The 111,077-nt window shown below is 43.0% G+C and carries 85 protein-coding genes; 47 read left to right on the top strand and 38 right to left on the bottom strand.

The annotated features are described in order from the left end of the window. The first annotated feature begins 841 nt into the window (after nucleotides 1-841). From N7974_RS07880 to pyrE, 12 genes are all read left to right on the top strand, one after another. On the top strand, nucleotides 842-1,027 hold the full coding sequence (locus N7974_RS07880; RefSeq protein WP_262965082.1) for a DUF2934 domain-containing protein: 186 nt from the start codon (nucleotides 842-844) through the stop codon (nucleotides 1,025-1,027). 99 nt (nucleotides 1,028-1,126) lie between these two features. Beyond that, nucleotides 1,127-1,615, top strand: a complete 489-nt coding sequence (locus N7974_RS07875; RefSeq protein ID WP_262965081.1) for an Hsp20/alpha crystallin family protein — start codon at nucleotides 1,127-1,129, stop codon at nucleotides 1,613-1,615. 68 nt (nucleotides 1,616-1,683) lie between these two features. After that, nucleotides 1,684-2,337 (top strand): Hsp20/alpha crystallin family protein, encoded by a 654-nt coding sequence (locus N7974_RS07870; RefSeq protein WP_262965080.1) that lies wholly within the window; start codon nucleotides 1,684-1,686, stop codon nucleotides 2,335-2,337. Between the two features lie 52 nt (nucleotides 2,338-2,389). Further along, on the top strand, nucleotides 2,390-3,031 hold the full coding sequence (locus tag N7974_RS07865; protein ID WP_262965079.1) for an MlaC/ttg2D family ABC transporter substrate-binding protein: 642 nt from the start codon (nucleotides 2,390-2,392) through the stop codon (nucleotides 3,029-3,031). Nucleotides 3,032-3,102: 71 nt separating this feature from the next. Further along, a complete protein-coding gene (locus tag N7974_RS07860; protein ID WP_262965078.1) occupies nucleotides 3,103-3,984 on the top strand; it encodes a zinc metalloprotease HtpX in 882 nt (293 codons plus the stop codon). After that, nucleotides 3,968-4,417, top strand: a complete 450-nt coding sequence (locus tag N7974_RS07855; RefSeq protein ID WP_262965077.1) for a hypothetical protein — start codon at nucleotides 3,968-3,970, stop codon at nucleotides 4,415-4,417. The genes N7974_RS07860 and N7974_RS07855 overlap by 17 nt, the downstream gene beginning before the upstream one ends. A 252-nt stretch (nucleotides 4,418-4,669) precedes the next feature. Beyond that, a complete protein-coding gene (locus N7974_RS07850; protein WP_262965076.1) occupies nucleotides 4,670-5,104 on the top strand; it encodes an archease in 435 nt (144 codons plus the stop codon). A gap of 60 nt (nucleotides 5,105-5,164) precedes the next feature. Then, the gene (locus tag N7974_RS07845) at nucleotides 5,165-6,595 is read left to right on the top strand and encodes an RtcB family protein (RefSeq protein WP_262965075.1); all 1,431 of its coding nucleotides are present in this window, start codon (nucleotides 5,165-5,167) and stop codon (nucleotides 6,593-6,595) included. A 261-nt stretch (nucleotides 6,596-6,856) separates the two neighbouring features. Further along, entirely contained in the window at nucleotides 6,857-7,855 is a 999-nt protein-coding gene (locus N7974_RS07840) for a L,D-transpeptidase family protein (RefSeq protein WP_262965074.1), read from the top strand. A 537-nt stretch (nucleotides 7,856-8,392) separates the two neighbouring features. Next, nucleotides 8,393-9,043, top strand: a complete 651-nt coding sequence (smbP, locus tag N7974_RS07835) for a small metal-binding protein SmbP (RefSeq protein ID WP_262965073.1) — start codon at nucleotides 8,393-8,395, stop codon at nucleotides 9,041-9,043. Between the two features lie 340 nt (nucleotides 9,044-9,383). Further along, nucleotides 9,384-10,517: a radical SAM family heme chaperone HemW gene (gene hemW / locus N7974_RS07830; RefSeq protein WP_262965072.1), complete on the top strand. Its 1,134-nt coding sequence runs from the start codon at nucleotides 9,384-9,386 to the stop codon at nucleotides 10,515-10,517. A gap of 42 nt (nucleotides 10,518-10,559) precedes the next feature. Then, nucleotides 10,560-11,195 (top strand): orotate phosphoribosyltransferase, encoded by a 636-nt coding sequence (gene pyrE, locus N7974_RS07825; RefSeq protein ID WP_262965071.1) that lies wholly within the window; start codon nucleotides 10,560-10,562, stop codon nucleotides 11,193-11,195. A gap of 451 nt (nucleotides 11,196-11,646) precedes the next feature. On the opposite strand, the gene rlmN is transcribed toward pyrE, so the two are convergent. From rlmN to N7974_RS07780, 9 genes are all read right to left on the bottom strand, one after another. Beyond that, nucleotides 11,647-12,684, bottom strand: a complete 1,038-nt coding sequence (gene rlmN, locus N7974_RS07820) for a 23S rRNA (adenine(2503)-C(2))-methyltransferase RlmN (RefSeq protein WP_262965070.1) — start codon at nucleotides 12,682-12,684, stop codon at nucleotides 11,647-11,649. A gap of 163 nt (nucleotides 12,685-12,847) precedes the next feature. Next, complete coding sequence (locus N7974_RS07815; RefSeq protein ID WP_262965069.1) at nucleotides 12,848-15,433, bottom strand: HD domain-containing protein; 2,586 nt, start codon at nucleotides 15,431-15,433, stop codon at nucleotides 12,848-12,850. A gap of 305 nt (nucleotides 15,434-15,738) precedes the next feature. Further along, the gene (gene waaC, locus N7974_RS07810) at nucleotides 15,739-16,734 is read right to left on the bottom strand and encodes a lipopolysaccharide heptosyltransferase I (protein ID WP_262965068.1); all 996 of its coding nucleotides are present in this window, start codon (nucleotides 16,732-16,734) and stop codon (nucleotides 15,739-15,741) included. An 18-nt stretch (nucleotides 16,735-16,752) separates the two neighbouring features. Continuing rightward, nucleotides 16,753-17,832: a lipopolysaccharide heptosyltransferase II gene (waaF, locus tag N7974_RS07805; protein ID WP_394813077.1), complete on the bottom strand. Its 1,080-nt coding sequence runs from the start codon at nucleotides 17,830-17,832 to the stop codon at nucleotides 16,753-16,755. A gap of 299 nt (nucleotides 17,833-18,131) precedes the next feature. After that, complete coding sequence (locus N7974_RS07800) at nucleotides 18,132-19,055, bottom strand: branched-chain amino acid transaminase (protein WP_262965085.1); 924 nt, start codon at nucleotides 19,053-19,055, stop codon at nucleotides 18,132-18,134. Nucleotides 19,056-19,102: 47 nt separating this feature from the next. Continuing rightward, nucleotides 19,103-21,973, bottom strand: a complete 2,871-nt coding sequence (gene glnE, locus N7974_RS07795) for a bifunctional [glutamate--ammonia ligase]-adenylyl-L-tyrosine phosphorylase/[glutamate--ammonia-ligase] adenylyltransferase (RefSeq protein ID WP_262965066.1) — start codon at nucleotides 21,971-21,973, stop codon at nucleotides 19,103-19,105. A gap of 125 nt (nucleotides 21,974-22,098) precedes the next feature. Next, entirely contained in the window at nucleotides 22,099-24,366 is a 2,268-nt protein-coding gene (locus N7974_RS07790; protein ID WP_262965065.1) for an FUSC family protein, read from the bottom strand. Next, entirely contained in the window at nucleotides 24,366-25,550 is a 1,185-nt protein-coding gene (locus tag N7974_RS07785) for an HlyD family efflux transporter periplasmic adaptor subunit (RefSeq protein WP_262965064.1), read from the bottom strand. The genes N7974_RS07790 and N7974_RS07785 overlap by 1 nt, the downstream gene beginning before the upstream one ends. 18 nt (nucleotides 25,551-25,568) lie before the next feature. Further along, a complete protein-coding gene (locus N7974_RS07780; protein WP_262965063.1) occupies nucleotides 25,569-25,829 on the bottom strand; it encodes a YtcA family lipoprotein in 261 nt (86 codons plus the stop codon). Between the two features lie 493 nt (nucleotides 25,830-26,322). On the opposite strand from N7974_RS07780, the gene N7974_RS07775 reads away from it, so the two are divergent. Beyond that, entirely contained in the window at nucleotides 26,323-27,849 is a 1,527-nt protein-coding gene (locus N7974_RS07775; protein ID WP_262965062.1) for a TolC family protein, read from the top strand. A gap of 11 nt (nucleotides 27,850-27,860) precedes the next feature. On the opposite strand, the gene N7974_RS07770 is transcribed toward N7974_RS07775, so the two are convergent. From N7974_RS07770 to N7974_RS07755, 4 genes are all read right to left on the bottom strand, one after another. Then, the gene (locus tag N7974_RS07770; protein WP_262965061.1) at nucleotides 27,861-29,093 is read right to left on the bottom strand and encodes a glutaredoxin family protein; all 1,233 of its coding nucleotides are present in this window, start codon (nucleotides 29,091-29,093) and stop codon (nucleotides 27,861-27,863) included. Nucleotides 29,094-29,322: 229 nt separating this feature from the next. After that, entirely contained in the window at nucleotides 29,323-30,462 is a 1,140-nt protein-coding gene (locus N7974_RS07765) for a calcium:proton antiporter (RefSeq protein WP_262965060.1), read from the bottom strand. 184 nt (nucleotides 30,463-30,646) lie between these two features. Beyond that, nucleotides 30,647-31,036: a DUF6524 family protein gene (locus N7974_RS07760; protein ID WP_262965059.1), complete on the bottom strand. Its 390-nt coding sequence runs from the start codon at nucleotides 31,034-31,036 to the stop codon at nucleotides 30,647-30,649. 13 nt (nucleotides 31,037-31,049) lie between these two features. Then, nucleotides 31,050-31,577, bottom strand: a complete 528-nt coding sequence (locus tag N7974_RS07755; protein ID WP_262965058.1) for a DUF2780 domain-containing protein — start codon at nucleotides 31,575-31,577, stop codon at nucleotides 31,050-31,052. Between the two features lie 503 nt (nucleotides 31,578-32,080). On the opposite strand from N7974_RS07755, the gene N7974_RS07750 reads away from it, so the two are divergent. Further along, nucleotides 32,081-32,461, top strand: a complete 381-nt coding sequence (locus N7974_RS07750) for a hypothetical protein (RefSeq protein ID WP_262965057.1) — start codon at nucleotides 32,081-32,083, stop codon at nucleotides 32,459-32,461. Between the two features lie 41 nt (nucleotides 32,462-32,502). On the opposite strand, the gene N7974_RS07745 is transcribed toward N7974_RS07750, so the two are convergent. From N7974_RS07745 to N7974_RS07715, 7 genes are all read right to left on the bottom strand, one after another. Continuing rightward, nucleotides 32,503-33,324: an EcsC family protein gene (locus N7974_RS07745; protein WP_262965056.1), complete on the bottom strand. Its 822-nt coding sequence runs from the start codon at nucleotides 33,322-33,324 to the stop codon at nucleotides 32,503-32,505. 7 nt (nucleotides 33,325-33,331) lie between these two features. Next, nucleotides 33,332-34,162 (bottom strand): sulfite exporter TauE/SafE family protein, encoded by an 831-nt coding sequence (locus N7974_RS07740; RefSeq protein WP_262965055.1) that lies wholly within the window; start codon nucleotides 34,160-34,162, stop codon nucleotides 33,332-33,334. A gap of 2 nt (nucleotides 34,163-34,164) precedes the next feature. Beyond that, nucleotides 34,165-36,621: a heavy metal translocating P-type ATPase gene (locus N7974_RS07735; RefSeq protein WP_262965054.1), complete on the bottom strand. Its 2,457-nt coding sequence runs from the start codon at nucleotides 36,619-36,621 to the stop codon at nucleotides 34,165-34,167. Between the two features lie 130 nt (nucleotides 36,622-36,751). After that, entirely contained in the window at nucleotides 36,752-37,363 is a 612-nt protein-coding gene (locus tag N7974_RS07730; RefSeq protein ID WP_262965053.1) for a hypothetical protein, read from the bottom strand. Between the two features lie 258 nt (nucleotides 37,364-37,621). Beyond that, nucleotides 37,622-37,900: a hypothetical protein gene (locus N7974_RS07725; RefSeq protein WP_243220138.1), complete on the bottom strand. Its 279-nt coding sequence runs from the start codon at nucleotides 37,898-37,900 to the stop codon at nucleotides 37,622-37,624. Between the two features lie 39 nt (nucleotides 37,901-37,939). After that, on the bottom strand, nucleotides 37,940-38,107 hold the full coding sequence (locus N7974_RS07720) for a heavy metal translocating P-type ATPase metal-binding domain-containing protein (RefSeq protein ID WP_262965052.1): 168 nt from the start codon (nucleotides 38,105-38,107) through the stop codon (nucleotides 37,940-37,942). A gap of 432 nt (nucleotides 38,108-38,539) precedes the next feature. Beyond that, complete coding sequence (locus tag N7974_RS07715) at nucleotides 38,540-38,755, bottom strand: hypothetical protein (protein ID WP_262965051.1); 216 nt, start codon at nucleotides 38,753-38,755, stop codon at nucleotides 38,540-38,542. 363 nt (nucleotides 38,756-39,118) lie between these two features. Here N7974_RS07715 and N7974_RS07710 point away from each other — a divergent pair, with 363 nt between their 5' ends. From N7974_RS07710 to N7974_RS07630, 17 genes are all read left to right on the top strand, one after another. Next, a complete protein-coding gene (locus N7974_RS07710) occupies nucleotides 39,119-40,468 on the top strand; it encodes a hypothetical protein (protein WP_262965050.1) in 1,350 nt (449 codons plus the stop codon). A gap of 313 nt (nucleotides 40,469-40,781) precedes the next feature. Beyond that, a complete protein-coding gene (locus N7974_RS07705; protein WP_262965049.1) occupies nucleotides 40,782-41,372 on the top strand; it encodes a DUF4255 domain-containing protein in 591 nt (196 codons plus the stop codon). A 313-nt stretch (nucleotides 41,373-41,685) separates the two neighbouring features. Further along, nucleotides 41,686-43,497 (top strand): phage tail sheath family protein, encoded by a 1,812-nt coding sequence (locus tag N7974_RS07700; protein ID WP_262965048.1) that lies wholly within the window; start codon nucleotides 41,686-41,688, stop codon nucleotides 43,495-43,497. A gap of 51 nt (nucleotides 43,498-43,548) precedes the next feature. Continuing rightward, nucleotides 43,549-43,986, top strand: a complete 438-nt coding sequence (locus N7974_RS07695; protein WP_262965047.1) for a phage tail protein — start codon at nucleotides 43,549-43,551, stop codon at nucleotides 43,984-43,986. 14 nt (nucleotides 43,987-44,000) lie between these two features. Further along, entirely contained in the window at nucleotides 44,001-44,438 is a 438-nt protein-coding gene (locus tag N7974_RS07690; RefSeq protein WP_262965046.1) for a phage tail protein, read from the top strand. Between the two features lie 42 nt (nucleotides 44,439-44,480). Beyond that, nucleotides 44,481-44,663 carry a DUF5908 family protein gene (locus N7974_RS07685; protein WP_262965045.1) on the top strand — a complete coding sequence of 61 codons (183 nt, stop codon included), beginning with the start codon at nucleotides 44,481-44,483 and terminating at the stop codon, nucleotides 44,661-44,663. Then, nucleotides 44,660-45,355, top strand: a complete 696-nt coding sequence (locus tag N7974_RS07680; protein WP_262965044.1) for a CIS tube protein — start codon at nucleotides 44,660-44,662, stop codon at nucleotides 45,353-45,355. The genes N7974_RS07685 and N7974_RS07680 overlap by 4 nt, the downstream gene beginning before the upstream one ends. 5 nt (nucleotides 45,356-45,360) lie before the next feature. Beyond that, complete coding sequence (gene vgrG / locus N7974_RS07675; RefSeq protein WP_262965043.1) at nucleotides 45,361-47,127, top strand: type VI secretion system tip protein VgrG; 1,767 nt, start codon at nucleotides 45,361-45,363, stop codon at nucleotides 47,125-47,127. A gap of 21 nt (nucleotides 47,128-47,148) precedes the next feature. After that, nucleotides 47,149-47,418 (top strand): PAAR domain-containing protein, encoded by a 270-nt coding sequence (locus tag N7974_RS07670; protein ID WP_262965042.1) that lies wholly within the window; start codon nucleotides 47,149-47,151, stop codon nucleotides 47,416-47,418. 27 nt (nucleotides 47,419-47,445) lie between these two features. Further along, complete coding sequence (locus N7974_RS07665) at nucleotides 47,446-47,889, top strand: GPW/gp25 family protein (protein ID WP_262965041.1); 444 nt, start codon at nucleotides 47,446-47,448, stop codon at nucleotides 47,887-47,889. A 3-nt stretch (nucleotides 47,890-47,892) separates the two neighbouring features. Continuing rightward, nucleotides 47,893-51,657, top strand: a complete 3,765-nt coding sequence (locus N7974_RS07660) for a baseplate J/gp47 family protein (protein ID WP_262965040.1) — start codon at nucleotides 47,893-47,895, stop codon at nucleotides 51,655-51,657. A 1-nt stretch (nucleotide 51,658) separates the two neighbouring features. Beyond that, nucleotides 51,659-55,042: a hypothetical protein gene (locus tag N7974_RS07655; protein ID WP_262965039.1), complete on the top strand. Its 3,384-nt coding sequence runs from the start codon at nucleotides 51,659-51,661 to the stop codon at nucleotides 55,040-55,042. Nucleotides 55,043-55,081: 39 nt separating this feature from the next. Continuing rightward, on the top strand, nucleotides 55,082-59,263 hold the full coding sequence (locus tag N7974_RS07650) for an Ig-like domain-containing protein (RefSeq protein ID WP_262965038.1): 4,182 nt from the start codon (nucleotides 55,082-55,084) through the stop codon (nucleotides 59,261-59,263). Next, entirely contained in the window at nucleotides 59,260-61,476 is a 2,217-nt protein-coding gene (locus N7974_RS07645; protein ID WP_262965037.1) for a contractile injection system tape measure protein, read from the top strand. The genes N7974_RS07650 and N7974_RS07645 overlap by 4 nt, the downstream gene beginning before the upstream one ends. 26 nt (nucleotides 61,477-61,502) lie before the next feature. Next, nucleotides 61,503-65,543, top strand: a complete 4,041-nt coding sequence (locus N7974_RS07640; RefSeq protein WP_262965036.1) for a hypothetical protein — start codon at nucleotides 61,503-61,505, stop codon at nucleotides 65,541-65,543. 157 nt (nucleotides 65,544-65,700) lie between these two features. Next, complete coding sequence (locus N7974_RS07635; protein ID WP_262965035.1) at nucleotides 65,701-67,026, top strand: ATP-binding protein; 1,326 nt, start codon at nucleotides 65,701-65,703, stop codon at nucleotides 67,024-67,026. A gap of 223 nt (nucleotides 67,027-67,249) precedes the next feature. Beyond that, on the top strand, nucleotides 67,250-67,768 hold the full coding sequence (locus N7974_RS07630) for an ion channel (RefSeq protein ID WP_262965034.1): 519 nt from the start codon (nucleotides 67,250-67,252) through the stop codon (nucleotides 67,766-67,768). 182 nt (nucleotides 67,769-67,950) lie between these two features. On the opposite strand, the gene katG is transcribed toward N7974_RS07630, so the two are convergent. Next, nucleotides 67,951-70,194, bottom strand: coding sequence for a catalase/peroxidase HPI (gene katG / locus N7974_RS07625; RefSeq protein WP_262965033.1), 2,244 nt, complete (start codon nucleotides 70,192-70,194; stop codon nucleotides 67,951-67,953). A gap of 204 nt (nucleotides 70,195-70,398) precedes the next feature. Continuing rightward, nucleotides 70,399-73,731, bottom strand: a complete 3,333-nt coding sequence (locus tag N7974_RS07620) for a PAS domain S-box protein (RefSeq protein ID WP_262965032.1) — start codon at nucleotides 73,729-73,731, stop codon at nucleotides 70,399-70,401. Nucleotides 73,732-73,974: 243 nt separating this feature from the next. On the opposite strand from N7974_RS07620, the gene N7974_RS07615 reads away from it, so the two are divergent. After that, nucleotides 73,975-75,147 (top strand): M20 aminoacylase family protein, encoded by a 1,173-nt coding sequence (locus tag N7974_RS07615; RefSeq protein ID WP_262965031.1) that lies wholly within the window; start codon nucleotides 73,975-73,977, stop codon nucleotides 75,145-75,147. A gap of 43 nt (nucleotides 75,148-75,190) precedes the next feature. On the opposite strand, the gene ribA is transcribed toward N7974_RS07615, so the two are convergent. Next, entirely contained in the window at nucleotides 75,191-75,799 is a 609-nt protein-coding gene (gene ribA / locus N7974_RS07610; RefSeq protein WP_262965030.1) for a GTP cyclohydrolase II, read from the bottom strand. A gap of 181 nt (nucleotides 75,800-75,980) precedes the next feature. Between ribA and N7974_RS07605 the strand changes: the two genes are divergently transcribed. After that, the gene (locus tag N7974_RS07605; RefSeq protein WP_262965029.1) at nucleotides 75,981-76,598 is read left to right on the top strand and encodes a class I SAM-dependent methyltransferase; all 618 of its coding nucleotides are present in this window, start codon (nucleotides 75,981-75,983) and stop codon (nucleotides 76,596-76,598) included. 91 nt (nucleotides 76,599-76,689) lie between these two features. On the opposite strand, the gene coaBC is transcribed toward N7974_RS07605, so the two are convergent. The 4 genes from coaBC to rpmB form a co-directional block, all read right to left on the bottom strand. Then, entirely contained in the window at nucleotides 76,690-77,904 is a 1,215-nt protein-coding gene (coaBC, locus tag N7974_RS07600) for a bifunctional phosphopantothenoylcysteine decarboxylase/phosphopantothenate--cysteine ligase CoaBC (protein WP_262965084.1), read from the bottom strand. A 169-nt stretch (nucleotides 77,905-78,073) separates the two neighbouring features. Further along, nucleotides 78,074-79,144 carry an asparaginase gene (locus tag N7974_RS07595; RefSeq protein WP_262965028.1) on the bottom strand — a complete coding sequence of 357 codons (1,071 nt, stop codon included), beginning with the start codon at nucleotides 79,142-79,144 and terminating at the stop codon, nucleotides 78,074-78,076. Nucleotides 79,145-79,439: 295 nt separating this feature from the next. Beyond that, nucleotides 79,440-79,595 (bottom strand): 50S ribosomal protein L33, encoded by a 156-nt coding sequence (gene rpmG, locus N7974_RS07590; protein WP_243220174.1) that lies wholly within the window; start codon nucleotides 79,593-79,595, stop codon nucleotides 79,440-79,442. A 12-nt stretch (nucleotides 79,596-79,607) separates the two neighbouring features. Then, the gene (gene rpmB, locus N7974_RS07585) at nucleotides 79,608-79,844 is read right to left on the bottom strand and encodes a 50S ribosomal protein L28 (protein ID WP_243220176.1); all 237 of its coding nucleotides are present in this window, start codon (nucleotides 79,842-79,844) and stop codon (nucleotides 79,608-79,610) included. A gap of 130 nt (nucleotides 79,845-79,974) precedes the next feature. Between rpmB and gshB the strand changes: the two genes are divergently transcribed. The 7 genes from gshB (at nucleotide 79,975) to N7974_RS07550 (ending at nucleotide 85,757) form a co-directional block, all read left to right on the top strand. Further along, nucleotides 79,975-80,922 (top strand): glutathione synthase, encoded by a 948-nt coding sequence (gshB, locus tag N7974_RS07580; protein WP_262965027.1) that lies wholly within the window; start codon nucleotides 79,975-79,977, stop codon nucleotides 80,920-80,922. Between the two features lies 1 nt (nucleotide 80,923). Beyond that, nucleotides 80,924-81,832: a TonB family protein gene (locus N7974_RS07575; RefSeq protein WP_262965026.1), complete on the top strand. Its 909-nt coding sequence runs from the start codon at nucleotides 80,924-80,926 to the stop codon at nucleotides 81,830-81,832. A gap of 41 nt (nucleotides 81,833-81,873) precedes the next feature. Next, on the top strand, nucleotides 81,874-82,437 hold the full coding sequence (locus tag N7974_RS07570; RefSeq protein ID WP_262965025.1) for a YqgE/AlgH family protein: 564 nt from the start codon (nucleotides 81,874-81,876) through the stop codon (nucleotides 82,435-82,437). Between the two features lie 99 nt (nucleotides 82,438-82,536). Further along, a complete protein-coding gene (gene ruvX, locus N7974_RS07565) occupies nucleotides 82,537-82,995 on the top strand; it encodes a Holliday junction resolvase RuvX (RefSeq protein WP_243220182.1) in 459 nt (152 codons plus the stop codon). Further along, on the top strand, nucleotides 82,996-83,499 hold the full coding sequence (gene pyrR / locus N7974_RS07560; protein WP_262965024.1) for a bifunctional pyr operon transcriptional regulator/uracil phosphoribosyltransferase PyrR: 504 nt from the start codon (nucleotides 82,996-82,998) through the stop codon (nucleotides 83,497-83,499). It abuts the gene before it with no gap. 3 nt (nucleotides 83,500-83,502) lie between these two features. Next, the gene (locus N7974_RS07555) at nucleotides 83,503-84,465 is read left to right on the top strand and encodes an aspartate carbamoyltransferase catalytic subunit (protein ID WP_243220184.1); all 963 of its coding nucleotides are present in this window, start codon (nucleotides 83,503-83,505) and stop codon (nucleotides 84,463-84,465) included. Next, the gene (locus N7974_RS07550) at nucleotides 84,465-85,757 is read left to right on the top strand and encodes a dihydroorotase (protein WP_262965023.1); all 1,293 of its coding nucleotides are present in this window, start codon (nucleotides 84,465-84,467) and stop codon (nucleotides 85,755-85,757) included. Before N7974_RS07555 ends, N7974_RS07550 begins: the two co-directional genes overlap by 1 nt. Before the next feature lie 90 nt (nucleotides 85,758-85,847). Here the strand turns inward: N7974_RS07550 and asd are convergent, their stop codons facing one another. From asd to N7974_RS07510, 8 genes are all read right to left on the bottom strand, one after another. Further along, on the bottom strand, nucleotides 85,848-86,708 hold the full coding sequence (gene asd, locus N7974_RS07545; RefSeq protein ID WP_262965022.1) for an archaetidylserine decarboxylase: 861 nt from the start codon (nucleotides 86,706-86,708) through the stop codon (nucleotides 85,848-85,850). Between the two features lie 145 nt (nucleotides 86,709-86,853). Beyond that, a complete protein-coding gene (gene queF, locus N7974_RS07540; RefSeq protein ID WP_262965021.1) occupies nucleotides 86,854-87,243 on the bottom strand; it encodes a preQ(1) synthase in 390 nt (129 codons plus the stop codon). Between the two features lie 340 nt (nucleotides 87,244-87,583). Next, a complete protein-coding gene (locus N7974_RS07535; protein ID WP_262965020.1) occupies nucleotides 87,584-88,228 on the bottom strand; it encodes a response regulator in 645 nt (214 codons plus the stop codon). A 179-nt stretch (nucleotides 88,229-88,407) separates the two neighbouring features. After that, nucleotides 88,408-89,172 carry a hypothetical protein gene (locus N7974_RS07530; protein ID WP_262965019.1) on the bottom strand — a complete coding sequence of 255 codons (765 nt, stop codon included), beginning with the start codon at nucleotides 89,170-89,172 and terminating at the stop codon, nucleotides 88,408-88,410. 402 nt (nucleotides 89,173-89,574) lie between these two features. Continuing rightward, nucleotides 89,575-90,192: a TIGR04282 family arsenosugar biosynthesis glycosyltransferase gene (locus N7974_RS07525; protein WP_262965018.1), complete on the bottom strand. Its 618-nt coding sequence runs from the start codon at nucleotides 90,190-90,192 to the stop codon at nucleotides 89,575-89,577. A 2-nt stretch (nucleotides 90,193-90,194) separates the two neighbouring features. Further along, nucleotides 90,195-90,986: a sterol desaturase family protein gene (locus N7974_RS07520; RefSeq protein ID WP_262965017.1), complete on the bottom strand. Its 792-nt coding sequence runs from the start codon at nucleotides 90,984-90,986 to the stop codon at nucleotides 90,195-90,197. A 44-nt stretch (nucleotides 90,987-91,030) separates the two neighbouring features. Further along, a complete protein-coding gene (locus tag N7974_RS07515; RefSeq protein ID WP_262965016.1) occupies nucleotides 91,031-91,765 on the bottom strand; it encodes a TIGR04283 family arsenosugar biosynthesis glycosyltransferase in 735 nt (244 codons plus the stop codon). Nucleotides 91,766-91,768: 3 nt separating this feature from the next. Next, a complete protein-coding gene (locus tag N7974_RS07510; RefSeq protein ID WP_262965015.1) occupies nucleotides 91,769-95,011 on the bottom strand; it encodes a DEAD/DEAH box helicase in 3,243 nt (1,080 codons plus the stop codon). Between the two features lie 719 nt (nucleotides 95,012-95,730). On the opposite strand from N7974_RS07510, the gene N7974_RS07505 reads away from it, so the two are divergent. The 5 genes from N7974_RS07505 to trmB all read left to right on the top strand — a co-directional run bounded on the left by N7974_RS07505 (nucleotide 95,731) and on the right by trmB (nucleotide 99,814). Further along, nucleotides 95,731-95,940, top strand: a complete 210-nt coding sequence (locus tag N7974_RS07505; protein WP_262965014.1) for a hypothetical protein — start codon at nucleotides 95,731-95,733, stop codon at nucleotides 95,938-95,940. A 527-nt stretch (nucleotides 95,941-96,467) separates the two neighbouring features. Continuing rightward, nucleotides 96,468-96,992: a dihydrofolate reductase gene (locus N7974_RS07500; RefSeq protein ID WP_262965013.1), complete on the top strand. Its 525-nt coding sequence runs from the start codon at nucleotides 96,468-96,470 to the stop codon at nucleotides 96,990-96,992. Between the two features lie 64 nt (nucleotides 96,993-97,056). Then, on the top strand, nucleotides 97,057-98,142 hold the full coding sequence (gene aroG / locus N7974_RS07495) for a 3-deoxy-7-phosphoheptulonate synthase AroG (protein WP_262965012.1): 1,086 nt from the start codon (nucleotides 97,057-97,059) through the stop codon (nucleotides 98,140-98,142). Beyond that, on the top strand, nucleotides 98,142-99,119 hold the full coding sequence (thiS, locus tag N7974_RS07485) for a sulfur carrier protein ThiS (RefSeq protein ID WP_317451592.1): 978 nt from the start codon (nucleotides 98,142-98,144) through the stop codon (nucleotides 99,117-99,119). The genes aroG and thiS overlap by 1 nt, the downstream gene beginning before the upstream one ends. Nucleotides 99,120-99,124: 5 nt before the next feature. Next, on the top strand, nucleotides 99,125-99,814 hold the full coding sequence (trmB, locus tag N7974_RS07480) for a tRNA (guanosine(46)-N7)-methyltransferase TrmB (protein WP_262965083.1): 690 nt from the start codon (nucleotides 99,125-99,127) through the stop codon (nucleotides 99,812-99,814). 147 nt (nucleotides 99,815-99,961) lie between these two features. Here the strand turns inward: trmB and N7974_RS07475 are convergent, their stop codons facing one another. From N7974_RS07475 to kaiC, 3 genes are read right to left on the bottom strand one after another with little or no spacing between them, the layout of a single operon-like run. After that, on the bottom strand, nucleotides 99,962-102,172 hold the full coding sequence (locus tag N7974_RS07475; protein WP_262965011.1) for a putative bifunctional diguanylate cyclase/phosphodiesterase: 2,211 nt from the start codon (nucleotides 102,170-102,172) through the stop codon (nucleotides 99,962-99,964). Then, complete coding sequence (locus N7974_RS07470) at nucleotides 102,165-102,494, bottom strand: circadian clock KaiB family protein (RefSeq protein WP_262965010.1); 330 nt, start codon at nucleotides 102,492-102,494, stop codon at nucleotides 102,165-102,167. The genes N7974_RS07475 and N7974_RS07470 overlap by 8 nt, the downstream gene beginning before the upstream one ends. Before the next feature lie 3 nt (nucleotides 102,495-102,497). Beyond that, entirely contained in the window at nucleotides 102,498-104,237 is a 1,740-nt protein-coding gene (kaiC, locus tag N7974_RS07465; RefSeq protein ID WP_262965009.1) for a circadian clock protein KaiC, read from the bottom strand. Nucleotides 104,238-105,779: 1,542 nt separating this feature from the next. Here kaiC and N7974_RS07460 point away from each other — a divergent pair. Both N7974_RS07460 and N7974_RS07455 read left to right on the top strand, forming a co-directional pair. After that, entirely contained in the window at nucleotides 105,780-109,424 is a 3,645-nt protein-coding gene (locus tag N7974_RS07460; RefSeq protein ID WP_262965008.1) for an EAL domain-containing protein, read from the top strand. Nucleotides 109,425-109,584: 160 nt separating this feature from the next. Next, nucleotides 109,585-110,988, top strand: coding sequence for a PAS domain S-box protein (locus tag N7974_RS07455; RefSeq protein ID WP_262965007.1), 1,404 nt, complete (start codon nucleotides 109,585-109,587; stop codon nucleotides 110,986-110,988). Nucleotides 110,989-111,077: the final 89 nt, after the last annotated feature.

The raw sequence follows: 111,077 nt of genomic DNA, 5'->3' as shown, positions 1-111,077 counted from the left end.
GTTCAATCTGAGCCATGATCAAACTCTTCAGTTTAAATCAGTTTGCCACTCAATAAGATGAGTAGCCAATCTTGGCTCGACTACAAAACTAAACGTTAAAAATTACTTCTTAATGTGTTGTTCCTGTGTCGATTATTTTTTAACAGCCTAACAATCACCACAAGTACCCACACAAATTATTTTGATCAAGTTGTTAAAGAGCGTTGGTGCCGCAGCACCGTTGAGTCCGGCAATTATACAGAGCGGATTCGGTTTGTCAACCCCTTGTCGACATTGCGTGTTGCTGTCCTGCTGCAGGGTCAAACTACGTTACCCCGAAGAAGCCGGCCATTATAGCCTACCTGAACAACTTGTCAACCGCTTTGGCTCATTTTTTTAGCCTTTAGAATAATCACCGTTAACATTTTTACAAGATGCCATCGCCCTCAGCCAGATTGAGACTATCATAATTTATTTATTTTTCAACAGGTTAAACAGTAACCAACATACCAAAACAACTGATTTTTTAAGTTAGTTAATGTAGGTATTTATACGTATTGTTTTTTCATTTAAAATCTTATACTTTAACCTGCGTAAATCAAATAATTGGAATACTTTATCTATCAAAATTAAATTCAGATAACTATCAGTGAACTCATTGATAGGGCTGTACCGAGCCATCAATCTACTATCGTGGGCAAATTTAATTACTCAAGCAACATTAAGAGTTAATGCTGCCGAATACTCGAAGTTTTAAAGTAAATACTCATTTTTTTTTGATTTATTCAGGACTTACGGCTCATATTATATTTTATCGGCCGTTAAAAGCTGACTTCCAATTAGTTTATCAAAGAAGAGGTGAATGATGTCGTTAAAAACTAAAAACAAAGTAAATTCAGTTTCCGAAGCATCCGGCGATACCATATTTCTTCCAGATCGTGATGCGAAGATTGCCGAGCTTGCCTATTACCGGGCCGAAAGTAGAGGTTTTGAACCAGGTCACGAACTTGAGGACTGGCTTGAGGCAGAGCAAGAATTTTTACTATAGTAAAGAAAATAAAGAAAAGACAGCGGTTAAACATCAAAGCCCGTTAACATGCTTAACTCGGATATTTAATAAAAATTAAAATAGTCCCTGGAGAATGTTATGAACACTAAAGAAAAAGATACCACTCAAAAAACTGAAGTAATGCCCCGTACACCTTCCGGGAACTTGCTTTCATTTGATGAATTCGATAATTTTTTTGATGATTTTCTGTCGCGCAGATGGCCCCGCCTGTTAGATTTTAATTTGCCTACCGGATTTGACAGAGGCTTTCCAAAAATTGATATTCTTGATCATGATAATGAAATAGAAGTTCAGGCAGCACTACCCGGCGTTAAAAAAGAAGATCTGGATGTAACCATAAATAATCAGACACTTACTATTAGAACCTCTACCAAAGAGGAAAAAAAGGAAGAGGAAAAAGGTAAATATTTTCGCCGCGAGATAACGCGGGGTGAATTTCAACGCACGGTCTCCTTACCTGATAATGTTGATGATAACAATGCAAAAGCCGCTTTTAAAGACGGCATACTGATTATTACTATTCCCAAAACAGAAAAAAGCAAACGCAAAAATATTGAGATTAAATAAGCTGAATTTTATTGGAAACTTGCTTAAACAAGGTGTTAAATTACGAACTATTACCTTGTTTAAGACACGTGAATATAGATGCACTTTGTTATACCCAGCGACACAAACTAATGGGTGGCTTGATGATAAAAAATCCAATAATAATTGCTATAGCCACCGTACTTGTTATTGTCTTGGGTATACAATCTTATGTAATCTTTAATTTGAATGAAAGCCTCAAGCAATTTAGTGCACAGGAAAACAGCACCGACAATCCTAAAGCTCAAATACCCAAGCTACCCAAGCCAGGCTCTGATAACGAACTATTTAAAGATCAGCTATGGAATCCTTACGAAGAAATGCAACGTATGCAAAATGAAATGGAACAGCTTTTTGGTGATTCCTTTTCGCGCTTCCATTTAAATGCGCCCTTAGGCAGCTTAAGTAAAATACCTGACGTCGATTTACAAGAAAAACCAGATCAATATATCGTAACTGTTAATGCACCGGGTGCCGATGAGTCTTCAATAGACGTTAAACTGGAAGATCAAGTGTTAAACATTTCAATTAAAACGGAACACGCAAAGGATGAAACTGATGCTAAAAAGGGAAAATATCAGTACCGCGAGCGTTTTGTTGGCCAATTTCAAAGAGCATTAACCTTACCCGGACCGGCTAACGCAGCCAAAATGACAACTAAATATGATAATGGTGTGTTGACCGTTACGATTCCAAAAACATAGCTTTATAAAATAATCAGTAGCGATAATAACTGACCTGTTTAACGGAATAATTATGCAAAATCAAATTAAGCACTATGCAATATTGGGGTTATTTATACTATTAATCGGTCTGGTACCGGTCACCAAAGCCTTTCCGGAGGATTTACAACCCCCACAAAAAATCATACAAAGTGTTTCTGAACAATTAAAACAAAAACTACAGGACAAAGTCTTTACCAAGGATTTTGCTCAAGTTACACAATTTGTTAATGGCGTTATTGATCCACATACGGATTTTAACAAAATAGCACCATTAGTTTTGGGAAAACACTGGAAAGCTGCAACCACTGACGAACAAGAACGTTTTAAACATGAATTTCAAATACTATTGGTAAGAACCTATTCCAGAGCCTTTGTGGAGTATAACAACTGGTCAATGACTCTATTACCTCTTGAAACATCAACTGAACCCACAAAAACCATCGTAAAAACCAAGGTTATGCAACCCGGGCAACAACCTATCGATGTAAATTACCGGATGTTACTGAGCAGAGGCGAATGGAAAGTTTACGACATTATGATTGATGGCGTCAGCTTGGTGACTAACTACCGAGCCACCTTTAGCGATGAAATTCAAACTAAAGGTTCACTAAGCGCCGTTATTGATGCGCTGGCTAAACGTAATACTGAAGCACTTGCAGCAAAGGACTCTTAAAAATAGAAATGTAAGCCATTATAGATACTTAAATTGTCGATTTTTTAGATTTTAAATGATAAAAACTAACTATGGCCAATAAATACGAGACATTTAACCATAAGTTAAAAAATATCATCCATACCTCAGTGCTTTTTTTATGCATGGGTATTATTTTATCATTAATAGGATTTATTTTAGCGGGGATTGAAGGCATTTTATGGTCAGTAATTTTAGGTGTTCTTATACTGGTGATTAGCCCGAACCTGCCGCCAAATTTTATCTTTTCTATAATAGGCGGTAGATTGCTATCTGCAGATGATGCTCCAGTACTTTATCAAATAACACAGAAACTTGCTGCTCGTGCTGACTTAACCACAGCACCGGCACTTTACTACCTACCCGGACATATGATGAATGCCTTATCTGTCGGTACGCCCGAAATTTCCGCAATCGGCATGAGTGATGTCTTGCTACAAACCCTGACAGTACGAGAGCTTATGGGCGTCATGGCGCATGAGATCAGTCATATCCAACATAATGATGTGAGAGTAATGCGCTATGCCGACATTATCAACCAGATCACCAACACGCTATCTTTAACTGGTTTTGTATTAATTTTTTTAAATTTACCGCTGTTTTTTCTGGGGCTGGCCAGCATTTCCTGGTTTGCATTAGCTGTACTTATTGTCGCGCCAAACATAATAACTTTCCTTGAACTTTCACTATCCCGAATGAGGGAGTTTGATGCCGATCACCAAGCGGCTTTATTAACAGGCGATCCGGAAGGTCTGGCAACGGCATTAGGTAAATTAGAAGCCTTTGAATATTCAATTTTTGATATTTTATTACGTCGGAATCATCGTAAATCAAAACCGTTAATCTTTAGATCGCACCCAGATACCCAAGAAAGGATAGACCGTCTGTTACGTTTAAAAAAATCTCCCGAAGTGGACTTTGAATTATTTAAATAACGAGCAATTGACTACACCGGTCAATTATCAAAAATTAATGAGTAAAATACCTGAATTGAATTGTCTTTATATCCTTTTAAAAAACAAAGGCATCAACAATTTATTATGTCTTGTTATTAACACCGCATTGGAGATTAAAATGCTTAACTATTGGCTTAAGGGACTGTTGCTTTTCATCTTTAGTGTATCCGTTGCTTTTGCCGGAAATGGAACCACGCTTGATAATCATCGGGGAGCAATGCTTTACGATAATCATTGCCTCGAATGTCACACCCAGCAGATACATTGGCGAGAAAAGAAAATGGTTACCGATTGGAAAAGCCTCGTAACCCAGGTAGATCGCTGGCAGGATATTTCAGGGCTGGAATGGAGCAAGAGTGATATCGAGGCGGTCAGTCGTTATCTGAATGGCAAGTTCTACCATTATCCTTAAATTATTAACGGATCGGAAAACAGATTTAAAGCAATCTTCGAGAATAAACTTAGCCAACTTACCGGTTTTTTTATTTGTTTAATCGCCAAGTTTCATGCTTGCCCTGTAAATTCAGAGAGAGGTGAATCATGAAAAAAGTGAAACATATTGTTTTTTGGATTATGGTCATTGGCATCATCTTACTGTTGTTTTCCAGTCATGTTATCGCTTAAGATTTTTTTGGCCGCAGCGGCAATTCAACGAGCATAATTCGTGGACGACAACCTGATCAAACCCCTCTGGGAACACTTTGAACACGAGGCAGATATAGGTATACGAGGCATTGCACCAACGCTTGAACAGGCATTTGAACAAGCCGCTATCGCTATGACCGCTGTGATCACAGACCCTGCCAAGGTTTCGGATTTAAAAACCATCAATATAACTTGTAGGGCAACTGATACTGAACTGCTGTTCGTTAACTGGATCAACGAACTGGTTTATGCAATGGCTGTACGGGGTTTGTTATTTAACCATTATCAGGTCATTATCAATAACGGTAAGTTATCAGCAACTGCTTTTGGTGAAGCCATTAACCGCCTTAAACATCAACCCGCAGTGGAAATTAAAGGCGCTACTTTTACCGAACTGCGCGTCTATCAACAAACTGATAAGTCATGGGTTGCCCAATGCGTAATTGATGTTTAAGGCAATTTCCTTCACCACCAATAGATTCATTCCTGAATATCAACTATAAGGAGATAATCAATGGATAGCCGTCAATTTATACAACGCGACGAAAACTGTTGGGAAATTCAGCCTAAAGGAGCTATGCGTGTTCCGGTAATTATTTATGCCAACAATCAATTACTGGAGGATATGGATCAGAAAGTTTATGAGCAAATCACCAATGTCGCAACATTACCAGGTATTGTTAAAGCTGCCTATGCCATGCCTGATGCGCACTGGGGTTATGGTTTTCCAATTGGTGGCGTTGCTGCATTTGATCCTGATCAAGACGGAGTAGTCTCGGCAGGCGGCGTAGGCTTTGATATTTCCTGCGGTGTCCGCACCTTATATACCGGCCTTAATATGGCCGAACTACAGCCTCATAAACAGGCGCTGGCCGATGCTTTATACCGTGCAATTCCTGCCGGTGTCGGCAGCAGAGGCAAAATACATTTAAATCATAAAACCATGCATGGGATGTTGACAGGTGGAGCGCAATGGGCGATTGAACAAGGTTTTGGCGAAGAACAGGATTTGGAGCGCATTGAAGAACACGGCTGTATGGCCGGAGCTGAATCTCGCCATGTTTCTCCCCGAGCCAGAGAGCGACAAAAAGACGAAATGGGCACATTGGGTTCCGGCAATCATTATCTTGAGGTACAGCGGGTCGCAGAAATTTTTAACCCGATGGTTGCCGGCATTTTCGGTTTGCGAGTCAATGACGTAGTAATCAGTCTTCATTGTGGCTCTCGAGGCTTGGGCCATCAGATCGGCAGCGAATTTTTAAAAGCCATGGTGATGGCATCCGCCCAACACCAGATTGTCTTGCCGGATCGGGAACTGGCCTGTGCACCATTGGCTTCGCCTTTAGGAAAACAATATCTCGGTGCAATGCGAGCCGCCATCAATTGTGCTCTGGCCAATCGACAGATTATCACTCATTTAACCCGACAGGCTGTCGCAACCATATTTCCGGGCATTCACCTTGGCCTGTTATACGATGTTTCGCACAACACTTGTAAGCTGGAGCAACATACAATTAACGGCCAGAAAAAATTGCTGTTTGTACATCGCAAAGGCGCAACCCGTGCTTTTGGCCCCAACCATCCCGATCTGCCAGCCGCATTTAAAGACGTCGGTCAACCGGTATTAATCGGCGGCTCAATGGGCACCAGCTCTTATATACTCTGCGGCACCAAAGGAAGCGAACAACGCGCGTTCAGCTCAGCCTGCCATGGCGCAGGGCGAGCTATGAGCCGCAGCAAAGCGACTAAACAATGGCAGGGCAAAGCGCTGATCGAACAGTTGGCGATACAAGGCATTATTATTCGCTGCCCGTCCATGCGTGGTGTCGCAGAAGAAGCACCTTTGGCTTACAAAGATGTCAGTGCGGTAGTGGATATTGCCGACCAGGCCGGTTTAGCCCGAAAAGTCGCCAGGCTGGAACCGGTGATTTGCATCAAAGGTTAAACCGATTCTTCATTTGTATCTGTACGACCAAAAAACCTTACTCTCTATCTGGATACTTCAAATAATTCCTGTAGTTGTCAAAACTTGCAAACCTCGCGGAAAAACCTGACTATACTCATTTGGTCTACTACAAAACACAAATATGAGAGCTTTGTTTATGCAGATGTATCATGCTAATTTGTTTACTATTCAGCATCTGAAATACCATCTTTAAAAAGCCCTATAATTATTTTTGTAGCTTATCACTAAGGAATTGCTGTCATGAGATTTCGTGATCTAACTATTATTCTGATGTTATGGTTTATTGCTACCAGAACGGCATCCGCGACAACCTACAATCTCCCTGAAAACCCGGATGATAATGTTATAACTCAATATCCGGATAATACCGTTTTTATAAGAGCCAAGCAGGACGAAACTTTATTGGACATCGCCTTGCGATTTTCGCTGGGACAAATGGAAATCGTTCACCTAAATCAAAAAGTTGATCGTTGGCTGGTAAAAAAAGGCGAAGTTGTGCGTTTGGCTAACCGGCGAATTCTTCCTGATACGCCACATAGAGGCATCGTTTTAAACCTGTCTGAATATCGTCTCTACTATTATCCAAACGCTCAACCAGATATGCCTGCTCAGGTTATGTCATATGCTACCGGAATAGGCAGACAGGATTGGAGAACACCGTTGGGCTATACCAGGGTCTCAAAAAAAGTGAGAAATCCCAGTTGGTATCCTCCTGAATCGATACGACGCGAACATGCCAGAAACGACGATCCATTGCCTCGAGTTGTACCTCCAGGCCCTCATAATCCGCTAGGTGCTTATGCGCTATATTTGGCTTTGCGCGGTTACCTCATACATGGCACCGATATCGACAAGATTTACGGTATTGGGATGCAAATTACGCACGGCTGTGTGCGCATGTACCCGAATGATATTGAAGAATTATATTATAGGGCCAGCGTCGGCACACCGGTTTATATCGTCAAACAACCTATCAAAGTGGGATGGCTGAACAGCACACTTTACATTGAAGCACATCCTGATCTGGAAGGCGTAAAAACGACTTTTGATCAGCGCCATGCAGTCGCGTTAAGGTTAATCAAAAAAGCGACTCAAGAGGAATTACCCGCTTTCAACCAAGAAGCCCTGGATCAGGCATTGCAAACCCTGGATGGAGATCCTGTGCCCATTTTACAAAAGGCAGTTCCTCAAGAAACAGCTCCCATAGAATTCGACAACGTCACCACACCTTATCAATAGCTAGTTATTTAGCCACTCATTATCTTTACTGCTTATATCTGTTTTTTTGTGATTTAAGCCCTAAAGGCGGTAAAAGCACAGCCAAATATTTCCAGTTTCAGCTGTATTTTTGCCAATTATATAAAAAAGAAAATGCTCGGCAAGACAGTATTATTAACTTTTTTATAGTCACCGTTACCATTGTTATCGGGATAAGTATCAAAGCGCTTTACTAGTTGAAAATTAACTACTGTAGCCAACAGCAGTCAGGTGATCAGGAGATTTCAAAACCATTCGACATCCTTATAAAAAAGGTAAAAAATCAATTTTATTGGAACTCCTGACCATACCACTATTTAAGAGTAAATATCCCGGTTAATCGACATTCTTGATGGCTAAAAGGGGTAGATATTCCGTTCTTTTACTGTTATGGTTTAAGAGCGGGCAATTTAATAATCGTGTTTTATTAATCACGAATAGTTAATAAAATCGCCTAATAAGTGCCTGTGAAATATCCAATACTTTACTTAACGTCTTTAAGAAAAAAAGGAAATTCCCTTGATACTCATTAAAATGTATAAAAAGATTTTATCCGTTACATTCCTGACCGCTGCGACCCTGTTCACAGGAACAGTATCTGCGGCTTACGTTCCGTATAAAGGTCCGGCAGCCGTACCAGATAAAACAATCGAAAAAGTCGCTGAAAAACCCACAGCAGCTGAACCAGCGGAAGTAACCGAAAAAGCTGCTGAAAAAACCACGATAGCCGAACCAACTGAAGTAACCGAAAAAGCTGCTGAAAAACCCACGGTAGCTGAACCGGCTGAAGTAACCGAAAAAGCTGCTGAAAAACCCACGGCAGCTAAACCGGCTGAAGTAACCGAAAAAGCCGTTGAAAAATCCACGGCAGTTGAGCCGGCTGAAAAACCTGCAAAAACCCATTCAGTTCAATCACTGGAACATGCAAAATCTGCCGCCATACATGGCAACGCTGGCCACACAAGTGTTTTGGCTGAGCATGCAAAGACAGCTCTTGAGCATGCACAAAGTGCTGAAAAAGTACTGGAAGGTAATCCTAAAATACACATGACAGAAGCAGTTACACACCTTAATGACGCAATAAAACATGCTGAGATGGATCATGCTGATGTTGCAACAGAACATATTAACCAAGCGATCACTCACATAACAGCATCCATTGGTGAATAATGCTGTTTATCTGACTTAAATCAAAAAGGTTGCTCCGCTCCAAAAATGAAATACCTGATCGACTCCAAAATGAGTTGATCAGGTATTCCCTTCTTGATTATCCTTTTATTACATCAAATACTAACAAAATTTTTAGGTTGCAGAGTTATTATCCATCCGCCAATCACTACCCACTGCCGATTATTTCTAACGAGCTAAATATTAAAAAATAAAGCACCAGCAAATCAAAGTCTGAACCAGTAAATTTCACCAAACAGGCAAATAATCAAGCCAATCAACTCTGATCCAGAACAAAATAATGCTAAACTGACGACTTTTTAAACTCATCGTTAAAATTCCCTTGCCGCCACTGAGTCTATATATTCATATCCCCTGGTGCATTAAAAAATGCCCTTATTGCGACTTTAATTCACATGCCGTTAAAGGCGACACCCCCGAAGCTGCCTATATTGACGCATTACTGAGTGATTTATCCAAAGACTTAATGCTCTACAATATCACTCGCCCTATCAGCAGTATTTTTATTGGTGGCGGTACGCCAAGCCTGTTTTCTCCTGAGTCTATCAATCGCTTGTTACGCGGAATAGAACAACAGGTTGCGTTAAAAACAGATATTGAGATTACCCTTGAAGCTAATCCTGGTACTTTTGAAAGCCATAAATTTGCCGAATTCAGAGCCTTGGGAATTAACCGGTTATCTATCGGCATACAAAGTTTTAACGATAAATTGTTAAAAAAACTGGGACGAGTACACTCGGCCCACGAAGCCATTATTGCCACTGAAATAGCGCATCAGGCCGGTTTTGAAAATTTTAATCTGGATTTGATGTTTGGCCTGCCGGACTCCAGTCCTGATGACAGCAAAACCGATATAGCAACCGCTATCGGTCTGAAACCTACGCACATTTCTTTTTACCAGTTAACATTGGAACCCAATACCTATTTCCATAAATTTCCTCCTCAATTACCCAATGATGAGCTTATTTTTAGCATGCAAAAGCACTGCCAAAAACTATTGGCTGATCAGGGTTATCAGCAGTATGAGGTTTCAGCCTATAGCCAACCGGGCTTACAGTGTCGGCATAATGTAAATTATTGGCAGTTTGGTGATTATTTAGGCATAGGTGCAGGCGCTCACGGTAAAATAACGCAAACTTTACCCCAACAGATTATCCGCAGCTTTAAACCCAAAAGTCCGGAACAATATTTAACTGATACGCATAAAAACGGCGGCTCTGAAGTTATTGCTGTCGCTGAACTGCCACTGGAATTTATTATGAATCATTTGCGCCTAAAACAGGGCTTTACTCTGGACACTTATCAAGCAACAACCGGCCTTGATATAACAACACTGGAACCGGCGTTATCGGCTTGTCTGAAACAAGAATTGCTTATCCATGAAAATAATCATTATTATTGTTCAGAACAAGGCTGGAATTTTATGGACAACATTTTAGAAAAATTCATGCCTTGATTTTGCTCAAGGTTCTCTCTACTTTTTACCTTTACTATTAACATGCTTGATTATCAAAAAGACTTTATCGCCTACGCACTGGATTGCGGTGTATTAAAATTTGGCGAGTTCCTGTTAAAGTCAGGACGCACCAGTCCTTATTTTTTCAATACCGGCCTTTTCAATACCGGCGCTCAACTGGGAAAATTGGGACATTTTTATGCCCAGGCATTGATTCAATCCGACATAAAACCGGATATTCTTTATGGACCGGCCTACAAAGGTATCCCGCTGGTCAGCACGACATCTATCGCCTACGCTCAATTAACCGGCAAAGATATTCCCTTTGCTTTCAACCGCAAAGAAGTAAAAGATCATGGCGAAGGCGGCAGTCTGGTCGGTGCGCCATTGCAAGGCAAGGTTGTTATTTTGGATGACGTGATTACTGCCGGTACATCCGTCAGAGAGTCGGTAGAAATAATAAAGCATGCAGGCGCGATTCCTGCAGGCGTCTTAATTGCGCTGGATCGCCAGGAAAAGGGCCTCAACGACAGCTCCGCTATTCAGGAAGTTCAGGAGCGTTTTAACATGCCGGTTGTTGCCATCATTACTTTGGAAAATATTATTGCTTATTTAACAGTAGAGTCCAGTGATCAGCTTAACGCCATCAAAGACTATCAGCATCGTTACGGCATTTAAGCGACTTATCATTTTAGGGTATTCGGATTTTACTGTTGAAACGTTAAAATTTAACCTAATCAAAAAAGCGCTTGATTATAGCGTTTAACGAAAAAACGAATACCCACTCCAAAGCAATCACCTATTGATAGCTGACTTTCGTGCTTGCAATGTTTCGAGAAAATCACAAGTAGCAGTCGCCTCTTAGTAGCCAGCCAATAAACGACGCCTAAAAGTAGTAACATTAAAATCGCCGGCTCATTCGATGACTTATTGCTTAAATTTCAGATTTTATGTATTTTTTCCATGAAAACATATTGTTGACTTGGTCCGACTTCATTCACTGGCACTTGGTAGCTATAGACTTTCAGAAATTAAATTTCTAATTAGCGTAGCTGTAAGCTCATACAGATAACTTCCCTTGAAGGGATGGTATCTGTCGACATAGAATTATTTATGTGAAAATGTATACTTAATTTTTAGAATTGAGCTGTCCACAGGCTGCCAATACATCGTCGCCTTTAACACTTCTTATTAAAGTCGGAATTTTAAAGGTATCTAAAACTTCTTTAAACTTTTCAATTTTATCCAAATCCGGACGCTGGTAATGTGATCCCGGGAATGCGTTAAAAGGGATCAAGTTTATATAAGCACTTTTACCAGCCAGTATCGATCCCAATTTTTTAGCATCATCTTGATCATCATTAAAATCTTTTATCAGAATATATTCATAAGTAATAAACTGCTTTTTACTTAAAGGAATCTTGTCAATAGTTGCCAACACCTCCTCTAGCGGATATTTTTTATTAATGGGAATAAGTTCATTCCGCTTTTCTTCAAAGGGTGAATGAAGAGATAACGCAAGGTTTACTCCAGGAATTTCCTCGCTCCATCTTTTAAGTCCAGGAATATAACCAGCTGTTGAAATAGTAATTTTTTGAACGCCAATTGAAGCTCCGTGTTTGGATAAAAATATTTCGCACGCTTTTTTAACGGCATCAAAATTATGTAACGGTTCGCCTTGCCCCATAAAAACTATATTTAAAATCCGCTCTTCTCCAGGCCTGTTTGTCACTAACCAGTGCCAAGCTTGTATAAACTGGCCAACAATTTCACTGGTAGTCAAATTTCTTTTAAGCCCTTGTTTTCCGGTAAAGCAAAAAGAACAATTCATTGCACAGCCAACCTGCGATGAAAGGCAAATAGAGTATTTATTATGAAACGGAATAAGGACAGTTTCAATTTTATGATTGTCTTTAAGCTTAAAAAGAAATTTTACTGTTCGATCGTTTTTTGACTCATGAACCGTATCGATTTCGGGTAAAGAAAAGTCGAAAGTATTTTGAAAAAAGGCCGATGAGCATTTGGCAATTTTATCAACGCATTGAGCCGTTTCTTTTTTCTTATAATGCCAATTAAACAGAACCGACGCTGCTGAGTCGTTTAAATTATTCTGATTTATAACCATTTCCAAGTCAGAATAGTTCAGGTCATAAAAGGATTGTTTCAAAAATATCTCCATGATGTAGGGTGGTTTCGCGATACCGCCAATCCGCGCAACATTCTGCGGTTGATTACCTTACGGCAAATCCACCCTACAATTGATCTGCCGTAAGGCCTTATGAATACAAAGAACAAGCTTCGATCCTAAGGATGCGTTGAGGTTATATCGACTAAACAGAAACAAGTTCCAATCTTTCCATTTGTCCTAACATTGAAGTAAATCGCGTGGGAATCTTTGACCACCTAAGAACTCTACCATTTGCAATCACTGACCGATGCAAACACCCAATAATGCTGAACAAATCTTCAGGTATCCCTTCTGCGTTCATTTTAAGAGATAGAGATTTGTTATTCAGCCACCAAGTATTTATCAAAAGAATTCCTAAGTCCATTTCGTTTTCAAAATGGTATGAATCTGCATGATCTCCATCTATCATCGTTTTCATGATTGCAACTGGTTCTTTCTCTGCAATTAATGCAAGCTCTTCATAAGTGACAAACTTTCCTATGCCATTTTTTGTAACGAATAGTCTTGCAAATGGCATAGGATCTATATTGAATTCAATGGCATTTAAACTGGCAATACAATGTTCAAAATCACTGGCATCATCGTTAATTAATATTTGAAATTGTTCATTTGCCCATTCACTTAACAATTCGGGAGATGCTTCAATTGAACCAGCATCTCGCTTAGCGGATGATGGTTTATGATCTAAATAGCCAATGTAATGAAATTTTTCGCCATGATAAGTAGTTGATAATAGTCCACCGATTGTCTGTGCACATAAACGATAGCGTCTAACCTGCGGGGTAGTTGATATTGCGGCATAACCCAAAATCCTATCATCTGACTTTATTGGCCTAAGCCGATGATGGTTTTTGTTGATATATTCGTTAACGACAAGATTGTTTGTTTGATATTCAGATAGAGATAACTGTCTTAGTAATATTTCTCCGCTCGGATTAATCCCTGGCTGTCCAGAGTGTATCAATTTCTTTGTAGAACTAGGTGCGCTAAATGACACTTTTACATCCAAACCAACTACCATCGCGGCCAAATAGTCCGATAATAAAGGAAAAAACTCGATAGCGCCGCTTATAGGAGGCTTCACACTTACCCTTAGGTCATCTTGAAATATGTTTGGCTGGAGCCGCAATCGAACTTGTGTTGAGTTGCTGGGACTAAAATCATCAACACGGCCACGTCTATAAATTGGCCGTAAGCTTAAGCCCGTTTTAAACAGAAGGTGATTAGTATCATCCAAGCCTTTATCCCAGCGCTTACTAATGACTTCCACGCGATCAGCGACCATAAATACAGAATAAAAACCAATCCCAAAGCGGCCTACAGAACGAAATTTAGATGACCGAAGACCAGGAAATTCGCTCTGAATTAAACTTGATTTCCAGAAGCTACTACCAAAGTCAAGTAAAGGCCCCATCATGACTTCACGAGACATTCCAATTCCATTGTCTTCGATATAAAGCCAAGAGTTTCCGTCAATTTCTTCAAGTCGAATATGAATTTCCCCGTCAAAGCCTTGTTCAATAAATCGCCGGGAAACAATTGAATCTCTGGAATTTTGTATTAATTCCCGAAAAACAATATCGGACTTATGGGTCGTACCATAAAGTTTCTCACCGCCTAGATCTCTGACCAGCGATTCAATATTGCTTACGTGTAGTTCAGCCTTGCAAGGGCTCCATCCCTCGACAGGCAAAAGCTTTGTCAGCTCTTCAATAGATCTTGCGCCCTTTACCTTAGAAACCTGAAATGGAGGTGCATTAATTCTTTTACGCTGCTTAAGCAATTCATTAGTTGCTTGTATTTCGTCATTAACCAATAAAATTGCATCATGCGCCACCCACCAAGATTCAGCATCATCTTCTTTAAAAGGTAAACTAGATGTGAATAGTATAGTGCTCCCAGATTGATCGCCATTGTCGAGAGCTGGTCCAGTTATTCGATTTTGGGCTTGCCAATGTTGCTGGGATAAACCTTGGCGCTTGATAAGAGCATATAAGAAATCAGGTGCTCTTTCTTGATTGATATGTGCCGCATCAGCACAACGCAACAAACATGCAATTTTGATTGGGTCAATATGCCATTCTGTTGGGAAGTTTCGTGGTGCATTAAACTGGTCTCCTAAATCATGAAGTGAATCGATATTCCAATGATGGCTTGATGCTATGCGTCCAATTAATCGTCCAAGGTGAGTTCGTATTTCAGTATCATCAATCAAATAAATGGATTCCATGGTATCTGGATGCATCCAAGACCTTGAAATCAATTCTCCAGCTTGATGAGCATGAAGATATCTGAGTGCAGCAAAATCAGCCGTTGCTTGCCGTTCATCATCATTGGATTCAAAACTCTTGTCACATTCAATTGCGTAAGCATCTTTCCATTCAATCGTATTCCTGACACCGACTTGTCCATTCTCGTAAGCCTCCCAGCACATCGCCGCATCATGCAATAGAACAGCACCGCCGAATACGAAAGTTTCAAGAGGATTAAGAGGGTAATTTTCTCCAGCAATAATGTCAGCAGTTTCCCAAAGAGCGTCGAGATGACTGACATCATGAATCGTGAGCCCAGGTAATACAGAAGATATTTTTCCAACCAAAATTTGAACTTTTTCTCGAAACTTCTGATATTCGGACTTTAAAAGATTGCGCTTATCTGTAAATAAAGCTTTGTCATCACCAAAAGCAGTATTCCAGAGATGTGTTCCTTTGAATTTAAGATGATCCATTTTTGATAATTCGATATGTATAAGGTTTCAGTATGAGACATAACATATTTTACGCTCGAATTGATGTTAGCTTAGTAATTACCTAACTAAATCAAAGTTTTTAGGGAGGTACAATTAAGTGTTATCGTGTTATCCCATTCGACTTACAAATAACGAGTTTTAGAATAATCCAAGTACCCACTGATTCCACAGTTAAATTCGAATGATAAACAGCCTGTGATTTCTTCTTTCAACGCCAGATTCCGAATAACCTGATTTTGCAAAGAAAAGGTATGAACAGCACACTTCTCGACTGGAAATTAAGCTCAGTTCAACAAAGTTTTTGCTAAGGCAATAATCTCGTTTTCATCAATATCCTTGATCGAATCATCCTGTCTGTTCAGCTTGTATGAATTGACAAGGGAAGCCGATTTAACGACTTTATTGATGTCGGTTTGATAAGCCATTCTGGTCGGTGTGGGGCCAAAAATAGTAATCGATGGTCGGTTTAAAGCCCATGCCATGTGGGTGGGTCCGGTATCGTTACCAATCAATAAATCTGCCTGGCTAATCAGCGCTTTTAAACTATTCAAATCCAGTCTGGGCAGCACTTTAATAGCATCAGATTGTGTAGACATCCAATCTGCTTTGGCTTTTTCTTCCTCACTACCCCACACTACCAGACAATTTTGCTGCAAGGCTGCCGCTATTTTTACAAATTTTTCCGCCGGATAATTTTTGCTGTCCCAACTTGAGCCAATAATTAACACAATGTTTTGCTGATCTTTTTGCAAAAAATTATAAATTTGCGGATCTTCATTGTTAAAAAATAAAAACGGTTTTTTGTTATGGATTTGCGCCTCGGTGATATTGACACCTAAAGGACTGGACAAGGCAAAGGCATTTCTGACGATCGCGTTAGTATCGTAAGCGCAGGCTAATTTGACATTATAAAACCAGGAAGCCGCTTTTTCCCTGATTGAATCGGCATCGAAACCGGCGAGGTGCTTACCAAGCAGTTTTGCAATAACCGCTGATTTAATAAGCCCTTGCGCATCAATAACCACATCATAGTTATTGAGTGCGTAATTTCGGACCTTTTTGATCTCCTGAAAAATACCTGTCTTATTGGTTTTTAAAGCTTTTAGATTGACCGTTAAAACATGATCTATATCGGGGTTGTTTTTTAAAACGTCAGCAAAGCGCTCTTCCACTATCCAGTCAATTTGAATGGCTGGTAAACACGCTTTAATAAATTGCAACGCAACCATCGCATGCACAATATCACCGAGTGCAGAGAGCTTAACAATGGCAATTTTCAAGAATTAACCTCTCACCCGTTAAATAACAGCAATCACTTGCTCAGGTTTTATATCATTCAAACACCGGGTATGACCTAACGGGCACTCACGTTTAAAACAAGGAGAGCAATCAAGATGTAAACTGATTACATGAGCCTTGGCATTCAGTGGCGGCGTAAATTGTGGATCGGACGAGCCATAAAGAGCGATTATTTTTTTATCCAGCGCGGCTGCAACATGCATTAAACCGGAATCATTAGTCACCACGGCATCAACGAGTGATAGCAAATCAACGGCTTCAGCTAATGATGTCCTGCCAGTAAAATCAATACATTGCCCGGAAACTTCGGCATTAATTTGTTCGGCAGCCGCGCTATCTTTATCGGAGCCAAACAGCCAAACTTGCCAGCCTTCAGCAATTTTTTGACGTGCAACTTGCGCATAATAACTTGCAGGCCAACGTTTTGCTGCGCCATATTCAGCGCCAGGACATAAGGCCAATATTTTCTCCAGAGACGGATAAGTTGGCTCATGACTCCGAGGAAGTAATAAAGAAGCAATGACCGAGCGAAAGCGTAAGCCAATAGTAGACGCATGATTTTGTCGGGTTACGCTATCGCTAACCCGACCTACAAAATAACTGCTTAAATGGAATTTTTCGATAACTCTATTTTGCTGATCCGGGTTAATAACAAGCCCAGGAACAGCATACTCAGGTGGTAATTGCGCAGTATCGGGCAAGCCTAAGGCAACAAAGCGCTGAACCGTCATGGTCAGTAAACTTTTATCCAGCTTTCTGGCATCGTTCAGCAAGCCCCAGCGACATTCACCAATATAACCCGTACGAACGGGGATATCGGCAAAATAAGGAATTAATGCCGATTTCCAGGAGTTTGGCAACACGATTGCCTGATCGTAAGTTTCAACCCGTAATGCCCTGCCCAGCTTAATTCTGTCCGGCAAACCAAATTGGCCATGCGTTAAAGGCATCGCGATGGCTTTTGCAACTTGCGGCATTCTTTCCAGTAAGGCCAATGACCATGACGGTGCCAAAACATCAATTTGACAATAAGGGTGGGCATTTTTTAACGTGATAAACAGGCTTTGCGCCATCACCATATCGCCAACCCATGACGGGCCGACAACCAGAATCCTGGGGGTTTTCTTCAAAATCTTAATCCTGGAAAAATCAATTGGCACACGAAAAGCACAAAAAAATTCAAAAACATGGCAAATGGCAAGCTTTTACTCAATGAATAAAACGTAACGGGGTTGCAACTCATTGAAGCCGTCAAACATTCCGGTCGGAGTTACAAACTCCGATCGGCATCGTGGAATGGCTATGCAATACAATGGTCTCATTTGTTTTTTATTTTTCGTGGCTTTCGTGCTTTTCGTGGAAAACAGCCGTTTTTACGTTAATTAACGAAAGTTAACCACTCGGCATGGTCGTCTCTACGTCCATGTACATAATCAAAGTATAATGATTGTAATTGCTCGGTCACGACACCACGACTACCACAACCTATTTTACGATTATCCAGCTCTCTGATTGGTGTTACTTCAGCAGCAGAACCGGTAAAAAAGGCTTCATCAGCGATATAAATTTCATCGCGGGTAATGCGTTTTTCAATGACTTCATAACCTTGTTCGCGGGCAATGGTCATCACGGTATCACGCGTAATACCTTCCAGTGCCGAAGTAGTTTCTGGCGTGTAAATTTTACCGTTACGGACGATAAACAAATTTTCAGCGCTGCCTTCTGCCGCAAAACCTTCATGATCAAGCATTAAGGCTTCATCGTAACCATTCGACAACGCTTCTTGCAGAGCCAAAATGGAATTAATGTAATTACCGTTGGCTTTGGCTTTGCACATGGTGCTGTTGTGATGATTGCGCACGTAAGAAGAGGTACGAATACGAATGCCGTGCTCGATGCTGTCAGCGCCCAGATAGGCACCCCAAGACCAGGCCGCAACCATGACATGAACCTTCAGGTTATCCGCCCGAAGTCCCATACCTTCAGAACCATAAAAACACATGGGTCGAATATAAGCGCTATCCAGATTGTTCTTGGCAACCGCATCACGATGCACCTGATTCATCTCATCCTTGGTAAACGGCATGGCCATATTCATGATGTGCGCAGAACGAAACAGGCGGTCCGTGTGTTCTTGCAGTCTAAAAATAGCAGTGCCTTTTTCAGTGTGATAGGCTCTTACGCCCTCAAACACGCCCAATCCATAATGCAAGGTATGCGTCAGTACATGGACTTTCGCTTCACGCCAATCAACCCATGCACCATCCAGCCAAATTAAGCCGTCTCTATCGTCCATTGTCATCATTTGTTCTCCAACATTAATGTGTATTAGTATTTTTACTTAACGGTTTATTCCATTAATTTATGCCAAATCTGCTCAACCTGCGTGCTCAATTCACCGACCTCGGCCTCATTGATAATGGCTCGCTCGCCTTGTAAAACCAGCTTGTGACCGTAATCACGATAGGTACAATAAGCCACTTTGAGTATTTCTGCCTCGGTTTTAGAGATAAAGCCGTCTTCCTGCAAACCTTCAAGCAATCTGACATTATCGGTATAAGTCGTCAAAGCTTCATTTTTTGCAGCCCTGGATAAAACCCCGAATTGTACTATAAACTCAATATCAGCAATACCGCCTTTACTATGTTTTAAGTCAAACTTGTTTAATTCTTTCATTGCCAAGGCATCGCGCATCTTTTCGCGCATTTCGCGTACCTCTGTTTTCAATAGTACCAAGTCCCTGGGCAAGCTCAAAATCCTGCAGCGAATAGCTTCATATTGTGTCTTTAAATTAACATCACCGGCAATAAATCGTCCTCTGACCAAGGCTTGATGCTCCCATGTCCAAGCCTGACTTTTTAGATAGTCTTCATAGACATTAATATGTGTAACCAATAAACCGGAATCGCCACTAGGGCGTAAGCGCATATCAACTTCATAGAGGACACCAGACAACATTTTGGTATCCAAAATATGCCGGACTTTAAGCCCCATCCGGCCATAAAACTGGGCACAGGAAATCGGTTTTTCGCCATCGGTGAGGACATTACCATCAGGGCAATCGTACAAAAACACCATATCCAGATCGGAGCCGTAACCCAGCTCAATACCGCCCAGCTTACCAAAGCCAAGAACGGCAAAGCCTTTGGGATTATTATCACTTCCTGGCGGAAAGCCATGTTTGTCAGTCAACATAAGCCACGATCGCTCAACGACATGAGCAACGATACTTTCGGCTATGTAGGTCAAATAATCACTGACCACCATAATCGGAATGACACCCATAATATCAGCAGCGGCAACTCTTAACATATTGGTGTGCTTAAATTGCCGCAGAGCAATCATTAACTGTTCAAGATCTTGTAATTCAATAGCTGCCAGTAAAATAACCAGTTGTTTATCAAGATCCTCTTTTTTAAGCGGTTCAAACAAACTACGCGTATCCAGTAATTCATCAAATAATACCGGGTATCGTGATAAATAATCACAAATCCAGGGGCTGGCCGATGATAAACGAACCATTTGCGCCAGCGCATCCGGATTTTCGGCTAATAATGCTAAATAAACATTTCTGCCGGCCACCGCTTCAAATAAATCCAGTATGCGCTTTGAAGTTTCATCGGTGTTATCAACCTGCTGTATTGCCTCAATCACAAACGGCATCAACCGATCAAGCACCTTCGCACCTTTAGCCGTTAAACGCCGGATTGAGTGCGCATTTTTAAATTGTTTAATGGCAGCCAAGCTTTCGGCAGGCTGATGAAAACCATATCGGCTCAAACTATCCAGCAATTCCTCATCATCGGCTAAACCGTTCCAAATCTGTTGACTATGCTGATCTTTCACTGCCGATTTAGTGATAGAAAAAACCTGATCAAACACTGCATGTACCTGATGTCTTACCGTATCCAATCGGCTTTTAAAGGTATTCCAGTCCGGATAATCCAATGAATAAGCCAGTATCTGCTGAACAGCCGCTGATGTCGGTAAATCATGCGTTTGCAGGTCTTGATATTGCTGAATATGGTTTTCCACTCTGCGCAGAAAACAATAAGATTGTCTTAACTGTTCGGCATCATTTGGAGCCAACAACTCCAGTTTGCCCAGAATTTCCAGCACATCCAGAATACCGCGCGTTTGCAACGCCTTTTCATTACCGCCACGGATCAACTGGAAGGCTTGGCCAATAAATTCAATTTCACGGATTCCACCGGGCCCAAGCTTGACGTTCTCCATACGGTCTTTACGTCTTAACTCTTGGGTAATTTGCAACTTTAAGGAACGCAGTTCCTCAAAAGCGCCGTAATCCAGATAACGCCGATAAACAAAGGATTTCAACATCGCCATGAGTTGTGCTCCGGTTTTAAAGTCGCCAGCAACCTGACGTGCTTTAACCATGGCATAACGTTCCCATTCCCGCGCCTGGGTTTGATAATAGTTTTCCATACCATCAAATGTCATAATGATGGGGCCGCTATCACCAAAAGGTCTTAAACGTATATCGGTACGAAAGACAAAACCATCGATGGTAATTTCATCCAGAACTTTGACCAGGCTTTGACACAGCCGCGTAAAAAATTCACCATAACTGGTTTCTTTTCTATCCGGTAATACGCCATTTTCTGCATAAGCAAAAATCAGATCTATATCGGAAGAATAATTCAGCTCATACGCACCCAGCTTCCCCATACCCAAAACAATAATCTGCTGAGGGCTGCCATCAGCCAATAAAGGAGTTCCGCGTTTTTCACAAGCTTCATTGTAGAGAAAAGCCAAGGCGTATTGAATACAAGCATCAGCCAACCAAGACAAGTCAGCCAGTGTTTCAGATACCTCAGACCATCCTGCCAAATCACGCCAGGCAATCCTGATCATTTCCCTGCGCCGAAAACGCCGTAACTTCTGCATTAATTCGATTTCATTATCAACCTGCAGACACGCCAGTTTGTCAGCATAATGGCGATCCGTATAAATCGTCGATAAATCACCGGAATTAACCACATCAACCACTATCTCTGGTTGTCGCAGTGCGCTTTCTGAAATAAACAAACTGGCGCACCAAACCTTGACTATTGATGCGCTAATCTCCGGTGTCGGCTTAAAATCAAGATTAAGTTCGGCCAGCTGTTCATGCCATTGCTTTAGGGTAACCGTTACAGAAAGACGCAACTCATCAGGCAGCTTGGCAAGCTCGGGTTGAAGACTGTTAATAAAAGACATAAGTGGCCGGCTAATTCAAAAAAACCATCATACCTAACTCAGGTTGCGCAAGCCATAAGAAATGACCACGAAGGCACCAGAAACGCGAAGAAAAAGACCGCAAATACTTAAGACTTTCTAAAAACCTAGTCAATAGTCAAGCCGGCTTTCAGTCGATATGAAACGATATCCACGGCTCTTTTTTGAATATGCTCTACCAACTCCATGATTTGCTGATCCAGCCTGAATCGCAGTTCCCATTCCATGGCTAAATCACTTGGCAAGCGGTCGATGCAATGGTGTTCAGTGTAACTTTGTTTCAAAAATGCGTGAATGCTGGTAACCTCAGTTGCAACATCGTGTCGCTCGCCTTGCAGCACTAACGCGGTATTCTCCAAGGCAGTTGCCAACACCGCATCGAAAGCACGACTATGTTTTTGTAACTCATCAGGAAAACTGCTAAATTGTTGACCGCTTAGCAATCGATAGCGTCGCCGAATCTGTAACAAGCCGGACAAATTGCCGGCTTCATCAATAATCGCGCTAAGCGCTGTTCTTTCGTTAACCTTATAACTTAATCCGGCATCAGGCTCCAGTCTCGCATGAATGACCAAATCCTGCGCAACAGACAGATCTTTTTCTGCCGACAAACGCAATGGCAATGTATGCTTGAGCAGCAGATTTAAATCCGGCAGCCGGGTCGTAAACCTGGCAAGTGTATGCAATGCCGTAGCACTATGGTGACGAGCAAGCACAATCGAACGCCGTGGCCATAGCGCATAGTCGATTATGCCCATTACAATGATACCCAACAAAATGCCGCTAACCCGGTCACGCGGTAAATATAAATCGGTGACCTGACCAAAATCGTGTAAAACGAATAACGCGAACGAGAATCCGAGCTGGCGTCCCAGATAGGCGATGCGTTCACTACCGGCAGAAATCCAGGCGGCAATAGCCCAGACAGGGATCGTTACCAACGCAAAGTCTACGATAGTATCAAGCTGCGACTGAAACACCAGTACATAAAAGTAGGCGCAGAGCCCGCCCAGCAAAGCGCCCGACAAACGCAGTATCGATAACCGATAGTCGGCACCGAGACTGGTTTGTGCCGCGACCAAACAAGTGGGTATGGCGGTGTTTATATCCGCCCAGCCCAGACTTTCAACTATCAATGCACAGAGTATGGCACCCAGAGAAAATTTAATCCCGAATTGCAGGCTGTCGGCATGCGTTGCCCAAAATTCATAGCCAAACCAGGTTGGAAGCTTGGTGTCAACGTAATTACTATTAGTTTCGGTCGCCAAGGTTTTAATTTCAGACACTGATGCTGGCGAATGTAAGTTATGCATTAATTCGGCACTGCGTTGTAGCGACCGCCAAATCGCGGTTAACAGTGAAGGATTGGTTTGCAAGGTATAACTGTACAGCACCTCATCAATTAATAGCATCGCTATTGGTCCGGAAGTATCACGATATTCTTCCACGCCCTGCCTGAGCAGCACACACGCACTTTGCAGCGCCAGATAAACATTTAATTTTTCCTGATTCATGGCTTGAGCGCGATATTCTGCCATCAACACTTGATCCAGCCAAATAGCGGTTTCTCGCAAGCCATCGATTTCCAGTAGCAGGGCAAGGTAAGTATCATGCTGTTGACGCATGGCAGGATGTATAAGCTCTGCATTATCCAACAAGCCCAATATTTTACCGAAGCTGCCGGCACTGGAGAATTTCCGGATTACCCGGTCATGGATCTTCACACCGCTGTCAGCCAAGCGTGCACTTAAAATGGTTTCCACTACCGCCAATTGTCCCGCGATGCTCGCTTTCAGTAATTTGAGCGGATCTTGCGGTTTGATAGTCAGGTGCACCACTGTCCATGTACCGATAGCCAATACACCGATGATAGGGATATTCCACAAGGCTTGGTAAATATTTTCATCGGGCGTGCTGGGGTTGTACAGCACCGCTATCGAATACCATAGGGCAATACCGGTAGGCCAAGCGATCAGACGGGCATGAAACAGGGAGACAGCCAGTATTATGAAAGACAAAGGTAGTAACAGCCAGGGATCATTGCCGGCCAACATAAGCGTAAATACCGACACCAAGGTGGTCACGATCAGATACCCTAACTGACGCATCCCGAATGCCAGTGATTGGCCGGCATTCGCATAGGCGTCATAACTCAAACAGATGAGAATGGCAATGGCCCCCAACGGTGGCACCTGCAAGGTTTGGCTGACCAGGACGATAATCAGTGAAACCATAAACAAACGTAAGGTAGCAACCCGCCGCCCCGGAAAATCTTTGAGCTCAACTTTCAGGAATTGTGCCAGGCTGGTTCCAAACCATAACTTGCTTGGTCTTTTGTGCAGATCAGAAGTGTGCTGCGTATCGCCCTTATTCATTACGGAACCTGAGGGGTTGTGGCTCCCTTTTCACTGCCTGGCGACAGCTTCTGAGTTTCGGCAGGGCGATCCAGAATAGTGACAAAGGCGGTCATGCCCATGCGTAGCGGATGCTCAAGGTCGCGTTCTTGAATCTCAATACGCACCGGAAATCGGGAGGCAAGGACAACCCAGTTCAGGGTGCGCCGAACCTCCGGCAATACACCTTGCTGCTTCATATTATCAGGATAATTAGCCCAGCCGATGCCGGTTACCACACCCCGATAGCGCTTTCCCGGATAACCAACCAAGAACACATCGGCTTCCTGACCGGGGTGAATGGATTGCAGATAAGTTTCTTTGAAGTTGGCGATGGCATACCAGTGGCGATCATCGACCAGGGCGAACATTTGCATTCCGGTCTTGGCATATTCACCTTCGCGAGTATTCAGGTTGGTTACGTAGGCATCGAAAGGCGCGCGCACCGAACAGTATTCAACGTCCAGTTCGGCAGAGGTAACCAGCGCCCTGGCCGCTTCAATGCGGGCATTAACGTTACCAACCTGGGCAATCATTGATACGGCGCGGCGGCTCTCGCTTTTTGCCTCATCTATCGCACTCCGCGCCGAAAGCTCCTTGGCACTTGCATCTGCCAGCGCTGCACGTGATGCGGCGTACTTGGATCGGGCTTGCTGGAGCTGGTCTGTGGTGACATATTGTTTCTCGGCCAATGGCTCAAGACGTTCCAGATAGCTATGTAAATATTCATCCTCGGCCTCAATCCTTTTAACTTCCGCACCGGCCGCAACGCGTTGATGTTCCAGTCGCTCAATAGCCAGCTCGGCGGAACCGCTGGAGGCTCGCCTTGAATCGACGTCTTTTTCCACCACCTGTAATTCCGCCTTGGCTTGAGCCAGTTTCGCCTGATAAGGACGCGGATCAATCACATACAGCAAATCGCCTTGCCTGACGTACTGATTATCTTCAACATGCAATTCCACTATCCGGCCACTCACTTCAGGAGCGATACCGACAATATTTGCCCGCACCATCGCGTCGTTGGTCCGGGGGTGCTGATAATTTATACGCCAGACCAAAGTGCCGGTCGCTAATGCTCCCAGCACGATTATCGTTCCGATGATACGGCCCAACAGCACGCGACGTTTAAGATTGATGACCTGATGGTCAGCTTGACTGTTTTCCATGATGGATGGCGCCCGTGTTTACGTCGAGTAAAATAATAACCAGATGCCGAAGGTACATAACGCCCATAAGCTCGGAACAATCAACAGTGGTGGCCCCAGATAAGGTGCCAGTCTGTGTCGTACCAATTGCCACATTAGCGCCATGCTTACCGCCAGTCCGGCAAGAATACAGATAATCCAGGCAGGCCAAAACGAACCCTCAATACTCAGCATCGGGTCGCAAGCGGTCAAAAAAACCGCAGAAATAGCCAGAAAACCGGCTTTCCGTAATCCCCGCATAAATATCATACTCTGTACTTGAGCAGGAAAACTGAACTTGAATAATATTCGTAAGTACATTTGATTTATTTTAAACCGCGTATCTTGATATTGATCAGATAATTAAACCATCGATATTAGTTGAAAAAATCAAAGGTATTAATTAAGTTATTTAGGTATCAATTTTTGGTATTTGAATCCACTATTGCCAATTCCCTGTAAAATAGTCAATGCATAAGATATCTATCAGGGTTACAGAAGACTAAAAGGCATCGATGACCACATGGAAGCAGGTACAATTGCTAAAATTGTTTTATCATATTACACCATAGTAAATGGTAAAGTACTTATTAGATCTATTTATGCTCCGGTCTTATTATATTATTAAAGTAATAATATTGCTGTTCAGACACTCACCATTAATTTTCCAAGATATCATCATTTGACAACTAAATTGACATTTAAACAGAGTGTTTTAAATTTGCGAAAATTGCAGCGCCGCAAGTGCAGTAACTTGCGACTATTGTTGTCATGGCTGCCGCGAGGCTTTATCAGCGTGGCTATACCGGCAGCAATGGCTTTGACAGCTTGTATGCCGCAAAGCATGGTAAAACTTGATAAACCGACTGTGACGGCGCCGATTGACCGTGCCGTTTATTGGGATATGATCAAGACGGAAAAAAGCACGCAACAAACAGCCATATCCAGCCGTGTGCCTGAAGATAGCCTGATTGATACCAAGATAACCTATGATTTACCTGCACTGGTCGATCTTGCCCTACATGCCAACCCGGAAACCCGGGTTAGCTGGGAGGAAGCGAAAGCCGCTGCCGCCCGGCTTGAAAGGAATCGCAGCGCCTGGTATCCGACGCTGACGGCGATGGCGTTCGGGCAATATTTCAAAAACAGCTTCCCTATCCCCGGAAGCGCTTTGATAACCAACGGTTACTCTTCTTTTGGCAGCCTGGATTTGGCATGGACACTATTCGATTTTGGGCGCAGGGAGGCCTTGGTTGATGCTGGCACACAGCGCTTGACTGCTGCCAATTTTGCTTTCAACCGTAAACATCAGGAAATCGCCTATCGGGTTGCCAGCAGTTTTTTTGCCTATCAGGCAGTTCTTGCCAAGGTAACGGCCGCCAAGCAGACACTGAATGCTGCAAATGCCGGCACTGATGCGGTTAAAGCTAAATTCGACAAAGGTCTGGCGACACGCCCGGACTTACTATTGGCGATTCAAGAACAGGCAAAGGCCAGCTATGACCTCCAGGATGCTCGTGGCTCGGTAATTCAGACACAGGCCGACCTGACCACTAATCTGGGCATTTCGCCGTCATATTCCTTGCAACTAATAGATTTGAGTAAACTGCCGTTACCGGCAGGACTGGTACAGTCGGTCGAAAAAATTGTCGATCAGGCCTTGGAGCAACGTCCCGATCTGATGGCACGTCTTGCGGAATTGCGTGCACGCGAAGCCGAAGTGAAAAAAGCCAGAGCCGAATTTTTTCCCAAGATTTCTCTGAATGGCATGATTGGTAATCAATATTGGGGAAGTGTACACACAAACCCACCCGGCAATGAGAGCTATACGGCAAGTAATATGGTTAATACCACCATGCTAAACGTCGAATGGACTTTATTTGATGGCTTTGAACGGACTAATGCCGTGCATGAAGCAGAGGCAAGAAAAGAGGCATCGAAAGCCCAACTTGATGCTTTTCGTCTGGAAATTATGCGCGATATCTGGAAAGCTTATGCCGATACCAAAACAACATTGGAAAAACGCGAGTTTGCCTTAGCCTTGTTAAAAGCGGCCGAAGAATCTTATGAGGCCACACAAGAATCCTATACTCACGGTTTTTCTACGGTGATAGAACTGCTGTCCGCGCAAAAGGATTTAGCACGCGCCCGTTATACCGAAATCGACAGCCGCGCCAGTTTACTCCAAGCCGCTGCAACCCTGGTTTATGCTTCCGGAGGCCAGAGCCGTGGAGATTTTAATACCGATAGCGATGCCTTTGGCCGGAGTCTTCCACAATAAAAACGCATAACTCAAGCCGGTGTTACCAGCAAATAAATGGCCAGCCCCACCATGACCATGCCACTGATTAATTTTAGCCAGCGCCCTTCCCTTTCCTGAAGCCTCCGTTGACTTAAGGTGATAATGCCTGTAGCCAAGATAATAACGTCATCAAACATATAAGCCACATTATAAAGTAGCAAATAACTGTAATAACTAATACTGTCCAACCGCTTCAATGTCAGTATTCTTGTGTACAGCGCTGGAAAGCCTGATGTACACATAAATTCAACGATCTGCACTAAAATAGCCAATATCACAGCGCCAATTAAGGCACCGATTAGATTTTTCGCCTGTAAAATCCCCCGCATTCCGGCATAAATACCGGGTTTTGCAGCATCAGGTATCGACAGCGAAACACCACGACCGTAAAACCAAAAATCTTTAAGATTAATCAACCCTGCCAAAAGAGCAATAGCGGCAATCACTATTTCCGAGATACGGGACAAGCCAATAAGCAGAAAAAAATTAAGCCAGGCTGCCATAAATAAAAAATAAGCCAGTCCTTCAACAGTAACGAAAGCACCAGCAATGGCGAACATGCGCAATCGGTTATTCATTGGCGCAAGCAACGAAATCATCAGTATCAACACCCATAGTGAACAAGGATTAAAACCATCCAGCAAGCCCATTGCCAACGTAAATAACGGTAAACCGATCTCATCCAGCGCCAATCTGTGTCCAAAGAAATCAAGAAAAAAGGCTTCCGCTGCCTGGTTTGAAACTTCCGCGCCAGCTTCGCAGGACAAGGATTGCTCCGCTTCACAACTCTCCGAAGTCAGCTGATTCTTTGGTGTTTGCATTTTAGCTAAAGCACTCCGAATCAGTTGACCGCTGGTTATCTCATCAGAGAAACCGATAATCAATTGCCCGCCTATTTGAAAAGCCGGTACTCTCACAACACCCAAGCCTTGATTTTTGACAAGTTGCTGTAATTGTTCCAAGGCTAAAGATTCCTGAGCCACATCATGAATAATAATCGTCAAAGCGGGTTGCTCACGTTTTAGCGCCTGCAAAAACAACTCGGCTTTAGCGCAATGAGGGCAGCCATTGCGAACGAATACTTCAATATCCGCTGATGATACAACTGACACAGAACTTTTATCCGGCAATAAAGCGGCCACCTCTGCAAAAGCCCTTACGTTAAAAGCAAAAATCGAAACCACCAGTAAACCGGCAAAAAACAGCCTGACTATCGTTTTCATGAATACACCTCTGAATGGTGGCCGTGAAATTTTACTATGAAAAAGCGGGCATCCTTCATGGAAGCTCAAAAGTAGTTAAAACTGTACTTGCAAAAAGTGTTGGTGAAATCGATACAACAGATAAGGAAAATTCTTGCCCATAACACAATTAAGATCCAACTTCCAAATACCAGAAAAGTCGGGGTAATTAGCTCAGAAGTTTGTCCGTCCTTCGAGCAATAAGAATTTTTTAAGGATAAAAAATAAAAAACAAATAACTTAAAAATATCATTAAATGCACATTGCCCTGTAACATCGTCGTGCGTTCAGAGCTCAAAGTAATCAGCGTCGTCAAAAGCGTGGCATAAAGCAAAGTACTACTGCCGCCGATGACGCCCAGGTTTAAATCTATATTTTGCAATCCGGCAACCAACAACATACAGGGTACTGTTAAAGCAATCGTTGATAATGCCGAACCCAGGCAAATATTCATCGCTTTTTGCATATGGTTAGCCGTGGCAGCGCGGTAGGCACTCAGTCCTTCAGGTGCCAGCACCAAGGAGGCGATAATTAAAGCCGCAAGATCAACCGGTGCGTGAAGAACCTCGATACCATGATTAATCACATCACCCAGATATTCAGCCAGTAACACCACAGGCACAATGGCGACAACCAAACCCAGCGCGGCACCCGCAATAGCAATGCGCCGCTTATAAGAGGAGGAATGCTGTGGCGGCACAGAAATATAAAGATGTTCATTATCAACATGTTGATGAACAAACAATGCCTTATGACGAGTAGTTTGCATGACTAAAAACAGTACATACACCAAAATACACAGGCCACCCATAAAAATCTCCTGTACCGGAGAGAGTGTTGGGCCACCAGTGCTAAGAGTACTGTTAGGCATAACTAACAGAATCAATACCAAAGGTACAATGAGATGTAAAAAGGACATTGCACCGCGCAAATTAAACGTTTGTTCAAAATGACGCCAACCACCTGCGACCAGTGACAATCCTATCATGCCATTAAGCATAATCATCAGTGTTGCGTAAACAGTATCACGCAGCATACTTGGATTTTTATCGCCCTCAAATATAACTACCAACATTAAACTAACCTCAATGATGGCGACAGATAACGTTAATAGCAATGTGCCAAATGGCTCGTCCAGCAGTTCTGCAAGTTGATCCGCATAATGGTTAACCGTAAATATGCAGCCTATCATTGCACAAAAAATTACGAGGGCAGCAGCGAACATCGGAACTAAACTCAAATTTACGGAAAGGATTAAATTTGAGCCATGCAAACCAAGCCAAATCCCCCAGCACAGCAGCACAAAAGCATTACGGGAAAAAATAGCGGGGAGTTTTCTTAAATAATTCACACAGTTCTCATTAATGGCCAGTTGTATTGCCTGATTAGACCGGCAATGATCTTACATACGATAGATTTACTCAACTGAAGAATTTGATCTGGCAAAATAACAATAATTTACTGAAATTCCTGGTTTCGAGTGTGGCATACTCTGACACAGTGTCTGCGATGCGGTTTATTTGTCAGTCACGACCTTAATCATCCGCCACTTCAACTTGACCTGAAAGCCGACGCCAGATGTGTGACCAGGCCATACCGACAGCCAGGATAGCGGCAATAATCACTAAGACCACGTAGCTAATCACCTCTTGGCCGGGCGCCAACCAACCCATATCGAAAATAAGCCAGGCGAGCGAACCAAAAAAGGCCAGGGCTAAAATAAGTCCCCGCAGACCTAGCGACTGAAGGGTCGCATTTAAAAAGAGGAACCAGCAAATCATCAATACCACACCGGCAAATACCAGCAAGGCTGTCACCTGAGGCAGGGTCTGCATCAGCCAGTGAATGAAAGACCAACCCGTAGGATTCCAGGTAACAAAGACCAGAATCAGGGCTGCCAGAAAGCGTATCAATATCCCAAACATTTTCTTAACCCAATTAGCGCGTCAACGCGCTTTGTAGCATACTCATGGTGTTAGATCCGCCCTGACTCTGAACGGACTGCAAAATAACAGGAATAAACTGGCTGATCATGCCTGAATTCAGGCCCAGACTTTTAAACGATCCCGTCAGCGAAGCCAGATTGCCCAGCGAACCACCGGAGCGGCCCAAGGCGTTTGAGGCCAATCCCATAAGGCCCGTCATTTTCGAAGTGGGAGCTGTCTGTGTCGGAGTCGCTGCCAGCAATTGATCCATTTCCGGCACGGCATTGCTGATCTTGGCAAAATCTGTCGAATTCATACTCTGCTTGGCTATGGAAAAAATGGAACCCGCCCCTCCTGCCGCCTGCTCGGGTGTAATGCCCAGTTGCTGAACCAGCGTATTCACCAGATCAGGCATCTGACCGGCCACAGGCGCTACGTTGACGACAGGATCAGCAATACGGGCCGTTCCGACCGCCGAACGTTGCTCAACCACTGTATCCGTCGGCGTTAATCCCATGTTATCGGCTTGGGATGCACTCATGGCCATCTCGGGGATCGCCGCAATGGCCATAATGGCCGCCATAGTTGCAAATACTTTCATAGATAGAGTTCCTTTATAGTGTTTTTAGAAAAGCTGATAAAATCGGGTAAGCCAAAACAGATTAGCACGGATAACCAATGCTGCTAAACAGATACGGCACCAAGTGGACATTTATCATGACTACTTAAGCTCTCTCCGCCAGCGTTATACCAGAAATAAATGGCTTAAAAACATTAATACCACGTTGTTATGAACCTGTTGTGAACCATTAAAGATTCGTCATTTTTAATACAGGACAGGGATCTGAAAAGAGTGAATATTTTAGAGTGTTGACCGAGGTAATATTAATAAATAATTAGTTTCAGTTGAATACATCCAGGCTGTATATTAGGTGCTAATTTAATACAAACAGAGCCGCAACGACAGAATACGCCGAGTATAAGAGACAATTCGTAGCTTAATTAACGTGGCAATAAAATCAGACTTAAAACCGAGGATATTCGATGAATAAAATCTCTACAAAAGTGGATTCCAACAATAAAGAGCCACGTAACAATGAGAAGAAAATAGAGGCCAATCAGCCCTCTAAAGGCGATGTGATGTTTAATGGTATCGTTACCGGTGTCGGAACAACCATAGCCGCCTCAACTATTATACAAACCGGTAAAGGAGTTATGGCGACTTTGTCAAAACATCCCCTGGTCATGTTGGGTTTGGGTATAACAGCAGGTTATTTGACGCATAAATACCGAAAAGAAATTATTTCGATCACCGGCAAAACCGCCGAACAAAGCAAAGATTTTATATTGCGGCAAAAAGAAGCGTTTAAAGACCTGCTTGCAGAAGACGAGGCCAATCCTGAAGATGATGATGTTTTAAAATAAATCCTGTAGCGAGTTATTTTTCCAACTTAACCATTCGATTTTCAATCAATTTTATTCAGAGCAACGTTGCTTTTATTTTCAGCAATACTGATAACAATTTCGGTATAAGCGTGTTTGATTAATGCCTCCCCGTAACGTCGCTCCAACCGGCGCACCGTAAAATGGGCTTTAGCCATTTTCTGGTAATGATTAATAAACAATAAATTAACCGATGCACCGCCTATCAAACCAATTGCAGGTATGGCCTGCACAACCAGTTTTTGTGAAACCGGCAGACTAAAACGGGTAGATACCGCGCTGAGTAACTTAACCAACGCCGGCGCACCTTCTTGTGAGAGACCAAGCGCGGCAACGTGATTGGCGGTATCGTTTAACGCCTTGGTTAAAAAAGAACGCATGGCATAATAACCGGTGTCTGCAGATTCCGCTCCTGAACCGCCGCCACTTAAAGCAAATACGCTAAGACAGGCCATTCTGGTATCCAGTTCGTCAAGGTCCTCACCTTGGCTACGCGCTATGTCAGCAATCGAACGCATCATAATGGTTGCCGATATCGGCAACTCGATTGCCAGGGCAGCAATGCCAAATGAACCGCCCAAAGCACCACTAAGGCCGGCAAGCACCTGATGGGTTTTATTCGCAGGCTCACCGGGCATTGCTCTCAGCGAAAATAAGGCGCTGTCCAAGGCTTTTTTTAAGGCCATTTTGGTAATGCCGGCAACAATGTCCGCCCAAGGTCCGGGTAATGCCGTCATCGCCTTTTCAACAGGCAACCCCACTAACTGGCTCATCCGCGTAGCCAGGCTCATTGTTTCCAGATTTTCTGCCGCATCTACCAGTGCAACAAAATCAACTTGTCGCATTAATCTTTTACCTGTCCTGAATATTTTTTATCATCCCTGAATAGTAATCAACCATTTGTCCAAGAAACAAAATAACCGCATCAATTTCATTTTTAATGTCGAAAATGAAATTATGTTGCTGGAAACTGTCGGCAACATAAAATGACATGCCCATGTAAATGGTATTACAGCCCATTATAATCATAATAAAGGCGGCAGATTTCAACATCAAACCTCTAAAATGGGCGCTCATTTTTCCAAACGCCATGCTGACAAACAGCATGGTAGGCAGTGTACCGGCTCCAAAAGTCAGCATTAACAAGCCGCCTTCCATGATGGTAGTGGCTGAGGTTGCTTTAACCGCCATGGCAAAAGTTAATGGACACGGCATTAAACCATTTAATAAACCGGCAATGGTCGCTCCCACTAACGGCCCTTTGGTTCTTGACTGTGCATAACCTTTGCGCAGCAAATTCATTGGCAGTAATCTGACCGAGCCCTGAAAAGGAATCCAACCTAAAATACCCAAAGCAAGAATAATCACCACAGTACCAATAAACATCTGCAAAATGCTTTGCACTTTACCAAACACACCGCTGGAAACCAGAACGAAGCCAAGTGCAGCGGCCGCAAATCCAACCATGGTGTAAACAAATATTCTGGCAATTTGATAAACAAAATACGGCAAATAACTTTTTGAAGGCCCGGTGTTCATAAAGTAGCCTGACACCAGAGCACCGCACATGCCCAAGCAATGCCCGCTCCCCAACACACCCGCCATAAAGGCCAGGCCGTAATCAAAGCCACCGGCAACAGCAACCACATGCTGCATACCCATATCCATTGTTGAATGATCCATTTTTAATCCTGCTTTTTACTTAATCGTAATGAATTAACAATAACCGATACCGAACTTAAAGCCATTGCGGCAGACGCTATCATTGGATTAAGTTTACCCATAGCAGCAACCGGTATCGCGATAACGTTATAACCAAAAGCCCAGAACAGGTTTTGCTTAATAATCTTAATGGTATCGGTGCTTAACTGAATAGCATCGGTCACTTTGGTAATGTCTCCATGCACCAGCGTCATATCTGCCGACTCAATGGCAACATCGGTCCCCGTACCGATGGCAAAACCGACATTAGCCGCCGCCAATGCGGGCGCATCATTAATACCGTCACCAATCATGCCGACTTTTTTGCCTTCCTTTTGAAACTGATGAATGATGGCCAATTTTTGTTCCGGAGTCGCATTGGCAATAACCGTTTCAATACCAACAATAGCAGCAATATAATGTGCTGTTTTTTCAGTATCACCGGTTACCATCAGCGTCTGTATACCCAGTTTTTTCAGATGTTGAATGGCCTGTATTGCCTGCGGCCTGGGCTTGTCGGCAATACCAAACACAGCGGCGGCCTTGCCGTTGATTGCCATCAATACCGGTGTTTTTCCCTGTCCTGAAAAATCATTGGCGGCTGACAACAAACCATCCACATCAATGTCATTCTCCAACAACCAGACTTTATTACCCAACAACAGCTTTTTACCATCTATTTCCGCTTCAATTCCCCGCCCGGTTTCACTGTAAAAATGCGTACATTCCTGCTGCTCAATCGACTGTTCTTTAGCATAAGCCACTATCGCCTTGCCCAAAAAATGTTCTGAATTATTTTCTGCAGAAGCCGCCAAGCGGATTAGTTTTTCTTCGCTAAGCCGGGACAATTTAAATAAATCAGTCACCTTGGGCTTGCCTTCCGTAATCGTTCCGGTTTTATCAAAAACGACGACATCAAGCTTTGCTGCTGTTTCCAGACTTTCGCCATTACGGATATAAATACCTACGCTTGCAGCTTGACCTGCCCCCACCATAATCGCCGCAGGCGTTGCCAAGCCAAGCGCACAAGGACAGGCTATCAATAATACCGTGATGGCATTACCAAAGGCAAAACCAAATGGCGCACCTACCAATAACCAACCAACCAGGGTTAAACCTGACAACACCATTACAGCAGGTACAAATACGGCAGAAATTTTATCCACCTGTTTTTGAATCGGTAACTTGGTTGCTTGAGCCTGCTCAACCATGTGCACTATTCCCGCCAGTACGGTATCCATACCCACTGCTGTAACGCGAATACGCAGCGCCCCACTACCGTTAATACAACCACCAATCACCTGATGACCGATGTCTTTAACGACCGGCAAACTTTCTCCCGTTACCATGGCTTCATCGACCGTCGATACACCCTGAATAACGACACCATCCGTAGGAATTTTTTCGCCGGGACGAACCAGTAACACATCACCAATAACACAATCATCAACGGCAATAACCATTTCTTGCCCGTCACGAATGAGCGTTGCTGTTTGCGGTTGTAAATCAACCAGCTTACGTATTGCTTCACCCGCCTTGCCTTTGGCACGCTCCTCTAAAAAGCGCCCCAGCAAGACAAACGTGATAATGGCTGCTGCAGCTTCAAAGTAGATATAGCCGCTACGTCTGAATAAGGCCGGTAAACTATAGCCATAAGCCGAACCCACCCCCAGTACAATTAAGGTATCCATATTGGCTGTGCGCTGTTTTGCCAAGCGCCAGGCTTTTGCGAAAAAGGTTCCGCCCGACCAAAAAACCACAGGCGTTGTCAGCACAAACTGCAACCAGTGTAACCAGCGCGCTGTCGGCATACTCATGCCAACCACGACTACCGGTAAACTCAACAGTCCAGACCAGATAAAACGGCGTTTGGCCATAACAATCCGCTGCTGTTCCTTTTCAATCAGTTTTTTGCGTTGGGATAAGGTATCCATCGCATAGGTTTTATAACCCAGGGTCGCTACTTTGGCGCTGACATCATCCTTGGTTAACTGTCCATAAACTGTCAGCGTTGAAGTGCCAAAATTAACACTGGCTCGCTTGATTCGCGAATCACGCGTTAACACCATTTCGATTAGTAAGGCACAGGAAGCACAGGTCATCCCTTCAATGGCAAGATCAACTTCCTGTATCGGCCCATCAAAGACCGATTTTCTCTGACGGTGCTGATCAGCCTTTTTTCTGGTCATATTACCCAGTACGGCATCCAGTAAAACAAGTAAATTCTTTTTTGGCAAACTGGCCGAATCAAACTCGATAACAACAGAACCCAAAGCACAAACCGAGCGAATTTTTTTTATTTCAGGCCGTTTTTTTAAAAGAATTTCAAAAATATAACTACGTTCCTGATCATTCTTCAAGACCGGTGATAGTATTCTGATACGTCTGTTTAATTGATGAACCAGTTGGAAATTTTTTGGACTAGCAGTTTGTATATCCATAGAAAGAATTTTAGGAAATATGCCGGGGAAAGTAACGAATGAAAATATTCATGAGCTTATTAACAACACAAATTTAATCCTGCAAGGCAAAAAACCTGATTTTTAGCCAGTTTGCCTTGCACTTTTATGTCTACTTTTGCTTACGTGAACGAACCAGCAGAAAGAATAGATAAAATAGGGCCATCCATTCATAACGGTACTTGAGGGGCTTTAAAAGCCAATTTTGAGTAATATCGTTCCAATGCAGTTTTATAAGGAAAAGCACCAGAATGTCGTTCAAAAAAGAAATAACGGCTTTTTCCGGATCTTGCATGAAAGCATTCGGTTTTTTCATACCCAACCGGGTAATCACTTTGGCTGCCTGAACCGTCTCTTTTGCAGCGCCAAATTTTTCTTTGGCCCAACGTGTCACTTTAAAATTATTTATTTTGGCTTTGGCTTTTTCTTTCCAACGGGCCGATGTTGAAACCGGTTTTGGTTTTAAGGCACCCTTTGTTTCCAGATCAGCCAGTAAGTCAAACAACTGCCTGGCCAGCGTTTTAAAATCACAAACAGTTTCATTAAAACGAATCGATAATTTTTGCTGGCCGCGATAAAGATTAACGCGGTACACACCGTCTATTTCAGAAATACCATCCGTTACCGCTTTAGCAACATCATCATTACAAATCCGGGCGGGTATTTCAAAGCGTACATGCCCATCCAGGTTATAACGCAGCACAAATTCTTTTTGGATAGACATAATTAAATAAGCCCCTGAAAAAACAAAACGGGTGCCCTGTCTTTATGGAGACAAGGCACCCGTTAATGAAGTTACTCATGCTATAGCAAATGAGCCAACTTTAGGTGATATCCAGAAATTAATATATCCAAGTGGCGAAGGCTTTTTTGTTTATTTACAACGACTGCAAGGATGCAGGGCAACGCAGTAAATGACTTAAAAAACCGGCAAGCCTGGTATATTATTTGCAGCAAATCACTTTAATAAAGAGTCTACTGATTATTCTTTGCTTTCAGCGACAATATCTTCAAGATTTTCTTTTTGTTGTAAGACAAAATCTTTACCGGCATCTACCGCTCGGGTAGTACTGGAAACGATTTCTTTTCTGTATTTATAGACCAGATAACCGGCGACTAAACCTAAGCCAAAAACCAGAACCGGATGTTTAGCAACATTACCCATTAGCCTACTCCCCGTATGCACTGTAGATGAAACAATTGACCCTTTAACAACCTCTTTAGCAACAGAACTGGCTGCTTTAACGTGCGCGTGCTTCATATTGCATTTTTCCTTAATAATTTTAACGCTGACGAATGATTAATCTTGATCGGATTCAGGCAGAAGCTGATCTTCATTTAACAATTGATAAATACCTTTACACCCTTCGCAACAAAACGCTTTATCGCCTTCTTTGGTTTTTAATGTAAAGCCGGATATTTCGACGGGCAATCCGCAAAGATCACACTCTTTTTTAGTATCAGTCATTATAATCAACTATTATATTTGGGCTGATTGTTATATTAGCAAAGTATGCAGTTTATCACAATAGTCAGCAGTTTATCTTTAACGACTTATTGATTATTACATAAGCCTTGCCGGGGGAAAATCAGTTTTATGAAAGCTGTTGAAACAAAGCTTTATTGGCGGTAAACACTTACCATATTATAAGATTGGGTAACTCTGGGGTTTACAATAATACTTAAGCACTCACTATCCCGACTTTTCTGGTCAAGTGAGAATTTACTTACAAAGTATAGACTATAAAAATTAAGTCGTTAAACCATCCCGGATTAAATCAAACAACTCACCAGTGGATTAACATCGAATTAATCTCACTCAAGTTCATGGCTTAACGTTTTAATTCCCGATTACTATTTTGACTCACTGTAGTCATCAGCATAACCAGGAGGCATTTTATTATGCAACTTTAGAATCATCAGTCGCACAACTGACGGCTTTACTTGAGGCTTTCATCAAGGCAATTCTTAAAGCCCCTGTCAAACTAGCGCCCAAGCCCAGCCTAACCGCGAGGGCCGGCACTAAAATCATGGATGCAACAACTAAACCGGTTCCTAATAACAAAGCGCCATTATTGGTTTTTTTTACGGTTGTCTGTGCTAATTGCTGATTCATTTTTCACCTCTGCCATACAATTAAGTAACAAAATATACAAAAGTAAAAGCATGATTGATGCCAAAATATTAACCACTTGATTTTACTGGTTTTTAATTAAAAGCCAATGAAATTTTTTTATTAAACTGTGTCATATAACACAGTTTAATAAAAAAACAGGTCATATAACTTATATTTTAAAAAATATCCCGCACCCTCTGCTTATTTGACTCATAAAAATAACTAATGGGTATAATCTATCCCTTGTTCAGTCATTAATCGTCTTAATATGCACAACCGACCACTTAATCTGCCATTACCGGCTTTATATAATCCCTAAATCCGACAAAGCCCGGATATTTATCAGCAATAAATAAAATTTTAATGACTCTCTCATCCAATTTAGGTTACTTACCTATAGCCACTGATCAACAATGCGAACAAAAGGCCAGGCAACTTAACAGCCAATGCCACTGTATGTCGCTTAATCGGGAAGTAATACGTACGGAATTATCACAGCATCAGGACGATAATAACCTGTACCAAATGATCATTGAAGATCGCCCTAACCTCTTCGCTGAATCTGCCGTATTTGTTACCGATACCTGCCTAAAAAAACAACAGGAAATTATTGTTGCGGTAGAAAGCGTTATCGCTTTGCCGGCTTATCAGCAACGAGTCCTTGCTTACGCACCTGATGCGGCCAAATTTATTCCCAAAGCGCACAGTGTATTTTTTGGTTATGACTTCCATCTAAGCCCCAAAGGGCCGCAATTGATTGAAATTAATACCAATGCTGGCGGCGCTTTGCTCAATGCTATTGTCGCGCGTACCCAAAAAGTCTGTTGTGATCTGGCCGGTGACCAATTACCACCGCCAATAACAAAGGCATTGATCATCACTGATCCAGAACAAGCATTTATTGAAATGTTTCTTGACGAGTGGCAAGCCGAACGAGGCCAACTACCGTTACGTTCAATCGCTATAGTCGATGAAAATCCACAAAGCCAATATATGCTGCCGGAGTTTATTTTATTCAAAAAACTGTTTGAACAGCATAATTTCATTGCTGTTATCTGCGACCCTTCTGAACTTGTTTATCACGACCAGGCACTTTGGCACGGCAATCAACGTATCGACCTTGTCTACAATCGATTGACAGATTTTGGCCTGGAAGCGCCCGCGCATAAGTCTTTACTTGAAGCCTACCTGACAGAAGCGGTGGTGATAACCCCAACGCCAAGAGCCCATGCGCTTTATGCCAACAAAAGAAATCTGGTCATTCTCACAGACGAAGCCGCATTGATAGATATCGGTGTTGACGCAAAAACCAGAAACATACTGCTTAAGGGCATCGCCCATACAACGCCTGTCAATCCTGATGATGCCGATAATTTATGGGCTGATCGCAAGCAGCTGTTTTTTAAACCCGCCAAAGGTTACGGCAGCAAAGCCGCCTACCGTGGCGATAAACTGACCAAGCGGGTATTTGGTGAAATTTTGCAAGGTGACTATGTTGCACAGACGCTGGTGCAACCCAGCGAGCGACAATTGGAAATAGAAAATAAAATCGTCGATTTCAAACTTGATCTACGCCATTACGTTTATAAAGGTCAAACACAATTGGTAAGCGCCCGCTTATATCAGGGACAAACCACCAATTTTCGTACGCCCGGCGGTGGCTTTGCCCAAGTTTTAGTGGTTCCCTGCCAGAATAAGGAAACAGACAGTTAATTCAAGCCGTTCAGTTTCATCCAGTGAATACGTTCGTTTATTTTTCCATTTTGGAAATATTATTGTTTACAGGTAATTTTTTAAATGTTATAAATTAAAAAACGCCCATAATAGCCACTAATACTCATAGTAGCCGTTAACCATCAGCAACACTTTTTAAAGGCGAACCCAATATGACCAGTTCTGATAGTCAATTAGTCACAGGCCCTGATTTACTGGTGTCATGTCATTTACTCACTTGTTGATCCACTGAGTCAATTGACCCTCAATAGCCATTATGATATCTCACGCGCTGACTATTATAATAAACGAAATGGATAAGCATTTTGCCGATACTTATTTACTCGGCGACCCTACAAAAGTAGAGTTGGGTAATCTTGCCGAAGGTTTTACTGCCAATGGCGATTCCAGAGAAAAGCTTGTCTTGTCCATGGTCAATATCAGGGAAGAAAAAACGCTAAAAAATGTTCCTAATTACCTGCGTAATAATATTACGCACAGTATCATTTATGAAAACCCTCCGGTTTTTCTTAACTTTCAGATTTTAATTACCGCAACTCACAGTAATTACACCAATGCACTACTGGTACTATCAAGAGCTATTCGTTTTTTTCAATTTAAAAACGTCTTTACTCAGGATAATGTTGATTCACTCTCTATCAGCAAACATAGACCCGACAATCCACTTGATCAATTGGACGCTTTTAAACTCATCTTTGATTTATATTCTCCAACGATGGAAGAAGTGAACCACTTATGGGGTACGTTAGGGGGAAAGCAATATCCCTTTGTTTTGTATATGCTACGAATGTTGGATCTTAAATTCAATGCCATACAAAATGAAAGCAGCGGTATTACTGATATTGTCAGGGACATTTATCACAAAAAACCGCTAGTCGGCTAGGATACTGTCCTGATTAGCCAGGAACATCGGATATAACTGACAACATGCAAGATTTAATGTGTTGATAAAAACACGGCTCTTTTTAACTATACCGCATTAACACTACAAACTCAGAAAGTTAATAAAAAACGAGCACTGCGCCTTAAATAGAGCTCAATCGGCTTTGATTAACCCATTTTAGAAATGCCGACACTAATGACAAACTCTCGGAAGGTTGGGTAAAAGCGGATAAAAACGGTACAAAAAGCTCCCGCCTTGTTTCGGAAACTTTTGTATAACATCATCACTGTCAAAATACTAAATGGTGAATAACATGGCAACAGCTTATAAAACCCCCGGAGTCTACATTGAGGAAATCACCAAATTTCCTCCGTCAATAGCACCTGTAGAAACTGCGATACCTGCTTTTATAGGGTACACAGAAACAGCTGCTGAAGGTAAAACTGATTTAACCCTAAAACCAACCCGCATAACGTCCTTACTTGAATATGAAAATTTATTTGGTTTCTCAAATGCAGAAAGATTCAGGGTTGATGTCGATTTAAATACCAATACGGGTGCGTACCAGATCGATATTGAAGAAAAGCCATCGCCAGCTTTTATTCTTTATCATTCCATGCAAGCCTTTTATGCAAATGGAGGCGGAGCTTGTTACATCATTTCCGTTGGCTCATTTTCAGATGGTAAAGCTGACATCAACAGCATTTTAAAAGGCTTGTCTGCTGCCCGTATGGTCGATGAAGTCACCTTGCTGATCAGCCCTGAAGCCGTGCTTCTGAGTGATTCGCAATACGGACAGTGGGCTACCGGAGCCATCAAACAAAGCGCTGAATTACAGGATCGATTTACGGTATTGGATGTTTCTGATAAATATAAATCCAATGCCGACATTACCACTTTTTTCAGGAACGCTGTGCCATCGATCGTAGCGGAAGCCAAATATGGTGCTGCTTATTATCCTTTTGTAGAATCGGCATTTTCGTATCGATTGGTGGATAGCAATAGTACCAACATTAGTTTTGTCAGAGTTTATACCGAAAACGGAGTAAAACTGAATACAGCAACTGAAGCAACTGCAGCGCAAACCGCCTATAGCAGCCTGATTGCTGCGGAGGACGACAATAGCAGCAAATTGGCAGATTTTAGTAAAACCAACAAGATTAAATTGATCGCTGATCAGATAAAAGCCGTTACTGATAAACTAAAAGGTATTGTTACCGATGTCGATGCGATTAAAGAAGCAATATACCAAGCGGTTGGCAAAGAAAATGTTGATTCCTCTATTCAAAATGTCACGACAACAGCCACCGCATTAAATAAAGCGGTAGATGATTGGCTGAAAGCAAAAGTTACTGATTTGGCAACCGTTCAAACAGCTCTTGACGCTGCCCAGGCAGCCCTGGATACCGCTAAAACAGCAATGGCCGCAGCTTCTGATAAATTATTGGCTAAAGGTGATTTCTCGTTTACCCAGATGAGCAAAGTTAAAAATAAAAGCAACGCACTTTATAATTCAATACTGGATAAAACGCTTAATTCCGGTGTGATACTGCCCCCCAGTAGCTTTATTGCCGGCGTCTACGCAGCTATTGACGGCAGTCGCGGCGTTTGGAAAGCACCTGCCAATGTCAGTCTGGCAGCCGTTAAACAGCCCACTCTACAAATTTCCAGCCAATTCCAGGGTGATTTAAATGTCGATACCTTGGCAGGAAAATCCGTCAATGCCATTCGTCCTTTCATTGGTAAAGGCACTCTCGTCTGGGGTGCCAGAACTCTTGCCGGCAATGATAACGAATGGCGTTATGTCAGTGTACGGCGCTTTTTTAATTTTGTTGAAGAGTCTGTCAAAAAAGCGACCGAACAATTTGTATTTGAACCCAACGATGCCAATACCTGGGTGAGAGTACAAGCCATGATCGAAAACTTTCTCACGGTACTGTGGCGTCAAGGTGCTTTGCAAGGCGTTAAACCGGAACATGCCTTTTATGTCGCAGTAGGCTTGGGCAAGACTATGACTTCCCTGGATATTCTTGAAGGTCGCATGATTATTGAAATCGGCATGGCGGTTGTACGTCCCGCTGAATTTATCATTCTCAGGTTCTCGCACAAAATGGCTGAATCATAAAAGAAAATACGATAAGACTCTATCAATCACTCAATAAAAAGGATCATTATCATGGCACAAGAATATCCAATTCCCCGCTTTCATTTCCAGGTCGACTGGGGCGGCACAAAAATCAGCTTTACTGAAGTAACCGGTCTGGTGATGGAAAGAGAAAAAATCGAATACCGACATAGCGATAGTAAAGACTTTAATAAAATTGCCATGCCCGGCATGGCTAAAAACAGTAATATCACGTTAAAACGCGGTAAATTTGAAGGTGATTTTGACTACAACACCTGGCTGGAAGAAATTGCCAATGAACGGGTCAACGGCAGGCGAGACTTGACTATTCGACTACTCAACGAGAAACATGTACCGGTCGCGGCCTGGACCGCAACCCGATGTTTTCCGGTTAAGGTCACGGCTCCCGACCTTAAATCGGATGCCAACGAAATTGCCGTTGAAAGCATCGAGATTGCTCATGAAGGCTTGAAATTGATGAAAGTCTGAGAACGGATCAACTAATGATTGATTACTACCCACCGCTAGGTTTCTATTACAAGGTGGAATTTGGCATTAGTACGGACAAAAACGACGTGCGCTTTCAGTCTGTGTCAGGCCTGTCGGTTGAATACGATTACGAAAGTTTTAAGGAAGGCGGAGAAAACCGCTTCGAGCACAAGTTGCCGGTACGAACTAAATATGCCGACCTGGTATTAAAACGTGGCATGTTAACGGACTCGAAAGTACTGAACTGGTTTCTTGATGCCTTCCGTGACCGTAAATTTGAACCGGCAGATGTGAACGTGATTTTGATGAATGAAAAAAGCGAGCCGTTACGAACCTGGAAAATAGCACACGCCATACCTAAAAAATGGTTGGTCAGTGATTTGAATGCCAATGAAAGTGCTGTGGTCATCGAAACGCTGGAACTAACCTATCGCTATTTTACGGTTCAGTAGTCGATGCTCTTGAGTCCTTTTTAACAAGCTTTTAAATAATCAATGCCTATCGAGATAAAAGAATTACATGTTCACGTATCGGTTAATACCTCACCAAGTGGACAGCAGGCGGGCGGACAACAAGTTCTTGCTGGCGAAAGCGATGGTAATGACGATAAAGAAGCCGTCATAGCCGAGTGCGTCGAAAAAGTATTGCAAATATTACAAAATAAAAAGGAGCGATGATGGCCGGTAAACTGGAAAAAATGCTTATCCTGGCTTACGAGACTTCCGTTGCCGCTGAGGATGGCGGTCAGTCAGATGCCAAAGACAAGTTTGAGGCGCTCATCAATCCTGAAACCTATACACTCGATTACAAAGTTAAAACGGCCAATGAACAGGGTCAAGGTACCAGCAGCAAACAGTTAAAATTTGAATACGCCATGCCGGAAGAACTTAGCTTTGAGTTTTTGTTTGATAACACCGGCATTATCGATGGCAAACCCAAAAAAGAGGGTATTTTTGATGATGTAAACCACTTTCGGCAGATGTTGATTGGTTATCAGGGATCGTCACATGAACCTTATCATCTTAAATTGGTATGGGGAAATCTCATATTCAAAGGCAGGGCTATCGAACTGGGGATCACTTATAAATTATTCGATCCTAACGGACAGCCAATACGTGCGATAGCCAAAGTCAAATTTAAAGGCAGTATCGAAGAAAAAAAACGTATCGCCAAAGAGGATAAAACATCACCCGACCTGACCCATTTACGAACAGTAAAATCGGGCGATACTTTACCGTTAATGTGTTACCGGATTTACGGAGATCCCAAATATTATTTGCAAGTAGCTGCAGTCAATAGCTTGGGTAATTTCCGATTGCTGACGCCAGGAACAAAACTTGTTTTTCCACCGCTGGCAAAAACACCCTGATAATTATGAGCAACGAATCCACTATTCCAACCCCGGCAACACCAGATGTTTGTACGGTGGCTATTCTGATAGAAGGAACAGAAATCTCCGGTGAATTTCAGGTGCAAGCCATTTGTGTTACCCGCGAATTAAACAGGATTCCAACCGCAATAATTGAATTACAGGATGGAGAAGCTGCCAAGGCAACTTTTGCTGCGAGCAATACGGCTCATTTTATCCCGGGTAAAAAAATTGAAATTCAACTCGGTTATCGCTCAAAAAATGATGCTGTTTTTAAAGGCATCATCATTAAACACAGCATAAAAATACGCAAAAACGGCAGTCAGCTCATTATAGAATGTCGCGATGAGGCGGTAAAAATGACCAGCGGTGCAAACAATCGCTACTATACGGACAAGAAGGACAGCGACATTATGGAAGAAATTATCGACTTGTACGGATTGAAAAAAGAGATAACCGCTACAACGCCTAATCTCAAAGAGGTTGTGCAATACGATGCCAGTGATTGGGATTTTCTGTTATGCCGTGCCGAAGCCAACGGATTTGTGGTGATGGTTGAAGACGGAAAAATTGCAGCAGCCCCACCCGCTACAGCAGAAAAACCGGTAGTTAGCGTTCGTTACGGCGCGACCTTACTCGAACTGGATGCGGATTGTGATGCGCGCTGGCAAAGCAAAGGCATCCAAGCCAGCAGTTGGAACGCCACAGATCAGGACTTGGTAACAGTAGATGCCAAAGAACCAGCAACAACCGGCAACGGTAACCTTTCAGCCGATAGTCTTGCCGACGTTATTGGTGGCGACCCCCATGTTATCAGACATGGCGGAAAATTGAGCCAACCTGAATTACAGGCTTGGGCTGACGGTCTCTTGCTGAAAGAGCGACTGGCGAAAGTGCGCGGCCGGGTTAAATTTCAGGGTTTTGCGGGTGTATTACCCGGCAACATTATTGAAGTAACCGGTATTGGCGAACGCTTTGAAGGCAAGCTGTATGTTTCCGGATTACGCCATAGCTTCGCCAACGGCAACTGGGAAACCGATATCCAGTTTGGTTTAAGCACCGAATTATTTGCTGAAACCTTTAATCTACGGCCTTTGCCAGCCGCAGGACTGATTCCGGCAATCAGCGGTTTGCAAATGGGTATTGTGACTGTTCTGGAAAATGACCCCGACGGCGAAGACCGTATTAAAGTGAAATTGCCGTTGATAAGTACTGAGGATGAAGGTATCTGGGCGCGTCTTGCCACATTGGATGCCGGCAAAGAACGCGGTACTTTTTTTCGCCCCGAAATTGATGATGAAGTCGTCGTCGGATTTCTTAACGATGATCCCCGCTACCCCGTAGTTTTGGGAATGTGTCATAGCAGTGCCAAACCCGCGCCCGAACCTGCCAAAGACGACAATCACCGAAAAGGCTATGTCAGCCGCGAAAAAATCAAATTAACTTTCGATGACGAAAAAAAAATCATCGCATTGGAAACACCGGGTGGTAACAAAATAACAATTTCAGACGAAGACAAAGGCATTGTACTTGAAGACCAGAACGGCAACAAAATCACCCTTGATGACAGTGGCATCAAGATCGAAAGCAGTAAAGACCTGATCCTGAAAGCTGCTAAAGATATTAAAATTGAAGGCAAGAATACGGATATAAAAGCCCAAACCGCCTTCAAGGCTGAAGGAACTTCCAGTGCCGAAATTTCCGGTGCCAACACAACGATAAAAGGTAGTGCCACCACCGTGATTAAAGGTGGCATGGTGCAAATTAACTAATATAAATTAATACCTTATAACATGCCTCCAGCAGCACGCGTAACCGATATGATTGTTAGCACGGCAACACAAGGCGTTCCAACACCCATTATTCCGCCTGGTGCCCCGACGGTATTAATAGCTGGACTCCCGGCAGCGCGTTTGGGCGACAGTTGTGGCGTTGATGCCATTGTAAAAGGTTCAGCAACGGTAATTATAGGTGGAATGCCTGCTGCCAGAATTGCTGACCCAACTGCGGGTGGTGGAGCAATATTACCGCCCGGAGCACCAACGGTGCTGATTGGTGGCTAAATTAATTGACTAAAGGGATATAACCTTATGAACCTTACCTTTCTTGGTCGCGGCTGGTCTTTTCCGCCAACATTTAATCAAAGCAGCGCCGGTGTAGATATGCTGGAAGAAGAAGCCGATATTGCCTCCAGTCTTGAAGTGTTGCTCACTACGGCGCGTGGCGAAAGAGTGATGTTGCCGCAATACGGTTGCAATCTGGATGAATTGGTTTTCGAAAACCTGGATACGCGCATGAAAACGCTAATGGCCGATAAAGTGGAATCCGCCATTCTGTATCACGAACCACGTATCAAATTGGAAAATGTGCATTTGGACGATAGCAGTGAACTGGATGGCGTGGTGCTGATAAAGATTATTTACCGGGTAAAAACCACTAACTCACGGTTCAACTTTGTCTTTCCCTTCTATAAATCAGAGGGCACGGATATCAACCTCATGACAACTGTTAATCTTTTACCTGATAACGTGTGAACTATGACGTCACCAACTGATTGCACACAAATAATCGATACCCGCCAACTTATCCGTGAAGGTACGAGTCAGGAGCAGCGGCAACTTGATGCTCTTAAACCAGGCTATGCGCAAGTGGACGAACATCAACCTGCAGACTGGATGGTATTTGCCCAACGTTATGCGAAGTATGTTCGGTTTTTTGACATAAAGAATACGGTGTCAGGTGATTGGCGATCATTTTTTGCGCAAGACCCTTCCGCGATACTGGCAGTAGCAGCAGTCCAGAAAGTAGATGTTTTAAAAACCAATATTTCCGGGTATTTCAAAGGTTTGCTCAGCCAAAATGTCGACAATGCGGATTTAAAGAAAAATTTGGGGCACGCATTCAATGTGCTGGGAACTTTGGCCTGGCAACTGGAATTGTTGAAAGAAGCATTGCCTAAAGATATTGCCTTGAAGAGCATTCTGCAAAATATCATCCAATTGGAACTTGCGCAGGCATTCGAACGGCTGATTGCTTACTTCAAAGCGGCGAATAAGGTAATTGACGTAAACAGCAATGACTATGATTGGGACATTCTCGGCGACAAGATTGGACAATTCCCGGAGCTTTACAAGAATGCCTTCTCCAGTGATTGGTACCAACATTCCGAATTTACCAACTGGGAAAACTTTCACCAGAATATTAAAGAAAATAACTCAATTTTTGGCGGCGACCTGTTAACGGATACCTCAGAAATACTTAACTATGCGGCAGGTCACAACCTGTTTACCGGCATCTTTGATTTGTTTATAAAAGCCTATTCCCGTGTAGTTACCGAAGCCAATAAAAGTCTGGAAAAAACCTTCACCGGCAAAAACGACCACGAGCCTCACTACGCCCTTTTTCTTGCCTTTTTACGGTTGTTCGAATTCGTCCGTGACCACGCAAACACGTTGACGTCCAAGCATTTAGAGTTTTACTACAAAGAAGTTTTACGGTTAAAAGAAAAGTCTGCGGAACCGAATCATGCCCATCTTATTCTGCAATTAGCAAAACACCAGCAAAGCCATCTACTCAAAGCAGGTACCGAATTCAATGCCGGCAAAGACAGTAAAGGCAATGCAGTAGTTTATCAATTGAACGAGGATTTCGCAGCCAACAACGCCAAGGTGGTGGCGCTAAAATCAGTTAATCACACACCTGACAAACTGTATGCCTTCCCTGTTACCAATTCCGATGACGGACGGGGTACGGAACTGACCTCCCCCATTAAACAATGGCATCCGTTTACCGGAAAAATTGAATCTGAAAATCTGGCTCAGGTAGGATTTTCTATTGCATCGCACTACCTGCTTTTGAGTGAGGGACAGCGAAAAATCATGCTGAATTTAAGTTTTGATACCAATTCTGGAAGCGAAAAAATCTCACAACAAGAGCTCTGTCAGGCTTTTGATTTTTTCCTTACCGGCAAAAAGGGTTGGGTAAAGGCAAATATTGACATAAACCTGAACTTGACTCCTTCCTTTACTGTGAAAGTCCCGCTACTGTTTGATGGCAGTCAACCAGCAATAGTACCTTTAAAATCGGATATCCATGGTGACGACCTGCCGGAAGGATTACCAACTTTAAAGGCTGTGCTAAAGCAAGATAATACAGGGCAGATAAACTTACACCGACTGCAAAAAATGATGTTGGATACAGCACAATGTTTGGTCGAGGTATCTGTTGGATACGAGAATTTTAGTACCAACAAACCTGAGGAGACAGGTACCGGCCTGAAAAACCTGAGCATCACCAATCAATTTGGTGAAGTAAAACCCGACAAACCGTTCCAGCCTTTTGGCCCGATGCCGGAAAAAGGTGATTATTTAATCGTCGGCTCTGACGAACTTTTTCAAAAGAAAAATGCCAAGTTTCAGTTCAGAGTAGTCTGGAAAGGGCTACCGAATTGGCGCGGAGACATTGATCTGGATTGGGTTAACGAATTTGCGCCCAATATTAGCCTTTCACTGCTTAAAAACGGCATTTGGAATATCCTAAACGCTAATGTGCAAGTTTTTTACGGTGCCCGTCCGGACATTTATTTTCCATCGAATAAAATGTTGTTATCTGCCGAATACGCTGCCGAAATTCATTTTGACCAACAGCCTTATACCCTGGAGCATCGCAGCGGCTTTGTAAAAATGACACTATCAGATGACTTTGGCCACAAGCTTTACCTGCCAACGCTCAGCCGATATTTAATACGCGTTGCACAGAATCCTGCTTTTGTGCCCTCTGACAAAGACGATCTTCGGAATTTGGTTTATAAAAAAGACGATAGTGGTAAATATGTTCCTATAAATCCGTATACCTTCAAAGAAGACTTCGTCGAACATTTCTCCAAGGCTCCGCCAATTGAACCTTACACGCCGGTCATTGAGTCGCTTACTTTAAGTTATACCGCTAGCGTCAAGCTAACGGAAGAAAACACCCGATTGTTTTGGCTTACGCCATTCGGCTACAAGCCCGCCGATTTAACTAAATCGTCGCTTGAGCTGATGCCTGTATTGAATGCCGAGGGAGAATTTTACATCGGTATCAAAGATCTCAATCCGCCGCAAAACTTGTCGCTACTATTCCAGTTGGCCGAAGGAAGCGCTAATCCAACCGTGACAAAACCTGAAAATCATGTGCAGTGGAGCTACCTAAAAAACAACGAATGGGTGGATTTTAAAAAAACAGAACTCAGTGATGCCACCGGGCAACTTACCCGTAGCGGCATCATTCGCTACGCCATACCCAAAGAATCCAGCAAAAATGACACCCTGTTTTTATCTGCCGATACCTACTGGTTGAGAGCGGTAGTGGTAAAGTTGCCCGACGCCGTTTGCAAAATTATCACCGTCACCGCGCAAGCTGCTCTGGTGACCTTCAAAAATCAAGACAATGCCACCGATTTTCTGAGTGTGCAATTAGCTAAAGGTAGTATTTCCAAGCTGGTAATTCCTGAGGCTGCCATAAAAGGAACCGAGCAACCCTACCCGGCTTTTGGTGGCCGCCCAAAAGAAGCCAGTGAAAAATTTTACACTCGGGTCAGCGAACGCTTACGTCACAAAAACCGGGCAATTTCTACTTGGGATTACGAACACCTTATTCTTGAAGCATTCCCACATATTTACAAAGTCAAATGCCTGAACCACATGCATCTGAAACCTGGAGACAACGGCGGTTGCAGTGTTCATAACGAACTGGCCCCAGGCCATGTAACCATCGTCACTATTCCCAACCTCAGCAACCATAACACTATTGATCCCCTAAAACCAAACACCAACCTTGGCGATTTGGATTTGATTAAAAAATTTATGGCGCGACAGGTTTCCTGTTTCGTGGAATTGCATGTACACAATCCGATTTTCGAAATAGTGCGGGTGGATTTTAAAATTAAATTATTACCCGGTAAGGATGCTGCATTGCATCGACAATTATTGCAACAGGAATTGGTACGCTTTCTTTCCCCTTGGGCATTTGCAGACGGGAAAGAGGTAACTTTCGGTGGCAAGATTTACAAATCGTCATTAATAGACTTTGTCGAAGAACAAGACTACGTAGACTATGTGACTGATTTTCAGCTATTCCACCCCACCGAAAACAGTAACGGTACTATCATTGACGGGCCTGACCTGGAAGAACTTAAGGCTTCGACAGCGATTTCAATTCTGGTTTCAGTAGCGGCCGATAAACATACTATTCAGATAATTCCTGAATCGGCAAGTGCCGATCAAGATCAGTTATGTCAATGCCAACCTATGAAATGTGAATAAAATGGCCACTAATCCCATTAACCTTGAAAAAAATTCCAAACTGGAGTCCAGTGAAGACTATCTCTTCCTGCGCCGCAAAGGAATTGAGTATATTGAGCAAATGGGCAGTAATTGGTGGACAGACTACAACAGCCATGACCCAGGCATTACCATTCTGGAAGCGCTCTGCTACGCCATCACTGAACTGGGCTTTCGTACCGGCTGGAATATCAAGGATATTCTCGCGGAACCGCCGGAAAGCAAGCACACACCAGAACGGCAGGCATTTTACACAGCCCGGAATATTCTAACGGTTAACCCCCTAACAATCAGTGACTTTCGACGGATACTCATTGACCTGGACAAAGTCGCCAATGCCTGGTTAATCTGCAACAAATGTCTGTGCGAGGTGCCACTTTATGCCGACTGCGAAAAAGACAAACTAACCTTTGAACATCCGGATACCCAGAATACAGAAATCAAAGTAACCGTTCAGGGAACTTACGACGTATTGCTGGAACTTGATCACGACCCTGTACTGGGTGATTTAAACGATCGAAAGATTCAGCACACATTTATCCTGAACATTCATGCCAAAAACTATGCAATAACCGCTGAATTTCGCTTTCCTGTTTGGGATTCAAGCGCGTGGGGCCTGGCATCCGGGTATGTCGATAAAGATGGCCTGTTATTACGAAAAATAAAAACTTTCAAACTCAAGGTGTTACTTAATAAAACGGGAGAAGGTACCCTTGCTCCGGATGTAGAAAGTCGCAGGTGGAAACAGTGGAACAGGGTATTTTTTGCCACCATAGAAATCCTGTTTGAAGATGCTACGGCAATTCTGTTGCAGGATGTACCTTTAAGGCTTTTTGGCGTTACCGACGTCAGTCAGACTTTCAAGGATACTTGGGATCTTACTGATATCACACATTTTGAAAATGAATTTATTATCGGCGTAGCGCAGCTATTTATAAAAAAAATGGCCACCGTTGAGCGTACATTGGAAGCCGTCAAAATACAAATCAATAACTACCGTAATCTATGTGAAGATTTTTACAACCTGTCTGTAGTCTGCATAGAAGATGTTGCAGTTTGTGCCGATATTGAAGTAGCGCCTGATACTGACATTGAGTGGGTATTGGCGAATGTACTTTTTGAAATAGAACATTATTTCAATCCCGATATCAAATTTTACACTTTGCAAGAACTAATGGATGAAGGCATGCAGGTTGATGAAGCCTTTGACGGTCCCAGACTTAATCACGGTTTCATTAAACAGGCCGATCTTGAAGCCTCGCAACTGAAGTCTCAACTACGTACTTCCGACATCATCAACCGACTGGTCGAAATTAAAGGCGTTTTAGCGGTAAAAAGCCTGCTACTCACCCGCTACGACCAAAATGGGCAGGCAGTTACCGGTGTGGCAGATATCAGTAATACCAAAGAAAAAACCAGTGCGGCCTGGACACTGGAAATTAGCGACCGCTGCCAACCCAGATTGTACGTAGATAATTCAAAGTTTATTTTTTACAAAAATGATCTTCCGTTTATTCCCAGACCCAGTGAAGTTCAGGATACCCTTAATCAATTACGCGGTCAGGATGAGCGACTGAAAATCAGGAATCTGACACCCGAAGAACTCGACCTCCCAGTGCCCGTCGGCAGTTATCGGTCGTTAACAGACTACTATCCGGTGCAGTATACGTTTCCCCTTAATTACGGCATCGGTTTCGAAGGACTGCGTGAACCTTCAAGCAAGAAACGACATGCGCAGGCAAAGCAATTAAAAGGTTACTTACTATTTTTTGAGCAATTGCTGATAAATACTCTGGCCCAAATCGCCAATGTAAAAAACCTGTTTTCTCTGGATGAAAGCCAGTTACATACTTATTTTTTTAGTACTCTTCGCGATGAAGCGCTCATCAAAGGCGTTACTGAACTATTAAGTTCCGAACTTAATACGGGCCGTTTACAACAACTTGTCGAATCGGAACCGGAACAGCTTGACCGGCGCAACCGTTTCCTTGATCACCTGATGGCCCGGTTTGCCGAAAGTTTCTCTGATTATGCCATGATGCTTTACTCCTCCAATATGGCGTTAAAGCCGGTAACGCAGGCGACATTGATTAAGCAAAAAATTGCCTTTATAAAAAACTACCCTGTCATTAGCAGGGATCGTAACAAAAGCTTTAACTATCTGGACATACTGCCAACTTCAGAAAACCAGCCTGTACTGCGTCAACGTATAGCCTTGCTGCTGGGACTGAAACCCGAGGTGGAAGACAGCATTATCATCGTTGAACACTTGCTGTTGCGACCAAAATTCCCCGGCGATGCGCTGATGGAAGTGTGCCTGAATAAAAACTGCACCAACTGTGACGAAAAAGCTGATCCATATTCGTTCCAATTGACCGTAATCATGCCCGGCTGGCAGGAACCGTTCAATAAAAACATTGAACTGCGACGATTTGCAGATCGCACCATCCAACTGGAAATACCAGCACATTTGTTAGGTAAAATTTGCTGGGTAAGCAACCTGAATTATGGTGAAGGCCGGGAAAACAATTTACTCATCCCCTTGAGCCAATTCCTTCGTAATAATGGCAAAAATGCCGGAAATTTTGCACCTTCCGAGCTCAGTGCACAACTGGGTGCCCAAAAATTTTTGGTCGCCGCGCAGCCCGTTTTCTTTGACTGGATAAAATCCGGAGCTAATAAAGGTCTCAGCGGAGCAGGCATAAAAACGGCGCTTAAAAACCAGCTTGAGGCAGGTTTGCCAGCACTCGTAGACATTTACAGCGGCGTTAAAAACTACGATCAAATCGGTAACACTGTCTTTGAAATGCTTACCGATCACTTTACCCGCATCACCGAGGCTAATCATTGGTTTCTTTACACCCGCTTTAAAACGGCATGGGCTGGCTGGCTGGAAGCCAATGCCAAATTCAGGTGGGATAACGAGCAAGTACTCAGAAAAATGGAACTGGCCTTATCAGTCTTGGGTATTTCGCGCAGCAATGTACTGACGAGAAAACGTCGTACCAGCCAATTGGCCGAACGGTTCGGAGCGATATTTTCAGAAGAAATGAGAACAAATGCCCTCGAAGACAAAATATTCAATACTCGAGAGGAACAGCAAAAAGAGGTATTGCGTATTTTCAACCTCGCCTTTACAGGAAATAAAATCAGGGATTTTGGCATCATTCTGAAAGATGAAAATGAACTGGCCAAAAAATTCTCGAACATTTATTCCCGTTACATTGATGTCACCATAAAACTCTGGAAAGTCTTGCTAAGCTTGAGCAAACTCCAAAGTATCTATCCACCGGCCACTTTGCATGATTGTGACGATAGCAACGATGATAATCCCGTTCGCCTGGGAAGCACCATGCTTGGCGGATGAAAAAACCAAAACCCTTCAATCACTTAAATACGTACTGTTATGATACCCATTAAAATAGACTTTCCGGTTTTTGAAGCCAACCAGGTGCTAACCAGCGACCACCTGAACTGTATGAAAATTTACCTGGACGAGCAAAGTCGCCTGACCAGAGCGACTCTGCATGGCATTGGCGTCGTTTGTGGATTAACTATCAGTGTCACGAACTCGGACAAAATTATTACCCTGAGCAAAGGCTACGGCGTAACCTCCGAGGGTTATCTGGCGATGGTAGGTAATGAAGATTTTGTGGCCAACAAATATCAAACATATAAAGTGCCGGAAGAAGATGGTTATGCACTTTTACTGAATGCCGGCAACGAAGCTTCTCCGCTTTTGGAATTGCTGGACGAAGGGCATGAGGATTACGCAAAAGGCATACCGCTTGCCAAAGCCATCCTGGACAATAAAGTGGTTCTGCTGTTCGTGGAATTGCTGGAAGAAAACCTAAAAAATTGCAGTCCTTCGTCCTGTGATGACAAAGGCAAAAAAGTAACCGTCACTTTGCGCAAGCTGCTAATTGATCTAAAAGCACTGGAAATGCTAAACACAACAATCAAGACTACTATTGAAAAGGCCAAAGCGCAGAGCGATTTTTTTCCCGATCTGAGCGCACGACTTGATCTGCCTGATCTACGTCTGCCCCGTCTTGATCTATTGGCTGGAAATCTGGTGAATAGTCAACTGAATGCTCAAACGATTTTTGCCGCTTACCAGAAGATTTTATCCAAAAATTTCTTTGGTACAGTGGGTAATGCTTTGGATGAAGCATACCTTGCTTTTCAACCAATACTTACCCAGTTGTCTGGGGACTACTATTTATCACAACAATTGACAGCTATTTACACCCGGTATGAATCACTCCAAAAAGTGCAAAGCGTTATTTACTCGCAATATTTCTATGATTTTCTCGATGACATCATTCAAGCTTATGATGAGTTTCGCTGGAAAGCACTGGATTTTATGGCCTTGTGCTGTCCGCCGGCAGAGGTATTTCCTCGCCACCTGGAATTAGGGGAAATCTACGGAGAAAATTTTGCAGGTCACAAGATACACCGACACTACTTTAGACCCTCACCGGCATTGACAGAACAAAAAATGACGGGCAGCGAGGTACAACAGCTTTTCCTGCGGCTTAAATTGATGCTGGAACAATTTGAATTTCCGAAAAATGCCCTGGAGACAACACCTAAATCAACGGTAAAAATCATTCCCAGTTGTCTGGGAAGGACACCACTCTCGGAAAAAGCAATCCCGTATTACTATTCTCCAAGTAAAAATTCACTGTTGCTGACAGCATGGAATTTTCATAAAACCAGAGTCGGCCGTGCAAGCCAAAACATGGGCTACAATGTTGAAACGAAATACCACCGATACATAAATACACCAGTCCAGCCGTTAAATTATGATCTGGAAGATTATAATTTCTTTCGCATTGAAGGCCATATCAATTTGGATTGGCGGAAGGTGCTAACAGATTTACTTGAAAAAATTACTTTCTACCGGCTACCATTTGATGTAATTGCACTCAATGCTCATCCTCAACCTGTGACCTCAGACCCGTTAGTATCGAGCTGTTTAAGTAATGATTTACAGGTAATTTACGATATTTGGGCCAAGGAACTGGAGTGCCTGTTAAAAGATAAAATAAAACTGTTCACTAATATTCCAATTCCGGTAAAAACTTCGTCAACCAGCAGCAAAATTTTAACCGATAAACTTTCGCTTCAGTTAAACGCCAAAATAAATGTGCTATCTTCCCTGTCCAACTCGGAAGGCAGTCTGGGCAAGGTCGTAGCAACGGCTATAAACAAAAGCTCGGTTACGTCCATAACCTCTATAAAACTTAAAGACAGTGTCCAGAAATTTTTCAATGAGAATTCCGACATTGGTAAACTTTCTGTCGCCGACTACAATCTGATCATTAACAAGCCAGTCGATGTAATTAGCGCCTTGGTAGATTTTTCTAATTCACTACCGACTAATGCCGGCGATTTGCAATACGCAAGCATCAGTAACAAATACCAAAAATTAAACAAAGCTATTGTCGATTATTCGAAAGACATCGAACTCTACCAACCTCCTCAACAAAATCCAATTATCACCCCGGAACAAAAAGAACAAATATCCAAAGCGTTAAATGAACTTTTGTACAACTGCCAGATAGAACGTCTGGAAGAGCTGGGAGCCGAACTGGAACGCCGGAAAAAACAAATTGAAGAACTCATTTTTTTTAGCAACTACGTACGTAAACATCCAGGTCTTGAACATAAGGCAGGCGTATCCAAAGGCGGTACATTTGTACTGATTTATCAGGAAACTTCAACAGAAATTAATTTGGCAGGAAAAGGCAGTTTCATTACCAACAAGCTCAACGGTGCATTGAAAATCAGTGCCTTAACCAAAACAGGACTAACTTCATTAGCTAGCCTACCAACCCTGAAACTGACCACCGGCGAGCAGAAAATACTTGTCGATACGCTTAAAAATCAGGGTATTAATTTACCGGAAGAGGCGTTATCAAATTTGGGTATTACCAGGCCTTCCTTTGTAATACCCAAAATATTTGATATACCCGAACGTGTTGTGATTGCCGATTTTTTTCTGCCTTATCGTTGCTGCTCAAGTTGTCCTCCCGTGCAGTTTGTATTACCTCCGCCTCGTCCAATTTTTGTTTTGCATCCAGAATGTCAAGGTCAGGATGGTAAAGCCGTAGTCCGTTTTGAATTTAGCTATCGCACACCGCCTTGCGAAGTCCAGATAGACGATTTGACCTACACACTACTAACTGACGACCAGATTAAACTGAGTATAGGCAAGCATAAAGTCATCGTTAGAGATGCTGAAGGCGGCGTTTCACTGCCACAAGAAATTGAGATTTTTCCACGTTTCAGTCTTGAATCAGGGAAACCGGCTTGCAATGACTCGAATGAGACTTATACGGTTAAAATCAAGGTTACCAACGGTAAACTGCCGCTCAACATTGATGGCAAGGAAGTCACAGCAACTATTTCTGATGCTCCCAACATTCATTTCATTTCAGTAGGTCCTTTTATCAGCGGGGAAACTGTAAAGATTATGATCGGCGACAGTTCCATCTGTCCGGCGCAAGAACTTACTTTTACACACACTTGCATACCACTGCAACCAGAACCCGATACGGCAAAGACCGAATACAAAACGCCCGTGACCATCAACGTGTTGGATAACGACGCAGGTTCAGAATTGGCGCTAGCCAAAGCTGAGCTTGAGAACAAATTGCAAGGCATGGTTATTATTAATACTGATCAAACTATTACTTATACACCTAATAGCACTATTGAAAACCAAGATATAATCATCAACTACACCGTAAAAGATAGTTATGGCAGAAGTGCCAATGCAACTGCGACGGTGTATGTTGGCAAAAAACCTTGTGATTTGCCTTGCAATGGTGTCGCCGTTCGACGTGGCTACCGCTTCTCACTATTCGCCACCTCCTTAGAATTGAAATCCCGAATCAGTTTTTCGTTTGAATTTCCGCAAGGCAGCACGATTGACCTATCAGAAGAAGTTCAGAGTATTTTGCAGGAATTTGCCGGAGACGGCGAGAGCTTTGCAAAACAAATAAATTCGCTGATTACTAAAAAAACAGGCCGACCCGATTGGCTAAAATTTGAATATGGCTCAACAGAGCCGGACAGTATGGATATCTGGTGGATTGAGTCTTTTGAATGCCTGCAATTCAAGTTTCAAATGAGTTGGCCTATTGGCATCGCCACACATCAGGAACCAATAACAACTATAACAGTCACGCCTACTGCCAGTACTATCATTAGTACCGAAGGAGAAAAAATTCTGTTGGACGTAACAATTCCTGCATTCGACGGAACCAAAATCAACAAGTGCAATCCGGAAACTCCATCTCAAAAACTGTGTGCCAAAGTGCCGGATTTAATGCTGAAAATAAGCCAGCAAGTGGATGGACTAACGGCAAACCTCAATGTAGAGCCCTCGGGCAGCGACAAACCGGTCGCTTATCTGTGGGAAGTGCAGAATGGCAACCCGCCGATATCAAACGGTCAAAAAGCCGGTTTCACTTTCACCCAAAGTGAACTCACAACCAAACTCGTTCGGCTCACCGCCTTTACCGAAAAAGGATGTAGAGTTATGGTTAAAGACACCATTGATCTTAAGTCACAATGACGCCAAATACAGTCAGACACACCATTCGGCTACAATATCTTCATGTCGAAGTAAACGGCACGGAGTCAGATGCTTTGGCTTTGCAAAACCGTTTGTCGAGGTTGTCTCAGGATTGGCTAATGCCAGCCCTTGAACGGGTATTTGACCATTGTGTACCCGCAGATGAGAACTGGTTCATCGAACGTCTGAAAATAGATGCCGGAACTCTGAATATCGATAGTTTGGAACAGGATCTGGCTGATATCGTTGCAAAAGCTGTCGAAAAAACAATTCAAGAACAAATAACCATTAGCGTTGATCAACTGGTTGCCGAAACAAAAAATGTTCAACGCAAGACCAGCCATCAGACTATCGATGAAGCCTTTATCTATTTTTTACAAACAGGTCGTTTACCTTGGGCTTTTCATTTGCCCAAAGACAAGTCTTTAGAATCGATGTTGCTCGTCTCATGGAATCAGTCAGACCGGAATTATTTGTATCTTGAAAATACGGTACGCAATGTACTTGCTGTAGTAATCCCCAGAAAACGTCTGCTTCGACAATTTTCAGCTGATTTTTTACAAACTTTACTTACCCGACTTGATTCAGAAAGCAGCAAGGCAATCCTAGCTATTTTGCCAATACTGAACAGCGCCGATGCCCCAGCGGCTGATGTAAAACTGTTTATCCAACAACTTTGGGAAACCGTTTTTGCCTTTATCGCAACCGGTAAAGCCATAACAGTCAATCAACTGGTTACCGAGAGCTTAAAGACACTGCCAATTTCATTATCAAGCTCCGCGAAACTGGCAAACCTGTTGGAGCGTCATTGGCCGGGTTCGATAGCGCCTTCCAAACTTTCTCCGGCCTGGTTTTTCTTGATAAACCAGAAACTGATACAAACAGTTTTGCAAGCACTCGATAACGCTGATCTAGCCACCTTTACCAGAAAACAGTTTGAATACTATCTCCGGCAGACAATTTCTACTGTTAGACCAACAAATCAAACTTTAACAGAGTACACTTTAGTCAAAGAAACATGGCAAAATCTACCGGTAACATTACAACAAGCAGAATTAGCAAGTTTATTGGAACGCCATTGGTCGGGATCGACATCAGCCATCAACCTTCCCCCTTCCTTATTTGACAGTCTTTCCCTGGCAAACCAAAAGGTGATGCAGACAATTTTGCAAGTATTGAATAACTCCAGCCTTGCAGACTTTATAAAAAATCAGTTTGAACACCATCTCTGGCAGATAATCTCTGCTGTTAGACCATCAGATCAAACTTTAACAGCATATACTTTGGTCACGGAAACATCGCACAGCCTACCTGCAACATTGCAACAACCCGCATTGACAAGTCTATTGGAACGCCATTGGCCGGGATCCACTCCAGCTTCGGATCTACAACCACCCAAGCTTTCCTTGGCAAACCAAAAGCTGACGCAAACAGTTTTGCAAGTATTGAATAACTCCAGTCTCGCAGACTTAATAAAAAAACAGTTTGAACACCATCTCTGGCAGATTATTTATGCTGTTAAACCATCAGATCAAAGGTTAACAGCATATGCTCTGGTCAGAGAAACATGGCAAAGTCTGCCCGCAATATCGCAACAAACAGCCTTGAAAAATCTATTAGAACATCATTGGCTTAACGTTACGCAGTCGGTTAATCAATATGAAATTACAGTGAATAAAGCGGAATCAATACCCAGCGCATTAATTGATGCCAAAGAAGGGATCTATATTGAAAACGCCGGCCTGATTTTATTACACCCTTTCCTGCCTCAGTTTTTGAAAGCATTAGGTCTCGTTACCGAAGACCTTCTTTTACAGCCGGAACGCGCTATTTGTCTACTCCATTTCATGGTCACCGGGCAGACTGTCGCGCCGGAATATGAACTGATTCTATCAAAAATTCTCTGTAATATGCCTTTGGAAACACCTATAGAATCTGACATGGCGTTAACCGATGCCGAAAAAGCCGAAGCCGAAGCGCTGCTTGAAGCGGTAATACAACATTGGGATGCATTGAGAAATACCAGTATTGATGGCTTACGCGGAACATTTCTCCTCAGGCTCGGAAAACTTTCCCTGCGTGACGATGGCGATTGGTTATTGCAGGTTGAATCAAAAACCGTTGATATTCTTTTAAATCATCTACCTTGGGGCATTTCAATGATACAACTGCCCTGGATGCAACGAATGCTTTGGGTAGAATGGGCCAGTTAATTAACTGATGAATCAGGAAGCGCGACATGAAAGCGAGTTCAGAAAAATCATCCAGTACCACCTCGACGGCTACCAACAAGACGGCGAGCCAGCCTTTCTTTGCAAAAGCAGGTGGGGGTAATTTTTTCGCGCCGGTAAAACAAACCGAATCTATCGGTACAGGTTCGCAATCAACTATACGAGACAAAAGCAAAGGTGAACAACCGCCTTCCAGTCCGATTCTGTCACCGAGGCCAATTAGCACCCTATTACCAACTACTGCCCGTGCCATGACGCCGACTTCCTCCGGAAGCGATAGCGGAACACGCATGTACCGCACCAGCAATGGCCAGATGGTAGAATTGCCATCCGATATGACGGTTGAACAAGCCTCCAGGCTTGAAGCTGAAGCAAAAACTGCCGAGAAGCAACTTGGAAAAGGTTCCCCGCCAAAACCCGTACCCAATATTAATCAACCAGCGAAGAAGGAAGCGAAAACAGCAAGAGCCAAAGCCGGCGCGAAAGGCAAAAGCATCGGCAGGGCAAAAGGCAAAACCATACCCAAGGCCGCAGGTGCGATCAGTGCGCTACTCAAAGGGGTAGGCTCGGGCAAAGTCGCACAATACCTGGCCGCCAAAGGCACCCCGGTACTGGCCGGAGGTATCGGCCAACTACAAAGCTTGAAACAAAACGAGCAGACACACGACGATGCCACCGAAAAACTACAGCAATCTGAAAAAGCTGTCATTATCCCGCCCAGCGAAGGACAATCGAAAAGCAATACGGAACAGGTGGGCCTGTTAAGCGACAAATCTGCACCTGCTGTCGATGAAAGCAAAGCTAAACAAAAACTGCAGGAATCGCTCAAAGAAAATATCCCCCAAAGTATTGAAGACGTCGACAACTTTAAGCGCGACAAAAAAGCCCAACACATGGGCGCAGATGTTATGTCAGTGGCGCTGGGCGACAAAAATGCCGTAGTTTCCACCTTTGCCGAAATGGAAACTACACCGCCGCCCACCCCTCCAGAACAAACGCCCGAAGCCTTACCGCCGGAAGAAATTGCACCACCTACCGCAGCTATGAACCTCGGGCAAGGGACAATTGCACCGCTTCAGCAAGAACATACCGACCTGAGCAACTACACTAAGGAAGCTGACGGCAAGTTAAAGGAAGAAGGTATTACGCAAGAACAGCTAGATATGGTTGATAGTGGTGACCTGGCTACCGCCAATAAAGAAAAAAAGGCTTTGGAAAAGTCATCAAAGACCGAGCCACTCGCCGTTCAAACATTCGCCCGGCAGACTAGCAATAAGGTCGACCTGGATCTGAAGCAGAATGAAAAACAAGCACGCGACGGGTTAAAAGCCAAACGTAAAACCGGTCTTGGCACTACCGCACAAAAGCAGAAAGGCACCAAAAGCACTCTTGAGAAAAAACGCGAAGAAATCTCCATCAAGATCAACAGCATCCACATGGCTGCGCAGCTCAAAGTAAAACTAAAGCTCACCGATCTCGAAACGACTTCAAAAAAATGGTTCGACGACGACAACGCCAAGGCTACAGAAGCATTCCAAAACAATGTTGACCGGGAACTAACGGCTTTTAAGAAGCAGCGCTACTCAGGTTTCTTTGGCTGGGCCAGAAAAGCAAAAGACTGGTTACTGGGCATGGACGACTTACCCGAAGTAAGCGGCATCTTCGCACGCAATCGCAGCAACTTCGAGATCGCTACCAAAAAGTTAGTCAGCGATATCACTCTCTTTAACAAACTCGTTATCAAGGAATGCAAGGAAGCACTTGCCAGCGCCAGGATGGAAATCCAGGTACACGTTAATAATCTTGGTCCTGGTCTGAAAGCAATCGGCATCGAAGCCCAAAAAGAAATGAATACTCAGCTCGCCGATTTAGACAACTTCGTGGCGAAAACAGAGCAGAATCTTGGAAAAGTGTTGGCAGAAAAACAGCAGTCTGCCATCAAGGCCATTGACCAAAAAATCGAGAAGATGAAGGAAGACATGTCGGGCGCGCTATCCAAACTTGGTAAACTGCTACTGCTGGCTGCAAAAAAATTCTTCACTTGGGCTCTTGAGAAGTTCGGCTACTCGCTCCAGGAAATCGAAGCCATCATCAACAAAGGCACCGCCATACTCAAAGCCATCTTCACCCAACCCATCCAGTTCGTGAAGAACCTCATAAATGCGGCCATTACCGGCTTCAAGAACTTCGGAAAAAACTTCCTGAAGCACTTGAAAAATGCCTTGTTTGAGTGGCTGACAGGATCACTGGAAGGGCTGGTATTGCCACAAACCTGGGACTTTAAAGGCATCATCAGTGTTGCCCTCCAGATGATCGGTATTTCATACCAGAACATCCGCAAACACATGGTAGCGGTGATGGGCGAACCGATTGTGGCTGGTATTGAAAAAACCTTCACACTGGTTAAAACGCTGATTACCGAAGGCCCTATAGCGGCTTGGGAACAACTTAAAGAAATGGCAAGCGAAATGCGCGATGCATTTATCGAAGCCGTAAAAGATTTCATCAAAACAAAAATCATCGAGCAGGCGATCCAGTGGCTGGTTAGTCTTTTTATTCCCGGTGCCGGTATCATTAAAGCCATCATTGGTATCTATGATACGATCGTATTCTTCATCCAGAAGGCGAAACAGATCATGCAGATGATCAGTAGTTTCCTGGGCTCAATCGCCGAAATTGCCGCCGGCAACATTGGTGCTGCAGCCGATGCGATGGAAAGCGGATTGGCGCGTGGACTCTCGCTGGTAATCAGCTTCCTGGCGCAGTTACTACACCTGAGCGGCATTACCAACAAAATCAAAGCTGCGATCCAAAAGATCAGAGATAAGGTGGATGCAGTTTTACTAAAGGTAGCGAAGTGGATTGCGGATAAAGCAAAGAAGATTTGGGGAAAAGTCAAAGAAGGTGCATCCAATATAAAACAAGCTGTTCTAGGCTGGTGGAAGACAGAAAAGGGATTCCAAACGCCCGATGGAAAAAGCCATCGGTTGTTATTCCAAGGGGAAGGAGCTTCAGCCCAACTCATTGTAAGAAGCGAGACTAAATCTTTCCAACAAACTGTTAACGATCAGAGAAAAAGTTTGGATACTAATGCGGCAACTGATAAAACCAAATTTAAGGCACTTTCGGATGCTGAACAGGAGAAAAAAACGTTAGATGGGCTTATCACAAAATTCCAAGGAATTGATATTAATAAGACTAGCCCCGATACAAGTGAAAAGCATCGGATCGGCATCGAAGCAAGTATGAGTAAACTGGCCAATTTTCTCACCATTGCAGGTATTGGCGAAGTTCCGTCCGACCTTGTTAAGACTAATGTCATCCCTAATTCAGATTCTGAAGGTCGAGCCATAACCGTTAAAGCAGAACCTCTTACCTATATTCCTGGAAATACAAGCGGCTCAGCACCTGGAGAAAATCCCAAAGGCTGGGACGAATTGGAGAGCGTCTATCATTTAAAACGGGCTGGTTCTTGGGTAAGGGCGCATCTTCTGAATGCCAATCTACATGGGCCGGGAGTAACTTGGAATCTGACTCCGGGAACAATTCAGACTAATAACAACATGAAGACGGAAGTGGAAAAATGGGCTAAAGATGAAGTACTAAATTCAGCAAGCAAGACTAAGCTCTTTTATTATGAAACTAGCGTTGATTACTATAATGCTGAGCCTCCTGATCTGACTATGAAATTTTTTCCCCGTAAAATACGGGTTAAATGGGGGGGATTAGAAAAACAGGGAGCTACATTTATTAGAAAATCAGATAAGGGCAAAGCTTTCGAGCAAGAGAAACCCCTATTAAAACGGCTTTCTAAGATTTCATTTAACCAATCCTCAAAATCTGATCTGTATAAAGCGGCTGCCGGTAAATTATCGGAAGCTGAATGTGGAAAAATAATCGATCTTCGCCGTACTATACCTGGCCAGCAATTCAACAGCATTCTGCACCTAGCAAAAAAATATACAGAAATATATCCTGGAAATATTGATATTTATCAAAAAGTTACTGATTTATATCTAAGCAACGCAATTTCCCTTAACTCACTTTGACCGATCCTTTGCTAGGTAGTGGCTGAAATCTGTAATTATGTATAAACAGGCTGTTGGACTTAGAGATAACATTCCTTATAAAGGATGTTATCCCTATTTAAGGCTACAGAATTCACTTATTACCCTTTTACTGTCGAAAACTTAATCATCTAAATAAATGCAAACTAACGCCGCCAACCTTGAAATCGCCTTCGACTGGTTAAAAACCGTTATCAATGAATGTCTTAAAATTCACTTTGGGCAATCTGGAGGTTTTGAGCTTAGTCCCTTGAGTTTTTACAACGACAATTCCTGGCTGGCCACCTTTATGGAGCAACGCCAACCCGGTTTTGAAGAATTTACACTATTGATGCTGGCTATCACTCCGCACTTAAATCCCCATTTCTTCAACCAAATCATCGCCGAACATCTTCCCGAAGGTGGTAATTTCCCTGAATTTGGCGGTGTAAAAGCTACCAACCATCGAGGTATTCTTCCTACTGGCGAAACGGCACAATTTATCCTTGGAGGCGATGACATTGAAAAGCGCCTCAACGTGCAGCATATTTTGAGCAGCGAACACTGGTTTTCACAACAGCGCATTCTCTGGCTTGAGCCGGTAAATGTAGGTGAGCCTTTGATGAGTGGTCGTTTAATCCTTGACCCGGAAATTATCGAACTATTAACTCTCGGTACGGTCGCCAAGCCGCGTTTTAGTATGAACTTTCCGGCTGAGTATCTGGAAACCGGAATGGCGTGGGACGATCTGGTGCTGCACCCGAACACCTTGAGTCATATTCGAGAAATTGAAAACTGGATCACCTATAACGATACCCTGCTGCATGATTGGGGCATGCACAAAAAGTTAAAGTCCGGTTACCGTGCCCTGTTTTATGGGCCCTCCGGCACGGGCAAAACGCTGACAGCGACTTTATTGGGTAAATACACAGGCAAAGATGTATTTCGCATAGACCTGTCACGGATGGTGTCTAAATATATTGGCGAAACAGAAAAAAACCTGTCAAAACTGTTCGATAAAGCCGAACATAAAAACTGGATTTTGTTTTTTGACGAAGCCGATGCCCTTTTCGGCAAACGCACAGACATACGCGATGCTCACGATAAATATGCCAATCAGGAAGTCTCTTATTTATTACAACGCATTGAGAGCTACAACGGACTGGTGATATTAGCCACCAATCAGCGCAGCAATATAGACAATGCTTTTGCCCGGCGCTTTCAGACCATCATCCATTTTCCAATGCCACGACCGGAAGAACGTTATCAAATCTGGAATAAAGCCTTTCCCCCGCAAATGGTCATTGCTGATGATATTGACTGGCAGCACGTAGCAGTCCGTTTCGAACTGACCGGTGCGGGTATTACCAATATCATGCATTATTGTGCACTAGAGGCCCTGGCTGATCAATCACTCTGTATTGACTTCAAACGGTTGGAGACAGCTATCCTGCGCGAGTATGTCAAGGAGGGGAAAGTCGTGTAGCTGTTATTTTAAGGTGCTTAAAAGCAAATATTAAAATTGTTTAAAATTGAGACTATTTATGTTCACCAATCGCGCTCATCATGCTTGGCACGGAGCAATCTGTTATCGTTATTTGTTGCGAGCACTAGTGACGTTATTCATCATATATCCAATGATATCCCACTGGTTCCTGGGTCACTTGATAGAGCTCTTGGCGACCGTCGTCATCCTTGTTACGAGCATCTTGGCGATCTACAACAGTCGGCCACAGATTGGATTTACCGTCGTGGTTGCGATCATTTATCTGACGATGGGCCTTACACAAATTGCGTTTAACCCGGAAAGGCTACTCACTATCATCTGGTTGATTTCGGGGGTAGTTTTTTTCTCTCACGTAACGTGGACACTCATGCGGGACATTTTCGCCAGCCAAGGAAACATAACCAGCGATCTACTTTACGGGACTGTCAGCGTCTATCTGCTCATCGGCTTGAGTTTCGCTAATGGCCATTTTTTACTGGAAAAAGCCATACCAGGTTCCTACCATTGCGGATCACCGCAATGCATCCCCTTTCAGACGATGTCAGCGTATGTTTATTTCAGTTTCATCACTTTGGCGACTGTGGGTTACGGGGATATTACGCCCTCATCAGGGATTGCAGGAGTCATGACTTACATGGAGGCTATCACCACTGGCCAGATGTATCTGGCAATTCTGGTAACGCGGTTAGTTGGCATGCAAATCTCGCAATCTCGCAGATAACCGAGTGCAAATCAGTACTCAAAAAATGCCTTGGAAAGGAAATTATGCCTATGGTACGGGGTTCCAAAAAAATTCTGTCACCCTGTATAAATCTGAAGTGCTTATTTTACTTGGTAGTTCAGGGACATATATCTGGATGACTATATGTCCCTTTTTCGAAGAACTCTTAACAATTCACAACGTTATTTTAAGTCAAAGCGATCAAGCATCATCACCTTGTTCCAGGCAGTTACAAAGTCAGTCACAAACTTCTGTTTTCCGTCTTCAGAAGCGTAAACTTCCGCAGTCGCCCGAAGTTCAGAATGCGATCCGAAAATCAGGTCGACCGGAGTAGCCGTCCATTTAATCACACCTGTTTTCCTGTCAATACCGTCATAAACCCCTTCAGACTTGGATGATTTCTCCCACTTAGTCGACATGTCTAGCAAGTTTATGAAGAAGTCATTGCTCAATGTCCCGGGTTTACTGGTAAAAACACCCTGATTGGATTCCCCTGCATTGGCATTTAAAACGCGCATGCCACCAACCAGAACCGTCATTTCAGGAACCGTCAGTGTTAGCATATTGGCCCGATCAACCAACATCTCTGTCGGTGACATCGGATTGCCTTCACCGTAGTAATTACGGAATGCATCTGCTTTTGGCTCAAGAACGGCAAATGCACTCACATCAGTTTGCTCTTGTGAGGCATCCATACGCCCTGGTGTAAAGGGGACTATCACCTTGTAACCTGCAGCTTTGGCAGCTTGCTCAATGCCGGCACCGCCACCCAAAACAATCAGATCAGCCAGTGACACTTTTTTTCCATTCGATTGTGCCTTGTTAAAGTCCTTTTGAATGTCTTCCAAACGCACCAGAGTCTTGGCAAGTTCATCCGGATTGTTGACCGCCCAGTCCTTTTCGGGAGCCAGACGAATACGAGCGCCATTGGCTCCACCCCGCATATCTGTCCCACGAAAAGATGCCGCTGAGGCCCAGGCAGTTCGTACCAGTTCCGACACCGTCAAACCTGATTTTAGAATTTTAGCCTTAAGACCTTCAGTATCCTTGGCATCGATCAGCTTATGATTTACTTCGGGAATAGGATCTTGCCAAATGAGCACCTCTTTAGGAACCTCAGTACCAACGTACCGTGTCCGAGGACCCATATCGCGGTGAGTGAGTTTGAACCATGCCTTGGCAAAGGCGAGTTCAAACTCTTTTGGGTTATCCAGAAAACGTTTGGCAATTTTTTCGTAAGCCGGATCGGCTTTCAGGGCAATATCCGTAGTAAACATGATTGGTGAATGTCGCTTATCTTTGTCATGCGCATCAGGTGCCAAATTCGCAGCCGCGTCATCCTTGGGAATCCACTGCGTGGCTCCGGCCGGGCTTTTGGTCTTTACCCATTCGTAAGTAAACAGATTAGTTAAATATTGGTGAGTCCATTTAGCTGGATCCATGGTCCATGAGCCTTCCAATCCACTGGTGATTGTATCGACACCATTGCCTTTACCACACTTGTTTTTCCAACCTAAACCCTGTTCTTCAATACCGGCAGCTGCCGGCGCGGGACCGACACATTTCGATGGATCGCCATTACCATGAGCTTTACCAAAGGTGTGTCCACCGGCAATCAGGGCAACCGTCTCTTCGTCGTTCATCGCCATTCGGGCAAAAGTTTCCCGAATATCTTTAGCGGCTGCCAGTGCATCAGGATTACCGTTGGGTCCTTCCGGGTTGACATAAATTAACCCCATCTGCACAGCAGCAAGTGGATTGTCCAATTTTCGGCCATCCTTATACCGTTCATCACCGAGCCATTTTTTCTCAGGTCCCCAATAGACTAAATCAGCTTCCCAGTCATCCGTCCGTCCGCCGGCAAAACCGAAAGTTTTAAAGCCCATGGACTCTAAAGCAACGTTGCCGGTAAGAACTATCAGGTCGGCCCATGAAATTTCACTGCCATACTTGCTCTTGATCGGCCAAAGTAAGCGTCGCGCTTTATCCAAATTTGCGTTATCAGGCCAACTGTTTAAAGGCTCAAAGCGCTGCTGACCGCCACTGACTCCGCCGCGCCCGTCAGCCACACGGTAGGTACCCGCATTATGCCAGGCCATCCGGATAAAAAACGGTCCATAGGTTCCGTAATCTGCAGGCCACCAGTCTTGAGAGGTTTTCATCAATGTCTCGATATCTTTCTTGACAGCCTTGATATCGACTTTCTTAAACTCTTTAGCGTAGTTGAACGTTCTGTCCATCGGACTGGACTCAGCCGAATGTTGACGAAGAGGCGCCAAGTCAAGTCTTTCAGGCCACCAAAATTGATTAGACATCGTTTGCAGATCCACAGTGCTTTTTAAAGGCGTGAGGGTTTCTGCGGAGTAGCCAACTTGGGAAAAGGCTAGCGCCAACAACACGACACCCGGTATTTTTATTTTCAACATATATTTTCTCCTGTTCTATGTATTGATACTGTCTCTGCAGATCATCTAACTTTTAGTGGCAAAAGGCTTAAAAAGCACAAAAAATACCACGGAACAGATAGTAAATTCAAGCGCGTTGGCTTCAGTATTCCATAGAAAACCATTAGTGCAAGCACGCTTGCTCAATCTTTTGGTAGAAACACTGACCCCTCTTATTAATGTTCATCAGTCGCTCTTTGTCTTTATGGGTAACGTAAAATAAAATGTAGTTCCTTTCCCTACTTTGCTATTGAATTTCAAATGACCGTCATGGGCTTCAATAATGGAGTTGCAAATAGATAAGCCCATCCCCATCCCCTCGACTTTGGTTGTATAAAAAGGCATTAATATTTTCTGTTGCTGATCTTCAGGAATCCCGAGGCCATTGTCTTTTATTCTGACCTCTATGCGATTATTCAGTGTTAACAAGCTATCAATGGATATTTTTTTTTGCTGATTTTCAGGACAGCTTTCCAAAGCATCTGCACTGTTTCGGATCAGATTTATAATGACCTGTTCAATTTGAATCTTATCAACATTAATAAGTGGCAAAGAATTTTGTAATTGATACGTTAACACTACATTGTTGAGCCTTAGCTCAGGCAAGCACAGACTGGCTGCATCTTGAATTAACTCATTGAGGTCGACTATTAAACTTTGTTTGGTATTGGATTTAACAAACTCTCTCATGCGACGAATGATTTGCCCCGCCCTTAATGCCTGTTGCTGGGTTTTGTAGATTACCTCGGCAAGCTTTGCAAAATCAGGGGATTCAGCTTTCATCAGATTTAAACTGACTTGTGTATAAGTAGCAATCGCCGTTAAGGGTTGGTTAACTTCATGGGCAATGCCTGATGCCATCTCACCCAGAAGCCCAAGACGCGTTACATGAGCCAGTTGATTTAAATGCTCTTTGTCTTGCTGTTCCTGAAATTTACGCTTGGAAATGTCAGTATGCGTCCCTATCATTCGTAAGGGCGTACCATCTTCAGCGTAATCAACCACCACGCCACGACTCAAAATCCATTTGTAACTGTCATCTTTACAGGATAATCGGTATTCGGTTGAATAACTCTTGGCTTCACCATTCAAGTAAGCTTGCATTGCCGTTTTAACGAGCAACTGATCATCAGGATGAATACGGTTTAGCCATTCCTGTCGAGTCGGTAAAATATCATTTTCGGTATACCCCAGCATCTCTTTCCAGCGCTTGGAATAGTGCATTTCACTGGTCAAAAGATTCCTGTCCCAGACACCGTCACCAGAACCTTCTGTGGCAAATTTCCAGAAAAATTCGCTTTCACGTAACGCACGCTCTATTTGTTTACGTTCAGTAATATCGCGAGCAGCGGCAAATACGCCAAGTACGTTACCCTTGTCATCACGGTACACACTGGCATTATAAAGTACGTCAGTGACCTTGCCGGAAGCATGTAACATAGTCAACGGGTAATCGGTCACAAAACCGTTCGAGAATGCCAATTGATAGCCTTCGCGAGCTTTTTTTGCATCGGTAAAATAATCCGCAAAGTCACTGCCGATCAGCTGCTTTCGATCCTGCCCGGTTACCCGTTCCGTAGCCCTGTTAACATCCGATATCTTACCTTCTGATGAGATCGTTACCAAGGGGTCCAAACTCGCTTCCAGTAAACTTCGGGCATACTGAGCCGTCGCCTGAACAGCTTCTTGCGCCTGCTTGATCTCGGTGATGTCAGTGGCAACACCACCAATCCCATAGATTTCTCCCGACGCCGATTGAATAGGAAACTTCGTCACCATCAGCGTACTTAGCAAGCTTTCAGCATTAGTCAAGATCTGCTCTTCAAAATCCAAACGCTTTCGTGTTACCAACACCTGATTGTTGGTAATCATTTTGTTGTCGGCAATTTCCTTAGGAAAAACCTCATGAAGTGTCTTGCCCAATACATCTTCTTTACACTTCCCGTAAAATTCACTCACCGCCTTGTTAACCAAAATAAACCTGCCTTGTAAATCAAAAGCAAAAATACTTGAAGGCGTACTATCGATGATGCTATTAAGCAATTCCCTACTTATACGTAAATTTTCTTCCAATAACTTGCGTTCGGTGATGTCTGTGGCAAATCCGTACCAGAGTGTAGAGCCGTCTGCCTCTCGTTGTGCCGTAGACTTGGAAAATACCCAACGCACAGTACCATCATCAAGCTGCACACGATATTCATGACTAAATGGGGACAACTCTTGAGTTGATTTCTGAATGGCTTCGAAAATACTGTTGCGGTCATCAGGGTGATGTAAGGTAAATACTTTAGAGGCATCCTCGCTAACATCTTTCGGGCTGAGATGAAATAAGTCATTGATACCTTCGCTGACAAAAGGAAAGTAAGAGCTACCATCGAGTCGCAAATGATATTCATAGATCATACCAGGGATTAAACTGGATATTTTCTGGAGACTATTGAGGGCAGCTTTATGCGCCACTTCCATCTGCTTACGTTCGGTGATGTCAGTGATAAAGCCATGCCAGAGCGTAGAACCATCGACTTCTCTTTGTAACAAGGCATCACCTGACAACCATCTCACTGTGCCATCGTCAAACTTCACCCGATACTCAAAATGCCAAGGCCTCAAATTTAGTGCTGATTTCTGGATAGAAGCATTAATATTCTCATAGTCATCGGGGTGAAGAATGGCAAATACTTTAGAAGCGTCCTCACGGACATCTTCCGGACTAAGTCGATATATATCGCGAATAGCTTCACTAACAAAAGGAAAGCAGGAGCTGCCATCAGCTCGTAAAACAAATTGGAACACCATGCCGGGCAACTGACTGGCTATTTTTTGGAGGCGACTTAGCGCGTTTCCTTGCACTTTATTCAGATAGTGGTGTGCAATACCAGCAAGGACGATTAAAAATAGTAACAACAACAAGCTGGCGGCACAGATAATATAAAACATATAGCGCATGCTCAACTGAAAGCCTGCAATATGCTGTGCCAGCGCATTGTTCTCTAACCCGGTAATGCTACTAACTTCGGCACGAATCAAATCCATCAACTGTTTGCCATGTCCACTATGCACAGCCGCTAATACACCGGCTTCATCATGGTGACGTTTCAATTCAATGACACGCGCCATTTCTGTCATTTTGGCATTCACCAATGGAATTAATGTCTCCAAGTGTTTTTGGTTAGCATTAACGAAGGTAAATTGATGCAATTTTTCAAGATGAGTGCTGATTTTGTCGAGCACAGTAAAATAAGGCTCCAAAAATAGCTCATCACCGACCAATAAATAGCCGCGTTGGCCGGTCTCGGCATCCTTCAATTCCGATAACAAAGCATCCATATACATGATTAAAGCGTAGGTTGAGCTCTGCGCCTGCGCTTTTTGGTGACTTTGTCTTAAAGACCAGAATGCAGCGACCACTACCAGTACAACCAGTAGCAATGCTAAGGAAAATGCCGTAATACTTTTATAAGTATCATTTAAGATAAAGCTATTCCGGTCATAAGTGGAGTTAATCGTTGTTTTGCTCATACCTGAATGTTTACTGTTATGAAGTATTCGCAGCCATCATACTCCTCACGCGCAATTAAAATTGTTTCATAGATCATATGTATCCTCAACAGTAATCTATTTTTTGAAACGACATTTCAAATACACTCATGTTATTAAAAAGATTTGTCCATAGTGGAGTAAACGTTGTTGTCATCCAAGGGTTTATTTAATGTCGCTTTGGTTGTAGCATGATCGCTTAATTAGATATAAACCGGTTTTGCCATGATACTTACCAATGAGTTACAGCAACTACATACCGACATGCGCCACTGGCGGCAACATCTGCACCAGTTTCCTGAAACCGCTTTTGAAGAAATCCAAACGGCAAAGTTTATCGCCGATAAATTGATCAGTTTTGGGCTGGACGTTCATCAGGGACTAGGCAAAACCGGTGTTATTGCCACGCTTTCAGCCGGAAGCAGTGACCAAAAAATAGCCTTACGTGCCGATATGGATGCTTTATTCATTCAGGAACAGAATAATTTTTCTTATAAGTCACACCACGAAGGTAAAATGCATGCCTGTGGCCATGATGGCCATTCGGCGATGTTGCTGGGCGCTGCCAGCTATTTATCTAAAAACCGACACTTCAACGGGACGGTGTATTTTATTTTTCAACCCGCTGAAGAAGGCCGTGCGGGTGCCAAACAAATGATCGATGACGGTTTATTTGAAAAATTTCCGGCCGATTGTGTTTTTGGTATGCACAATTTTCCGGATATTCCACCAGGCCATTTTGCCGTTAAAGCAGGTGCCATGATGGCCTCGTTTGATTGTTTTGAAATCACCATTACCGGACAGGCAACCCATGCAGCGATGCCGCATTTAGGCAACGATGCCATTGTTGTAGCTGCCCAGCTAATCAATGCCCTGCAAACCATCGTTAGCAGAACCATAAATCCTGCGGATCCTGCGGTAGTCAGTATCACCCAGATTCATGCCGGAAATACCTGGAATGCGATACCGGAATCAGTGCTGTTAAGGGGTACTTTCAGATGTTTTAGTAATACTGTCAAAACACGTATTGCCGATAAAATCACGCAATTGGTTAAGGGCATTTGCGCGGGGTTTGAGGTTAGTGCCGATGTCCGTTTTAATCCGGAAAATGCAGGTTATCCGGTCACCTTTAATACCGAAGCTGAAACGGCTATCGCATTAAAAGCCGCTATTGCCATTGCCGGCGAAGACTGCGTTGATAAACAACCGATACCCAGCATGGGTTCAGAAGACTTTGCTTTTATGCTACAAAAAAAACCAGGCTGTTATATCTGGATAGGTAACGGTTCTTCTGAAAACAGCTGTTTACTGCATAATCCACACTATGATTTTAACGACGAGATTTTGTCCGTCGGTGCGGCTTATTGGGTCAAACTGGTTGAGCTGAAGCTGGTATAAAGACAATCAGACCCAATAGTAGGGCAACCGTAAGGGTTTGCCCTTACTGTTTTTTGGGCTCGAACAGCATATGTGCCATTTTTTTCGCTTTGGTTTTTAAATAACCGACATTGTCATCATGTGCTACCGACTCCAACGGAATGCGACCTGACACATTAATAGCCAGTTTTTTCATCGCGTCTATTTTTTCCGGGTTGTTGGTCATCAATTTTATTGATTTTATCTGTAACTTTTCCAACATTAATGCAGCAATGCTATATTCTCTCTCATCGGCAAGATGCCCCAAATGAATATTGGCATCAACGGTATCCATACCGTTATCCTGTAAATTATAAGCCTGTAATTTTTTCAACAAGCCGATGCCACGTCCTTCCTGACGTAGATAAATCAATACTCCAAAACCCATTTCATCAATAAGCTGCATGGCCATTGCCAGTTGTTCTCCGCAATCGCAACGCCGGGAACCCAGAACATCACCGGTAAAACACTCGGAGTGAATACGCACCGGTACATTTTCACAGTTAGCAACGTCACCTTTAACCAGCGCCATATGCTCTTTTTTATCAATCGTATTACTGTAGAAATGCAGAACAAACTCGCCATGCTCGGTCGGGAGTCGTGTCTGTACCAAATCTTTTATTTGTGCTTTCACTGCTATAAATTATCCAAAAATACATCATTTCTTGTTCTCAAATACCTGCTTGAGAATACATTCCACTTCCGACAGCGCTGTCAGAATAATCCCTATTTTACATGACAAAAAAAAATAGTGTTGTTGAAGCTTAAGTTAGCGCTGTAATATTCGATAACTTAATTTACAAGTTAACCTCATTATGAAATCAGACAGCACGATAATCAAAAAACGCTACGATCGAATAGCACCTTATTTTGAAGGCCTGGAAGCCGTAATGGAAGGCTTGTTTTTTAAAAACTGGCGTAAAAAACTATGGGCGAAAGTTGACGGTCATCATATTCTTGAAGTCGGTGTTGGCACCGGAAAAAACTTTGATTATTATCCTGCTGATGCACAAATAACTGCCATTGATTTTAGCCCCGAAATGCTCAGGCAAGCTATTAATAAAAAGGTCAGAAAAACGGTTTGTGTTGAACTTAATCTGATGGATGTGCAGTCTTTAGACTTTGCCGATAACAGTTTTGATACTATCATCGGCTCCTTTGTTTTTTGTTCAGTACCATTACCCATTAAAGGCTTAAAAGAGCTGTACCGTGTTTGCAAGCCGGGCGGTCAGGTTTTATTACTGGAGCATGTGTTAAGTTCAAAACCTGTGCTTGCAAAGATAATGAACTTTATCAATCCGGTAATTGTTGCACTGGTCGGAGCCAACATTAACAGGAACACCGTTAAAAATGTCAAAGCCTGTGGTTTTGCACTCGTTCGTGTTGACGAACGTAGCAGTGACATGATTAAACTGATTGAGGCGAGAAAATAAGCGTTTTATAGGTAAAGCTTATTCACCACGAAGACACGAAGGGTACGAAGTTTTATTTCTTTTTTCTTCGTGTCTTCGTGGTAAAAATTCTTTAAGATTTTATAAAAAAGCGTTCGGCAATCAAGCTGATTAACTGTTCTGCCAGACGGGTCTTATCGGTCATCGCCAAGGTTTTCTCGCCGCTTTCCCAGAAAACATGCAAGGCATTTTGTTCACTATCAAAACCACCCTGCTCTCGCCCCACCCAGTTTGCCGCAATCATATCCAGTTTTTTTCGTACCAACTTGTCACGCGCGTAAGTTTCAAGATTATGTGTTTCAGCAGCAAAACCCACGGTAAACGGACGCTTATCGAGTTTTGCGACGTCGGCTAGTATGTCTTTGGTTTTTTGCAGGATGATAGTGGTTTGCTCTTCCTGCTTTTTTATTTTTTCAGACTGCATAATGGCAGGACTGTAATCAGCCACCGCCGCTGCGCCGATGTAAATAGTATGGCCTGAAGCTCTGGACATAACGGCCTCGTACATTTGTGCGGCCGTTTCTACTGGCACTAATTCACAATTTGCAGGCGCGGTCAACGCCACCGGACCGCTAACCAGCGTTACCTCTGCACCGGCTTTTAAAGCGGCATTTGCCAACGCGTAACCCATTTTCCCGGAACTGCGATTGGTAAGGTAACGCACAGGATCTAAAGGTTCGCGGGTGGGACCGGTACTGATTAACACTTTCAGGCCTTGGAGGCATTGCACGGGTGACGAACTCTGATTTTCTGGCGCATCAGTCAGATAGTTGCAAATAGCAACCGGCTCGGACATTCGACCATAGCCGGTTTCACCACAGGCCTGATCGCCTTGTTCAGGCCCGATAATTTTAACGCCATGATGCTGGAGTTTTTCAATATTCTCCTGTGTAACAGTCTTGTTCCACATTGCCTGATTCATGGCCGGCGCGACATAAACCGGACACGTTGCCGCCAGATACAGCGTTGACAGTAAATCATCAGCCAAGCCATGAGTCAATTTTGCAATCAAATTGGCGGTTGCCGGTGCAATAATCAACAAATCAGCCCAACGCGCCAAACTGATATGCCCCATCGCATTTTCTGCATCGGCATCAAGCAGTTCACTATGCACCGGATTACCGGAAAGTGCCTGAAAAGTTAACGGAGCGATAAACTGCATGGCCGACTTTGTCATTACCACCCGCACTTCAGCGCCCTGTTTTCTGAGCAACCTGACTAATTCAGCGGCCTTGTAAGCCGCAATGCCGCCGCTAACGCCTAATAAAATATGCTTGTTAATGAGTATTGCCTGAAAATGCCTATAAAAGTCTATTATGGCAAGGACTGTTAAATTCTTCCATGCCTAAATGTTAACTAAAGTCTTGCAGGCCGAAATAAATCCGTTTGAGTGCCAGCGAAAAGTGACGTTTCCGGTACTCTACAATGTTTTAACAATCACTAAAGAGACTGCCTGTTCAAACATGCTCCCCGGCAGTATCTTCATCAATAAACATCATTATTTGCTGCTCATCGGTAAAATTTCCATAAGCCAGCATCAATTTTACGTAGGCGGCTTCAATAGACATATTCCAGATCATTTCAGTACCCTGCTCTATTAACGCTCTGGTGCTTTGATAAGCATCAGCTGATTTAATCGCCGGTGCCAGATAAACCTTAATTTTTTGTTCCCGGCAGCGCTTTATAAACTCAAGTAACGAATAATTCTCGCCCCATTGCATTGAGGCACACGCGGTACCGGAATGATATAAGTCATGCAAAACTGCATCGACATTTTCAAGGTTAAAATAACGGTAATTCAATCCTGGATAAGGTTTTATCATTAAAATCCGCTCAGAAAAACACGCTTTTAGCTGAGGATTTTTTGTTGGTGTCATTTCTCCCAGCGAAGCCTCGTCCTCTAAAAAAGGGCTATCCGAACCAGATATTAATTTTGCCGCCGGATTCAACTGCGAAAATATCCGGTTTTCATAGCGCATAAAACTTTTGCCCTGAACACTAAAAAAATCGCCACTTAATTGTAACGAACAGGTGAGGCGAGAGCCTTTATGGACTTGAAGTGCCTGCTGTTGATTACGATAAGGAACAAAAACACCAGCCTGGATTTTTTGCCGTATAAACTCAACGGCGCACATAAAATTCCCCAAGCCGTTTGCTTTTGGATTATCCAGCGGATAATCGCTGGAAACCAGGAGCAGGGGTATTTTTATGGCATTAAAATAAAAGCTTAAAGCCGCTGCTGTATAAGCTAACGTATCAGTACCATGAGTAATAATAATACCGTCATAGTGATCTGGTTGCTGCGCTTCAATAGCAGTAATCAGTGTTTTCCAGACACAAGGCACAAGATTCTCGCTTAAAAGCTGTAAGGGCTCAATTGTGCTGAAATGGATTTGTTGAGGATTTTTACTGTGCTGTTCAAACAGATCAATCAATTTAAACTTTGCCGTATCCGCAATATTGATGGTTCCTGCAAACGCAGATGAACCAATAGTCCCGCCGGTAAATACAACCAGAATGTTTTTCATGGTATGGTGATCAGGTATGTGTTCTACAATAATTAGCGAATTTTACCCGAGATTGAGCTATTCAACGCCAAAAAATTCTATCGGCCAGCAGTGTGGCAAAGGAAAGAGTGGTGACTTTTGTAGTGCCAAACAAGATTATTCAGAAGTGGGTAGTTACTGTGTTTGTGCTTTGTAACGAAGGCGGTGCTTTTAAATCGTGGGGGATTGATTTTAATGATTGGACTGTTTAAAAGGCCAGATAACCAAAGCGAACACTCACTGTGGCTATCTGAAGCACTTTAAGAAACTCAATTAATTACTTAATCTTAGCTTCTTTATAAATAACATGCTTGCGAGCAAATGGATCAAATTTTTTGATTTCCATTTTTTCAGGCATTGTACGTTTGTTTTTTGTAGTGGTATAAAAGTGGCCAGTACCTTCGGTAGAAATCAGCTTAATTTTATCGCGCATTTTATTGTCTCCTTAAACTTTTGTGCCGTTTTTACGCAAATCCGCCAATACAGCGTCGATGCCGTTTTTATCAATGATGCGCATTGCTTTTGTAGAAATTCTAAGACGCACCCAACGATTTTCACTTTCTACCCAAAATCTGTGATGTTGCAGATTTGGAAGAAAACGTCTTTTGGTTCTGTTGTTTGCGTGTGATACGTTGTTACCTGTAACGGGTTTTTTACCTGTTACTTGACATACTCTAGACATAATTAACCTCTTGGGGTGCCTAAATTAAAAAGTTAGCCGATCTTTATACCAAAAAATCTTTTCAAGGTAAATAACAATCTATAAAATATACGTAATACCTTTCTTATCCATTAATTAAAACGGGACAATAATGCCTATTAAACTCGGTATGGTCATGGACTCAATTGACCATATCAACATTAAAAAAGACACCAGCTTTGCCATGTTACTTGAGGCTCAGGCCAGAGGTTGGGAGCTGCATTATATGGAGCTTAACGATCTGTTTCTAAGAAACGGCAGGGCCTATGCCAGAACCCGAACGTTGACAGTTGAGCGCAATGCCCAACAATGCTATCAGTTTATTGCCGAGCAAGATATTCCGCTGGATCAACTCAATGTCATTATGATGCGTAAGGATCCGCCCTTTGACCAGGAATATATTTATGCCACTTACCTGCTTGAACGCGCCGAAAGCATGGGCGTTTATGTCGTCAATAAACCGCAATCATTGCGCGATGCCAATGAAAAACTGTTTACCGCATGGTTTCCGCAGTGCTGCGCAGAAACATTGGTTGCCAGAGAACCTGCCAGAATAAGGAATTTCTTGCTTGAACAAGGGGAAATTATTTTAAAGCCACTGGATGGAATGGGCGGAACCTCCATTTTTCATTTACGCCAAAACGATCCTAATCTTAGCGTCATTCTGGAAACAATGACCCAGTATAATAGTCGCTATGTGATGGCTCAAAAATATATACCGGAAATCAAAGATGGTGATAAACGTATTTTAATGATCAACGGTGAAGCTGTCCCCTATTCGTTGGCACGTATTCCTGCCGAAGGTGAATCTCGTGGTAATCTGGCTGCCGGAGGCCGTGCAGAAGGCCGGGAATTAACAGAACAAGACTGGTGGATTACAAAACAGGTAGGGCCTACGCTACGTGAAAAAGGCCTGATTTTTGTTGGCTTGGATGTTATAGGTGATAAATTGACCGAAATTAATGTTACCAGCCCTACTTGCGCTCAAGAACTGGATCAGCAATTTGGACTGAATATAGCGGGTCAATTAATGGATCATATTGAAAGCAATATTCAATAATATGAAAAATACGGCGATATTCGCTCCTTTGACTATCCGACCCAATAACAATAATTCATTATTGATTGCTTTGTCTGTCGCGATTATTGTTCATCTTATTTTGGTACTGGGAATGAATTTCACCACACCCGAACCTGATAAAATTAATAAATCGATAGATATTACGTTAATTAATGCCCCTGTAAAAAATGTTCCCAAAAAGACCGATTTTTTAGCCGAGGAAAATCAGTTGGGTGCAGGTGAAGAAATTAAAAAGCCTGAACCGCCGGCACAAAAACTCCCCAGCCAGGAAAATAGCACTGTAAAACAAATCGAAAAGGTAGCCCCCAAAGAGGCCAAGCCAAAAGAGGTTAAGCCCAAAGAAAGCAAACCAAAAGTAGTACAAAAAATAATTACCCAGCACAAGGCTGAAAAAAAGGTTATCACCGCCAATAAAGCTGAAGTAGCCAGTCAGCCTAAAAAACCGCCACAATTGACCGCAGAATCATTACGTCAACAAATTGCACAATTAGGTACTGAAATCAGGCAAAGCAAGCCAAGTGCAGACGAACCTAAAATAAAATTTGTTAATTCGGTTAGTACCCATAAATTTGTTGCGGCACAATACTTAAAAGACTGGGAAAGTAAAGTCGAGCGTATGGGAAATCTCAATTATCCGGAAGCGGCAAGCAAAAAAAACTTCTCGGGAACACTAACCATGGATGTTGGGATTAAGGCTGATGGCAGTATCTATAGTATTCGCATAAACAAATCTTCGGGAAACCCTGCATTGGATGAAGCTGCTATAAAAATTGTCCGTATGAGTGCGCCATTTCCACCATTACCTTTGGATTTGCGCAAAGAACTTGATGTTATGGTAATTACCCGTGTCTGGAAATTCTCCGATGAATCAGGCCTGGTTACACAATAAAACAGTTGATTAAGTCACCATAACCTTTGATACTAAGAACCATGAACCAAGCTACTTACTTAAATAACCAGTTTATTATCGCCATGCCTAATTTGGCTGATCCTGCTTTTTTTCATACGGTTACCTATTTGTGCCAACACAATGCCGAAGGCGCTTTAGGAATCGTTATTAACAGGCCGGCAGAAATGAAGCTGGGCGAGATTTTTAAGCAAATGAACATAACTGTTACTTCACCTGTCGCCTCGGAAGTTGTTGTTTTTATCGGTGGACCGGTACATCAAGAACGTGGCTTTGTATTACACACGACGGGGGGAAACTGGGATGCATCGATGGCTGTTTCAGAATCAATTTCCTTAACGACATCACGCGATGTCATTGAAGCGATTGCCGAGGGTAAAGGCCCCAAACACTATCTCGTTGCTTTAGGCTATGCAGGCTGGGGCGAAGGTCAACTGGAACAGGAGATGTTGGCAAATGCCTGGCTAAATACGCCTAACAGCCAGGATATTCTATTTGATACGCCAATCAATGCACGCTGGCAAGCGGCCGCCAAACAAATAGGTATTGATATTAACCAATTAACTACACCGGCAGGACATGGTTGACTTGGCGATATTCAAATAAATATCTCCTTATGAACTTGCCCTTACTACCGGCATGATCGGTAATTTTCCATCTTGACCTCTGTTGAAAAAATCCAAGCTATGCAAGATCCATTACTATCAAAAATCAACGTCGACACTTATCTATGTTTTGATTTTGGCTATAAAAAAATTGGCACGGCTGTCGGTCAAACGATTACCGCCACAGCAAGTCCGTTGCAAACTATTCGCTCTATCAATCAAAGTCCGGATTGGGAAATCATCAGCAAGCTTATCAAGGAGTGGCAACCTGCCGGTTTGGTAGTTGGTATTTCGAGACAAGCTGATGGCTCGGATAACCCGGTTACACAGCGGATGCTAAAATTTTGCCGTCAACTGGAAGGACGCTATCAGCTACCGGTTTATCAACAGGACGAAACGTTATCAACATTTGAAGCCAAACAAATGCTCTTTGATGAGCTCAATGTTAATGCCGGCAAACTATGGGAAGTACAAGATCAACTGGCAGCCCAGCTTATTTTGCAGTCTTGGTTAAATGACTATATAAAAAAGGATTATTAAGTGCTAGAAATACACGATTTACTCAATAAACTGGAAATCGAGCTAAAACGTATCATTATTGAAAGACAATTATCTAACCCGCTGATGATAGGTATTCGCACCGGTGGCGTATGGATAGCCGAGCAAATGCACCAACGACTTAATATCACTGAACCTTTGGGATTACTGGATATTTCTTTTTATCGTGATGATTTTTCACAAATTGGTGTTAACCCCAATGTAAAACCCAGCCAGTTACCTCCGCATATTGAAGGTCGTGATATCATCCTGATAGATGATGTTTTTTACACTGGCAGAACAATTCGCGCCGCCTTAAATGAAATTTTTGATTATGGCCGGCCAAATCAAGTAGTTTTGGCTGTATTAATAACGCGTGATGGCCGACAAATCCCTTTGTGCCCTGATTGCGTAGGAGCAAATATCACCCTCAATGTTAATCAACGCATAAAATTAACCGGCCCTGAGCATCTGGCTATTGAGTTACAAACCATAGAGGCAGCATAAGCGATGACTGACAACCTCCAGCTAAATTCGGAAGGCAAACTTAAGCATTTTTTGACTATTGATGGGCTGGAAAAAAGCTTGTTAACAGAAATTTTGGACATAGCAGAGTCTTTTGTCGGCATCAATGATCATAAGATTAAAAAAGTGCCGCTATTACGTGGCAAAACCATCGTTAACTTGTTTTTTGAAAACAGCACGCGTACACGAACAACCTTTGAGCTGGCGGCCAATCGTTTGTCTGCCGATGTATTAAGTATGAGTATTTCGACCTCATCCACGTCCAAGGGTGAAAGCCTGCTCGACACCATACGCAATCTGGAAGCCATGTTTGTCGATATGTTTGTAGTTCGTCACGCAATCAGCGGAGCTGCACACTTTATCGCCCAGCATACAGCGCCACATATCAGTGTTATTAATGCCGGTGACGGACAGCATGCGCATCCTACTCAAGCTATGCTGGATATGTTTACCATTCGGCAGATAAAAAAAGATTTTTCAAATCTGCGCGTGGCTATTATTGGCGACATACTGCATTCCAGGGTTGCCAGGTCACAGATTCAGGCATTAAATACTTTGGGAGTCGCTGAAGTACGAGTCATTGCCCCCAAGACTCTGCTACCGGCACATGTTGAAAGCCTGGGCGTGAACGTTTCACATAACTTAACTGCCGGACTTAAAGATATTGATGTCATCATCATGTTGCGCTTACAAAAAGAGCGTATGACTTCGGCATTATTACCCAGTGAAAGCGAATATTTTAAATGTTTCGGACTGACTGAAGATAAATTAAAAATCGCCAAACCTGATGCCATCGTCATGCACCCCGGCCCCATTAATCGGGGCGTGGAAATTGAATCAAAAGTCGCAGATGGTCCGCAGTCAGTAATACTCAAACAGGTTAGTAATGGCATCGCCATCCGTATGGCCATAATGGCTATGACTATGCAAAAACAGGGCGTCATGTGATGAGTCAAATACATATTAAACAAGGATGCATTATTGATCCTGTCAACAACATCAGCCGTATTGGCTGTGTTTATATTGCTGATGGTAAAATCGTTTCTGTAACCAACGAGCCCGAAGGTTTTAAGCCTGACACTATTATCGATGCCCATAATCAAATAGTCTGTCCGGGTTTTATAGACTTAAGTGCCCGTTTGCGTGAGCCGGGACAAAGCCGCAAAGCAACCTTCAAAAGTGAAACAACTGCCGCTGCAAACGCTGGCGTTACTACGATGTGTTTACAGCCGGATACCAGACCCGTTATTGATACACCGGCTGTTGCCGAGCTGATCAAGGAGTTGGCGGAAAAGGCCGACTATCCACAGGTTTATCCGATTGCGGCGCTGACCCGAAAACTGGAAGGCACAGAATTAAGCTCCATGTTATCGCTCAAACAGGCTGGCTGTATCGCAGTCGGCAATGCCAGTCAGTCAGTAAAAAATTTACTGATATTAAGGCGAGCAATGGAATATGCGGCCAGTCATGATCTGTTGGTCATGTTCAGACCTAATGATTTTTGGCTGGGTAATAACGGTTGTGCTCATGAAGGTGCGGTGGCAACACGCTATGGCTTACCCGGTATTCCGGAAGAAGCGGAAACAATAGCCTTGGCGCAATGTCTGGAATTAGTAGAGCTAACCGGCTGCCGCGTACATTTTGGTCAGCTGAGCTGTAAACGATCAGTGATTAAAATTTATCAGGCAAAAAAATATGGCCTGAACGTGAGTGCTGATGTTGCCATACATCAACTGCACTTAACCGAAAATGACATCATTCCTTTTGATAGCAACTATCATGTACTGCCACCTTTACGTACTGAAGTAGACAAGCAATATTTAAGAGGCGGCTTGGCTAGCGGTACCATTAACAGCATTTGTTCCGACCACCAACCCCATGATATTGATGCCAAGCTGGGTGCATTTCCAGAAACAGAACCCGGTGTTTCATCACTGGAAACACTGTTGCCGTTAATGCTCAAATTAGTCTCTGAACACATCATAACCCTGGAGCAAGGCATAGCCTCACTGAGCGAAAATCCGGCTCGAGTCCTACGTATTAAAAGCGGAGCCTTAACGGTTGGCTTCGCAGCCGATGTGTGTATTTTTGACCCTGAATTAGAGTGGCAGGTTAATTCAGATAATTGGAAAAGTCGGGGCGTTAATACACCCTTTTGGGGACAGATGCTAAAAGGTCGGGTTACCCATACCTTACAGGCAGGGAGAGTGATTCATTGTTTGGAAAAAAGCAAGAGATAAGTCAGTGCCGCTGGCTCAGATAAGGATATACCCAGGAATGAAAATACCCGAATGAATTCGGGCATTTTCATCGCAGGAAATCGGCTTTAATCAAGTCAGAATTTTACCAATCTGCTCGCCTAATTTAACCGCTTTTTCAGCAGTTAAGGCGCTATCCCATTGTGCTTTATCTTTGCCAAATAAAACAATAATGGTTGAACCCATATTAAAGCGGCCCATTTCTTCACCAATTTTTAATGTAGGTGCATTCTCCTGATACTGCCAACTTTGTACGGTGCTGATGTTCGGTGGCGTGACAACGCCATGCCAGACCGTTTCAATACTGGATACAAATATGGCGCCGACCAGCACTAAAGCCATTGGGCCGACATCGGTATCAAATAGGGCGACAACGCGCTCATTTCTGGCAAATAATCCGGGGACAGAATTTGTGGTAGCCGTATTTACACTAAATAATCGACCGGGAATATGCACCATTTCTCTTAACGTACCGGTTAAAGGCATATGCAGGCGATGATAATCTTTAGGTGAAAGATAAATAGTGGTAAACACGCCATTATTAAATGGTTCGGCACGCTCAACACTGCCACCTAGCAAGTCGGTCGCCGTATAGCTTTTACCTTTAGCCTGAAATATTTTACCGTTAGTGATATTACCAGCTTGACTGACCACGCCATCAGCAGGACTGGCGATGGCATTTCGCTCATTGGTTAACGGTCTGACATCGGGATTAAGTTCACGAGTAAAAAAGTGATTAAAGCTTTTAAAGGCATTGATGTCTTGTTCAACTGCCTCACTCATATTGACCCCGTAATGCCTGATAATCTGCTTGATAAACAGATTCTTCCAGACCTTATTTTCGCAATGAGTCAGTTTACTCATCATTCTTGACAAAGCATGATGCGGTAAAATGTATTGGGGTAAGGTGGTTAACGCTTCTTTAATAGTCATGAATAGGCAATTGCTTGTAAGTCGGGTTGGCAGCGTAAATCGACAACTGTAGCCAGATGTCGGATTACGCTATCGCTAACCCGACCTACACAGCTGTCAATGCAGTCGTAACCCGAATTTGGCTTAAAAAGTAAAGAAAGAAGAATTAAGGTAAATTAACTAATTCCGGCGCTTCCCAGTCACTGTTTCTGTGCTCGACAACAACAGAAGTATAGATACCCCCACGTACGTTAAATTCAGCACGAATACGCATAAAATTAGGCGCGATCGCCTTAACGATATCGTTGAGAATCTCATTGGTAACCGCCTCATGAAATGCGCCTTGATCACGAAATGACCACATGTATAGTTTAAGTCCTTTTAATTCAACACAAAGTGCAGCAGGTACATATTCAATTTGGATGGTTGCAAAATCGGGCTGGCCCGTCTTTGGACAAAGACAAGTGAATTCGGGAATATCAATACGTATTGTATAATCGCGGTCAGGTTGTGGGTTATCGAAAGTTTCGAGGTCTTTAGTAGGTTGTGTGGTCATGGTACTTATTGGCTATATTAAGGTAATTATCAAAATTCTGGTTATAGAAAAGGCTTTAGCAGCGGTTATCGCAACTAAAGCCTTTCTTACAAGATTAACATATACTCCGCACGATCATGTTTACGGAGTTTATGATCGAGTTATTTTATTCGAGAGCAAGGTGAAAAAACAGGCGCATAGCTAGCTATGTAACTGTTTTTGCAACGTAGCTATCGGATAAAATGGCCGATCAGAAAGCCGAAAATATCGACCGTGCGAAGTATATTGCCAGAGTCTGAGTAATTACAGGTTAGATAAGCGCCTATATTACCAGTTTTAATAGCGTAATTAAAAATCGATGCTAAATAAAAGCGGCATCAATGTGACCAAATTTAATAGCCAGTCGGGTTAATTGAACGTCATTTTTTATGTTAAGTTTATCGTAAAGACGATAGCGATAGGTATTGACTGTTTTATCGCTCAATATCAACATTTTAGACATTTCTTTAATCGATTTTCCCTGCAGAATTAAAGTTACAACTTCAGACTCTCTCCGGGAAAGTTTTGAAAATGGTGAATCATGATAGTCAGGCAAATCTTGATTAGCCAAATGACTGCCAGTATTTACGTTCAAATTGTACCCTCCTGTCATTACCCCATGAATAGCATTAATAATCTCGTCAACCGGCGATTCTTTAGAAATAAAACCCAAGACACCCAGTTTAAATAATTCAGGTGGGACAGGACTGGCATCGCTTATAGATAAGGTAATAATTTTTACTTCAGGGTTATCTTGCAGAATTCTACGACAGGTTTCTATACTGCCGATACCCGGTATATTGACAGCCATCAACAGAACATCTACTGACAGAGTTGTCATTGCATCAATCGCTTCTTCACCAGAAGATGCCACCCCTACAACGGTAATATCCGGGGTAGTATTAAGCAATGCTTCAATACCGGCACGGATAATTTCATTATTATCAACAAGCAGGACACTTATCATAATTATCTGTTTATTAATTAGTTAGTTATAAAATAATGTATAAGATATTGTTGTGGCATCAATTCTTGTAACAATATCAATATACAATTTGTTTGATTCATTTTAATACTATCATGTCATTTTTTAGCTCCTGTGCCTGCTTGCGATAGGCATACTCATGTTTTTGATATCTACAATGCCTACCCCGAAGGTTCATTAAGAAATTTTCGATAATTAATGGAAACCTTCAGGCCTGCAAAACGGCCACTCATTCGAACAAGATCTTGCGTCTTCTTGTCAAAGGTAAGCTTTACCTCACTTAATGCACGATCCTCATAGCCTTTTTCTATATGATGCGTTTCCAATAGAAAATGGTACATATAGACTTCTATATCGCCCTCATCCGTTATTTCCATTGGCTCACCTAATTGGGCAAGCACCGCCGGCTTCTTGGGCAAATCTTCAGTAATTTTGTCTATCAGCTGACTATTGGCCCGTAATTGTTGTTTTTCTGTATCAATTTCGGCACCGCCGATTGAACGCAAAGAAACTTCTAAAAATTTTGCCGGAGCAATTTGTAAAAATAACGATGAAAACGACCAGCCAATTATCTTTTCTTCTTTATTAAAATTTAAATCAAAATAAAACTTTACCTCTGGAGCAATTACTTTATTGTTGACATCAACCTTGCGAAACCAGTATCGCCAACGTCTGCCTTCCAAAGTAGGGTCATCTTCACTGGCATACAACCTGGATAAAGAAACAAAATCTTTGCTAAAGAGAATGGGATCTTTAAATTTCAGGGTAAACTCATCAGTAGTAACAATAGTAAAATGACGATCAAATTCATCCATCTGCAAATAGGTCTGGTAAGCTCTTATCCAGTAAATACAACCAGATAAAGAACATGCCATCGTCAGCAAACAGAGGATGCGAAAAAAGTGCTTAATTGTTGCTGCTTTCATCTTGTGCCTTAGCTATTATTAATTTTGCAAACATTACTGTTTCCAAATAAGAGCTGGCTATTTTACATCCTCATATACTATTTACTTACCTACTATGCTTTTCCCGTCTATCAATTGTTAATTTAATAATTAATTGATGTACTTGAAGGATAGATAAAAAAAATCATTCATACAATTAGTAGAAATACCTATAGGGAACAATTCATTTATATAAATGCTGCTTAATGGGTAAATTCTTAATAATTTTTTAATGATTATTACTGGTATTTCTAGGCTTAAATCAGGAGCAGCAAGCTGGTTAAAGGAGGTTTTTGCTATTTTGGATTGATACTGTGACAGTATTAAATATCCTGAATTATTAACTGATGTTAATCCGTGTTTATTACACAAGAGTTTGATCAGTTAAGTGCCCCTATATCTTGCCAGATCTTTCGGCGTATCCACATCCCACTGTTGTTTAAGCAGATGACAACCAAGATTATTTTGTTGGATTCGGGTGTAGGTGCGCTCAAACACTAACGCAGTTCCCCATGGCATATGATTAAAGAGCTCATAATGTGGCTGATTAAGACCGATTAACACATAACCACCATCTTCTGCCGGCCCCAACACACAACACTGCGGCTGATTTAAGGCGGTTAATGTCTCTTCCAGATCCTGCTCTGTTAATGAAGGGCAATCGCAGCCAATGAGCAATGCACGCGAGTAACTGTCAAGCCCCAGACAGAAAGCGTTATGCATGCGCTCGCCTAAATCCAGCCCTTGTTGTTGCTGAAGTATGACCGGATAGGCTTGTGCTAACGCAGTAAAAAAAGCATGGTCAGTTGACGGCATACACCAGAGTTGAACAGGACATAAACTATTCTGTGTCACCCATTGCAGCGTCCTTTCAGTCAACTCAATATGTATCTGCCTGGCCTGTTCGGGAGTTAATTGAGTTAATAAACGGGTCTTAACCTCACCGGCAATAGGTGCTTTACAAAAAACCATTAAAACGGCATCAGGGTATTGATAAGTCATCTTCACCGTCGCCGCAGCTTTTTAAAAGGCAGCAGCAATAGTGCCGTAAGGCCTAATTCACGTTGCTCGCGTAAAGTATCCAGACCAATAGCCATGGTTGTTTGAGACTGCTGGGGTTCGGCCACATAGGTTTTACAAAGCTTGTCCCAGCAGGATAGGGAAAAACCGTAATTACTGTCAATTTCCATCGGCAAAATTGAATGATGAATCCGGTGCATATCCGGCGTAACAATCAACCAGCGTAATTTGTTATCAATCCACAAAGGAATATTAATATTGCTGTGATTAAAAGTCGCCGCACCATTGAGAATAATCTCAAAAACGATAACTGCCCAGGGATTTGCACCTATCAAATAAATACACAGTACTTTGTAAATCATCGAAATCATGATTTCCAACGGGTGAAAACGCAGCGCTGTGGTGGCATCAAATTCCAAATCGGTATGATGCACTTGATGCAAATACCAAAGCGGCGACCATTTGTGCGAAACAACATGTTGGCCGTAAACAGCAAAATCAAGAAACAACAAAGTGACAATAATTGAGAGCCATTCAGGGACTGCCAGCCAGTGTAAAATCCCCCAATTATTGTCTGCTACTGCGACAGCACTTAAATAAGCAATACTACCAACTGTTAAGCGCATAACCAGCATATTAAAAACAGCGAGCCCCAGATTAACCGGCCAGCGTTGTTTACGGCTAATAGTTTGCGCTCTTCTGGGGCTGAAATATTCCCAGCCAATCATGATGAAAAAAATACCTAGCGAGGCGCTTAGTCGAATGATGGTTTCCATAAGAATCCTCTGAGGGAAATTTAAGATGGGTCTGTGTGCTGATTTTAATCGTTTATCGACGGATAAATCCGTTTCCACAAAGCACTTAATTTATATTGGGTAAATATGCTATTTGCATAAAGAAAAGCTAATTTTTTAGGGTCTGTTCCAAAAAAATAACGCAAACGTAAACTCCACATCAATAGTATGATTCTGTAAATACCGTTATGCTCCCAGCGCCGACCGGAACTGATAACTTTATTTTTCAGGCAAACGGGCCTGCTGATTTTTTTTAGCGCTTTACAAAGAGCAATGTCTTCCATCAAGCTAATTTCAGGATACTGACCTACAGCCTGAAATGCCAGGTGCGTAACAAAAATCACCTGATCACCCGTTGCAATGCCGGTTAATCGCGAACGCCAGCTCATCATTTGTGCGATAACTTTTAACATGTAAGAGTTACCGCTTAATTGAATATCAAAACGTCCCCATTGGCTGGTAGTGTTGATTTTTTGCTGAATCAGTTGCAAGGCATTTTCAGGCAGGCAGGTATCGGCATGCAGAAATATCAATATATCTCCCGTTGCATAACTGGCACCGTTATTCATTTGTTTGGCGCGTCCTTTTACAGACGTGATCACTTTATCGGCTAAAGGCAAAGCAAGACTCTGGGTATTATCGATACTGTCGCCATCAGCAATGATAATCTCACAGTCATTCCTTAACGGTTGCAATGCCAATAAACAGGACTGAATGCTTTTCTCTTCATTCAGGGTTGGAATAATAATAGAGAATTTCATTGCTTATAACGGTTCAAACAATGCAGCAAGATCGTCGGCAGTCAGTTTTAATGAATCTTCCTTCGCACCGCCTTTATAAATACTTTCAGCTAGTGCGCGCTTTCTTTCCTGCATGGCAATAATTTTTTCTTCAACCGTGTTTTCAGTAATCAATTTATAAACAAAAACCGGTTTATCTTGGCCTATCCGATGAGCCCGATCTGCAGCCTGACTTTCTGCCGCAGGATTCCACCAGGGATCATAAATAATAACGGTATCCGCTTCGGTTAAATTTAAACCGACTCCGCCCGCTTTCAGGCTAATGAGAAAAACATCCACTTTACCGCTTTTAAATAATTCGATCGCTTCATCGCGCTTGCGGGTTTGTCCGGTCAGTTTACTATAAGCTATTTTTCGGACATTCAACTCTTGTTCAATCAAGGCAATCATGCGGGTAAACTGTGAAAAAACCAGAATTCGCCGGCCTTCTTCCAGCTGTTCCGGCAATAGCTCCATTAATAGATCAAGCTTGGCTGATTCTTTTACTTTTTGCGCTTCTTTTAGCAATAAGGTGCGTGGATCACAACAAGTCTGGCGCAGCTTTAACAAGGCATCCAAAATAGTGATATGGCTGCGTGACAAGCCTTTTTCGGCAATCGCCTCACGAACTTTTTTCTCCATGGTTAGCCGGATGCTTTCATACAAAGCAGCCTGTTTGGGATAAAGTGGCACCGAACGAATAATTTCGGTCTTAGCCGGTAGCTCACTGGCTACTTCTTGTTTGGTTCGACGTAACATAAAGGGCGCAATACGACGAGAAAGGCGCAATCTTTGCTCGCCATCACCATAAACTTCAATAGGGGTTCGGTAGCGTTTTTTGAAAGCAACGTTATTACCCAAAAAACCGGGCATCAAAAAATCAAATTGCGCCCAAAGTTCGCCCAAATGGTTTTCCATAGGCGTTCCCGTTAAACACAAACGATGATTGGTTTTAATCTGGCGTACCAATTGAGCGGCTAAAGAAACAGGATTTTTAATGGTTTGAGCTTCATCAAGAACCAAATAATGATAGTGATGCTTAAGCAGTATTTCATCATCTCTGGTCAACAGTGGATAAGTGGTCAGCACCAGATCATAGTCATTGATTTTATCGAACAAGTGTTTTCGCTCTGCACCCTGTAAAGTTAATATTTTCAGGTCAGGTGTAAAGCGTTCTGTTTCGCGTCGCCAGTTACTCATCAAACTGGTAGGAGCAATAATCAAACAAGGCAAAGTCATCCGGCCGCTTTGTTTTTCCAGCAACAGATGGGCGAGTGTTTGAATGGTTTTACCTAAACCCATGTCATCAGCAAGAATTCCGGAAAATTTATATTCACGTAAAAATTGTAGCCAATTAAGGCCTGCTTGCTGGTAATGGCGCAATTCTGCCTGAAAATTGACGGGTAATACAACGTCTTGAATACCGGTAAAGTTTTTTAATTTCCCCCCCAACTCTCTCAGTTCTTTACCACCGGTTAACGAAAACAGGCCATAACTGCTCTCCTCCATATCAGCAAGACTGGCCGCATTAAATCGGGATACTTTAAGTGAACCATCATTTTGCAGAGTACCCGTATTAAATAACTCAAATAAAACCGCCAGTATGGGCTTTATTTTATCGCTGGAAACCGTTAGATATTGATGATTCCCTAACGACAAGTTAAGTATGTCAGGTAGATTTTCCGGATCGTAGTTCTCCAACACCGGCATAATCAAGGGTAATAAGGGATAGGCTTGATTATCAATTTCTACATTAAAATGCATTTCAAACCAGTCATTTTGACTTTCGCTAATCTCGGCATCCCAATTTTGGGCGCTTTGGAAACTCAGTTTGAAGCTATCGTCAACCTCGATAATCCAGCCTTGCTGTTCAAGTTCGGGAAGCGTCTTTTGAATAAAATCTCGCCAGCATGATGCATTATCACTCAGTGCTATTGCCCCAGCCGATAAAACCAGTTCACCCTGACCGGTTTTATCGGCTGGGGCAATGATAAAACCTTTGGCTAAAAGCTGCTTTATTGCCTGACATTCAACTTCCGCCGACCGTTTAATTCGCACAAAGCCCTTACCGGTTTTTACAACGCTATAGTCTTCAGCGTTGGCCGCAGGAAGCTGGCAGTCTCCGTAATTAAAACTCACCGCCATAAAATGGCCATAATGCCGGGCATCGACTTGCTGACCGTATAACAATAATCGCGGGACAGGCACCAGCTCATCGCTATTGGTTAATTCAATTTTTTTCGGTGCCGGTAACGGTATGTGCGGATGTTCAATGGTCAATTTAAAACTGAATTCATCGGCATATTCAGCAGGAATAACCGGGACAGACAAGATTTTATTTAATTGATCAGCCGTTGGCGTGGTTGCATTAAACCCACCTATAGTACCCTGAACAATATCCAGATATTGAGGCGGATCAGTCAACAACAACATTGCCACTGGCTCAATTTCAACCGAAAGCTGGTAATTTCCCGTATCCTGCTGCTGCCAACCAAAGCGTAAATCACGGTTAGCACCGGCTTTTAAAGCCGGATTCTCGGCGCTTTTCCAGAACAATCGACCCGTTTGCAATAATTTTGACAAGGCCAGGTAACCGACAGCACCGGCAAGCAATGGCTCGCCTTTATAAGTATTAAGTGCCGTCATTAATCTCGCAACCTCCTCGTCCAGTGGTTGAATATAACTAAGATATGAAAAACTGTAACGAAGATTGGCCAAGGTCGTTTTTCGCGCTTTACCAAGACGACCCGATTTATTTGCTTTGGTTATCAGAAAATCGATAGTAAATTCATGGCTTGTCTTGCCAGGTTTAAGAATGTAGGCAACAAATTCTTGGTAAATATTATGTAGCTGAGGCGTGGACTCGTCCAGACTGTCCAGCCAGACCAGACAGCTGTTGTCTGTAACCGTCAAGGTTTGATTGGCATTTTGATACAACAGGCAGGCAGCGGCAACGTGCTTACAGTTATGGCCCACCGGGCAGGAGCAATCACCCTTGATTTTAGCGGCACTATAATCCGGACGCCAGACTATACGAATATTTTGCTGATACGGGTAAACATGGCTACCTTTAACTGATGAGTCAAGTTGCGTAAAAAGAGCACCTTCATTGATTGTCACCAACTTAATAACCAAACCTTTATCATAATAGCTTCTTCCCTGCTCATAGGAATGCTCACCGCATTCATAACGTATATCAGAACGGAGGAGCTTTTTAGGTTTATTCATCAGGGTAACAAGTAGAGTTGCAAAACAAGCGGTTATTGTACAACAACTGCTGACAAATAAGCCCTGTCTGACCCTATAACAATATAAAAACCGGGCATTTATTTTAATGAAATTACTTAAGGTCTTGTCATGTAATTGGCCTTAATAATAGCCAACTTTTTAGGCTAAAACACCATGACTCCCCATCTCTTAACCCAGAAAAAATATAAACGCTGATGATTGCCGTTAATTCTGCTTCAGGTAATTAAACCTGACTAGCGCTTACTGGGCAAGACTACGCCGTAAAACCAAAAAATGACGGTGGCATGAAAAATTGCTGTAAGCCATTAATAACTTTATTATAAGTACGGTAATTATCGCTTATTTAAGCAAACTATTTTCAGATAATACTACCTTAAACAATCTACCTAAATAACTAAAAATGGTTGCTGTACTACAGCATCTATAATTACGTACCAACGAAATTTATACCTATTATTAACAATGACTTAAATAATAAATGACTCCAACTATGCTTATAAAAAAATCTGATCACACATTATTTAATACGGCTCCAGTAATTTTTTTATTTAAATTTTTTGACACGACAGGTTATCTCATGATAAAAATTACCCCGTCGTAAAAAGTTAATTCGACAGATAATTCGAAAATTTGATTTTTGAATTACCCCCTCGTGAGGAGAGGGCATAATAAATATTATAACTATAGAGGATTTCAAAATGGCTGAAGTAGAAGAAAAAGATAACACATGGATAATCGTTGGCGCTTGCATAGCGGGCATTATTCTTTTGGTTGTTATGTTAAAACAAGACGAAACAAAGCATTTACAAAGCGGCGCAGTTGCCGAACAACAAAAAGAAACATTCTCTAAAATTGAGAAAAGACATACATCAAATAACAGCTCTGCTGAATCAATTTCAGGCAAGTAAAAGCATTATCTCCCCCGTCTTTTAGATTTCTGACGGGGGAGTATTTTTTGTATCGATTATCTATTTTTCAACGCCTGGTCAATAATAAAAACTGACCATACAGAACAATACCAGGCGATTGTTAAATTGATACTCACCCTTCTGAAATCAGTCCATTAACGTACATTTCTTATAAATAAGCAGACAGCTTGTTAGTAAAACAAGTTCTACTGACTATTTTATTTAGCCTTACCGGATTTTATTAAATAAGCACTCGCTTAATCAGGCTATTCCTAAACGCTTAAAAATCCACTGATGGCCTCTGCCTTAACCGACTCCGGTTACAATATCTTTAATAAAAGAACAAAGATCACACAGCATTGACTGATAGTTTTACCTTCGCATGACAATCTATTGGACAAACAGCTAATTCCCTGCATAATTTTCTTCCTAAAATCCCAACCAGCATCTGTGAAAACAAAGCTATGGTAATATAGCCAAAAATATAAGTCTGTCGTTAAAACATATCAAAATATCCCTTTTACAAAATGAAAATATCACTTATTGTCGCGATGGCGAGTAATCGGGTCATTGGCCTGAATAATAAAATGCCCTGGCATTTATCAGCTGATCTTAAGAAATTTAAAAAAATTACTATGGGCTCGCCTATTTTAATGGGCAGAAAAACGTATGAATCTATAGGCAGACCGTTACCTGGTCGCACTAATATTATTATCAGTAGAAACCTCGACTATCAACAGAATGGCTGTGTGGTTTTTAATGATCTTAAAACAGCACTTGAAAAAGCGTGTGAAAACACTGAAGAAATTTTTATTATTGGCGGCGCTGATCTTTATCAATCGATATTGCCTATAGCCGATACGATTTACCTTACCCTAATAAACCAGGAGTTTCAGGGTGATACATTTTTCCCTGAAATTAAATTAACTGACTGGTCTGAGGTAGAGAGGGAAGATATTACCGATGACTCTGATGCTGCTTTTAATTACAGTTTTTTAAAACTTGAAAAAACAATCCCGGTCACCTACCAGCAAAAACTCACAAGAAGATGATGAAACCAGTTAGAATGGTGGAATTTAACAATCATTTTGTGAAAGCAACAGCTTGGTAGCTATCATGCAAACTAAATATAATACGGACGACTTGAGAATTTGTGGCATTAAAGAAGTCATTCCACCGGCTCAGGTTCACGATGAAATACCTATCAGTGAAACGGCGGCAGAAACAACTCTTCAGGCAAGGGCAGAAATTCATAAAATATTAACAGGACAGGATGACAGACTACTGGTTGTCGTAGGTCCTTGCTCTATTCATGATCCAAAAGCCGCTTTAGAATATGCCGGACGTTTGAAGGCCATCAAAGATGAGTTAAAAGACGATTTGCTGATTGTTATGCGTGTTTACTTTGAGAAACCTCGCACGACCGTAGGCTGGAAAGGTTTGATTAATGATCCGGATCTTGATTCCAGCTTCAATATCAATAAAGGTTTGCGCGTAGCCAGGCAGTTATTGATGGATATAAATACAATCGGCGTACCTGCCGCCACTGAATACCTGGATTTAATTACTCCACAATACATTTCCGACTTGATTGCCTGGGGAGCGATTGGTGCCAGAACGACAGAAAGTCAGGGCCATCGTGAATTGGCGTCTGGCGTATCGTGTCCCATCGGCTTTAAAAACTCTACGGATGGTACGATTAAAATTGCCATCGATGCAATAAGAGCCGCCATGAGTCCACACCATTTTTTATCGCTGACTAAAGCAGGACACTCTGCCATTTTCTCAACAACCGGTAATGAAGATGTGCATATCATTTTAAGAGGTGGCAATGGCCGCCCCAACTATGATGCAGTCAGTGTCGAACAAGTTGCTGAAGGTCTGGTAAAGGCTGATTTAAAAGCCAATATCATGATTGATTTCAGTCATGCCAACAGCTTAAAACAATGCCAACGACAACTGATTGTCGGCAATGATGTTTGCGGACAAATAGCGCTTGGTGATGAAAGAGTTATGGGCGTGATGATAGAAAGTCATCTTAATGCCGGCAACCAGGAGGTCATTGAAGGCCAGCCACTAAATTATGGGCAAAGTATTACGGATGGCTGTTTGTCATGGGAAGACACTGCTCCACTGCTGCGTAATCTGGCCATGGCCGTGCAAAAACGCAGACAGGTAAATAGCCAACAGGACTTAAGCTGATGATAATTGTTGTTAACGGCGAAACCCGTGAATATACCGAACAAACCAGTGTTGCCGATGTCATCGCCAGCATGGGCTTAACCGGCAAAAAAATCGCTATTGAATTGAACAAGGAAATCTTGCCCTTTCAGCAATATGACACCCATTTATTACAGGCGGAAGATCGCCTGGAAATTGTACATGCCATTGGTGGTGGTCAGGAAGATTCATTCATACTTGCCGGTGTCACTTATCATTCACGACTACTGGTCGGTACGGGTAAATACAAAGATATGGAAGAAACCCGACTGGCTATTGAAGCCAGTGGTGCCCAAATTGTGACTGTTGCCATTCGGCGCACCAATATTGGCCAGACCCCCGGGGAACCCAATTTACTGGATGTTATTTCACCCGACAAATACACCATTCTGCCCAATACCGCAGGTTGTTATACAGTCGAAGATGCCGTAAGAACCTGCCGTTTGGGCCGGGAATTACTCGGTGGACACAATCTGGTTAAACTGGAAGTATTAGCTGACCAAAAAACATTGTTTCCTAACGTTGCTGAAACCTATCTGGCCGCCGAATTATTGGTTAAAGATGGCTTTGATGTCATGGTTTACACCAATGATGATCCGATTGCCGCAAAAAGACTGGAAGATATCGGTTGCATAGCGGTTATGCCTTTGGCTGCACCCATTGGCTCAGGTTTGGGTATTCGTAATCCTTATAATATCTTGACCATTATTGAAAATGCCAAGGTACCCATTTTGGTGGATGCAGGTGTTGGTACTGCCTCGGATGCTGCCATTGCAATGGAGTTGGGCTGTGCTGGCGTACTGATGAACACGGCCATTGCTGAAGCCAAAAACCCGATACTCATGGCTTCTGCGATGCGTAAAGGCATTGAAGCAGGCCGGGAAGCTTATTTGGCCGGTCGTATGGCCAGAAAACGTTTTGCTTCTGCCTCATCACCCATAGACGGGCTATTCTTTTAATAATGATGACCGTTTCTGAACCCACCCTACCGCAAAGAATCCGTAGCTTTATTCGCCGGCAAGGCCGTCTTACGCCTGGCCAGCAACTGGCGTTGGATAGCCATTGGAATGCCTATTGCCTGAATCCTGAAACGGATTATGATTTTACCCAGGTATTCGGACGTGACGCACCGCTGTTTGTTGAAATAGGCTTTGGCAACGGCGATAGCCTGGCCAAGATGGCAGCCGCCAATCCTGATAAAAATTATATTGGCATAGAAGTTCATACGCCTGGTGTTGGTCATTTGCTCATTTTACTGCATGAGCAAGGCATTAATAATGTCAGAATTTATAGTCACGATGCCATCGAAATTTTAGAAAATAAAATTGCCGATAATAGCTTGGCGGGCGTTCATCTGTTCTTTCCTGATCCCTGGCATAAAAAGAAACATCATAAAAGACGCATCGTGCGCCCCAGTTTTGTTGACTTGTTGGTCAAGAAATTAAAACCCGGCGGGTACTTTCATGCGGCAACGGATTGGGAAAATTACGCAGAAGCGATGCTGGCCATTTTATCGGCGAGTCCGGTATTAACCAATACCAGTCCAAGCAATGACTATTGCCAATGCCCGGAATACCGCCCGTTAACAAAATTTGAGCAGCGCGGTATAAGACTGGGGCATGGCGTTTGGGATTTGATTTTTAGCAAAGTATAAATACCGGCTCATCAATCCTGTTTCCAGTTGCTTATTTTTCAACTTGTGAACCACCTAAAGTTCAAAAGATAAGATATTCAGCAAATTTCTATAGAACTTTATAGCCTTTTGTTTATTAAAACCCAAAACAGCCTGCCTTAAAAGTAATCAGCGTTGCTTCAGGAATTCATTAAACTGCTCAATGGGTACCGGCTTGCCAAATAAATAGCCTTGATAATAGGTGCAGCCTTTTTCCAAGAGAATTTGTTGCTGTTCTTCAGTCTCCACCCCTTCGGCAATAACATCCAGCTCCAGACTGTGTGCCATGGCAATGATGGTGCGCACAATCGTTTTATCACTGCTATTGACAGTAATATCACTTACAAAGGACCGGTCAATTTTCAATTGATCAAGTGGCAACCGCTTAAGGTATTGCAAGCATGAATAGCCAGTGCCAAAGTCGTCTAATGAGAACCGGACACCGATTTTTCTTAATGTGTCCATGACTACAATCGTATCGTTTATTTCTGTCAGAAAAATGCTTTCTGTTAGTTCCAGTTTGAGTAAGCCAGGATTAATAGCATGGCGCTTTATAGTGGCCAGCACTTGATCTACAAAATCAGCCTGACGGAACTGGTGAGCACTGACGTTCACGGACAGTGTAAGATTACTGGTGTTGCATTCTTGCTGCCATGCCTTAAGTTGGGCGCAAGCCGTTTCCAGCACCCATTGTCCGATGGCCAGGATCAAGCCTTTTTCTTCCGCCAACGGAATGAATTGTTGAGGAGAGACCAAGCCATGTTCAGGATGTAGCCAGCGGATAAGTGCCTCTGCCCCCAATGGAAGCCCCGAACTGTCGACCTGGATTTGGTAATACAAGTGAAATTGCCCTCTCTCAATGGCGAAGTGCAATTCATTTTCGAGGGCTACACGAGCGCTAATAGCGTCCTGCATTTGCTGGTCGAAGAAACATAGTTTGTTACGGCCGGTTTTCTTGCCTTGATACATCGCAATGTCGGCTTGTTGCAGCAGTTCCTCTGTACTGGAATGGATAAAATTGAATAATGTTGCACCTATGCTGGCTGAGCAATGATAGATATGCTTGTCAAGTTGGTAGGGCTGGGTAAGAGCGGCCAGAATTTTTCTGCCTATGCTTTCGGCCTGAGCCGCAGCGACTACGCTGTTTTTATTAAGATTTTCCAAAACCACCACATACTCGTCACCGCTCGGACGGGATACGGTGTCGCATTCTCGCATACAAGCGGTCAACCGCTCTGCAACCTGTTGTAGCAGCAAGTCACCTATGGCATGACCGTGAGTATCGTTGAGGGCCTTAAAATAGTCCAGGTCGATAAACAGTACAGCCCCTTCAAGGCCGGTACGCGTACTTGAAATCAATGCCTGCTTGAGCCGATCAACAAGTAACCGCCTGTTGGGCAGGTGAGTGAGCGGGTCATAGAATGCCAGATTCTTAATTTCCTCTGCAGCCAAATGATTCGCAGTGATATCGGTGAGTGAAGAAACGTAATGGGTGACGATACCGTTGATGCTTTTCACTGCAGTAATGGATTGATAACTCGTATAGCTTTCGCCATTTTTGCGCCGATTCCATATTTCGCCAAACCACATGCCGGTGCTAATAATAATCCGCCACATCTCGGCATAAAAGTCCACATTATGGTGTCCGGATTGGAGTGTTCGTGTGTGCTTGCCTATGACCTCTTCAGAGGTATAGCCCGTGATGGTGGTGAAGGCGTTGTTTACCCGCAAGATCACACCATTGACATCAGCAACCATCATGCCTTCCTGTGATTCAAAGGCGATAGCCGCGATGCTTAACTCCTGTTCAACGAGCACCTGCTCGGTAACATCAATACCAAAATAAATTATGCGCTCAATAAGATCATTGGTGCCAAGAACATGAGCCGAATTCCAGGAAATAATTTTCCGGCTTCCATCTCCCGTCAGAATAAGGGTTTGAAAAGCATTCAACTCACCATTTTCAAGAAATTGTTGGGGCAATGAATTGAGGTGTGTCGATTCCTGAAGTGGCAACAGCAGATCTAACCAATTGCAGAACATTAACTGCTCGGCCGAAAATCCGGTAACAAGCGTTATCGCCTGATTAGTGTAGAGAATCTCACCGGTCGGAGTAAGCTCTACTATAAGAGCTGCTATCCGGTTGATGAGATGGCGATAACGAGCCTCAGATTTGGTTATTGCTAAATGTGCATCATCACTCAATACCGGCCCTTCGTTCGTTAGCACTGCATCGATACCATTCCTCATCAAATCGGCCGGGGAATTTTCGATCCCGGTTAACTGCTTTTGGAAGCTTTCCCGATTCAGGGTATCAATTAACATTATGTTCTTAGTCATGGTCTTTGATCACAAGACCCAGAGCACCCAGTACCTGATCAGTATTGTTTAAATTACCAATAATTTTAACTACCGGCTCTGGAGAAACGCGCAAGACCATGGGAGTAACTATAACGCCCTCAGCCCAGGCTTTTTCAGGTGACAGCAGGACATCCACTACATCAATTCGGTAATCATCACGGTACAGTTCAAGACAGAGCGCCTTGAGATTATGAAGGGCAAGAATTGAGTTGGGTGCTTCTCCAGCAATATAAAGACGGAAAACATGTGTCGCAGCACTAATTTCCGAAGTATGTTTTGGTATAGATGAAATATTATTCATGCGCTAGCACTCCTTGTCGATGTGCCAATTTTCCGACGAGGGCTTCAAGTCATCGCCACTGCGCTTGCTCCACAATTCATCGCGCGATAGATTGGATAGTTTGACGCGGGTATCTTCAGTCGCCAATAACAACTTTAGCTCAGCTTCCTTGACAGCCAATTCAACCTGCAAGACTTCGACGCGGGCATTAACCTCCGCTTGAGCCAGCTCAATGGCCCGACGCTTGTGAACGACACTTGCCAACAACAGATCTTCGGTCGCTTTTTCAGCCGTCTCTTTTTGCCAGCGGGCTGTGCCCATCAATACCTCACCACCTGCCTGATAGACATCGGCCAAAGATACGCCACTCGAATTTAAGATTAGCTCCCGTACCTGATTTGAATGTTCTGTACCGCGTGATTTAACAATAGTTAAAGACCGGTTTCGTTCACCAGCGAGCATGGCGTAACTGATATGTATCCAGGTATCTGCCACCGTAGAAATATGGATATTGGTGTCTTCGTTCAGTGCGTCGTTATTAGAAGCCAGTAAACTTGTACATATCATGGTAATGCCGGTTGACTTGGTCAACGCCAGCAATTGCTCGGGCATGCGTCGGAGAGCCTCGTCATTGCTGTGACTATTAACGATGGCGGATAGTGGATCGATCACAAGGCAACGTGGTTGATAGGTTTCGATAAGCTTACGTACCATTCCCATATGCTCTTCTGTTCCGCTCACGCTACTACGAAGCGATTGAATATGCAGTAAACCGCTATCGACATACGGCCCCAGATCAATGCCTACCGAACGCAGATTACGAACAATTTCCTGCGCCGGCTCGTCAAATCCGATAAAAAGAGAGCGTTCTCCGCGCTCACATGCGGCAAGCAGGAAACAACCGCAGAGGGTAGTCTTTGCTGTACCGGGAGCGCCGCTTAGCACCACGGCAGAGCCGCGATAGTAACCGCTTCCCAGCATGCTGTCGAGCCGATCTATGCCGGAGGAGATACGCTCGGTACTAGCGCTTAGCTGGGGTAATGATAGCGTGAAAGCGATGACCTCGGCACCGGTATCACCCAACAATAAAGCGGCTTCCCTGGAATTAAAACTGGAGCCACGATATTTGATAATGCGCATGGTGCGGTGGGCAAGTCGGTTATCCACATCATGGCGCAGGAAGATCATGCAATCAACCATGTACTGCATAAAATCCTGATAATCGAGTCTTGACTGACATGAGTCATTATTCTTACAGGTAATAATACCGGTTAATCCACTTGATATCAGCCAGTCATTCAAGCGGAACAACTCGCGACGTTCGGCAAGCGGATCATCAAGCAGCGATAATAGTACGTCAATAGAATCAAAAACGATACGCTTGGCCATCATCTGGTCGGCTTTGACTTTGAGCGAAGCAAGCAGGCTAGAGAGATCGAACTGACCGGCACAAACGATATCCGGTCTCGGTTTTGCATCAAGAAAAAAGAGTTTCTGGCTTTCCAGTTCAGACAAATTCCAGCCGAAGGTAGTCGCATTGGTAATAATACGTGAAGAATCTTCTTCAAAAGTGACAAAAATGCCAGGCTCACCATGCTTCGCCCCATGAACCAGTATTTGTAAAGCTATTACCGTCTTGCCGCAACCTGGGCCGCCGGCGAGCAAAGTACCTCGGCCCTTGGGCAAACCGCCGTTGGTAATATCATCCAACCCGCGAATACCCGTCTGGATTTTGTTAAGTTCGATCTGTTGCGTGTTGGACATGTTAGACCTTGGATGGGATTGGGAAGTGAAAATTTGAATATTACAATAGTGTTATTGAAGGGAGTTTTGGTAGCCAAAAATAACAAGTGACTTATAAAAGCCATCTAATTTTTTACTAAAATGTTTCAACCTATGGATATTGATAGGAAACCGAGAAACATGGGGGCAGTTAATCTAAAAAAGGTTGTTCTATAGGCACTTACCGTCTTTTATATTATGCCACATTAATTTACATTATCAGCAACATTAATAACCATAAAAATAAAAACACCAGTAATTAATTTATTTTAACTATATTTAGCTTAATTTAGAGCTGAAGATATTGTCATTTACCTATTGAATGGTAATTAATTTTTAGCGCTTTTAGAGTTTTTTTCAGTATGACTGGTCAGAGCTATTTTTCAAAATTAACCAAGAAACGTTGGCAGTCTTTTCCTGCCGATTTCTGTTATTCATTGAATGTCCATTTTATGCAGCGAGTTTTCATCAAGAAATCTCGACTTTTAAATCAACAGTGATAATTCTATTGATTCAAAATAATAACCTTATCAAATACGTTGTACCATAAATATTATATAGCGCAAATTTAATTTTGCTTAAGGGATCTAATTACCGACAATACTTCATAATAATAAAAATTCAGGTATGAACAAGAAAACCATTAACGCGAATTATGATCAGAACAAGTTTGTCTTAAAGGTCAAATTTTGTTGGTTTTTAATGATAAAAGTGCCGAGGAAACTCACTGAGTTGGTTAGCCTGCTATCCCCTTAATTCGCTATTATCTGCCTTGTACAAAATTTCAGCATGAAGCCTTTTATGCTCATACACTTTTCACTTGCGAATAAAGTTTTCCCTATAAGCACGCTTATCCTTCGTTAATTGCCAAATAATTTTTTCAAGAAAACCGCCACCCAAGTATATAAAAATATAATAAGGGGAGTCGCTATAAAGCAAGTCGATAACCGGCTTAAAAAATAAAAAATAAAAAATAAAAAATAAAAAATATATTTGTAATACTGATAACGTTATTCTCTTATTTATTGTAAGAAAATAAGAATAGTGTGTTAGTCTACTTGAAAAATTCAGTGTAAATATATTATTACCCACAAAAATGCCTGGTTATTTACTTGAATGTTTTATTTTTTAGCTGTCTACTTTTACTTGATCCTTAACCACCATCGATGCGGCTTTTAAACTAAAAACATTATTGGCAATGACTGGCATGAGCTATAAACAGGCTGGTGTTTATAGTTAATAGGACGTTATATTTTGCCGGGGTTATTTCTAATCAGGCTGATCCTGCTCGAAAACATAATTATTTGATAATTTTCATGACAGTATCATTCAATCTCTGACAGGATAAAAATACGATTTAACATTACCACGCAATGCGGGACTCAGCATGTACCGCTTAATCGGCGTCTGTTGCCAACAGGACTTATGCTAAACGGCAATTGGGACCGACAATCAACTTTTCAATGAGTTAATCAGGCTCTTGATGACGCTGTGCATCAAGACCATATAGCGGCATATCAAGCAATGAATAATGAAAATCAACAGGCATTGGAACAAGCTATGCAAGTCTGTGCCGCAGAGCCCATTCATCAGATCGGTAATATTCAGCCGCATGGTGCGATACTGGTTTTAAGTGCAGATAACCCGCGTACAGTACTTCAGACCAGTGCCAATATTAACTGTTTTATTGATTTTCCTGTTGAGGCTGTGCTCGGCAAGCCTCTGATTGAGCTGATTGGGGGAGCTTCAGCACGGCAGATTGAGCAGTTAATTGAAGATGCCAAAACTCTCCACAACGCTACCGGTCTAATCAGCGCTTCGTTGCAACAAATGTCGGTAGATCTTGATGTACATATTTATAGGGACAATAGCCTGTGGGTATTGGAGCTATGCCAAGACATCGGTTTGCCCAAACGGGAGAAGTTGGGCGAACTGCTTATGCACATGCAGAACTCGCTACTGGCTATCGAATCAGGTACAAAAACTATCGATTACTTTGAAGAAATCACCCGGTTGGTGCAGGCGCTTACCGGCTATGATAGTGTCATGGCTTATCGTTTTGAAGCTAATTGGGACGGTGAGGTTATCGCACAAACCCGTATTGAAACAGCCCCTTCTTATCTGGGTACGCAGTTCCCTGCCAGTGATATTCCGCCTCAGGCACGGGCGTTATACACCAAAAACCTGGTGCGTATCGTTACCGACGTTAGTGCCAAGCCGATTGCCATAATTCCAGCGCTGAATCCGGTCAGTCAACAACCGCTCGATATGACTTATTCTGCATTGCGCAGCCTTTCTCCCATACATATGGAATACCTCCACAATATGGGGGTTGAGGCATCAATGGTGATATCACTACTGCAAAACGGGCGGTTATGGGGCTTGATTTCTTGTCATCACATGACGCCAAAACGGGTATCTTTCGCCATGCGGGATGCCGCACTGTTTATCTCTCGAATGGCATCAACAGAACTGACAGCAATTGAATTAAGAGCTGAGCATAATCTACGTATAAAAGCATCACATATCAAAACGGCACTGCTTAAATCCATAATCACCCAGTCAGAAGAGAAAGTTCTGCATAGCTTAAGCCCAGAGCTCCTTAACTCAGTCGATGCTTCAGGCCTTATTATTATTGTCGAAGGCAAGCGCTATGTCTTTGGACAGGTACCTGAAGCTACGGCGATTGATGCACTCCTAAACTGGTTAGGCAAGCAGTTAATAACAGATGTATTCAGCTGCCATAATCTGTCCGAACAGTTTTCCGGCGCCAGTACCTATGCAGAAATTGTATCCGGGGTTATTACGACAACACTTTCAAATGATATGCGCAACTGCCTGGTTTGGTTGCGTAAAGAAAAACCACGTACTGTGAAATGGGCAGGTAGTTACGAACAAGGCCTCGTACAAGCTCCGGACGGAAATTTCCATCTTAACCCTAGAAACTCTTTCAAATCCTGGTCAGAATTGTCGCGTGGCCACAGTGTACCCTGGACTTTACTGGAGATTAAAATCGTTAATGCCTTCGGGCAGACCCTATCGGAAGGTTTGGCACAGAAGCATAAATCTCAACTGGCAGATAATGAACGAGTAGAGCTTCTGGGACGCTTGCAAAAAATTGCTGGCCGTTTGCCGGGGGTTGTCTATCAATTTCGTTGGCATGCTAATGGTCGCAACAGCTTTCCTTATATTAGTGAAGGTATTGTTGATATTTATCGGCTCAAGCCGGAAGACGTTCACGAAAATGGCGCAAAAATATTTGCCCTGATTCATCCCGATGATCAACACAATATGTGGCAATCCATTCAACAATCCGCACAAAATTTGACGCCATGGGATCATGAGTATCGTATAAAGTTTGACGATGGTGATGAGCGCTGGTTACACGGTAAAGCAATACCGGAAAAGGAAGCTGATGGCTCAACGCTATGGCATGGTTTTATTACTGATATCACCGTACGCAAGCAAGCTGAAGATGATCTTCGTATTGCCGCTACGGCTTTCCAGGTTCAGGAAGGCATCATGATCACCGATACCGAGGGTATTATTCTGCGGGTGAATAATGCCTTTACGACCATCACGGGCTATTCTACCCAGGATGTCATTGGCAAGAACCAGCACTTAATTGGCTCAGGACGCAACGATGTTACCTTCTATTCCGAAATGTGGAAGACTATCAAAAATAGTGGTGCCTGGTCAGGTGAAAGCTGGGATCGTCGCAAGAATGGTGAGATATATCCTGAATACTTGACTATCACGGCAGTAAAAGCCGTCAATGGCAATGTAACCAATTACGTTACCAGTCTGACTGATATCACCATCAGTAAAGCTGCCGATTCCGAGATTAGACATCTGGCCTATTACGACCCGCTTACCCAATTGGCTAATCGACGGTTACTGACGGATCGTGTTCAGCATGCCTTGGCAGTTAGCACACATAGTCGAGATAAAGGTGCGTTAATGTTTCTTGATCTGGATTATTTTAAGACGCTCAATGACACGCTCGGTCATGAGGTTGGTGACTTGCTATTGCAACAAGTTGCAACACGGCTGACAAATTGTGTGCGTGATAGTGATACCGTGGCCCGTTTAGGTGGCGATGAATTTATCGTACTGCTCGAAGGCTTAAGTAAGCATGCCGTTGAAGCGGCAGCGGAAACCAAAGTAATTGGCGACAAGATTCTGGCGGCCCTTAGTCAACCGTACCAACTTGCTTCACACAAATACTACGGCACAGCAAGTATGGGCGCTACATTGTTTAAAGATCAGTGCGTAGGTATAGATGAACTTTTTCGGCAGGCGGATATTGCGATGTATCAGGCCAAGGATAGTGGTCGCAATAGTCTGCACTTTTTTGATAAACGGATGCAAGAGTCTATTAATGCGCGCGCATCAATGGAAACTGATTTACGCAATGCACTTGAACAGCAACAATTTCAGCTGTATTACCAAATCCAGGTCGATGCCCTGGAACGCCCGACAGGTGCAGAGGCGCTGATTCGGTGGTTACACCCTGAGCGTGGTTTAATATCACCCTATCATTTCATTCCGCTGGCAGAAGAAATGGGGCTGATTTTACCTATTGGACAATGGGTATTAGAAACCGCTTGCGCTCAATTAAAAGCGTGGGAGCAAGATGAGATTACCTCTAATCTCACCCTTTCAGTTAACGTCAGCGCCAAGCAATTTCACCAAGCAAACTTTCTAACCAAAGTACAAAGCGAAGTACAACGTCATGCAATTAATCCGACTAAATTAAAGATGGAGCTGACAGAAAGCATGTTGGTCGAAAATCTTGAACAGATTATCGCTGTAATGAGTACATTGAACGCCCTTGGTATCCGCTTTTCATTGGACGACTTTGGCACCGGCTATTCATCCCTGCAATATTTGAAACATTTGCCTTTATATCAGCTGAAAATCGATCAGTCGTTTGTGCGAGATCTTACCGCTAATAGCAGTAATGATCGTGGGCTCGTACGCACCATTATTAACATGGCGGAAAATTTGGGGCTTGAGGTCATTGCCGAAGGGGTTGAAACCAAAGAACAACAACAAATTCTCTTGGCAAAAGGCTGCGCCCATTATCAAGGCTATTTATTTGGCAAGCCTGTACCGATTCAGCAGTTTGAATTGGCGCTAAAACAGGAATGCATGTCTGGGGCTTGATGTGAATTAATTATAACCATTATAAATTCATAAATTCCGTATGAACAAAAACTATGATAAACCTGCCGGGTTTCCGGCAAAGATTGAAGAACCGCTATGCCTTGTCAGCGAAACAGCATCGGTGGAACGCTGTGCATGCCATACCATAGTATGGTAATCCATGAATAACCAAACCAAATCTGCCTTGGAACTGGCAATGCAAGAGTGTACTGCCGAACCTGTTCATCAACTTGGCAATAATAAGCAGGTAAAAGAAACTCCTCTCAAGGCCGATGCTCTGCAAAACGCAATTTTCAATAGTGCCAATTTCTCAAGTATCGCCACCGATGCAAATGGCGTTATTCAAATCTTTAATGTCGGTGCTGAAAACATGCTGGGCTACACGGCAGAAGAAGTTATGAACAAAATTACCCCGGCTGATATTTCCGATCCACAGGAAATTATTGCCCGTGCCAACACCCTCACTGACGAATTCGAAACGCCGATCGCGCCAGGTTTTGAGGCGCTGGTGTTCAAGGCGTCACGCGGCATCGAGGATATTTATGAGCTGACTTATATTCGCAAGGATGGCAGCCGTTTTCCGGCGGTGGTATCGGTCACGGCGCTACGTGACGCGCAGGATGTCATCATTGGTTATTTGCTGATTGGTACGGATAATACCGCACGTAAGCTTACGGAAGATAAGCTGCGCCTAAGTAATATTGCCTTAAAACACATCAGCCAAGGCGTAATCATCACCACTCATGACCAGAACATCTTGTGGATTAATGCCGCCTTTACATCAATCAGCGGCTATAGCCGAGCAGAAATTTTGGGTCGGAATTGTCGCTTTATGAATGGGCCACTCACCGACCCAATAGTGCTAACTAATATACGTCAGGCTATTGAAAATAAAGTCCCATTTTCCGGTGAACTACTCAATTATCGCAAAGACGGCACGCAATTCTGGAACGAATTGACGATTTCTCCCATATTCGACGTACAAGGCCAGTTAACTCACTTTATTAGCTCCATGCACGATATCACTGAGCGTAAACAAATAGAGCATACACTTCGTGAGAGCGAATTTCTCTGGAAATTTGCCATAGAAGGTTCCGGTGACGGCGTCTGGGACTGGAATGTCCAGACTCATCAAGCCGTTTATTCACGTCTTTGGAAAGAGATGTTGGGTTATACCGAAAACGAGATCCTGCCTACTAATCAGGAATGGCTGGGCCGTATTCATCCTGATGATCAGTTACCTGTTGCAGAAGTGCTGCAAGCTTATCTGGATGGAAAGACGGAGATTTACGTTGTTGAATATCGCTTGCGCTGTAAGGATGGCAGTTACAAATGGATTTTGGCTCGTGGCATGGTGGTTGATTACACTGAAGAGGGTACGCCCTTACGGATGATCGGGACGCATACTGATATTTCTGCGATCAAAAAAACACAGGATTCATTGCAGGAAAAAGAACGAATGTTGTCTGAATCACAGCATATCGGCCATATTGGTAGTTGGTCTTTAGATCTGGCGACCGGTTTACTAGACATCTTTCCTAAATACAGTCATAGCGTAAGTTAACAAGAGCAGCCACTAAATTCCATGTCAGGGAGTAATGCTTGTGCTTACCCCGATAAACATCTTTGGTAATTCTGAAGATTTTGCATCGG

It is taken from the genome of Methylobacter psychrophilus (assembly GCF_025583945.1).
GTDB classification, from domain to species: Bacteria; Pseudomonadota; Gammaproteobacteria; order Methylococcales; family Methylomonadaceae; genus Methylobacter_C; species Methylobacter_C psychrophilus.
The sequence above is the reverse complement of the archived record's forward strand: the minus strand, read 5'-3'. Positions and strand labels throughout refer to the sequence as shown.

Coding starts and splice junctions, on each gene's coding strand:
- N7974_RS07880 (WP_262965082.1), top strand. CDS start 842: ATGATGTCGTTAAAAACTAAAAACAAAGTAAATTCAGTTTCCGAAGCA.
- N7974_RS07875 (WP_262965081.1), top strand. CDS start 1,127: ATGAACACTAAAGAAAAAGATACCACTCAAAAAACTGAAGTAATGCCC.
- N7974_RS07865 (WP_262965079.1), top strand. CDS start 2,390: ATGCAAAATCAAATTAAGCACTATGCAATATTGGGGTTATTTATACTA.
- N7974_RS07860 (WP_262965078.1), top strand. CDS start 3,103: ATGGCCAATAAATACGAGACATTTAACCATAAGTTAAAAAATATCATC.
- N7974_RS07845 (WP_262965075.1), top strand. CDS start 5,165: ATGGATAGCCGTCAATTTATACAACGCGACGAAAACTGTTGGGAAATT.
- N7974_RS07840 (WP_262965074.1), top strand. CDS start 6,857: ATGAGATTTCGTGATCTAACTATTATTCTGATGTTATGGTTTATTGCT.
- pyrE (WP_262965071.1), top strand. CDS start 10,560: ATGCTTGATTATCAAAAAGACTTTATCGCCTACGCACTGGATTGCGGT.
- N7974_RS07815 (WP_262965069.1), bottom strand. CDS start 15,433: ATGGATCATCTTAAATTCAAAGGAACACATCTCTGGAATACTGCTTTT.
- waaF (WP_394813077.1), bottom strand. CDS start 17,832: ATGGTGATGGCGCAAAGCCTGTTTATCACGTTAAAAAATGCCCACCCT.
- N7974_RS07800 (WP_262965085.1), bottom strand. CDS start 19,055: ATGACAATGGACGATAGAGACGGCTTAATTTGGCTGGATGGTGCATGG.
- glnE (WP_262965066.1), bottom strand. CDS start 21,973: ATGTCTTTTATTAACAGTCTTCAACCCGAGCTTGCCAAGCTGCCTGAT.
- N7974_RS07790 (WP_262965065.1), bottom strand. CDS start 24,366: ATGAATAAGGGCGATACGCAGCACACTTCTGATCTGCACAAAAGACCA.
- N7974_RS07785 (WP_262965064.1), bottom strand. CDS start 25,550: ATGGAAAACAGTCAAGCTGACCATCAGGTCATCAATCTTAAACGTCGC.
- N7974_RS07780 (WP_262965063.1), bottom strand. CDS start 25,829: ATGCGGGGATTACGGAAAGCCGGTTTTCTGGCTATTTCTGCGGTTTTT.
- N7974_RS07770 (WP_262965061.1), bottom strand. CDS start 29,093: ATGAAAACGATAGTCAGGCTGTTTTTTGCCGGTTTACTGGTGGTTTCG.
- N7974_RS07760 (WP_262965059.1), bottom strand. CDS start 31,036: ATGTTTGGGATATTGATACGCTTTCTGGCAGCCCTGATTCTGGTCTTT.
- N7974_RS07755 (WP_262965058.1), bottom strand. CDS start 31,577: ATGAGTGCATCCCAAGCCGATAACATGGGATTAACGCCGACGGATACA.
- N7974_RS07750 (WP_262965057.1), top strand. CDS start 32,081: ATGAATAAAATCTCTACAAAAGTGGATTCCAACAATAAAGAGCCACGT.
- N7974_RS07745 (WP_262965056.1), bottom strand. CDS start 33,324: ATGCGACAAGTTGATTTTGTTGCACTGGTAGATGCGGCAGAAAATCTG.
- N7974_RS07740 (WP_262965055.1), bottom strand. CDS start 34,162: ATGGATCATTCAACAATGGATATGGGTATGCAGCATGTGGTTGCTGTT.
- N7974_RS07735 (WP_262965054.1), bottom strand. CDS start 36,621: ATGGATATACAAACTGCTAGTCCAAAAAATTTCCAACTGGTTCATCAA.
- N7974_RS07730 (WP_262965053.1), bottom strand. CDS start 37,363: ATGTCTATCCAAAAAGAATTTGTGCTGCGTTATAACCTGGATGGGCAT.
- N7974_RS07725 (WP_243220138.1), bottom strand. CDS start 37,900: ATGAAGCACGCGCACGTTAAAGCAGCCAGTTCTGTTGCTAAAGAGGTT.
- N7974_RS07720 (WP_262965052.1), bottom strand. CDS start 38,107: ATGACTGATACTAAAAAAGAGTGTGATCTTTGCGGATTGCCCGTCGAA.
- N7974_RS07715 (WP_262965051.1), bottom strand. CDS start 38,755: ATGAATCAGCAATTAGCACAGACAACCGTAAAAAAAACCAATAATGGC.
- N7974_RS07710 (WP_262965050.1), top strand. CDS start 39,119: ATGACTCTCTCATCCAATTTAGGTTACTTACCTATAGCCACTGATCAA.
- N7974_RS07705 (WP_262965049.1), top strand. CDS start 40,782: ATGGATAAGCATTTTGCCGATACTTATTTACTCGGCGACCCTACAAAA.
- N7974_RS07700 (WP_262965048.1), top strand. CDS start 41,686: ATGGCAACAGCTTATAAAACCCCCGGAGTCTACATTGAGGAAATCACC.
- N7974_RS07695 (WP_262965047.1), top strand. CDS start 43,549: ATGGCACAAGAATATCCAATTCCCCGCTTTCATTTCCAGGTCGACTGG.
- N7974_RS07690 (WP_262965046.1), top strand. CDS start 44,001: ATGATTGATTACTACCCACCGCTAGGTTTCTATTACAAGGTGGAATTT.
- N7974_RS07685 (WP_262965045.1), top strand. CDS start 44,481: ATGCCTATCGAGATAAAAGAATTACATGTTCACGTATCGGTTAATACC.
- N7974_RS07680 (WP_262965044.1), top strand. CDS start 44,660: ATGATGGCCGGTAAACTGGAAAAAATGCTTATCCTGGCTTACGAGACT.
- vgrG (WP_262965043.1), top strand. CDS start 45,361: ATGAGCAACGAATCCACTATTCCAACCCCGGCAACACCAGATGTTTGT.
- N7974_RS07670 (WP_262965042.1), top strand. CDS start 47,149: ATGCCTCCAGCAGCACGCGTAACCGATATGATTGTTAGCACGGCAACA.
- N7974_RS07665 (WP_262965041.1), top strand. CDS start 47,446: ATGAACCTTACCTTTCTTGGTCGCGGCTGGTCTTTTCCGCCAACATTT.
- N7974_RS07660 (WP_262965040.1), top strand. CDS start 47,893: ATGACGTCACCAACTGATTGCACACAAATAATCGATACCCGCCAACTT.
- N7974_RS07655 (WP_262965039.1), top strand. CDS start 51,659: ATGGCCACTAATCCCATTAACCTTGAAAAAAATTCCAAACTGGAGTCC.
- N7974_RS07650 (WP_262965038.1), top strand. CDS start 55,082: ATGATACCCATTAAAATAGACTTTCCGGTTTTTGAAGCCAACCAGGTG.
- N7974_RS07645 (WP_262965037.1), top strand. CDS start 59,260: ATGACGCCAAATACAGTCAGACACACCATTCGGCTACAATATCTTCAT.
- N7974_RS07640 (WP_262965036.1), top strand. CDS start 61,503: ATGAAAGCGAGTTCAGAAAAATCATCCAGTACCACCTCGACGGCTACC.
- N7974_RS07635 (WP_262965035.1), top strand. CDS start 65,701: ATGCAAACTAACGCCGCCAACCTTGAAATCGCCTTCGACTGGTTAAAA.
- katG (WP_262965033.1), bottom strand. CDS start 70,194: ATGTTGAAAATAAAAATACCGGGTGTCGTGTTGTTGGCGCTAGCCTTT.
- N7974_RS07620 (WP_262965032.1), bottom strand. CDS start 73,731: ATGAGCAAAACAACGATTAACTCCACTTATGACCGGAATAGCTTTATC.
- N7974_RS07615 (WP_262965031.1), top strand. CDS start 73,975: ATGATACTTACCAATGAGTTACAGCAACTACATACCGACATGCGCCAC.
- N7974_RS07605 (WP_262965029.1), top strand. CDS start 75,981: ATGAAATCAGACAGCACGATAATCAAAAAACGCTACGATCGAATAGCA.
- N7974_RS07595 (WP_262965028.1), bottom strand. CDS start 79,144: ATGAAAAACATTCTGGTTGTATTTACCGGCGGGACTATTGGTTCATCT.
- rpmG (WP_243220174.1), bottom strand. CDS start 79,595: ATGCGCGATAAAATTAAGCTGATTTCTACCGAAGGTACTGGCCACTTT.
- rpmB (WP_243220176.1), bottom strand. CDS start 79,844: ATGTCTAGAGTATGTCAAGTAACAGGTAAAAAACCCGTTACAGGTAAC.
- gshB (WP_262965027.1), top strand. CDS start 79,975: ATGCCTATTAAACTCGGTATGGTCATGGACTCAATTGACCATATCAAC.
- N7974_RS07575 (WP_262965026.1), top strand. CDS start 80,924: ATGAAAAATACGGCGATATTCGCTCCTTTGACTATCCGACCCAATAAC.
- N7974_RS07570 (WP_262965025.1), top strand. CDS start 81,874: ATGAACCAAGCTACTTACTTAAATAACCAGTTTATTATCGCCATGCCT.
- ruvX (WP_243220182.1), top strand. CDS start 82,537: ATGCAAGATCCATTACTATCAAAAATCAACGTCGACACTTATCTATGT.
- N7974_RS07555 (WP_243220184.1), top strand. CDS start 83,503: ATGACTGACAACCTCCAGCTAAATTCGGAAGGCAAACTTAAGCATTTT.
- N7974_RS07550 (WP_262965023.1), top strand. CDS start 84,465: ATGAGTCAAATACATATTAAACAAGGATGCATTATTGATCCTGTCAAC.
- asd (WP_262965022.1), bottom strand. CDS start 86,708: ATGACTATTAAAGAAGCGTTAACCACCTTACCCCAATACATTTTACCG.
- queF (WP_262965021.1), bottom strand. CDS start 87,243: ATGACCACACAACCTACTAAAGACCTCGAAACTTTCGATAACCCACAA.
- N7974_RS07535 (WP_262965020.1), bottom strand. CDS start 88,228: ATGATAAGTGTCCTGCTTGTTGATAATAATGAAATTATCCGTGCCGGT.
- N7974_RS07530 (WP_262965019.1), bottom strand. CDS start 89,172: ATGAAAGCAGCAACAATTAAGCACTTTTTTCGCATCCTCTGTTTGCTG.
- N7974_RS07525 (WP_262965018.1), bottom strand. CDS start 90,192: ATGACTTATCAATACCCTGATGCCGTTTTAATGGTTTTTTGTAAAGCA.
- N7974_RS07520 (WP_262965017.1), bottom strand. CDS start 90,986: ATGGAAACCATCATTCGACTAAGCGCCTCGCTAGGTATTTTTTTCATC.
- N7974_RS07515 (WP_262965016.1), bottom strand. CDS start 91,765: ATGAAATTCTCTATTATTATTCCAACCCTGAATGAAGAGAAAAGCATT.
- N7974_RS07510 (WP_262965015.1), bottom strand. CDS start 95,011: ATGAATAAACCTAAAAAGCTCCTCCGTTCTGATATACGTTATGAATGC.
- N7974_RS07505 (WP_262965014.1), top strand. CDS start 95,731: ATGGCTGAAGTAGAAGAAAAAGATAACACATGGATAATCGTTGGCGCT.
- N7974_RS07500 (WP_262965013.1), top strand. CDS start 96,468: ATGAAAATATCACTTATTGTCGCGATGGCGAGTAATCGGGTCATTGGC.
- aroG (WP_262965012.1), top strand. CDS start 97,057: ATGCAAACTAAATATAATACGGACGACTTGAGAATTTGTGGCATTAAA.
- thiS (WP_317451592.1), top strand. CDS start 98,142: ATGATAATTGTTGTTAACGGCGAAACCCGTGAATATACCGAACAAACC.
- trmB (WP_262965083.1), top strand. CDS start 99,125: ATGACCGTTTCTGAACCCACCCTACCGCAAAGAATCCGTAGCTTTATT.
- N7974_RS07475 (WP_262965011.1), bottom strand. CDS start 102,172: ATGACTAAGAACATAATGTTAATTGATACCCTGAATCGGGAAAGCTTC.
- N7974_RS07470 (WP_262965010.1), bottom strand. CDS start 102,494: ATGAATAATATTTCATCTATACCAAAACATACTTCGGAAATTAGTGCT.
- kaiC (WP_262965009.1), bottom strand. CDS start 104,237: ATGTCCAACACGCAACAGATCGAACTTAACAAAATCCAGACGGGTATT.
- N7974_RS07460 (WP_262965008.1), top strand. CDS start 105,780: ATGAATAATGAAAATCAACAGGCATTGGAACAAGCTATGCAAGTCTGT.
- N7974_RS07455 (WP_262965007.1), top strand. CDS start 109,585: ATGAATAACCAAACCAAATCTGCCTTGGAACTGGCAATGCAAGAGTGT.